The following is a 115,343-nucleotide window of genomic DNA, read 5'->3' on the forward strand; positions in this document are numbered from 1 at the left end:
ACTTGTAGGTTTGGATCGTGATGGAATATTTGCCTGATACCAGAATTTCCACTTGATTCTCATCTTTTGCAATCCATGGACCAATATCCGTTCCTAACCTTTGATAACCTGTTGGCAGACCAAGGAATGCATTACTAGCACTTGCGCCAAAGAATTGGCCAAATAAGGCTCTATATCGTCTACAATACTATTTTTAGTGTATCAAAGATTAGATGGTCGAATCCTATTGCATTGAAAGTTGCTGAATGTTTAGGAGTACGAATACCCTTTTCAAAGAATCCAAATGTACCATCATTATCATTATACGTTGTGTATAATACATCTTGCGTTAATCTACCACCTAAAGAGTGTCCGACAATATAAAGCTCTGCATCCGGTACATTTTATGTAAGAAAGACTATTTTTATTTTGTTTATATTTGTTATAAGGGAAAATCTATCAATTATTATTAATTTTTGTTTTTTCGTCTTTCAAGTCTAGAATTAATGAACGAGTTGAAGAGATAAAAAACAAAATGAATGCTAGTGTAATTAAACCGAACCCAGTGTTATTAAAACTCAGAGTACCTAGTATTACTGATCCTATCATTGTAATAATACTTGTAACAATACTGATTTTGTTCATCATGATACGCAGACCTCCAAAATTCATATTAAACATCCATCTAATTAGCAATTTTCACAGTTTAATATAACAAAAAACGGAAAGGATAACAAAACTTTGAAAACAAGGAGAGGATTACTATTTTTAAAAAATAACACTTTTATTTGTGGTTGATCACTTCTGCATTCTTTAACAAACAATTAGCGGTGAAGATGGTAGCATAAAATTTCCAACTAAAAAAATGGGATATAAGGACACCAAGAAGGTGTAATGAGCCATTAACGGCTATTTGGGGTAAAAAAAATGGTTCTAATCAATAATTGAATTCGCTGATTTAGAACCACTTTATTTGAGCAATCTCAAACTTGTTATTTTTCAATTCATATTTTTAGAACCCATTCAATCAGTATATGTTTTATTGCCTCTCCATTTAATACACATAAATACCTTCGCCTGTCTGCGCGCCTAAGATGCTCTTTCGATAAGCCAAACCGATTCTTCGGGACGAAACCGGTTCGAACCCTTCGAATAAGTGACCATTTTTTTCTACCGATACCTCCAATATTGTTGGACTAACATGATTGATTCGTAGACCTCGCGGCATTTCAATCGCTGCTGATTTCACAAAAGCTCGAACACCACCATTAGCCATTGCTGCGGAAGCCCCTTTGACAATCGGATCATCCATTAAAATACCAGTTGTCAGAGTAAAACTGCCATTATCTGATAAAGCATCCATCCCCAATAATACTAAATTTACTTGTCCTGAAAGCTTACTTTGAACAGCGATTTGATTTTGCTCAGGGGTCATCTCTTTTAAAAATCCATAATGCTCTATCCCTGCCGTATTTACAATTGCATCCACTGTACCCACTTGTTCATACATTTGCTTAATACTCTCTGGAGAAGTCGTGTCAACTGTGATATCTGAGTTTTCAATCCCAGCAGTAATAATCTCAGCATCTTTTTTCATTTCTTCTAGAACTACCGATCCAATCGTTCCCGACGCACCAATCAATAGTATTTTCATCTATTGTCCCTCCATTTGTTGATCTATTTATAGCATGCTACAGTTCAAACTACTTTTCAATATACTTGTTTTTTATGCTCTACTGAAGTTATATTACACGATAATACCAAACCTCTGATATGAGATGTTTTCAATAGACAGTCTTCTCCCATTCACCTACATTATTCATGGCAGAGACATATGACTCAAAAGAGTCTTCTAATAATAAAATGATAGTCATAATCATTTTATATGCTTTTAACATTTTAATGAAATTCTTTGCTAAACTTACATCCTTACGAGCCCGATATTGTAAAATCATCTTCACCAACACCTAAAAAAACTCCCCGGTTCTTGTCTGCTCGACAAAGGCCGGAAAGTGAAAGGCACCCGCATCAATTTTTGATATATCGTTTTTGGAGCTTTTCACGGTGGGCTCGAAAAACATCTTCAAGAGCAATGTCATATTTATTGGCAATAACTATAACATTACCTAAAACATCCCCTAATTCTTCTATTAGCTCTTGTCTTTGCTCATCAGATGTCCCGGTATATTCATCAGGTCTATCACGACCAATTTCTAAGGCTCTTATAGCTCTCGCTACTTCTCCTGTTTCTTCAGCTAGGAAACCAATGCGTATGAAAATATCTAATTCGGACCAACCTCTTTCTTGATAATACTCTTGAATCCATGATTGAAACTCTGAAACATTCACTAGTAAAACCTCCTCGTTTAACTTTAATTGTAGCAGAAAAGTCTTTATAATTTTAGGAGATGCTTCTTAAATTAGGCCAGATTACACAAGGGTGAAACGGAAGCAAAGATTAATCCGTATTTAAGAGGAGAAGGTAACAGAATACCTCGATTCTTAAGGAAGGGTGAAAGGAAAAGTGAACAAAAAAGCATTTAACATAATCGGTTGGATGTTACTTATAGTAATGGGGGGTTCTTGGATTGTATTTGGCTATTCCAGTTGGCACTTGTTGTTACTCCCACTATCTTATATCTGCTTTTCAATTAATGATGGCAGCTTTAAAAAATTACGAAGACTGTCGATATCACAAGTCTTTTTGATCTTATTTGCGTTGGCGGTATCGGTGGGTATCGTGTTTGGTTTAATTCAATTAGCGAATTACGTGATTAACGATAAGTTACATCTGACAGGAGTCATCAAGACATTTGGTCAAATAATTGCTATTATTCTCTCGTTATACCCTGTTAAGTTTACATTTGGCAGTATTGTTTATAAAGTATACGGTGATTTAAACGCTAGTAAATCGTAAGTTTTGTCTAAAGTATCAATACAACTAACAGGCACAATTCTGGAACAAAAGATCATCAGCGCCCGATATGGAAGAAAAGGGCCATATTGCAGCATAAATAAGGGGGAGTCTAAAATGAGTAATCCTCAAGTTTCAAGGGGTGGTGTTACAAACGGTAAAGCTACTGCTTCTTTAATCCTTGGAGTTTTCTCGATTGTATTATCTCTAATCCCATTAGGTGGACTAGTACTTGGTGTGGTTGGTTTAATACTTGGAATTATTGGGTTGAAAGAAATTAAACGTTCAGACCAAGAGGGCAGAAAGAGGGCAGTATCAGGGATAATTTGTAGTAGTTTAGGCATTTTGTTACCAATAATTTTATCCATTATTGCGGGCTTAACTTATATGAACGTTGATTCTACTGTTCTTTAAGGAATCAGTTTTTTTCCTTTGTTTTTAAAATATTACTCCATTGATAAATACAGTGGGAAAAAGTGGTAAGTCTTATGGCCATCACTGGTAAATTGAAACTCTCCATTACATTCCTTATAATTAAAACATTGGAAATATACCAATTAGTAATAAATCGGGGGATTATTTTTGAAACATTACGCAGCTTTATTGACACTAAGTATTATATGGGGAATGTCATTTTTATTTATAAAACTACTACTTCCATATACAGGACCTTGGGGAATTGTATTTCTACGTTGTTTCTTTGGAGTATTACCTTTATATTTAATTTTACTATTGAAAAAAAGGACAGAGATAACGAAAAAGCTACCATGGAAATCGCTTCTCATTGTAGGTATCTTAAATGTAAGCATCCCGTGGGCACTAATTGGATTGAGCGAAATGAAAATTTCAAGTAGTACAGCAGCAATCCTTAATGCAATGACACCGATTATGACAAGCTTCATTGGATTTTTATTTTTTTCCATCCTTTTATCAAAAAAACAATGGATAGGTATTTTTATCGGATTCGTTGGGGTTTTGATTTTACTAGATTTTAAAATTGTTCAACTATTTGGTGATGATTTTATTGGAATTGGTACAATGATTATAGCTACCATTTCCTATGGAATTGCGTCACAGCATGCAAAAAAACACTTGAATCAAGTTTCTGTACTAGTGGTCGCAATAGCTACATTAACGATTGGAACGATTTCTGGGTTTATCGGAATGATGATCACATCCTCTTACCCATCTGGCATCTTTTCGTCTTTTACACCTATTATTGCAATTATCGGACTCGGTATTTTTGGATCAGGAATCTCAAATTTGCTGTTTTTCTACATGGTCAAAGAAAAAAGTGCAGAGTTCGCCACATCCGTTTATTACCTTATCCCATTAACAGCAATGTTATGGGGCTATTGGATTCTAAATGAAACCTTATCGGCCAATTTATTCTTTGGACTATTATTCATTTTAGTGGGCGTTTATTTATCTGGAAAAGCGAAGTCAAAAATTCAAGTAGAGTGAACCAGCCATTGAGATATGAATTTAGGTTATAGAGGAGCAGTTGCTTCCTTGTATTACTTGAAGTTTGAAGTGGGGTGTTTACAGAAGTGTAACACGGTAATAAAAGTTTACTCTTTTTAATGATAGCGTCTCGTATCAAAATTTCACTGATAATTTCATTACTAAAAAATAAAAATCTCTGGCCCGCCTCGCTAATGGAGATAAGCCACAGATTTTTATTTTTATACTCACATTATAATATAAAGATTTCTCTACTAGTTTGAAACAACCTCCCCTCGTTTCATTTACTAATATATAAATTTATTCATTTCTTTGATTATAGTACTATAATTTAGAACGCTACAAGCAAGTTTATATTCCTTTAAAAACTTGTTCAGTTTAGTGTTGACATACCCTTTCATTTTTCCCCTCCCGTATTTCTTATACAGGGACTATAATATCATTATCACAAATAACGAGAGGGGAATTAGAAAGAGTTTTCATACATATTACATTGATTTACGTTAATCGAGCTTAGTTATGACTTTGAAAAAATCACTCCAGAAATGCATCTTCGTCCACAACTAATTGAAAATCAGTATGCTTTCGCAATATACTCGCAGGGCATTGAGAGGATACCTCTTTATAGAGTAAAGATTCTACAGCACCTCTTTTTCTTCTACCGTTAGCAATCACCATTACTTTTTGTGATTTCATAATTTGATTAATACCTAAAGTGATTCCCATATGAGGGGTTTTTTGTTTCTCTGTGAAATATTTCTCTCCTACCTTCTGCGTGACCTCATCTAGATGAATCACATGTGCATTACTAGAAAAATCTACACCTGGCTCATTAAAACCAATATGTCCATTAACACCAACACCTAAAATAGCTAGATCTAGACCTCCTATTGCTTCAAGCTCCTCATTAATTCTATTGCATTCCCCTGTTAAATCTTCTGAGGTAGCATCGAAGCCATGGATTTGATCTTCGGTAATAGATAATGGTTCAAATAAGTTTTCATAAAGAAAAGACTGACAACTACCTTTATCCACTCGATCTAAACCTACCCATTCATCTAGTAAAAAAAAGTGACATCTTGATAAATCTATTTTTATTTGTTCTGTTAAATGTGATAAATAATTCAACATTCCTCTCGGTGTATCACCACCAGCAATACACAATACGGAATTTGGTTTTTTAGCGATTTGCTCCACTAGCACATTTGCTGCTAATTGAGACATTTCATCATAATCTTTCATAACATTCAATACGGTAGTTCTACTTTGCAAAAAAGACCCCCCTCTTATTTATAAAAGTTAATATCGCCCTCAATCGTTCTGTTTTGTACTGTCATCTGTGTGTCATTTACTTTTAAATCATCATGCCAACTAAATGAACATGTTCCGATATGAGGATCCTTCCAAAGAATCTTTTGCGAATTGCTTACCTTCATCTGTGCTTCGATCATCATTTGCTGAAAAGCATCAAAGCTACCAAATTCTTCGCTAGAGCCCATCCGTACTATCCACACATTATTTCTACCTGAAGAAATAACCTCTCGTTTTTTATTTATACCATCCTCAACAAGTTGTATGCCATTCTGAGCGAATAAACCAATATAACCATCACCTTTTTGTAAAAATATCCAATCATCAGCGATCAGAGAGTGGTCAAAAGCAAATAAAGGGGTATACGCATGTGTAAAATCTACATCATGTTCCTCTTCGATATTAAATATGGCAAATGCTATGGATTTATATTGAGCTACTTTAGGCAAATATCCATTCCCTGCCCAGTAACTAGGTCTGCCACTACTTTGAACCGATTTTTCTCCTGGATGATTGACCCATACATTCGCTTCTGGACCAATACTCGCTTGTAATACATGCTCCTGATAACCCTTTTCTCCTGGTTTAAACTGTAAAGCAGAAGAAAGCATGTATGCGGATGTTTTATAGGTGGACAGATTAGCAAAATCGTCTGGACCTTGTTTATGAAGATAGGAAAGAGCATTGCCATTGGAAACAGACAAAAATTTTGAATATTTCGCAGGTGGAATGTAATCAGAAAGAGATAAAGCAACAGAACCAAACGTTGAATAATTAAGAGCTCCTTCTCCCCAAGCAATCCAAGCCAGACTAGTAGTTTGGGTATTGTAATTTCCTTTTAACTCTTTTTCATATACACGTCCCTGTGAACATGTTAAATATCCATGGTAACTGTTAATCGCAAGCCATTTAAAAATTTGATCCAATGCTCTTTTTGCATGAACTTTCAATATATTGGAATCTGTGAGATCATAAAGGATAGTTAATCCGATAACATTAATAGGTATATAAGGAGCTGAGTTCCATTCGGATAATCCTTCATCAAAAAAACGTTCGAACCATGCATTCAATCTTGCCTCGCCTCTTTGATAATGCTCCCTCCCTGAAATTCCAGCATTTGTGAAATGTTCATCTGGATACATTTGACCTGCTAGTATTTCACATGTATGGAACATAAGTGCATGATTTTCACTAAAAAACCACATTACATCATTACCCGGCTCATCCATCCAATATCTAAAATGAAGGATCATTTGCTTGATTCGATCAATTGTTTTAGCTGTGACGATATCACTCTTGTGGTAATCATGTAGTAATCTAAAAAACATAATTAAGCTAAAATCACTACAATCATTACGTTCATTAATTTTCTTCATTTCATCTTCCAATATATCGTGAAACATTTGCGGATCTAACTCATATGAGCCAATGTCCTCACTACAATACAAAATAGAAAGCAGTTTATGCATATTTGGTTCACCGTGTATAGAGGTAAAATCTAAAGCCATTCTTTTTCTATCCTCTATATGATCTGTTTGTAATTTCAAATAAACTTCTGGATATATTTCGATTCCAAAATGTTTTGTTATGCAAATATCGCCAACCATAATCTCCATTTCTATCGCTGTATAACCTATTTGAAAATCATGAATATTCCCCAGTACTACCTCTGTACTTCCCTGCTTCACATCACATTGAACAATTTGCTTTACACACCTTTCCACTTGCATAGTAGCTCGCGACGAAAAGTTTATTTCAACGATACGATCAAATTGCAACACAACATTACCACGTTTGAAAGTATCAACTGGAAAATAAGCTCCGTCCAACAATTGTTCTAAATGGATAATTTCATTAGCAGAGTAATTTCCAATTGGTAGTTGAATTTCTAACTCATCTTTACCCAAATAATCCAACCTAAATGAGAATTTTGTATCTCGTTCTGCAAGGTCATCAAAATACACTTCTATTTTATTGTTACCTTTTTTCAATGGCAAATGGATGGAAGTATAAGTTAATTGATTACGTGCAAAAGGTTCAAAATGAACTTCTGGATGGTTATTCAACCATATTTTCAACCCGCCACATGTAGCCAATGAAAAGTGATAATCACCTTCTACTTCACAATAAATTTCTGTATATGCCCTTGATTCAAGGTGGGTAGGGACATTCCAAAAACCTTCTTTTTCCACCACCGAATTGTCAAATGGCATGTAAATCAACCACTGTTTAGGAACATCTTTAATTTTTTGCACTGCTCCTGGAAATATATTAGATGAATCTGTTACAAGTGGTTCTTGAGAACTCCTCTCTTTCAAAAATTGTTTTTTGCCTGGAAATTCATGAATGGCGTGTCCCTTCAACAACCAATCATTAATATTTCCCTCTTGGGTTGACTTGTCAAATTGCTTCTTGGTTTCTAGCATTTCAAGGATCAACCATCGATTTAATGACTCACCTTGCTTTAAAGAATATGTTAATTTATTCATCATAACCCCCTATTCTTTTACACCTGTAGCCATAATTCCTTGCACAAAGAAACGTTGAAAAAATAAGAAAACGATTATCATAGGTACCATTGTGACAACTGCCATTGCTAAAAGTGGCCCCCAATCAACCGAATATTCTCCAACGAAGTTAGCAATTGCTAGCTCTAACGTATACAAGCGTGTATCCGAAATAGCAATTAATGGCCATATATAATCTTGCCAACGCCACATTACAGAGAAAATGGTGAGCGTTGCAATAACAGGAGCAGATAGAGGAATAATTACTTTCATAAAAACTTGCCATTCATTGGCTCCGTCCATTTTTGCTGCTTCAATCATTTCATCAGGTAATGAAAGAATATATTGTCTAATCAGAAACACGCCAGTTGGTGTTGCTGCTGGTGGTATAATAATCCCCCAAATCGAATTATACAATCCTAATGTTTTTAGAACGACAAACATAGGAATCATTAGTGCCTCTAATGGAATCATTAATGTAGATAAAAATAAAATCAGTATGACTGTACTCCCTTTAAACCGGAACTTTGCTAAAGCATAGCCAGACATAGTGTTAATGATTAGTGTAAGAGCGGTAGCCACTATCGTTACAAATACTGTATTAAACAAGTAACGACCGAAATTCGCCTCTTTGAAAGCACTAATGTAATTATCAAATGTAATATCATTCGGAAAAATAGTTGGTGGCCAAGAAAACAACTCTGTACCAGACTTGAGAGAGGAACTTAACACCCATAAAACTGGAAAAAGCATGAACACGGACAATATAATTAATATGGTATAAATGAGCCATTGGGATTTTTTATTTTGTGTCATTGTTATACACGCCCCCCATCACTGATCTTCCATTGTATTAAAGTAATAACTGCCATGATGATAAACAATATCAATGAAAGTGCACTACCAACTCCGAATTCACCTTGGTTGAAACCTACATCATACGTATATTGCACGTAATACTTGGTAGAATTAATTGGACCGCCTCCCGTTAAGGAAACAACTAACGCAAACGTCTTAAAGAATTCAATAAAGCTAAGAATAATAACTAGCAATGTGATGGGCTTCAGCATGGGGAAAGTTATCTTAAAGAATTTTACCCTGTCGCTTGCACCATCAATATCAGCTGCTTCATAAAGGGTTGGTGAAATATTTTGTAAACCCGCTATAAAAATAACCATAAAGAAACCTACACGTGCCCATATCGTGACAATGATTACGGATATATTCGCCATGACTGGGTCTAATAACCAATTAATAGGATCAATGGATATCAGGGAAAGAAGATAATTAATTAATCCAGTGTCTACTTGTAATATCCAGTTCCACATTAGCCCTATTACAATGAAAGAAATCATGACAGGTAAATAAAAAATGGTTCTAAAAAAATTGGCAAATTTAATCTTCCTTGTCAATAGCCACGCTAACCCAAGGGCACTAATTACTGTAAAAGGAACAACTAAGACGACATAAATAAATGTACGTTTTAGCATATCCAAAAAGTTTGGATCCGTCAGAATGTGACGAAAGTTTTCCAATCCGATAAATACAGGACTTGAGATACCATCCCATTCTGTGAATGAATAGTACACTCCGTATATGGCAGGTAAACCAACAAATATACCAAAGATCAGCATATTTGGTAGAAGAAATGCATATGGAACCCACGAGCGTGTTTTCATAAATCTCATCTCCTAACGCTTGCTATCTCAGCTAGTATTTAGAAATATGCTTTTGCTTCTATCAGCAAAAGCATATTTCTTAACCGTTACATCTTGCTACTAATTTTCTAGTTCTACATTATCTACCAATTCATCCATCGCTTCTTGTGGTTCTATATCTCCTGATAAAACTTTTTGAACATTTTCTGTAATCAAAGTCTCTACTGACGGCATATTAGGGTTCTCCCAATCAAGTGTGGGAAGTTCAGAAGTAACTGCTAACTCATCTGCAAAAACTTTCATTTCCTCACTTCTAACCTCGTAGTCTAATTCCGCGTTGTCTGCACGCGTACTTAGGAAAGAGGATTCTTTCACAAATTCAGCATTTACTTCTTGTGATGAAAAATATAATAAAAAGTCGGCAACTGCATCTTTATGTTCTGAATCATTAAATCCTACTATTTGTTTACCACCAGCTACTGAAGACCGTTGCGAACCTTCCGGCATATAGGTAACACCCCACTCAAAGTCGGCATTTTCTTCATAGCTTTGGATATTCCAATTACCAGAGAAATGCATTGCTGCTTGGCCTGATCTAAACAATGAATTTGGATTTTCTCCACCCAACCAAATAGAACTAGGAATTAACTCTTGATCATGTAGATCTTTAAAATATTCCAGCGCCTCAACTGATTCCGAGTTGTTAATTACTAATGATTGTTGATCGTCGGAAAATATACTTCCACCATTTTGATAGATTAATGTAGAGTATCTGGAAGGTGACAAGTCATATGCTAAAGCAAAACGGGCATCACTATTTTCTTTCACTTGAGTCAAAGCCTGCTTAAATTCCTCCCAATTCCATACGTCTTCAGTAGATTGTGGAACCTCTACTCCTGCTTGTTCAAAGTGTTCTTTATTATAAAATAATCCATGAGCTGTTACATCAGTTGGTATACCGATAATTTTATCGCCTCTTTCAACCGTTGGTATCGCAACATCCACAAATTCATCCAAAAAAGCCTGTTTATCTTCTAAATAAGGTGACAAATCTAGCAAGGCCTCTTGGACATGATTGACACCTGAAATTCTTGCCAGGTCAGGCGCATCTCCCCCTGAGACCCTTGTTCTAATTCTCGTCATTAGATCGTCATACGGTGTGTCAATGATGTTAAACTTAATATTGGGGTTCTCTTCTGTATATTTGTCTGTTATTTCTTTAAACACTTCTCCCTCATTACCATCGCTAAACCAGATAACATCCAAAGTAACTTCGTCTTCACCTTCTCCATCTGAAGAAGTACTATCACTATTATCAGAGCATGCGGATAGTAAGATAAATAGTCCAAGAACCATAGACAATAAATAGATTTTATTTTTCATTTTTTTATTCCTCCTATTAATCGTCAATAATTAATCGTTTTCATTTCTTGCAAGGCGTAATAAGTATTTGAACATACTTATTACATTCCTTTTACAAAAGGTTATTTTCCTCTAATTCTTGATAAGCATAATTGACTGCCCCGATCGCCCCTGCCATACTACTCAAACTTGCTAATTCAATTTTGCTTTTAATTGGTGTTAGTTGATTGACCAAACTTTGAATATGAGGTAAAACAGTTCCCATAGATTCCGATACACCACCTCCTATAATAACTTTTTCGGGATTTAATAAGTTAATGCTATTTACAATTACAACAACTAGTTCATCGATAAAGTTATTAATGATCTCAACTGCTTGTGAATGTTGATTCTCGTATTCTCTAAATAATTCTTTTGCTGTGTAGTTTGCTGATCTTAATCCTTCACCAGAGGCTTTTTGCTCGAACAAACCAAACATACCAGGTTTACTTTTGTAGCCGGATCGAATATCCTTTTTTGAAATTTGATAACCGATCTCGCCGCTTTTATAATCTGTTCCATAAACTAGTTTTCCATTTGAAATAATAGCACTCCCTATACCTGTTCCAATAGCGATGAAAAACATATCATCACTTTTATCACCAGATCCTAACCATCTTTCTCCAAGTGCAGCACAATTCACATCATTATTTATAAATACCGGAAAAGGAAAAGCGTTTTGCAAGGACTCTCGAACATTTATATCATTCCATTGTAACGCTGGTGCATCAAACACAATACCAGTTTCAGGATTGGTGAAACCTGGTATCCCTGCTCCTAAAGCAATGATTTGTTCTCTGTCTACTTTAGATTCGATAATAGCTAATTCAATAAGCTCAATTATTTCTTCAAAATTATTTGTTGCTTCAACTCTTTTTTCATATACTTGATCACCAATTAAATCTGTCATTATGATTTGAATTTTCGTACCACCTATATCTACACCAATCCCAATTTTGGACTTTGGATTAAATCGAAGCATAGATCTTCTTTTCCCACCACGTTGAGTAGATTCACCCTTTCCTACTTCTTCTACAAGTTGTCTAGCTAATAGTTCTTCTACAACTGCAGACACAGTAGCCTTACTCAATTTCAAATCTTTTGCAATTTCTGTACGACTAATCATTTCTGTTGATTTTATTCTATCTAGAACTAAAGAACGATTAATCTTTTTAATCACATCAAATTTACTTACAGAATTGTTTTCCATATAATTACTCCTAACTAAAACTTCATAAGTTAGTTTGTTTTAAAATCTAACTAACTTAATAGTAACAGATTTTTTCTGAAATGCAAGTGCTTTCACTTTAATTTATTTGTCGTGGTAAGCATACAATTATGATAGCCCACCTCTTTCCAGTATTTAACTTTATCAACATTATTTCATTCCTTTTTGTTTACAAACGATAATACACAGAGGTGTAAACACCTCCAAGTAGTTGCATGTAGCACCTATAATACTAGCTCCAAAAAAGTTCCAAACTTTTTCTGAACAACTATAATAAATCCTCCTCTCAAGTTAAATATGACCTCCTCTTTGGTTGCGCATACACTGTTTATCAAGCAAAATATTGGTTGATACCTAGAAAAGTGATTATAAAATCCGTACGTCCCGCAGGCGAATTGTTGTATAAACATACTTTCCTAGTGATTCATTTAGTCGACTCTTTTATCCTGAGTGTATTGTCCTATTTCATAAAAAAGAGGTGCGATGGAGAACTACATCAAGGAAGCTAAGAACGGTTTTGGTTTAGATAAAGTGAATAGCCATTCTTTCCGAGTCAATGACGGACTATGCAAACAGTAGCTCACACTGTTCGCAAGACTCCCCAAACAATAGAAGTTACCTTACCAAAAAAACCCCCTGACCACTCAAAAAGCAACCAGGGGGCAATCCATATATTAATCTCTACTAAACAAGTCCCTCGTATAAACCTTATCCGCTACATCTTTAATTTCATCTGTCAATCTGTTCGCAACAATAACATCTGATATTTCTTTAAATTCGTTAAAATCGTTGACCACTCGTGAACCATAAAACTCTTCTTCTTCCAATACTGGTTCATAGACAACAATGTCTATACCTTTTGCCTTGATTCGTTTCATAATACCTTGAATGGCAGATTGTCTGAAGTTATCAGAGTCTGTTTTCATTGTTAAACGGTAGATACCGACAACAGATGGATTCTTCGCTAGGATACTGTCCGCAACATGATCCTTACGTGTCCTATTAGCATCGACAATCGCTCCGATAATATTATTCGGTACATCCTCATAATTGGCAAGTAATTGCTTCGTATCTTTCGGTAAGCAATAACCACCATAACCAAAGGATGGATTATTATAGTGGTCGCCAATACGCGGGTCCAAGCCGACTCCTTCAATAATCTGTTTCGCATTTAATCCACGAACTTCCGAATAAGTGTCCAATTCATTGAAGAAGGAAACACGCATAGCAAGATAGGTATTCGCGAATAACTTGATCGCCTCTGCTTCAGTGGAGTCTGTATAAAGAATCTCAATATCCTCTTTGATCGCACCTTCTGCTAGAAGATTAGCAAACGTACTAGCACGCTCTGATCTTTCTCCAACTACAATTCGTGATGGATACAAGTTATCATATAGTGCTTGTCCTTCACGTAGAAACTCTGGTGAGAAAATGATATTGTCTGTATTATACTTTTCTCGCAATTCTAATGTGTAACCAACTGGAATCGTTGATTTAATGATCATAACTGCCTCTGGGTTACTATCCAAAACGGTCTCAATAACATTCTCGACCGTACTGGTATCAAAATAATTACGTTCCGGATCATAGTTCGTTGGTGTAGATATAATCACATACTCAGCGTTCTCATATGCTCTACGTACATCTGTTGTAGCTACCAAATGCAAATCTTTCGTTTCTAAATACGTTTGAATCTCTTCATCGACAATCGGTGACTGCTTGTTATTAATCATGTTGACTTTCTCTTCCATAATGTCAACTGCAATCACTTCATTATGCTGTGCTAATAACACGGCATTCGATAGTCCGACATAGCCTGTCCCCGCTACTGTTATTTTCATTTTTTCTATTCACCTCTAATATAATTCTTGTACTTTATTATAACTGTCAATCGTACCAATATCATGTCGTAAGCCTTCAAATGTAAAAGCATATACTTCTCTTTGCTGAATCAGCCATGGAATAAAATAACCCGGTGCATCAGGATTATTTCCTTCTGCCAAATATTGCTTAAATAATGGTAAAGTCTCCGCCTTGTATAGATAAAAAGGTGGTACAGCTAAGTTCGATTTCGGTTCTTCTGGTTTCTCTTCAAAAGATGTGACAACACCATCTTCGTTCACTTCAACTATACCAGTACGTTTCATTTCTTCAGGGTCATCTAATTCATGTGTCGTAATACTGTCTGCATTCACTTCTTGATAAAAGTGAACAAAATCAACCAATTCAAAATCAAAGAGATTATCACCAGCTAAGACCATAATGTCTTCGTCCACCTCATGCTGATCCAATACATGTTGGATATCAGCAATTGCACCTAATCGATTGTCATTGGTTGTTGTGTGGTCGTTAACAACACTTATTTTCTTAGTTCCTTGATAGTTTACTGCCCACTCTTGAAAACTTGGCGTGAACTTCTCATTGGTAACAATATATACTTCGTCTATTGAATCGACTTTTTCGACCTTTTCGATGATATGATTCAGAATCGGTTTCCCTGCTACTTCCAATAAAGGTTTCGCTTTATTCTTGGTTAAGGGATATAATCTGGTCGCATAGCCGGCAGCTAGTATAATACATTTCATCTTCTTCCCTCCAAAATAATGATAAGGACAAGTTCCCGCTGTCCTCTTGATCCATGAGGTGGGCAACATTATTAGTTTTACAGAACTGAACTTTGTAGAATTTTTAAATAGATTTCTTACAACATTTACAATTATAACAGATTTTCACTGGGTTATCTTGCGTTACTATAGTAAAAAAATAGGTAGTGTGCCTTTATTAGTTAAAAGTATCCTTTTTCCACCAACACCTTTTGAATTTTCTTTCTAGCAAGCTTTCCCCAGTTTTTCACTGCATTTTCCGTTACACCTTCTTCTTTCGCAATGGTTCTAACTGACTGGTCTTTCAACACAAATTTAAAGAACCAATGCCACTGTTTATCTGACAACTGACTTTGAATATCTAATAGTAACTTTGTATCTATATGCAACTCATCCTCTATTAGCAAATCTTCTATTGTTACTTGATCCAACCAATTCTGAAATTGATCTCGTTCACGATTTTCTTTACGAATCTTATTAATGAACCTTCTTGTAATACAATAATAAGCATAGGTAGAAAATTTGGATTTCGATGGATCATAATTTTGAAATGCATGCCATAAAGCAATTAATCCTTCTTGATAAAATTCCCCTTCCACATCTCGAATTTGATATTTGTGCATGATGTGATAAATCATTTTTTCAGAATCCTTTAAAACATCTTCAAATCTCATCACTAGGTGACTCCTATATGACAAGCACTTGCCGTTCGTATTCCGCGGTAAAGTGATCATATAAAAGTTCGAGATAGATGTCATATGAAGATATTTTTTAATTAACATATGAAAATAAAAAAAGTTATGGTTGTTTAGTTATTTTATATCGTTAAAAACAGATTATCTAATAACTCGATGAAAATATGATGGTATTTATATTTCAATAAATTTGTTTTCTGAAAAATTAACAAGTGACCTTAACCATATTCTCTTTGATCCACCTTCCGACCATTATGGTGATGCTATTCTTAAATTACATAATTTACTTAAACACGAAATATATTTCGTTCCAACCTCTTTTTTATTTTAGGAGAATAGTTAAGAGGTTGAATTATTATGAATGAATTGGAAAAAGATAATTTTCTATACGTATTAGGAGAATATTATAAGAAACAGCGTATTACCATAGGCTGGACCCAAAGTGAAGTAGCCGAGACTTTACATATGAGCGTTCGTTCCATTCAGCAATTTGAGAAGGGTGAGCTTAATCTAGCAATATCCCGCTTTGTAGAATTAACAGAGTTATTAAACGTTCCCTATTCCTTTGTAGAAGAACAGTTCAAAGCATATGGCTACCAGTCCTTTCAAGAGCAAGTAAAAGAAGTAACAAATCGAAAGGAAAAGAAAAAGAGATGATGAAAGATTATCGGATAACAAGAAAAACCTTAGCCATTATATCAAACAAAGATATATTTCATCAGTCTAAAATAGTTGAAATGGAGAAGGAAATTCACCATTCTTCTCCTCCACTACAAATCATAAAAGAAAACTGTATGCATTACGGCGCTGCATATGATGGGCGTAAAAAATCCGTACAACACCACTTAGATTTCCACCAAAAAACACCCATTCCTATTGTTGCATCCAAAGCAATTTATACCTTCCCTACCGAATCACCACAAAATGATAATTGTTGTTGGCTGTTTTTCCATGGAGTGAAAGATATCTTCACCGAGACGAAAAACAATATCACAAATACAGTTGTTCTTTTAATTAACGGGAAATTACTGACCTTGGATATTTCCATATATACTATAAAAGAACAATATGATCGAACCGGAATGTGTAAGGTAGTGTTTGATCAATTATTATAATGCTTCAATATCAATCAAACATGATTGAACAAGAGGAAGAGTATTATCAATCATTAGTTTCGTATTAGGCTCTATAAACAAATTATGTATCTTTTTTCAATTTTTGATAAACTTTAATATACTCATCTAATAATTCACTATATTCTAAAGTAGAGGGTGCGGTTAAACCATCTCGAAATCCCTTATCCAATAATTCTCTTCGCATAACCTCAATTCGTTCTAATAATAATTCTACATCGATTTCCCTATTGCCCATATTTTGAATCCCCTTTATCTACAAGCACAATAATACACCCTTAAACATAAGTTAGTTAACTTTAAATTGAATATACCATAGTATTAACATGTAAGTGGTACGTTATTTAGTACCAAATAATGATGTTTTCTTTGTGTTGTCTGTAATCACCATCTGAGTTTTGACGATTGCTTTTTTGTTAATGTCGCTTAGTGGATTTGGAAGGATGGATTCATAAAAAAGTGATTGTAAAAATTAATAGTATTTTAAATAAACACGATATTTCGTTAAGAGAGCTTACCCGAAGAACTGATATCAGACATGCGACACTTAGTGAACTATCTAATCAAAAACGACAGAATATTAACTTTCAACATATTGAGAAAATTGCTGAAGCACTTGACATTCAAGATATTCGGGAAATAATTGATTTTACAGTCTGAAGAGAAAGATTGATAAGGATAATTATCGCAAAAAAATAATCCCAAGATACATTTCATCTTGGGACAACTATCATTAAGTACTATTTATAGAAATGGCCAGGCCGATTCTTATTTAAGGATAGTTCCCTTGTCCTCTTGATCCACGAGGTGGGCTCCATTGTTGGTTTTACAGAAGTGGACTTTGTAGACGTCTTTGTATGCTGGGTGTTGGGCCGGATAAATAGCGTCCATGTTTGCTTTGATTTGTTCTTTATATGCTGGATCAATTAACCCAATACAACAGCCTCTGTAACCTGCCCCACTAAAACGGGCTCCATATACACCTACTGTTTCTTTCAATACTTCATATATAGTGATCAATTCTGGGCAGCCTGATTCATATTGATGAATCGAGCTTTCACCTGATTCAAACATCAATTTGCCGAACTGTTCAATATCCCCTTGTTCCCATGCTTCAATTCCTTGCCGTACACGGTCCTGTTCAGTAAAAAAGTGATTGAGTCGCTTACGGAATTTGCCTGGTACGTGGTCACGATACTTACGATAATGTTCTTCTGAAATATCCCTTAGTTTCACATCCTGCAAGGCGGTTCGTTCAAGACCAGCTAATTCTTCCACAATCCAGCCTGCCACCTTACATTCATCCACTCTATTATTATAATCTGTACCGATCAATGCTTTACTTACACCTGAATATACGATCACTACTTCAACTTCCGGCATAGTAGTAGCTTTCTCTACTAATCGGTGTTCTTCTGTATGGCAATCCATCACAAGTAAATGATTATCTTTGCTTAATATGTTAGCCGATTGATCAAGAATACCGTTCTTTAAGCCGATAAATTCGGTTTCTACCCAGTGACTGTAGGAAATCAAAGCTTCCTTAGTAATAGTAAGTTTATTAGCTTTACATAAAGCCATCAAATAAGCAGTTGTTACGGCAGCAGAAGAACTTAGTCCGCCTATTGGTAATTTCCCGCTAATAACCGCACGAAATCCATTTTGCAGTTTATGGTCTCGGTGTAATGACAACACTGCTCCCCGAATATAGTTCCCCCAAAAGTGAGGTAGCATCATAGGAACTTGATCAATATGGAAATATTCTTCATCAGGAAAGTCCATACTGCTAACCCTAATATAGCCGTCATCTGAAGGAGCAAACACCATTTCGACATTTGCATCAAGTGCCATACCTGTAACCAATCCATCTTGGTGATCTACATGTGCACCTAATGGACAAATACGAAGTGGTGAACGTACAAGATAGGCTGGGTTTTCACTGTATATTTGTTTAAATGTCTCAAAAAGCTCCTGCATTTTAAATACCCCATTTACATGGATTACTCATGACTTTAAACTTCTTTTCCACACATAAATTATATAATTTGAAGCTAAATACCATTCTTCATTATAACATATTTACCATATCAAGATTATTACATTTTCCAAATGATAGGGAATCTTTGAGTTATTTATTAATAGTGAAAACTCAAATACCGCAAACACTTAGTGTGTTTTAACTAAATTAGAACATATATAGTTTGTTTCCCTAACATTCACCCTTTATTATGGTAATTTTTTCTCAAACAGGATGTGATGTTTTTGGAAAACAAACTAGGGTTACGATTAGAAAATCTTTGTGAACAATTTAATTATGACTACAAAACAATAAGTAAAAAACTTGGTTATTCAGAAAATACTTTTGGACATTATGTCAGAGGAGTTCGTACTCCTGATTACCATACACTTATAAAAATAGCTGATTTATTTAATGTTTCCTTGGATTATTTGTTACGTGGTAAAGAGTTTAGCTACAACAGAAAGGATCATTTAAATGACCTTTTACCGATATTAGACCGAATAGGCGCTCAAAAAGCGTCAATCCATCTATCAGAACATTGGGACTCACTGACTGATGATAACCTAAAAGAAGTAGTAAGCCATTTTGAATGGGTCTTAGATAGACAAAATTATCTAAAAAAATAAACCCTTCTCTAATAAATGAGTACATAAAATGTAGCGAACTTCATTAAAGAAGAAAATAGAATGATCAACATGTTTACTCCACCTTCTTCTTCATTTGCTCTCAACATATGGAAAGGAGGTGTTTTTTTATGATGGCCATTTTAGAGTTAGTTGGTTTATTTGCTATTATTTTTTCTATTACTTATCTTAGCTTTCATTTTATTAAGAAAATAACAAACAAAGAAAGAGTACTATCTAAGAAAATCTTCTACTTATCATTATTGGGAGGAATAAGTTTGTTTGTCCTCGCGGTTATAGTGGATGATTCAACTGTTTATGCAGAACTAGATGAAGTAAAAACTCATAATGAAGAACTGTGATAAGCTCCCTTCTAAGTAGACAGATTAAAAAATAAAAATCTGCTACTTGGGGGGAGATATTTTTATGTCCAGAAAAGGTCATACTGCTGAATTTAAACGGACAGTATTGGATGCCTATGAAAATCAGGGATAGCTTAAGTGAGATCCAGCGAAAGTACGGTGTACATAATACCACCCTTGTGCATTGGATGAAAATGGTGGACAAATACGGTGTGGAAGGTTTAAAGGGGACTTCCCACAATAAAACCTACACAAAAGAAATGAAATTAGTTGCCATATCAGATTACCTGTCAGGTAACTATTCACAAAGAGATGTCATAGAAAAGCATGGGATTTCCAGCACATCTGTTTTAAGAAAATGGATGAAAGATTATAATGGTCATAGAGAAATAAAAGGACAACCGGAAGGAATGAGTCGCTCTATGACTAAAGGGAGAAAAACCACGTGGCAGAAACGTATTGAGATTGTACAAGACGCTTTAGCCAATCATAGGATTATCATAAAACGGCGGTAGCAAATCAAGTATCTTACCAACAAGTCTATCAATGGGTGGAAAATATGAAGCTGGTGGATGGGATGCGTTAAAAGACCGACGTGGTCGTTCTAAAACAGAGGAAGAATTATAACCGGAAGAAAAAATGAAGTTAGAGATACGTCGGATGGAAAAAGAGAATGAACGGTTGCGAGCGGAGAATGCCTTTTTAAAAAAGTTAGAGGAGATCGAAAGGGGGCGGTCATAACCCGTGTTCGTTTAGAAAATCGCTATTTAGCGATTCAACAACTTTACGAGGAAGAAAATTTTTCTATTCTGTTATTATGCGAAATAGCAAAGGTGGCACGTGCCTCCTATTATAAATGGTTGAATCGAACACCAACAGATGAGGATAAACTAAATGAAACTTTATTAGAGGAGATGGAAAATCTTCATCAAAAAGTGAATGGGATTTATGGATACCGTCGTATGACCATGAATATGGAACGTCAATTTGACCGCCCGTTTAATCACAAACGTATTTATCGTCTCATGAATATAGCAGGGATACAGGCTGTCATTCGCCGAAAGAAAAAGCGTTATTCAAAGTCCACACCACAACATGTTGCAGACAATCTATTGAATCGAGACTTCACAGCGTCAAAACCAAACGAAAAATGGGTTACAGATGTTACGGAATTCAAATATAGCATGTCCAAAAAAGCTTATTTAAGTGCCATTCTAGACTTGTATGATGGATCCATTATAAGCTATAAAATCTGTACTTCTAACAATAATCAATTGGTCTTTGACACGTTGAAACAAGCTTTAGAGACGTCATCAGATGCGAAACCTTTAATCCATAGTGATCGTGGTTATCAATATACCTCACCTGGCTTTAAATATATCATTGATAATGCTGGGGTGAAGCATAGTATGTCGAGAGTGGGAAGGTGCATTGATAATGGTCCAATGGAGTCGTTTTGGGGGACATTGAAATGCGAAAAGTATTATTTACATCAAAAAGACTATCACACGTACGAAGCGTTGGTTGAAGCCATTGAAGAATATATTCAATTTTATAATTACGAACGATACCAAAAACGACTAAATGGCCTAAGCCCCATGGAGTATAGGGCTAAGGCCGCCTAATAAACATTTTTTATTATTTCCACTGTCTACTTGACAGGGGGCAGTTCAGATTTCATGCGCTTTATTATTAGAATTTTTGTCCTATCTCATCAATCAGGTTCACCATAATAAATCTTCATTCTCATCCATATACATTGATGAAACGTCCATAAATAAATATAAAGAGTCAGCTAATGGATAGGAAAAAGTACGAATCCTATCACCTGTTTCAATATCGTTGTATAGATCAGAAAGAATTCCAGACTGTTCTTCTTTCATACGAATCACATTTTCAATAAAGTATGGTCGCCAACTCCAGTTTTTCCCTTTTATTGTCTCATCCCATACCCATTCCTGCTCTAGATGAATAAAGTTAACGGTTTTTTGAAACCCATCTTCATCTGTTACATAAATTCGGAAAAAAATGTGTTCCATCTGCTTTGCTAGACTATCAACCTGTTCATCTAAACTCTTATTCTTCTTCACTAGCTTCCAGTGTTCCTGAACCTGTTGATTTAATGTAGCTGTCAGCTCAAATTTAGTAGACAGTTTGGCTCTTTCTACCTTAATAAATTGTTGAATATTCTGGCGAAAACGTTCTTTCAGTACATCTTTTGCCAAAAAAGCATCAGAAGTTTCTGTCAAAAAACTTCCTTGATAAAATCGGCCATTGTTCCTCCATGCATAATGAAAGTGATAATTAGATGAAATACCATCAAATAATAATTCTGCTCCAAGTTTACGTGCAAACAACGCTAAGGAATAAATAATGCCGTGAAAACCATTAGAATTCGATTCACTTTGAAGTGATTGCAAGTCTACTTTTAAAATATCAGGTTCCATGAGGCTAATCCGATCTAAATTACTCGTTCCTGTTCCTAGATCATCAATGGCTACTTTAACTCCCAGTGTTTTTAAGTATTTAAATGTATGTGTCACTAGTTCAATATCTCCGCGAAAATGATGCTCGGTAATTTCGATTACAATTTTAGAAAGATCAAGACCTTTTTCCTGATACTTCAGCAGATGATTAAGAAATAGATCTTCCTTGTCTAAGGCAAAGTAATTAGCGTGTACATTCAAATACAAATGCTCATCCATTTCTTGCTCGATATACTGCTTTAATGCCATGTCTTGTATCTTTTGATCAATTTCCATTTTAAAATCATCCGGCACATTCGTATCATGAAAAAATGAACCTAAATGAATAACTTTGTCATCTATTTCCAACCTACCTAAAACTTCATAACCGGTTACTTCATGGCTATCGGCACTATATATCGCCTGAAAATAGGGCTTCACTTTATCTGCATGCATCATTACATCTAAAGGATCCATCTTGATTCCCCTCTCTTTCATTAATTGTAACTGTCCATAATCGTTTAATCAAAAAAATAGTCTGAATCCGATTGGAATTCAGACTATTTTATACTTCAATTAGAACTTCGCTTGATATCGATCTAATTCCCATCCTGTAACGGCTATACGATAACTGTTCCACTCATCTTGTTTCAATGATAAGTATTCATTTAACGCATAATCCCCAAGAACTTTCTTACCAATTTCACCAGCTTCTAATGCTTGAATGGATTCACCTAATGTAGTTGGTAAGTTTTCAATACCATGATCTTCTAACTCTTCATCACTCATGCTGAAAATATCATCAACTGTTTCTTTAGGTGCTTGTAGAGATTTTTCCACTCCATCAATACCAGCCGCTGCAATACTAGCAAAGGCATAGTATGGGTTAGCACTTGGATCTGGACAACGGATTTCAACACGAGTCCCTGCTCCACGAGTTGCCGGTATACGAACTAGTGCGGAACGGTTTGAAGCAGACCATGCGATGTAACAAGGTGCTTCATAACCTGGAACTAGACGCTTATAAGAGTTTACTAATGGATTAGTAAACGCAACAAACGATGGTACATGGTGTAACAAACCAGCGATAAACGAGTACGCTGTTTCTGATAACTCACGAGAATCAGATTCATCATAGAATGCATTTTTCCCTGCTTTTTCATCAAATAAAGACATGTTAACGTGCATTCCGTTACCATTCTCTCCAAATACTGGTTTAGGCATGAATGTTGCGCGTAAACCGAATTGCTGTGCAACTGTTTTAACAACCCATTTAAATGTAGTTGCGTTATCTGCAGTTGTTAGTGCATCACCGAATTTGAAGTTGATTTCATGTTGCCCTTCCGCAACCTCGTGGTGAGATGCTTCAATGGTAAAGCCCATTTTTTTCAATGTTTTATAAACTTCTAGACGAATGCGCTCACCTAAATCGTATGGTGCAGGTTCGAAATAACCACCTTTGTCATGTACTTGCTGAGTAGGTTGGCCATTTTCATCTGCTTCAAATAAAAAGAATTCTAACTCTGGCCCTACATTTATGGAAAAACCTTTTTCTTTCGCTTCATCTACTGTTTTTTTTAGAATGTTTCGCGGGTCTCCCTCGAATAATGATCCATCAGGGTTTGTTACGCTACATAAAAAGCGTGCTTCTGAGTAATCTTCTTCTTCTGTCCAAGGTAAAACTGCAAATGAGTTTAGATCTGGTAATAAGTATAAGTCTGATTTATTAATCGGTGTAAAACCTGTAATGGATGAACCATCGAACATTGTTTCACCTTCTACAACATCATCTAATTGTTCTGCTGTTACTGTTACCTGTTTTAATGTACCTTCGATATCAACAAATTGTAAATGTAGTAATTCCACATGTTTTGTTTTGATTTCCTCTTTAATCGTTTCTAATTGTGATACAGTGTCCACTGTTTTCTCTGGAGCAATTGTTGCCATTTTTCATTTCCCCTTTTCCATGTAACTTTATTTAACATCTATTGTTATTAACAATGCTACAATAGTCTGAAAGATAACGTCATGACTTTTGTAAGAAAATCTGACAAACTTTTTGTGCTTTCTACCCAGCTATAATTGCTCCAAATAACCGTCAAATCGCGATAAAGGACTACTTGAATATGAATAAAAAAATTTAAAAATGTAGTAGAAACGACATATTTCTCTGACTCCCTTACAAAAAATCCCGGTTCCTATCTAAGGATACCGGGTTTAATGGTTATGGTTGTTTGGTAAATGTTTTTAATGCTTGCCATTCCTCTGAAGTAAGGGTGACCCCTTTTCCCATTTTTTCGTGATCTGGTGCCCAGTCACGAATATCGTATTTTGGTTCACGGTCATTCCAACTAATAAGATTTACTTCTTTTTTCCATCCTTTTGGTGATTCAGACAGGACGGCCACTTGTTCAATGATCTCATATTTAATACCTGCCATGTCAATTCCTCCTACTCTTATTCTCCATATTCCACTACGAAGATTAGTTGTCAGTCTTGATAAATTAATAACATATGGATTTTTTCAAATGCTAGTAGTTTTCTTTGCTAAAAAATCATGTAAATAACTACCCAAAAATTGGTCACTCTAAAAATATCCCTCAGTTTCTTCTACACCTATTTTATGTGAAGAAACTGAGGGATTCAATGTTTTTGTGAAATTAAGCCATTATGATAGTTTATATTTTTCTAACAAATCACTTAAGTCTTGATTCAATCTTGTTAAAGCTTCTGCTGAACTTGCCACATTACTAACGGCATTAATCTGTTCATCAAGGGAAGAAGTGATTTCTTCAATGGAAGCAGCTGTTTCCTCCGAAACGCTTGAAATACTTTCTACATTTTCATTCATTTTTTCCGCTTCTGTTGTAATTCCACCTATTTCTGTTTTCACTACTGTAATAGCCGTAACAACTTCTTCTACAGCACTTTTCATATCCATGAATTTCGTTTCTGTTTGTCTTACATCATGATCTAAACCTTCAGATGACGTACGATTCTCTTCGACAGCTTGTACGGTTTTGTCTGTTTCCGAGACAATCGTTGACACAACATTTTGCACTTGATGTGTAGCTTCTTTTGACTGTTCCGCAAGCTTACGAATTTCATCTGCTACAACAGCAAAACCTTTTCCATATTCACCTGCTCTTGCTGCTTCAATACTTGCATTTAATGCTAGAAGATTAGTTTCTTCTGCAATATGCTCAATCGTATCCATGACTGCCGTAATATCTTGTACTTTATGATGAAGGTGACGAATATCATTTGATATTTCATTAGCTCTTTTAACGGAATTTTGGTTTGACTGTTGAAGTTTTGATACAATCTCAATCCCTTCATTTGATAATGATTCAGATTGATGCGTGATTTGGTCCATTTTATCTGTTTGTTCTCTCATCTGATGAATAGCTTCTGTTAACTTTTCCACACGATAATGGATATCCTCTAAATCATTTGCTTGCTCTTGTGTACCTTTTGAGATTTCATTCATAGCATTGCCAACTTCTTCACTGCTAGCTGATGTTTCCTCCGAAATCGCTGATAGATCTGTTGCGGAATCTAATAAGTGATCACTAGATTGCTGCACACTTGTAACAAGATTACGTAATTCTTTAGACATTTTATTAAAGGAATGAGCTAGTATACCAATTTCATCGCTTGATTCTGGTAAATAGGATTCAGTAATATTCCCATTTGATATATTGGTCGCTTGATTTGCAACATCTTTTAATAATTTTAATTTCTTTCGAGTTAAAACATAAAACAATATGGAACTTACTATTATAATTAAGATTGTAATGACAAAAATAACAATTTGTAATACATGTAAATTTTCATAAAGTTCATCTTGAAATACTGTAATACCAACTGTCCAATCCCATGGTTCAAAATATCTCATATAGGCTGTTTTATCACGATAGTTGCCATCTGATTGCTCATCACTATATTCGGCAAATCTATCAGATGGATCTGCTTCTGTTCCCGCTTCTACCAAGCGTGTACGATTATTTCTGTTTAACTCATCAGCCGGCTCACCACCAATTTTGGTCGGGTGAAGCTGCAAGATTAAATCTTGATCATAAGCAAGTACATATCCATGATCTTTATAAACAAAATTTGTCTGTGTGTAATCATACTCATTATTTTCAACAGGGCCGTTTAATATTTCTCTTGCTCTATTTTTTGCTTCTTCCTCTGTTAAAATACCTGCTTCCACTTCTTCTTCCAATAATTCCAGAACAGTGTAAGCTCCATCTGTAATTTTTTGTAATTCACTTTCCCCTGACTCTAACAGCTGACCTTTTGCTACTTCATAACTAAAAATACCAATTATAATACCCGTAACAGCTGTAATTATTGTAATCAATGCAATTAACTTAAATGATATACTCTGAGTTTTCTTCAAGTTGTTCTCCCCTTCCCTCCCTTATATCGACAAAATTTTAAAAATTTCAATAAAGAAAGAAAAAGATAAAAAAACAACAAAGGATAATTATTTTATAACTTTTTATTTAAATAGATAAATATAAATAAAATTAGAAGCACAAAAATGGAAAGCAATGTAAACATTTGTGAAAAACCTATATACTTAATTATCATACCTAAAATAAGTGAACCTAAAGCAATACCAGTATCATATAACGTATAAAATGTTGCGGTAGCATGTCCGCTACGATTCATTTTTACTTTTGAAACTGCTAATGATAAGAAAAATGGTAATAATGACCCATAGCCGACTCCAATCACACCGGCAGCAATTAAAAAGGCTACTGCATGGCTAGAAAAGCTTAATATCACTAATCCGAGAGAAAATAAAATCATACATGGAATAATTACGGGTTTTGCCCCTCTAAGATCAAATTGTTTGCCTAAAAATGGCCTTGAAATAAGCATTGTTACAGCAAACACCACAAAGAAATATCCTGACACATGATCAAGTCCCCTTGCGTTCGCATATACGGAAATAAACGAGACAATACTGGAATAAGCAAATGCAACTAATAATCCAATGAATGAAATCGATAATACTTCTTTCTCCAGCAATTCTTTCCACTTAAATGGAGATCCTTTTGATTTATCAGTATTCTTTACATCCTTTGTTTGAACAAAAAAGATAGAGACCACACTTAAAATGGTAAACAGATTAAGAATGATAAACAAGTTCGTATAGGAAGTGAACTGAATAATACTTAATCCTAAAAAAGGTCCTAATACAATTGCTAAATTCATGGACATGGTAAAGTAGCCAAGTCCTTCACCTCTCTTTTTAGCCGGTATGATATCAGCTGCCATCGCATTTGTCGCTGTTGTTAAAATCGCAAAAGAAAAACCATGTATAAAACGAAGTAGTAGCATTGCGAGATAGGAATCGATAAATAAATAAAAAATCATGGTAATCGCAAAAAGAATACTACTGATTAATAGCACATTACGTTTTCCATATCTAGTAAGAATATTACCTGCAAATGGTCTTAATAATATCGCGGCTAATAACATGACTGTAACGACTAGACCACCTTGAGCTTCAGATCCACCCCACTCATCTATTACGTACAATGGTAATGTCGTTAATAATGTATAAAAACTGATGAAAACAAATAAATTGACTACTGCTATACTGATAAAATTCCTCGTCCATATTTTTGACTCTGACATATTTATTCATCTCTTTCTATTGATAGTTTTTCTAAAAGTTGTTGTAAAGCTATTTTTTCCTGTTTCGAAAGTTGATTGAGAAACATTTCTTCTGTTTGTTTCACCGCCTCGATAATATCCAGATAGGTTGATTCCGCTTTTTCAGTTAATGTGACAACTCGTTCTCGTTTGTCCGTTCCTACTTTCCTTTCAATCCATCCGTTTTTTTCCAATCTCACTAATGTTCTGGTAATAGTCGGTGCTTCAACCTTAAGATATTGCCATATTTCGGTTTGTGTCATTTTTCCTTTTTGATAAAGGGTGTAGAGGATTGTCCATTGGGAATGAAACAGTCCAAACTTTTTTAATGTTATATTTAATTCATTTTGAAACAACCGTAATTTTTGATTATATAAGTGCAGCAAATGACTGGTATCCATGCTCTTACTCCCTTCCGAATATTATTTACCTAGGTAAATAAACAACTATACAATTGTAGTGTATTTTCAAGCAAAAGTAAAGAAGCAGCCGGTAACCGACTACTTCTTGTGTTTCATGCGTTCTTTTACATAATCAATGAATTCATTTGCTTTTTGTTCAGGTGGTTGAGTTGTTACACTAACCACGATAAATAGAGCAGTAGACACTACAATCCCCCATATACCGGACTTCAAACCAAGTAATAATCCACCTGTTGCTTCAATGTAAATCACTAGAATACTACTGGTTGTAACACTAATGATTACTCCAGCTGCTGTACCTCTCTTCCAGAAGAATGTCCCAATTATAGCCGGAACGACTACAATTAATCCGGCAGAAGAAGCAACAGAAAGTACAGCAATTAAGTCGAGCTCTAATTGAGCAAATAAAAATGCTAATACGGCAATTACCGGGATAACAATTTTACCGATTAATAATTGCTTGCGATCGTCCGCTCCCCCTTTTACATGACGATACACATCTCGTGAAAATAAGGATGATAATGTTAATAAAATCGAGTCAATCGTTGAAATGGCAGCGGCCATTATCCCTACCATAACAATCACACCTAAAATCGGTGGAACGACATCAGAAGATAATAACATCGGAGTTGCTAAATCAGCATTTTCTAAGCCTGGAAACAAAATTGATGCTGAAAAACCCCATACAACAGATACGACTGTATAAATAAGACCAAAAACTAAAAAACCTAATAACATATGACGCAGACTTTTTAACGAAGCAGGCATAAATAGTCGCTGGCTTACTTGTGGATTGGAAATACTGAAGAAAAACCATGGTATCGTCAATCCTAAAAATGTCCAGAAATTAAAAAATCCGTTACCTGGCACTGCTAAAGCCTGTGGATCATTTGCTTCAATTGATGCAAAAAAACCACTCACCCCACCTAGACTATTAACAATCAGAATCACGACTATTGTAGAGGTAATGATCATGATTAGTGATTGTAAGGAATCAGTCCATACCACTGAACGAATCCCGGCAATGTAAGAGAAGATAAGTGCTAATACTGTTGCAATAATAACACCTGTTGTATATGGGATCGCATCATTCGTAACTCCCTGAAGCAAATATCCTATTCCTGTTAACTGAACAGCACTGTACGGAATTAAAAATAAACTACTTGCAACTGCCGCAACTACTGCCACTCCTTTATTTTGATAGCGATCACCTAACATTTCCGAAGGTGTAACGTAACCATACTTCTTACCAACTAACCAAAAGCGCGGACCAAATATCGCAACAAGGGAAACCCCCATAAAATAAATAATTTCAAATCCTAATGCACCGACACCGCCATTGTACGTAAGTCCGGCTAGTCCGACTAACATAAAAGCACTATAGGTTGTGGCACTATAACTTAAAGCAGATACAAAACCATTTAATTTTCTTTCACCTAAAAAATATCCAGACATACTGTTTTGTCTGCCATTTCTTGATAAATAAGCAATTATTAGAGCAATAACAATATAGATAGCGATGGTTGACCAAACTAACGTTGTACTCATTCCTCATCACTCCAATCAGTCGTTAAAAAGAAATTCGCCACAAAGGTAATGATAGCTAATATCGACCAGATCAAAAAGCTGCCATACCATTTGGTTACATCGCTGAGGAATGCGTAAGGAATCACATAACCGAGAATAACAATGATTAAAATAATAAGTCCCCAAAATTTTTCTTTTTGATTCACTTCTCTCACCTATCCTTTCATGTCATGATTCTTATTATACAGATAATCATACATCTGTAAAGACACCTGTTAATCATCAGATATGTAATGCCACTATCTTACTTATAAGAAAAATGGGAAAGCCCATCCGGTCCTTATCTTTAACCAGATGGTGTGCGCTAACTCCATGTAGTGATGTTGACATGTTTATCACGGTGCTAACCCCGCTTCGGCTGCCCACTCCCCCTTTCCGTGGGATTTTTCCCGCAGCTAACTTTTTCGCGCCCAAAACCGCTCGAAAAGTGGATCTTCAGGAAAAACGAGTCCCACTGGAGTTGAAGTGGGCGGCCTACGCTGAATCATGCTCTACAACATGTGTGAGACCTAGAAGCTTGGGTTATTATCCCTGTGGAAGTGCAAAGCTATGGCGTTGAAAATCACTAATAATGGTTATAAAAACAATATGCTTTTTCTGATATTCGTTGTAGAAAAAGCTATAGTGGAGGCCGACCGTTTCGACTCCTGAGGGATTAGCATGATCTGAAGATCCACTTTTGCAGGAGCGACTTCCTCCTGCAAAAGTTAGCTGAAGAACATGCCCCTAGGAAAGCGAAAAGGTCAGCCGCAGCGGTCGGCTTGCACAAACTATCTTTCAAAATGACAAACAGGCGAAGTACACATCTTACTCCATCTACTTTTTTTCATAACATGTTTTGCATCAAGCTTTACCTATCTTATTTGCCTATAAAGTGAGACTATGATCAGTGGGGGTTTTGATCCCCACTGATCATTAGCGAAACTTATCAGGATGTTAGTGTCTGTTATTCCCACACTTAGCTTCCTTGTGTTACTTGAAGCTTTAAGTGGGGTCGTACAAACACCGTGATAAAATTTGTGATACCAATGGTTATATACTTTTTTTACTTGTAAAAAATACGATCAGCATCAATAGCTGATCGTAACTTTTAATCATCCGGTGGATCTGGATTTTGGTCTTTTAATACTTCTAAGGGGGAACGTTTCTTCTTTTTCTTTTTCCCGCGTTTAATATAAATAGTAGGCGATTCATAATTATCCGATGCGTTGATATCATGGTTGGACGCCCGCATAAACGACCATGCTAACAGGAACATGATAAAAATTAATGGAAAACCGCCCACAATACTAGCTGTCTGTAAGGTATCCAAACCACCCAGAAACATTAATGCAAGTGGCATTATACTTAATGTAAATGCCCAGAATAAACGATTCCATCTTAATGGTTCATTTTCAACTTCTTTTTGGGCAACGGATGCTAAGATAAATGAGGATGAATCAAATGTCGTTGCTAAAAAGATTATCGCCAAAATGGTAAAAGCACCAACCATTAATCCAGGGAATGGAAGTTGACTGATAATCGCGATAATCGTTGCAGGTGCCCCAAACTCATTAATATGACTCATCGCATCAAATTGACCTGTCAACTGTAAGTGCAGCCCGTAGTTTCCCATAATCCCGAAGAAAAGTACACACCCAAGCGTACCATATATCATTGTGCCAAAAATCATTTCACGAATCGTACGACCTCTTGAAATACGAGCAACAAACAAACCAACAAATGGTGCATATACTAGCCACCATGCCCAATAAAAGACAGTCCATGCTTCCGGGAATCCAGTTTGCGTAAACTCGCCAATATCTCCGAATGGTTCTACCCATGTTGCCATTTTAAAGAAATTGTCTAACAAAATACCTAAGGAGTTGAATGTTGTTTCCAAAATGAAACGAGTAGGACCAAATACTAGAATAAATGCTAAAATAAAAAGTGCTAACCATAAGTTTATATCACTTAAAAGTTTAATGCCTCGACGCAAACCGGAATATGAACTCACCGCAAAAATGGCCGTGCAGACAAGCATAATAACTGCTTGCAGCCATAAGGTAACAGGCCATCCTGTTAAATAGGTAACCCCTTGTGCAATCATTGGTGTTCCCAAAGCTAATGTAGTCCCTGCACCACCTAACAATCCAAAAATAAATAAAATATCAATGATTTTTCCTAATGGACCATCGATCAAGCCACCCAAAACCGGTCTAATTGCTTCACTTACTTTTAGTACAGGTCTCTTACGAACATAAAAAAAGTACGCAATTGGCAATGCCGGTAAGGTATAAATCGACCAAGCTATTGGTCCCCAGTGAAAAATACCATAGGCAGTTGCCCACTGTATCGCTTCTGTTGATTCTCCTGCCAAACCGAATGGCGGACCTTGATAGTAGTATACCCACTCAATAACTGACCAGTACAAAATACTGGAACCAATACCTGCAGCAAATAACATCGCAGCCCATGAAAAAGAATTAAATTCTGGTTTTTGACCCTCATCACCTAACTTCACATGGCCATTCTTACTAAATGCAACATATAAAAGAAAAGCAAATACAATGAGACCCATCGCTAAATACAACACACCAAAATTAGTAGTCATAAAAGTATTAGCCTTACCGACAATTTCTTTTCCTTCTTCCGGAAATAAAATGAGAGGTAAAGTTACTGCTAGTAACAGTAAAAACGCTCCAATAAAAGTCGGCCAATCAATTTGTCGCTGCCTCATCGTCTTCACATCCTCTCATTCAATAGTATTTTTAACTTACCCATAATCGGCAAAAAAAAACAAAAAAGAGAACAATTATTTCATTGTCCTCTTCTTACTTTTTCTTATTTTTATTATCTTGATTCGATACATTTCTGCGAATATAAATGTTATACCACAATAACCCAAGCACAATAATTAAAATAACAATCGCTGGAACTTGAATAACACCTGTTAAGTCTAAGATCATCATAATTACCAGTACTGTTAGCAACGGTATACGAATTTTATTATAGTTCATGGTATCCCCCTTTTAACCGCTTCCATTAATTAATCCTACCATAAGCCGGTAAAAAAAGCATGTCACGAACTGAAATAAACCAATTTAGAATTGAGTGCTGATTCTTCTATTTACTTCCGGTATCACTTTGTCCGCTAACAAGTCAATCGTTTCTTTTATTGACTCTATTGGTTGTCCACCAAAATCTGCTTGTGCATAAAAACGATTATGGGCAAATAATTGATATTGATAAAGGATTTTTTCAACAATTTGTTCTGGTGTCCCAACAAAGAGCGTAGATTCTTTACTTGTAATAAACGCTAAATCGGTTCTGGCTGCTCCCATCGCACCACCAATCCCTTGCTTCGTTAAGTGTTCCCAGTAATTTGCGTAATACAGATAAAAATCTCGCTCCAGTTCTGTCTCCGTTTCGCGAATAAAGGTATGACCCGCGATAGCAACTTGTGGTTTATCTCCTTGGTAAACCTCACGATATCGTTGTACTAATGGCTGATATTTTTTGGAAATACCACCAATCATCACCACTGTTAAACCACATCCATTGTATCCAGCACGCTCCGCACTTTCGATCGTCCCACCAACACCTATCGAAATGGGTAATCTGTCTTGCAAAGGTCGTGGCGCAATTTCTGCTTCAGCTAATGCTGAACGATACTTGCCGTTCCATGTGACTTTTTCCTCTTTGTTCATTTGTAAAAACAGTTGCAAATGCTCTTCAAAAAGTTGGTCATAATCCCTCTCGTTATAGCCAAACAAAGGAAAAGATTCAACAAAGGCTCCTCTACCTGCTGTAAACTCAACCCGTCCACCTGATAATAAATCAAGCGTCGCAAAATCCTCAAATAAGCGGACTGGATCTGCGGTATTTAATAAGGTCGTTAATGCTGTTAATTTGATCTTACTTGTTTGCTGAGAAATCGCAGAAAGCAGCATTTGTGGTGAGGAAACTGCATAATCTAGGCGATGATGCTCTCCCACACCAAAAAGGTCTAATCCTGACCGATCTGCATATCGAGCCATTTCCACTAACATTTCCAATCGTTCTTTGGTTGTAATGGTTTGTTTTGTTTTTGGATTTTCTAAGATTTCGGATAAGCTGTAAACCCCAAACTCCATGATGTTCTTCCTCTCTCTATTTCATAAGTAATGCTTCCCATTTAGACCACGGAAATTGATCAGGTGGAAATGATACTGCACTGACTTCCTCTTTACGAACCGGATGGGTAAATCGTAATTCGTGCGACCATAGCGCAATTTGCTGGCCAGGCTTGTTCACTTTTGTCCCATATTTCTGATCACCATATAGCGGATATCCACGCGAAGCAAACTGAACCCGAATTTGATGGGGGCGGCCGGTACGTAAATTAATTTTCACTAAACTTAAGCCTTTATCACTTGCTAACAGCTGATAATCAAGGACAGCCTTTTTTGCTTGCGCATTATTTTTTGATGAGACCGTGACCACATTTTGACTTCGGTCTTTCCATAAAAAATCCACCCAATCTCCTGTTAGTTCTGGAACCCCTCTGACTACAGCTAAATATGTTTTGCCTAATTCATTTTTCCTGATCGAATCTGATAATCGTGATGCAGCTTTTGACGTTTTCGCAAATACCATTACTCCACCAACCGGTCGATCTAAGCGATGGACTAAACCTAAATAAACATTGCCAGGCTTCTGATAGCGAATTTTGATATCTTCTTTCAAAATAGTGAGCAAATCCTCATCATTGCTTTGATCTTTTTGCACCGGTACATTGACCGGTTTTTCCACCATCAATAAGTGATTGTCTTCATATAACACACGGATACTCATAAGAAACCCCTTTGTAAGTAGATAGTCCTCTTGCTTAACAGCAAGCATTTATTCATAATTTGCATTTCATTTTCTATGTTATTCTAACATAAAAAAGATCTCCTAAAGACTAGGAGACCTTTATGCTTTATTATTCTACAATTAATGTTGCCACCATATCATCGTGACCAGCTCCACACATAACTGAACACCTGATTGTATATTCCCCTGCTTCAAGTGTTGCAGTTGCGGAACCTTCTTCATCCAATGCAATATCAGTTCCTTCTATTTCTATACCGTGGAAACCTTCTTCATTTGTAAGATTTACTGTAACTTCACCTGCTGGTACAGTATATTCTTCTTGATCAAATTGCCAGTTAGAAGCAGTAACGTCTACTGTTTCACCATCTCCGCTTGCAGTTTCTCCATCATTATTTGAACTTCCTTCATCATCACTGCCACCACAAGCTGCTAACACTAGTGCTAATGATAATGTCATCATTCCAAAAAGTATTTTTTTCATGTTTATCTTATCCCCTTTCTGTTCCGTTAAGTATATTAATCTCTTACATCGAAATACGTTCGCCATTTATAGGATCACTTCTTCATTATAACAATTGGTTTCTTGGTTAATCTACTTTTACGTACATTCTTCACATAACATTCATATTTATTGACATGAGCAGCAAAAAATATCTTTATAGGCATTAAGAAATCCTAGAAGATCAAATATTTATAAAATGCCGGGAACTCACGAATCGTAGAGTAAATATCTCGCCATTCAAAATACTCTGCATGTGCCCCGTATACTTCCGTAAAACCTTGCTGCTTCATCGCTAACTTAGTTCTAGTAATATGAAAAAATTGCGTAATAACGGTGATACTCTCTGTCGACAGATTTTTTTGATGTGCGATCTCCAAAGTGTTCTCTGCCGTCATTTCAGTATTATAGCCATTGCTATCCGTCACGATCGTTGCTTCAGGCACTCCTTTTTCGATTACATAATCTTTCATTACTTCCGCTTCATCAAACCCCTCAATGCCGACACCACCACTAACAATAATCTTTTCCAGTTTGTTATCCAAATACAAACTGACCGCTTTATCAAGTCGTGCTTGCAGTCTGTCTGAGGGTGTGCCATCTTCATTGACTTTATTACCAAAAACAACACCAATCTCTGAATGTTCTTTTTCATCAGTTAATCCATCAATGGTGATAATAATCGTATGTATGATGAAAAAGGTGAATGCTAGTCCAATCAGTATGATTACTATCTTTTTCATAGAATACTCCTTTCCCCATCTATCTTAAACGAAAAAGATCTTTAAAACTATACCTCTTTATAGTAAACTGACTTTCAAAGTTTACTAACACAACAGGAGGAAACATCATGTTTATTGAAAAATGGCTGATCAGTTTACTTATCGTGTTTACTGTACTAGCTGGGTGTGGCACTGTAACAGTCGAAGATGAACTAACCGATGCGCCATCTGCGGACAATGCTTCCGAAAAAACTATGCCACAGGAAAACGAGAAACCTGCAGAAACTCAAGAAGATGGAAATTTTTCCACAGCAACAGTCAGTCGCGTAGTCGATGGTGACACGGTCAATATTGAATTAGATGGTCAAGAAGAAACAGTAAGACTTTTATTAGTTGATACACCTGAAACGAAACATCCCAAACTTCCTGTTCAGCCTTTCGGTCAGGAAGCCTCTGATTTTGCAGTGGAAAAACTGACAGGCAAAGACATTCAAATCGAATTCGATGGACCGGAACGAGATAACTATGATCGTCTGCTTGGCTATATTTGGGTGGACGGGGACAATTTTAATCAACTATTAGTAGAAAAAGGCTTAGCACGTTATGCTTATGTCTATGATCCTCCATACACCCATCAAGACGAAATGAAACAAGCCGAACAACAAGCACGTGAAGCAGGGATTGGAATCTGGAGTATCGATGGATATGTAACAGAAGATGGATTTAATCATGAAGATGTGGAGGATGACCCGGACGAAGATATTCATTATGCTAATTGTACAGAAGCACGCGATGCAGGAGTAACCCCTCTATATGAAGGGGACCCTGGATATAACAGTGATATGGACCGCGATGGTGACGGAATAGCATGTGAATAATTAAGGATTTTAGTTTTATCTGACGATTCTAGACACTTGTTTTAATTATCTGGACACTTTCTAGCATTTACTGGACACTTCTAATAAAATTAGCAATGCCCGAAAAAATCTTTCGGGCTTATTTATATATCTAATTCTCGAATCGATAAAATAATTTCGTATTCTGTTCCACTTGGTCTACTACTTGCTGCATAGGTAAATTCTTAATATCTGTTATTTGTTTGATCACATCTTTTATCATATTCGGATGTGTCATTTTTCCTTGAAAGGAACCTTCAAACGGCCATGGACCATCGGTTTCAGCCATCATCAATTCAATCGGATAATTTTTGATTAAATGCTGAATCTCCTTTTCATAAACACAATCTGGTGTCACGGAAATCATATAGTTTGATTCGATCATTCTCTGAACCGTTGCAGCATCTCCTTTAAACCAATGAAAATGAGCACGTTTTACGCCATGTTTTGCTAATAAATCACAAACGATCTCCGCATCGTCATATACAGCATGCAATACAATCGGCAAATCATATTGCACAGCTAAAGCCATAAATTGTTCTAGTATTTCGATATAGGCTTGAAGGTTAAGACCAGGATCCTCTTTTCTCATGTAAAATGGTAATCCTACTTCACCGATGGCAACTATGTGCTCATGCCGCTCATGAATCAATATTTCGATTTGCGCTATTTCTTGATCAGTTGGAAGCGACTGTTCCGGATGCCAGCCAAATGTCGGAAAAACGGTTGGATGCTGCTTGGCTAATTGCCAGACTTTTTCACAGCTTTTCAGATCACTTGATACTGCAATCATCCCATCAACTTCTAACGTATCTATTATCTTTTCTTGTTCCTTTTGCTTATACCAATCCAAATGAATATGTGCATCAAACATCTAATACACCTCGTAATGTTTGGTAGATTTCTTTTTTCGTTTCAAGAAATGCTGTCGACAAGGTTAATTTCTCATTTCTCGGTCGTTCGAAATCAATGCTAAATTCCTTGATGACATTGGCTGGTTTCGAGCCTAAAACAAGAATTCGATCCGATAAAAAAATCGCTTCCTCAATGTTATGTGTCACAAATAAGACGGATGGCCGTTCTTGCTCCCAGATCGATAATAACCATTTTTGCATTTCTAACCTTGTGAACTCATCTAATGAAGAAAAAGGTTCATCTAAACATATAAAAGATTGTGGACTTAATAAGCTGCGTACAAAGGCAACTCGCTGGCGCATACCACCTGATAATTCATGTGGATAGGCGTTGGCATAATCCTTCAAGCCCGCTCTTTCCAACATTTCAAGTGCTTTTTGCTTATCAGGTTTTTGATATAGTTCCACATTTAATATGACATTTTCTAAAACCGTGCGCCACGGAAAAAGCGAAGGTGTTTGCGGCATATAACTGATGGAGCCTTTTTTTCCATTAATTGTTTCATTATCTAATCTAATCATTCCTTGATCGGCTTGATAGAGCCCACCAATCAGATGAAATATCGTACTTTTTCCACTTCCAGACGGTCCAAGTAAGGAGACGAATTCGCCATCATTCACTTGCAAATCCAATTTATCCAGAATCATTTGTTCACCGAATCTTTTGGTAATATTCTCAAGTACTAGTGTACTCATCACTGATCCTCCTTACTCGGATGCCATTTTAAGATGATTTTTTCAGCAGCAATGATAATCGCGAAAAAAATCAGACATAAAATCATAATAAATAAGATGGCCACAAATACCCTGTCCGTTCTGAACGATGAAGAAGCTAAGGTCATGTAAACACCAATTCCTTGATTAGCACCTAACCACTCCGAAATCACAGCCCCCATTACACTATAGGTAGCCGAAATTTTTAATCCAGAAAACATTTGTGGTACTGCATAAGGCAATTCTAGTTTTGTGAAAATTTGCCTTTTCGATGCACCTGCCATTTTCATATAATGAATTAATTCAGGATTTGTATGCCTTAATCCATCAATAGTAGATACTGCGATTGGGAAAAAACATACTAAAGTAATAATTAATAATTTCGGTGTGACACCAAATCCGAACCAAATTACAAGCAGTGGCGCAAGCACAATAATCGGAATATTTTGCGACATAATAAGCAAGGGGTATAGTGCTTCACGAATTTTCGGTAAGATGTGAAGGACAATCGCAATAATCAGTCCTACACTTATACCGATTGCAAATCCACTTACAATCAACGTCACAGTCGATAATATATGATGCTGGTAATTGTCCCAGCCGCTAATAGCTTCCTGAATAATGACAGTGGGTGCAGGAAGAACCCATGTCGGAATATCAAAAAAGCGAGTGGACACTTCCCAAATTATTAAAATAATGATCATCACGCTGATTGGTAAAATCGACTTTCTAAACATAGAGCATGCTCCTATTTACTGGCCACTTTTTATTATTTAGTGGCCACTTTTCGTCACTTTCTGGCCACTTTTGATGAGTTGCTGGCCACTTTTTTCCGTTTGCTGGCCACTTTTAAGCATTTGCTGGCCACTTCGCAAATTTAACGATATTTTTTTGTTAGTTCACCCATCGAAGCTTCATGATCTTTACGAGAATAAATCTTCACCTGTGATATGACACTTGGGCATTCTAACTCATGCATACGTTGATTCATTTTTTCGATAACAGATAATAATTCTGCGAGATCACCTTCCAATGTTGTCTCTAATGGATTAACCTGATATTTTACGCCCGCTTGCTCGATAATCTTGATCGCTTCATCGACAAAAGGGATCGAGTCTTCTCCATTTGCTGTCTTGGGAATGATTTGTACACTAACTAATGCTTCAGCCATTTATATTCCTCCATTACTCTGGTAAAAATTCGTTGGTAAATGCTGCTTCGACGTCTAGTTCACGCTCTAATAAGTCATTTTCAAACATGAATTCAGCGTAATTACTCCAAACTTCTGTTGATTGTTCGCCCCATCTATCCGCATCATCTTGATATTTTGGTGACACCCACTTCTGGCTTGCATGGACTAATTCTTCATCTAAATCAGGTACAGCTTCAGCTAAAATATCTGCAGCTTCACTAGGGTTGTCTATTGCATCCTGATATCCGCGACTTACCGCAGCCATAAATTTCTTAATGGTTTCCGGATTTTCTTCGGTCATGGTTTCATTCGTTGTGATAACTGGTGTATAATAATCCAGTTTTTCTGAATAGTCCGTGAGATAGATCATATCAATTTCTGTCCCACGCAGTTCTGCTTCGATTCCTGTCCAGCCATAATAAATCCAAGCAAAATCCACATCACGTTTTACTGCTGTAAAAAAATCAGTATTTCCCATATTCACGATCTCGACATCCTCTACTGACGTATCCTGTTGTTTCATTAACGCGTCGATAACGGCAGATTCAACAGGAGCACCCCAGCCGCCATAGGTTTTTCCGGCAAAATCAGCTGGTGATGTGATTTCTTTTTCCACCGGTGCGGCAAATCCGGAAGTATTGTGCTGGATTACTGCTGCAATCGATACGAGTGGGATATCTTGAGTTCGTGCTTCTGTTACTTGTTCTTGATAACTAATTCCAAATTCCGCCTGACCGGAAGCTACCGTCTGATCTGCTCCCGCTTCACCCGGCATTACTATTTCTACGTCTAAACCTTCTTCTTCAAAATATTCTTTTGATTCAGCTACATAAAGTCCGGTATGATTAGTGTTTGGCGTCCAATCTAATACTAATGTAACTTCCTCTAATTCCTCTTCTGTGTTTTCTTCATTCCCACATCCTGCTAGTATAAACATAGCTATTATTACAAATAAAAATTTTTTCATGATGAAACCCCCTATTATTTATCTTTTATAGAGGAACATATAAGAAAGCGCCCTAGACTTATAGCCCAGGGCGCATATAGATACTTTGATCTCATATGTTCCCTACGCTGGTGCTAACCAGATCAGGTTCTAAGGGTCAGCATCTTACGGATACAGTCTCAACCGGCAACACCGGTCCCCCTACATTAACTATTTAATTACTAACTTCCACTTTGCCATAATTTGCGGTTTTGTTCAAGTTTTGGCCTTTAAAAAACGAACCTCTGATCACAGAGATTCGTTTTTTATTAACCATGAATTTTACTTGCTACTTCAACGACACGTTTTGCCTGATGTTTCACGGCAGCTTGACCATCCTCTATCATAGAGCCATCTTCCTGGCTTTGCGTAACACTTGTACCATAAGGATTACCACCAGCTGCAAATAGTGAATCATCGGAATACCCTGGTGGAACGATGATTGTACCCCAATGCATCATGGATGTATAAAGACTTAAAATCGTTGCTTCCTGTCCACCATGCGGATTGGAAGCAGAAGTCATTGCACTTACTACTTTGTTTACAGTCTTGCCGGATGCCCATAAACCACCTTGTGTATCTATGAATTGTTTCATTTGGGATGCAACATTTCCAAAACGGGTTGGGGTACTGAAAATAATTGCATCTGCCCATTCCAAGTCTTCTGTTGTTGCCACAGGGACATCTTTTGTTTCTTCTACGTGTTTTTTCCAGCCTGGATTTTGTGCGATTGCTTCTTCCGGTGCAGTCTCGGCAACACGTACTACTTTTACTTCCGCTCCTGCTTCTTTTACTGATTCTGCTGCCCAATTCGCTAATTGATAGTTTATACCTGTAGAACTATAATAAACTACTGCTACTTTTACCATATTGATAAAACTCCTTTGCTTATTAGATATTTTAGATTTACCCAGTTAGATATAATGTATACATTTATCTCGAAAGTGAGATATTTAAATTTACCATGTAATTACCTCGAATTCAAGATATATGCCTAATAAAAAACACGGAGCGTTACTCCATGTTTAATTAAATGTTAAACCAGCCTCAACAAAAGTATTATAGCGGATCACGTTCCCTGCTTCTTGATAATCAAAATGAATGGTTGCTTGTTTACCATACAAAATAATTTCGCCTTCTGGTGCCTTCATGGTCATCGTCATCACGGAATGTGGTGTACCTTCACGTATTTTTGTGATTATCTCCTCTTTTTCGCTTTCCTCTGTTATATCCATTATAACTTCATCATTCACAATCACTTCGATACGGTGATATGTATCCTCAGGAACAATGATATTTGCAAAAGGTAGACTTGCTATTGCTAATGTGCCACCATCCATGTCGCAATCTGTTAGTTCAAACATGATGTTTTGATCATCTGTTAAATAATATTCTAATTGTTGACAGGCAAATTCTTTTACTGTTTTAGTTTCGACAAAATCATCTTGGGTTGCATCCACTTTTACGGTATGTTCGCCATTGCGAAAAATATAATTGTTAAATACCGGATCGCCTTCTACTGTATAGTTTACCACTCGCATGATGGCATCTTCATTTTTTTCTACTTGTTGTATAAATTGTTCCAGAGTGACAACATTTATTGTTTCATCAAGCGGTATGACCATATCATGTTCTTCGTCAACTATTCTTTTTATGGCAACGGCACTACTTTGCCCAGGATAGGATTCCGCCACTGCACCATGGGTAACTTGAATTTTTTCACCTCTGACTAGTGAATTAGCCATACTATCTTCTATATCTTCGAGACTAAAATAAATCGCATTTCCTGCCTCGTCATGTTGCTGTGGGTCGAATTCAGTTACAGTTGGATCTAATCGATTCTCGACAACTAATACACTATTGTCTTGTACATTTGCTACATAACCTTCCATTACATTTTGTGCATTCTTACTGGAATCACTTTGCGTTTTATTCCCGTTTTCAGAAGTTGTACCACAAGCAGTTACGAACAATATCATGATAAAACAGAGAAAATATTTCAACACCATCGCCTCCCTTTTTCTATTTGTCGTTGTTCTCATAAAAAGGTTACACTTTGGCGATGAACAAAAAAGAATGGACCAACAAATGCCCATTCTTTTCCTTCTCTTATTCACCTGTTTCAGCAAAACGCTTAATACGTCCTCCAATTTCATCACGTACTCGTTGGAAAACAGCCCATTTCTCTTCGTCTGTTCCTTCTGCTTTTGCCGGGTCATCAAATCCCCAATGTTCATTTCGTATACCAAATGGGATCACAGGACACTTATCACGTGCATCTCCACATAATGTAACAACCATATTAGCATTTCGCAGAATTTCCAAGTCAATTTTATCGGAAGTTTGGTTAGAAATATCGATATCTACTTCTTTCATCGCTTGGACTGCATTTGGATTTAAGCCATGCGTTTCTATTCCAGCACTGTAGACATTCCAATCATCACCTAAATATTCTTTTCCCCAGCCTTCTGCTATTTGACTGCGACAAGAATTACCTGTACATAAAAAGTAAATTGTTTTTTTCGTCATTCGAAATTCCCCCTTAATTAGAATAGTAATAATGTCAGATATAAGCCCACTAACGTAATAATCAAAATTGGTATGGTGAGAATAATCCCTGTCTTGAAATAAGTACCCCAGGAGATTTTTACACCTTTTTGTGATAAGACATGTAGCCATAAAAGGGTTGCTAACGAACCGATCGGTGTGATTTTCGGACCTAAGTCAGAACCGATAACATTAGCATAAATCAATGCTTCGCGTACGACACCGGATGTATTTGTCTCAGCAATCGCCAGTGCATCAATCATCACGGTCGGCATATTATTCATAACAGATGAGAGAATAGCCGCTATAAAGCCCATGGCAACAGTGGCACTGAACAAACCTTGCTCTGCACTCCATTGAATCAGTCCAGCCAATACGTCGGTAAGTCCAGCGTTACGCAGACCATACACGACCACATACATACCTATTGAAAAGAATACAATTTCCCATGGTGCCCCTTTGACCACTGCTGTTGTGTTAACTGCTCTGCTGTTCCGTGCCATGATTAGAAAAAAGATAGCAATTATTCCTGCAATAATCGACACTGGAACTGCGATAAACTCACTTACAAAATAGCCAACTAATAATATCGCAAGAACATACCATGATAGGTGGAACATTTTAATATCTTTTAACGCCTCAGCAGGCTTTTTTAAATGATCCATCTGATAGTTTTTCGGAATATTTTTTCTGAAGTACAAATACAATACCGCAATTGTGGCTATGATTGAGAATAAGTTAGGTATGATCATTCTAGATGCATACTCGACAAAACCAATCTCAAAAAAGTCTGCCGAAACAATGTTCACCAAGTTACTGACGATCAATGGCAGTGAAGTTGTATCAGCAATAAATCCACTCGCTATGATAAAAGGAAAGACCATTTTTTCACTAAATTGCAGATTACGAACCATTGCCAGAACAATCGGTGTTAAGATCAAAGCTGCTCCATCATTTGCGAAAAAAGCTGCCACTAAGGCACCTAATAAACTGACATAAATGAACATTTTGATACCATGACCTTTGGCTAGGCGTGCCATATGTAAGGCGGCCCACTCAAAAAAACCTATTTCATCTAAGATTAAGGAAATAATAATAATTGCCACAAAGGCCAGTGTTGCATTCCAAACAATTCCAGTTACTTCTAATACATCCTGAAATCCAACAACATCTACTAGCAGTGCTACTACTGCACCACCGATCGCAGACCAGCCAATCGATAAATTTTTAGGCTGCCAGATCACAAGTACTAACGTTGCTAAAAAAATTATAATAGCCAATATAACATCAAACAAAATATTGTCCCCCTACTAACAACAAGTAATTCTTGTTCCATTTTTCTCTAATTCTATTAATTTGTCTTCCTGACTAGGTAATTGCTCTAAGATAGACTCAATTAGTGCATGCCATTCACTTTCCTGATGTAAGGAATAAAATACCCATTGTCCTTTCCGTTCTTCTTTGATCAGTCCGGCATCTCTAAGTTTACGCAAATGCTGGCTGATGGATGGTTGACTCATTTGAAATATTTCCACAAATTCGCATACACAACAGGTTTGATTTTCCATTAATTTCATCATCGTAAGTCTCGTTTTGTCACCTAACACTTTAAAGATTGGTGCTGCTTTTTCTATCTGAAATTCCGTTTTAGTAATCATTGCCATCCTCCTTCTTTATATATAACCATATAACAATATACTTATATATTCAATACATCAAAATTATCTTTACAAAAAATTAATAAAAGGAAGAAGCTAAATCGCTTCTTCCTTTTAAAAAACTATATATATATCAAAAGCGACGTGGCCTCATGCGCTTTTTAGCTTAATAATCCAAGGCTTTCGCCAATACTTCTAAGTTACGCTCCATTAAGCTAAAATATGTTTCTTTATTTTCGATATCTTCTTCAGTTAAAATAGATAAATTGTGTAAGTCCAATGATTCAACGTTTGTTTCTGCTTGAATAACCTCTGCTACTTTCGGTTCTACATTTTGTTCAAATAATAAATATTGAATATTGGTATCTTCCACATGATCCAGAATTCTCTCTAACTCTTTCTGAGAAGGCTCCTCCGATGATGACAAACCAGCCAACGCAATTTGTTCAATACCGTAGCTTTGTTCCCAATAGCCATATGCAGCATGTGTAACAAGAATTTCATTATTTGCTGCAGTTTCTAATTGCTCATGAAATTCATCATCTAAAGCAATCAATCGATCTTCTAGATCACTGAAATTAGTTTCAAAGACTTCTTGTTGTTCCGGATTTAATTCAATTAAGGCATCCTTGATATTACGCGCTAGATCAATGGAACGGATAGGATCTAACCAAAGGTGTGGATCGGCATCACCATGGTCGTGGTCGTGTTCCTCTTCATGTGCATGTTCTTCCTCTTCATGTGCATGTTCTTCTTCTTCGTGTGCATGTTCTTCTTCATGTTCGTGCACATGCTCTTCTAGTGAAACCCCATCTGCTGCTTCTACCATTAATACATCCTCATCTACAAGTGCTTCTTCTATAGTTCCTGCATATGTTTCGAGATTAGCACCATTATATAAAAACATATTCGCTTCTGCGATATCTACCATCATTTTAGAAGTGGGTTCAAAATTATGTGGATCAGAACCAGGTGGCAAAATTGTTTCTACCTCTACAGACTCCCCACCAATTTCTTCTGTAAAATAAGCTAAAGGATACAACGTTGCATATATTTGAAGTGTATCATGCTCTGATTCTTGTTGATTTGCTTGCGTATCTTCCTCAGCATTACAACCAATTAACAGAAAAAATATAGATAAAATTGCTAAACTTACTTTTTTCATGTAAAAATTAACTCCCTTCAATTCTATGTATAGAAATAATAATGATTACGATTCAACATAAAAAACAAACCGTAATCAATACGATTTAATAGTATTATAGACGATTATCTGTAAAATGTAAATAGTAATTGTTACGATTTATTTTTTGTTTAGTTGTTTACCTTAAGCAAGTTATAGAAACCAGGATAAAGAACATGCCCTATGTTACAGTGTGTTTCTTGCGTTACAATAAATACTCACCCTATTTAGAAGTCCCCAAAATGTCATACATTGTTCATTGCTTATCATTGCAGCAAAGAGTATAGTATCATTAAATAATAGTATGAGACGGAGGATACAAATGAAAAAACGATATATATTAATCATTCTATTTACCATAGCACTTGCAGCTTGTTCCAGTGAAGAGGAAGTTAAAGGAATTCATGTAGATTTTGAGCTTCCTAAGGAAGCAGAAGTTGGTGAGTCCGTTCCGTTACAAACTACCATAACCTATGGGGAAGATGAACTGGTTACAGATGCCGAAGAAATGAAGTTCGAGTATTGGAACGTAGAAGATGAAGACAATTCTGTTACTGTGGAAGCTACGAATCAAGAAGATGGTACTTATTCGACTGAAGTAACTTTTGAAGAACCTGGCACTTACGAAATTTATGCTCATACGACTGCAAAAGCCATGCATATAATGCCTAAAAAGGCAATTACCATCACTGGTGAGCAACAAGAAAATCAGAATCATGAATCTCATGAAGAAACGGAAGATGCTGAACATGAGCATCAGCATGGATTTGAAATAAAGTTGAATCCATTAGAAAATATAACTGTTAGCCAGGAAGTAGACATAACTGTTGAGCTTTCAATGGATCAGGAACCATATGAGAACGCAAGAGTACGCTATGAAATAATACCGAAAAACGGTGAGAAACATGACTGGATCGAGACAGAAGAAGTCGAACCTGGTGAATACGTGAATTCCTATTCATTTAAAGAAGCTGGACAAGCGGAAATGGTTGTCCATGTTACAGACGATACCGAATTACATGAACATGAAGAGTTCCATTTTGAAGTCAGCAAATAAAATACTTTGTCCTTAAAGGCAATTTTAAAAGTATACACACGTTCCATACTGTCTGGAAGACGTGTGTGTGTATACTTTTTATTTTGCACTTCATTCAGCCATTTTTTAACCGTTTCAGACACATCTTATCTGCTTTAAGATCTAAATAAAAACACCGATGAACTATTTTATAAAACGGATAACAAGAGGGATTCGATATTCTTCTCCATTGAATGCTTTAAACAAGGCGATAAGGGTTAATATAAATGCCACAATACCAACTATTGGCAATAGTAGCAAACCGATTAACACTACTACCAAAATCCCACTCACAATGGCATAAATCGTAAATGATATAAAGAAATTGAAGTACTCTTTTCCGTGATAGTCAATAAATGCAGACTCCTCACGTTTGATCATCCAAATAATTAGTGGACCGATAATAGCAGTAAAAAAGCTTACTAAATAAATTAACATGGCAAATAAACGTTCATCATTATTAGACATATTTTGCACCTCCTCTCGATATTGTACCATATATAGTCAGTTCAAGTTATTAAATAGATATTTTTTCGTGGAACGTATATAATAATAGAAAATGACTGAAAAAGAGGGAAATCTATGGAACAATATGATGTTATTGGGCTAGGGATTGGTCCTTATAACCTGGGACTTGCAACTTTAACGACTGAAAAATCTAATTTAAAAACAATCTTTTTTGATCAAAATGGACAATTTGCCTGGCACCCAGGAATGTTAATTGAAGGAACAGATCTGCAAGTTTCTTTTCTGGCAGATCTTGTGACATTCGCGAATCCCACTAGTAAGTATACGTTCTTAAATTATTTACATGAACATAATCGCCTATATAAATTTTTCTTTTTTCATAAATTCGAAATGCCTCGAGCGGAGTATGCATCTTATTTAAAATGGGTCGTCGAGCAACTGCCAAATTGTCACTTTAAATCAGAAGTCAAAGATGTGATTGATCATGATGATCATTACGAAGTAGTTGTCAATCACTGGGGCGAACAAAAAGAGCGCTCTTATTTCACAAAGCATGTCGTACTTGGCACCGGGAGTACTCCGATGATTCCATTCGAATTAGATAACATCGGTTCAGAACATGCCCATCATTCCAGTCAATATGTGTATCTTAAGGATCGGACAATCAAAGCGGATCATATTACAATTGTCGGATCAGGACAAAGCGCTTCAGAAATTTTCTATGACTTATTCAAGCTTCAAGAGCATTTCAATTATCACTTGTCCTGGTATACAAGGTCTCCTGGATTCTTGCAGTTAGATAACAGTAAATTAGGCCAAGAAGTATTTACACCAGATTATGTAGATTATTTCCATTCGTTATCATTTCAAGAACGACAAGATTCTCTTGATCACCTTGGGCAGCTACGAAAAGGGATTGACCGTAACACAATACATAGCATTCATGAACTGCTTTACCATCGTTCAGTTGATAATAAAAAACTGCCAGTAACCATTCAACCCTTAACAGAGATTCAAAAAGTTGTGAAGAACGGCTCGCGCTTAAAAGTCAAGGCAAGACAATGGCAAAAAGACGAAGATGTTTCTTTTGAAACGGAAAAAATTATACTTGGTACAGGATATAAACCAAACATTCCAGACTGGTTTTACCAACGTTTTGAGGACAAAATTGAATGGGAGGATGACAAGCGGTTTAAAGTAGATGGAAATTTCAGGCTTGTTTTTAAAAATGGGCATAGAGATCATCACTTTTATACTTTAACTAATTTGGAACATTCACATGGAACAGGAGCAACGAATTTAGGATTGGCAGTAGATCGCAATATCCAAATTATTAACGAAATTGCCGGAGAAACCATTTATGAAGAAAAAAGAGAGACGATTTTTACACAGTTTGATCCGGAGTAGTGCTATAAGCGGACATTCGTTCCGCTATATCACAGAAAAAGGGTTAATTTAAGCTTTTGCCGGACAAACACAACTGTAAAAAACACCTAGTGAAGAACTAAATAAAATCCAACGAGTGTAAATATTTTTCCATCTCATGCCTTGTTTTATGAAAATACTTGTTATTATGTCTGCCATAGTTAAAATAGCCATGTTCCATACCTTCAACTGTTTTAAAAATTATATCATTTCCCTTTTCTTTCATTTGCTTAATAAATTGGTCATTTTGTTCAAACAGATCGTCAGTTGTTCCGCAAATCCATAATGTAGAGGGCAAGCATTTTTTAACGTTATGAATGGGTGAAAATCGAGTAGCTTCTTCGAGTAATAGCGGGTATCGCCTTCTCATGATGTCAATACCATCCATTCCAGCAGCAAAAACAATTAAGAAATTGGGTATATGGTCGACACTTTCAACATCATACTCAGGATCATCATTTATTTCCTTAAACATAATCGAAGAAACGGTAATGTATCCGCCTGATGATGAACCACATACTACTATTTTATTAGGATCGACTCCCAACTCAGAGGAATTTCTCCTTATCCACCGGACAGCGGATTTAACATCACATATTGCTTGAGGTGGTAAAAAACCTTCATCAGATCCATTTCTGTAATCAACACATATTGCCACCATGCCTTTAGATGAAAAATATTTTGCTTGATGTTGGAACTGTGCTGGGGACTTGGGATCCTTTGTAAAGCTACCTCCATTAAAAAATAATATAGCTGGCCTGTTTTCTTGGTGTGTTTTCGGTTCAAATATGTACAATATTAAATTTCTATCCTGTATCATTTTATAAGTTCTTTCAGCTACCGGGAAATCAAACTTGATATTATTCATCGGACAACCACCTTAAAATAAAAATTCATTTTTTAAACCTATTATTTAATGCTCTACTCTCTCCGATAATCCTTCTTTAGCCAATACATGTTCACTAATATATCCTAATATTTTGCATGGTTAACATATGATTTAGTTGAAAACATCAAACCCGAATTAGATTATTATGAAAATGACGAACCTGAAAAATTCTGTTCTCCCGTCGAATAGATTGCATCTAAACAACGACCCACCTTAAAATATCCACTCTCCCGTCGACTTAAAACTATGCTTTATCATTCAATGCTACTTGAACTATTTGTTGTTCCCCATTTTTCTCAAATACTTTATATTTCTGCATTCCTATTTTCTCTGCCACCTTTTGTGACGGGATATTTTTAATTGTCGTGTATGAAAATACCTTGGGGTAATTTAAAACCTTGAATGCATGTTCCTTACAGGCAATTGCAGCTTCTGTTGCATATCCTTTATTCCAATGGTCCTTAATAATATGAAAGCCGATCTCTGGTACTGTTTCTTCATCAATTATTTGCATTGTAATTCCACAATCTCCAATGAATATCTCTTCATTTTTTAAAACTACTGCCCATAATCCATGATTATATTTTTTATAGTTATCAATATTCCATTGAATCCACCTTTCCACCTCTTTTACATTAAGCGGTTTTGGATAGTATTGCATTGATTCTGGATCAGTTAAGACCTTTGATAACCTTTCTGTATCGTCAAATACTAATTCCCTTAAGTAAAGTCTCTCTGTTTCAATTATTTTCATGAATTTCTCCTTCTCTCTTAACTTTACATCGTATATTTATAAGTAATCAGGCAGCTGATGTTTATACATTTCTATAACATTTGTATTTGCTTGTAAAGTAGCAATTGTATTGCCATTTGGTTTCGTATAAATAGTAGTGTAATCTTTCTCATCGCACTCTTCACGAACTGAAAATGCTAATTTTTCTTCATCTAAAGAAAATTCTGCTTGTACTCCTGGTTTATTTCCCCGAGCATCTATCCTTATCCAACGATTCAATGAACTGAGAAAAACTCCATTTAGTGCATGTAATGAGTAACCCTTATCTGGTGTATCAAATATCATTAGCCTTTGATAACAGAAGCCGGTAGGAATTCCTTCAGCTCGTAATATTGCAGCTAATAAATTAGATTTTGCATAACAAATACCTTCTTTTAATTGAAGAACATCTGACGCTTTACAAGTAACCTTTGTGCCTTGAATATCCCAAGAATGAGAAACTTCATCCCTTACAAATTGAAAAGCTTTTTTAACCTTTTCAATTTCTGTCTGGTCTGTGTAGAATAATTCATTTACTTGTTCTTGAATTACAGCATGTGAATAATCAACAACATCTAACTCTTCTAGATACTCTTTCATGCTATAAGATTCCGGTATTAATTTCATCTAATCCATCCCCCTTTAATTTTGTATAATTATACAACGAAATGGAATTTTATTCAATTGTGATTAAAGAATGACAGGCTCCTTTCGTACAACAAACAGATAATTTACCCCCCTAAATGTTTCTTAAATAAAACTCTTCCTTGATTGGTTCCGTCATAATTGCTGTGAATTGAAACACCATTCACTTCTATATCGCCTTTCTCAATTTCAAATCCAATGTTGCTATGATAGGCCATTGATACTTTATTAACCGGTGATGTAACTGCACGAACAATATTTCTATCAAATTCTTTAACTACTTTAAAGAATTCATGATAAAGTTGTTTTCCAATACCAGCCTTCCTGTAATCAGGATGTACACCAACGAAATGAATATATGCTTCATCACAATGGGATTGGGATAGAAAGCCAATTAAAAAACCGACTATCTCACCATTTTTCTCAACAATAAAACTTGTGTTATTGAAATGAATAAAAAATAATTTCGGCAACATATCAGACATTTGTCTACCGCCCCACCATTCGTTTATTAAAGGAGATATAACGTTATAATCAGAGCTTGTCACAGTACGTATTTCCACTTTCAACCCCCACTTTGTTTTTTACTTAATTTTACCATATCTAATCCTGAACTACCCAGCACTTAACTATCAAATTAAAAAAATGAAGGGTTCTGGAGTTAACAAAACCCTTCATTCTAGTTTTTATCCGGTAACATTTCTAATAAACAATTGCTTATTTTTATAAACGATTGTACTTACAATTGCGAGCAATAGTCCTGAAACAATAAATACAACTCTAATCCCTAACAGGTCTGCTAATATTCCCATCATCAGAGAACCAACGCCAAACATTCCCGTTCCAATAGCATCTAAAGAGGTATAAACAGTTGACAATTGTTCTTTTGATACACTGGTTTGAATAACCGTTTGTTGCGGAATGTTTTTTATTTGTCCAAACAAGCCCACACAGAGTGATAAAAGTAAGGCAAAGATTGCAATACTGTTTAGGCTAAACAATATTGTGATAACGAAACTTACAAATGAACCCACAAGAATGAAAGAATCTAGTTTCCTTTCAATATAAGAGACGTATTTGATACAATAAATACTTCCTAAAATCAAGCCTAAAAAGAAAGCACCATTGATAAAACCCCACCATTTTTCATCCACATTTAAAGCATCACTAACAAACACATACAAAATAGCAGCGATCCACACCGTTCCTGCAATGGTTTCGAAAAAGTCTATCCAAGCAATCCTTTTCAAAACTGGAGTACTAGATAAAGTATTCCATCCTTCTTTAATCTGATCTAATTTCCCTTTCGGCTCAGTTGTTTGGTGACTTACGTTTTCTAAAAGACATAACAAGATACTTGAGAAAACAAATAAACATCCAACTAACCAAATAATTATATATGAACTTAAAATGATTAACAATAAACTACCTACAAACCACATGACTGCTTGAATAATTTGAGTAACTGTTTCAGCAATTCCATTAGCATATAATAACTGTTCTGGTTCGACATAATGCGGAATCAACGTCTGTCTTATCGGATTTGCACAGCCGTCAAGGAAAGCAATCAATCCTATAATGATAAAAATCAAATAGTAGTTAGTTACTGTTATACCAATCAATATAAACCCCAGAAATACAAGCAAAATAGTTTTTCCAATTTGGGACCCAGCCAATAACCACTTTAAATTTACTTTCCCAATTAGAAGTGGTGTTAATAGGCTACTGAAAAACATAGATGAAGTAATAGTAAATGCAACAAAGGATGTAACCGTTGCGGAACCTGTCAAAACGAAAATTGTACTGATAACGCTTACCACATATAATACATCGCCCATATTAGCGAGAGACTGACCAAACAATAATAAAGAAAAGTTTTTATTCAATTTCATATATATCCCCCAACATTTCAATTGAATTTGAATTTTAGCTGGAGATTAAATTGGACTATTCATCTAATTACTCCTTTCCAATATGGATAAATCTGGGGGATGTAGATTTATCACAGATTTTCATCATCCATAAAATACTCTATGAACTTTAACGCATTGAAATAACTTTAAATTCAAAATCACTTTTTTTCTAGTTTACCTGTCTAATTTTTCATCTTCTCCTGTGTAGACACCAAAAGACCAAATCTTCTAGCGATTTGGTCTAAACTGAGTAAGGTAATTTATTTTTCTTTTTTCACACGCCTCTTTTATTACCCCATACCAATGTATGAATCTGCGGAAGCACACGCACATCATTTAAAGCACTAGAGTTCATCACCTGATCAATTAACCACTCATATTTAGTTAATAAATGACTGGCTAATTCGTTTGGTGCTACTTCTTCCAAATCATCATTACCTACTTGTAAGAAAAAAGGAACCCCCGGATACCTTTGATGAACGTTTTTTGCATAATCCAAGTCATGGTCATCAAAAATAACGACTTTCAAACTTGTCTGTGTGAGACGACCATGCTTCTCTAATTGTGCTATGATATCATCAAGCATCATCCAATTTGTTTTCATCTTGGAGCTTGGAGGTTTAGGTGAGATCGTTAAATCGTCTACTTCTAAAAACCAATCCTGCCAACGACTTCCTTGTGTTTCCAGTGCTACTTCCATATCATTTGAATGCAATATGTCTATTAACTCACCTATATGTTTGAGAAGTGCTGGGTTCCCACCAGAGATCGTCACATGATCAAATTTGTCACCACCCGCTTCTTTTAACCGTTCAAAAATTTCTACACTTGTCATTTTTACAATATCTTCTTTAGCACTACCATCCCAAGTAAAGGAAGAATCGCACCATGCACAGCTATAATCGCAACCAGCAGTACGAACGAACATCGTTTTACGGCCGATTACCATGCCTTCCCCTTGAATAGTTGGACCAAATATTTCTAAGATAGGGAGCTTATTCACTGATCATCCACTCCCGTCTTGCTTCCGCATAGCTTGTTGGTGTTTCGAATAAACGGACAAACTCTACTCGGCATTGATTCAGCAAGTCATGTAAAGCTTCTTCCATCTTTTCAAAAATCCAAACGACCATGTTCTCTGCCGTTGTATTCATCTTTGGTAATGTTTCGTTTAAATAACGATGATCGAGATGGATTTCAATTTCTTCCTTCCAGATTTGTTTGATATCGCCAAAATCAATTACTATACCAATTTCATCAACCAATCCACTGATACCAAATACAACTTTATATGTGTGTCCATGCAGATTTTTACATTTTCCTTCATAACAATGCAGGTGGTGTGCTGCATCAAAGGTAAATTCCTTACTTACCATCACACGTTTTTGATGATATTTTAATTGATGCCGTTTAATATCCTGATCTATCTTTTGTAAATTCTCAACAATTTGAAAGCCGTACATTAATTATTCACTCCATTACGCTTGGCTAAATAGGTGTCTAACCCATTTTGTCTTAAGTGACATGCTGGACATTCACCACAACCTGTTCCTCGAACACCGTTATAACAGGTTAATGTTTTTTCTCTTATATAATCAAAAGCATCTAATTGATCTGCCAATTCCCATGTTTCTGCTTTATCCATCCACATCAAAGGCGTATGCACCACAAAGTCATCATCCATTGATAAATTCAAGGTAACGTTTAATGATTTAATAAAGATATCACGACAATCTGGATAACCACTAAAATCTGTTTCACAAACACCTGTGATAATATGTTTGGCATCAATCTGTTTGGCTAGAATAGTTGCGAATGACAAGAATAATAGATTTCTTCCCGGAACAAATGTGTTGGGAAGTTCGCCATCTTCCCCATCCGCTACTTCAATATCATCTCTTGTCAACGCATTTGGCGCTAATTGATTTAACAATGACATATCCAAAATATGATGTTTGAGACCTTGTTCTGCTGCAATTTCTGTTGCTACCTCAATTTCTTGCTGATGACGCTGATTATAATCAAATGTTACTAATTCAACATGATCAAATTTTTCTAACGCCCAAAAAAGACATGTGGTACTATCCTGACCACCACTAAATACGACTACTGCTCGTTTATTTTTATCCATAAAAAAATCCCCTTTCACACTGAAAAAAGAGAATTCTATACACCCAAAAACAAAAAAATCATACCTAAGGCTCGGCATGATTATCCTTAGTTTTTTATAGAGGGTGTAGCTAGAACCTCTCCTGCTTGATTAGCAGACTTGTATGTAATTTAAGCACAATGTGTAGTATAGCATATTCACCTGCATAAAAGGAAGTCAAAATCCCTTTAATATAATTTACATTTATTTCTTGTAAAGTATAATCAAGCCAATATATAATGGTAATGTAATATATTGGCCAATTATTACAAGCGGGCAACCTTGAGTAGTTTTCAACACATTCTAAAAATAATGAAAGGATGTAAAAATTGAAAAACAAATTCTTATTTTTGGTAGCGCTTACCTTGTTGTTTGTCGGTATTTGTCTTACGGAAAATGTAGAAGCTGCCAGCCTGGACGCTAGTAAAAGTTACAAGATTATTAATAGGTTTAGTGGTAAAGCATTAGAGGTTTACGAGTGGTCTACTTCGGACGGTGGCAATGTGGTGCAATATGATGACCTCGGAGGAATGAATCAACAGTGGAGAATTATTGATGTTGGAGAAGGTTATCAAAAAATCGTTAACATCCATAGTGGAAAGGCACTCGAAATATACGATTGGTCTACAAGTAATGGTGCTAACGTAGCTCAATGGACTGATTGGAATGGGACAAGTCAGCAATGGGATATCGTAGATCTTGGCAATGGCTACTATAAAATATTAAACAGATATAGTGGTAATGCATTGGAAGTATTTGAGCGATCCAATGAGAACGGCGCAAACGTTGTCCAGTGGGATGATACAGGAGGAGAAAACCAACAATGGCAAATCATAGAGGTTCCACCAACGGACACTATTACAGTGAATGAAACAATTGTCGTGTCAGAAGGAGATACTTTTGATGGACAAGGCAACAGATATGTAGCCAATCCAGATACATTAGGTGATGGAAGCCAATCGGAAAATCAACAATCAGTCTTTAGATTGGAGAACGGTGCCACTCTTAAAAATGTTGTATTGGGATATCCGGCAGCAGATGGCGTCCATACCTATGGTGATGTCTTAGTAGAAAATGTAGTTTGGGAGGACATTGGTGAAGATGCTTTAACCATAAAAGATGAAGGACATGTAACCATTCGTGGTGGTTTGGCTCAAAACGGTGATGACAAAGTCTTTCAAGTTAATGCACCTTCCACTTTTGAAATTATTAACTTCACTGCAAGAAATGCCGGTAAGATGATTCGCCAAAATGGTGGTACAACCTTTAAAACAAGTATCTTTATCGAAGGAAGTGTTATCACCGATATGAATGAAGCCATCTTCAGAACAGATAGTAGTTCAAGTGAAGTAACCATGACTAATACTAGATATTCTGACGTTGGCACAAAGTGGTACAACGTCCAAAATATCTCTGAAAGTAATAACTACGAATTTTAAGTGAACAAAATGCGTTTAACTAGTACTCTTACTAGTTAAACGCACTTTTTTACAAGATCTGTATACTTAATAATTCGGCATCTATTGCTTCTTGATAAAACTTAACTGCCTCTTGTCCATCTCCAATTCGTCACCATATAAACATAGATATTCTTAATCATATTTTCCTCTCCTATTTTGTTAACTCTATTATTTTCAACCGATTTAATCGGAAATTTCTTCTAAATTGTCATCTTCTATGTTGGATGATAAATATTGCTGCATTAATACAGCAATTGAAATCAAGACTGGTGGGTCATCTATTAGTGGCGGCCGTAATGTGACGTTTAGTTGTGGAGATTCTTGATGAGGCTGGACAATGATAGGCTGCTTCAATTTCGCTCTAAGTGTTGATTCTGTTAATAATATTTCGGAACTATTCATCCCCATATTAACAGTAGTAGCAAGTAAATAATATGTCCCTGCTTTCACATTTTTAAATACAAATTCCCCTTCTGATTCAAGTATGGTTCCATACAAGGGTAATCCTTCAGGGATAGGTTTTGAAAATAAACCTACTAGTATAATGCCATTAATCGGATAAGGCGAGGTAATCTTGCCTCTAACCGCTTGAATGGTATTTCTATTACATGCATTCAACGTTATATCATTTTTACATTGAATTTGTTGCAGATGTTGCGTGACATCAGTTGTGGAGTGACGAAAGACAGACGGCGACACGCCTACTTTTTGCGTGAAACGAGTAGTGAAGGTGCCCAGGCTCTGTTGACCAATTTCCATTCCTATATCACGTATGGGTAAATTAGTTTGAATCAATAATTCTTTCGCTCTTTGTAAGCGGAGTGCAGCTAAATAGTAGTGTGGCGGTATACCGATTTGATCTTTGAATATTCTTGAAAAGTGATAGGGACTGTAAGCTACATGGTTTGCTACTTGATGGAGTGTGATCTCTTCATGTAAATTCAACTTGATGTATGTTATAGCAGCTTCAATTTCAGGAAAGTTATGAACCATAAAAACACCTCATGACTATTTTCTACCATTTTACTAAAATTACATGAGGGAATCTAGTGTAACTATCATCGGTCACGAGAAAAGATAGAATGAACATAGGCAAAGAGCTTGATGTACTTCATTCCTTACCAATAAAAAAGAAGAAACCCCAAAGTATTTTGAGGTTTCCGATTCTTTAATATATATCTTTCCACTCATCGATATTATCCTGATCAAACTGGAATGGTTCTCCTAATAGGATTTCTATACCATCATCACTTTCTGTTATTTCAAATGGCCCTTCAAGATATTACTAGCTTGTTAAAAATGACGTTTCCATTGACATTTTTCTTTTTCTATATTATATTACCTAAGGCGAATATTTATGAACAACCACTACAAAAACATTCGTCTTCAGGAGTGATATAAATGGAAAATGTATTTGATTACGAAGATATTCAATTAATTCCCGCGAAATGCATCGTAAATAGCCGTAATGAATGTGATACATCGATTCAGTTCGGAAAGCACACATTCCGTATTCCGGTTGTTCCTGCTAATATGCAGACAATTATTGATGAAAAAATTGCTACTTTTTTAGCAGAACGTCATTATTTTTATGTGATGCACCGCTTTGAGCCAGAAACAAGAAAAGATTTTATTATATCTATGAAGGAAAAGAAATTAATCGCTTCCATTAGTGTTGGTGTAAAAGATGAGGAATATAGTTTTATCGAAGAACTTGCGAATCAAGCACTCGTACCAGACTATATAACCATTGACATTGCACACGGACATTCAAATGCAGTGATTGAAATGATTGAACATATTAAAAAACATTTACCTGACAGTTTTGTGATTGCAGGTAATGTTGGTACTCCAGAAGCTGTCCGCGAATTGGAAAATGCAGGTGCTGATGCTACCAAAGTAGGAATCGGTCCCGGAAAAGTTTGTATCACTAAAGTTAAAACAGGCTTTGGTACTGGTGGATGGCAACTAGCTGCATTAAGATGGTGTGCGAAAGCAGCAACGAAACCAATCATTGCAGATGGTGGTATTCGTACACATGGAGATATCGCCAAATCGATCCGTTTTGGCGCATCCATGGTAATGATCGGTTCTCTTTTTGCCGGTCATGAGGAATCACCAGGTACGACGGTAGAAGAAGATGGCAAGCTGTACAAAGAATACTTTGGCTCCGCATCTGAATATCAAAAAGGTGAAAAGAAAAATGTGGAAGGCAAAAAAATGTATGTAGAGTATAAAGGCGAACTCCAAGATACATTGACAGAAATGGAGCAAGACCTGCAATCATCTATTTCCTACGCAGGTGGAAAAACATTAAACGGTATCCGTACTGTGGATTATGTGGTAGTAAAAAACTCTATTTTTAATGGGGATTAATAAGCAAGCACACCTGTAACTAAGGTGTGCTTCTTTTTTACTGAAGAATTGCTGCAGAATCTAAAATCTCTTTTACTTTTGAAGATCATGAAAAAAGTAATATCCCCACCCAAATGTACGATGAAACTTCCCACTTTTGCAAACTACAACTGGTATCTAAAAAGCGAGTAATGTCAAGAATCTCTTAACCCCATTTTAACCACTGTTCAATTAATAATTAAAAACGGAAGTGTTTTCCAACACCGAATAGTTATATTTGCCTATTTTTTTAAATAAATTGAAGGATATCACCATTAAGATGACGAATTATAAATATAAATAAGTAAAAAGTAACAATTAAACAATTATTTTATAGTTATTTAGAATTATCCTGCATTAAACTTTAGATGAAATGGAGGTGTTTACTATTGAACTGATTGTCATTTCTCAAATTATCACATCTGTAATTGCTCTTATTGTTATCTTTGCATTTTATTATAGGTATTTAAAACGGAAGGAGTCTAAAAGGATTTCTCGTACTTCTACTGATTCTGAAAAATCTGAGCCTAACGCACGAGATCATTTTCGAATCACTCTATATCAACAACCCTGTTTAATTACTCTCATACACTTGGAAAATCCTCATCTCTCACAACTAAAAAACAAACAATTTTATGGCTATGTGGATAATGTCAGTACTAGTGGTTTAAAGTTTCTATGTAATTTTAATTTTCCAGTAAAAGATCGAGTCATGATCAAATTAAATATTTCAGTCAAATCGTACCATTTCACTTTAAAAGGAGAAATTATTCGAAAAGAGGAACATAGACAAAATAAACAAATAGCGTACGGCGTTCTATTTGAAAACATGACAGAGAAAGAAAAAATTCGTATCACTAAAGTATTAAATAAAGTGATGATGGAAAAGAAGAAAAAATCAATTAGGTATGGAGTACGTTGAAATTAGTCAAAAAGAGGAGTTACCACTTGAGAATGGCAACTCCCCCCATTATTTCTACTTATACAATATCATAGCCTTGCCCCTCTACTGCTTCTTGCATTGCTTCAATCGTTACATTTGCTTCTTCATAAGATATATTCACTGTACCTTCTTCTAGATTTACTTCTGCGTTGGATACACCTGCTAATTCTTGTAATGCTCCCTCTACAGATACTTTACAATGACCACATGTCATCCCTTGTACTTTTAATGTTGTTTGTGCCATTTATATCTCTCCTTTTCAGTTTTATTGCGTTTATATTTTCACTCTTTTCAATCGTAGAGCATTTGTTACAACACTTACAGAACTAAATGCCATTGCTGCACCGGCAATCCATGGTGCTAATAAACCAGCTGCTGCAATCGGAATACCAACACTATTATAAGCAAATGCCCAAAATAAGTTTTGACGAATATTACGAATCGTTGCATGACTTAATTTAATAGCTTTTGGTATCAATAATAATTCGCCACCTAAAATGGTAACATCAGCTGCTTCGATTGCCACTTCTGTACCAGTTCCAATTGCAATTCCGATATCTGAAATCGCTAATGCGGGTGCATCATTAATACCATCACCTACCATCGCCACGGTTTTACCTTGTAATTGAACTTCTTTTACTTTATCCGCTTTTTGTTCTGGCAATACTTCCGCAAACACCTGGTCAATATCAACCTGCTTTGCGATTGCTTGAGCAGTGGTTTCATTATCACCAGTTAACATGATTACTTCTAAGTCTTGTGCTTTCAATTGCTGGATTGCTTCAATAGCAGTAGGTTTTATTGTATCTGCAACAGCTATCACACCCGTAAGCTCTCCATCTACAGCAATTAACATTGCAGTTTTACCATGTTCTTCATAACTTTTTAATGTCTCTTCCTCTTCTTTCGTTTCGATACCATTATCTTGGAGTAATTTTCGATTACCAACTACAATGGCTTTTTTGTTCACTTTTGCTTTTATACCATGCCCGGGTATTGTTTCAAATGAATCAGCTTTATCTAATTGAAGTTGTTTCACTTCAGCATACGTGACTATAGCTTCTGCTAACGGATGCTCGGAACCCTTTTCAGCACTGGCAAGTAATTGCAACGAATTTTCATCTCCGGTAAAATCGGTCACTTCCGGATTTCCTTTCGTTAATGTACCCGTTTTATCAAAGATAATTGCATCCAGCTGATGAGTTTTCTCCAGGTGTTCCCCACCTTTAAAAAGGATACCTGATTCTGCTGCTTTTCCTGTACCAACCATAATCGATGTCGGTGTAGCAAGACCTAATGCACATGGACAAGCAATTACTAGCACAGCAATTGTAGCTACTAGCGATGCCTCTATATTTCCTGGAGATACAAGTGTTATCCAGATAAGAAAAGTGATGACCGCAATGCCTACCACTATCTGCACGAAATAACCTGAAATCACATCTGCCAGACGTTGGATTGGTGCTTTGGATCCTTGTGCATCCTCTACAGCTTTAATAATCGAAGCTAATGCAGTATCTTTACCTACCTTAGTTGCTTCCATTGTTATCGATCCGTTCTTATTCATTGTTGAACCGATAACCGTATCGTCGGTTGTTTTCTCAATCGGAATGGATTCCCCTGTTATCATTGATTCGTCTACTGCAGTCTGACCATCCATAACGATACCATCAACAGGTATTTTTTCACCAGGTTTAACAATTAGTTGTTCACCAACTTTTACTTGTTCAATTGGAATCATTACTTCCTTGTTGTCACGAAACACTCTTGCTTCTTTTGCTTGTAAATGAAGTAATTTCGAAATCGCCATCGTTGTTTTACTTTTGGCAGCAACTTCTAAATATTTTCCGAAAAGGATAAGTGTAATGATAACTGCACTTGTTTCAAAATAAAGATGAGGTGTACTGCTCATCAGCATTTCATATACACTATAAAAATAAGCTGCACTAGTGCCTAAAGCAACTAATACATCCATATTTGCCGTTTTGTTTCGTAAGTTTTTATAAGCACCTCGATAGAATTGCCAACCAATAATAAATTGAACAGGTGTAGCTAATACAAATTGGAACCAAGGATTCATGAATATACTAGGTATACGTATGTTAAATAAGTGAATAAGCATTGTTGCAAAAAGCGGTAAGGTCAATATGACAGAAATAATTAGCTTTTGCTTCATTTTTTGACGTTGTTTTTCTTTTTGTGAATCTTGTTCCTGATTATCTGCCTTTCGTTGTGCATCGTACCCTAGTTTCTGAATCCGACTGATCATATCTGCTTCTTCAATAAAAGAAGGATTGTATTCAACAGAGGCACTTTCTGTCGCCAGATTAACCGTCGCTTCTTGAATGCCTGCTTGTTTGTTTAATACTTTTTCAATACGATTAGAGCAAGCGGCACATGTCATGCCATATACATCAAAATCGATTCGTTCTGCCTGAACCCAATACCCGAGCTTTTCAATTTTTGCTTGGATGTCTTCCATTTTCACATTTTCTGGATCATAAGTTACACTAGCTTTTTCTGTTGTTAAGTTAACTTGTGCATCTAAACCTTCCGTTTTGTTCAGCACTTTTTCAATGCGATTCGAACAGGCAGCACATGTCATTCCCGTTATGCCTAAAGTTATTTTTTTTTCGTCACTCATAAACTGACCTCCTTTATTTGGAGAATTGTTTCATTACTTCCATCAACTCTTCAATCGTTTCATCACCATCCCCAGAAAGAATAGCGTCACTGACACAATGTTTGATATGTCTTTCCGTGATGGAATAGCCTACTTTTTTTAGTGCAGCATTAATCGCACTTATTTGTACAAGGACGTCTACACAATAACGATCTTCTTCAATCATTTTTTGTATACCACGAACCTGACCCTCTATTCGTTTTAAACGATTAACGGTAGTTTGAATTTCATCTTTCGATCTCGGTTTACTTGGGTGTTGGTGCAAGGATTCATTCACATTCATCACATCCCTTCCTTATCTCTAACTATACTATACCCCCCTTAGGTATAATAAGTCAACTTATATGTTTTAAAAAATGAATATACATTATTTTGTACATCCTAAACAGGGTCTATTATTGATTTATCATTATTACTCGGATTATTTACTTTTTTGGAAACAGGGTAGGCTTTCATTATAGAAGAATCGAGCGGTACCAGGAGACTCTTTAAGAAAGTTTTATCAGTGATGGTGGGATCAATCCAATTATTTTGGTTCTTTTCTTGTAAAATAACAGGCATCCTGTCATGTATCGATTGCATTAGGTGATTTGGTTTTGTTGTTAAAATCGTACAAGTGACCAGTTCTTGGTCTCTCTTTATCCATCGATCCCATAATCCCGCAAAAGTAAACAAACGACCATCGTTAACGGTAATTCGATATGGTTGCTTATCCTTCTCTTTTCTTTTCCATTCATAAAAACTATCTGCCACAATTAAACAGCGTCTACGTGATAATAATCGTTTGAAAGAAGGCTTTTCATCAACTGTTTCACTTCTTGCATTAATCATCTTGCTTCCAATTTTTAAGTCTTTGGCCCAGCTTGGCACTAGTCCCCATTGTAAATATCCAGATTTTCTTCCTTCTTTTGTACCTACAATAGATAGCACTTGTTGCGTTGGAGCTATATTATAACTCGGTTCAAATTCTGTTAATGCAATACCTAATTCACTTTCCAACACTTCTATCGATGTATCTAAGGTAAATCTACCACACAATTTGATCACCTCATATTAGAAAATAGGGCATTTCTCCTGTTCATATTCGTTATTTCGGCATTTCCCAGGAAATATGCTTATAATTAGTATACTATTTTTTCCATTCTTTATAAGCTCCTTGAGCATTAATAGGTATTAGTACTCAAAAAGTATAATCAATGTTTAATCACACTCATAACGGTAAGAGGTTAACTAGAAATGATTATACTAAAAAAGGAGCGTGTAACACTTTATGGATATCAATAAAGAGATTAAAAAATTAGAAAGTGTTAATTTAGAAAAACCTCAACGCGTATTTAGTATGTACTTAAACACTGATCAATCTGATCCTGAACAACAAGGTAGCAAATGGAAACTGCATGTAAAAAACGGATTGAATAGTTTTGAAAATTATCTGCAAAAAGATGGTGATAGTGAAGAAAAACGAAATTATTGGGCAGTGAAAGAAATGGTTGAGAAATATATGCATGATAATGAACACAACTTGGCAAAAAGTGTTGTGATTTTCGCAACAGGTGATAAATCAATTTGGTTTGCTGAAAAATTTCAAATGCCTGTTGAAACAGAATTCTGTTGGGAAGAAACACCAAAATTAGACCAGATTAAAGAAATGATCCATCAGTTTCCGGAAACAGGTATCATCCTTACTCAGAAAGAATCAATAAAAATATTGGACACTGAACTAGGGACCTTAAAAGATTCTAGATTTTATGAATTAGACCTTGATACGGAAGATTGGAGGGAACATACAGGACCACATCGAGCTCAGCCATCGATGGGCTCTGGTGGAAAGAATACAAAACAAGAACAATTCGAAGCACGTTTTGAAGCAAACCGCTATCGTTGGTATAAAAGTATCGCTACGACAATTGACAAATTAGCTAAAAATAAAGAATGGAAAAAAATTATTATAGTTGGTCATAAGGAAGAAGCGGAAGATTTATCTGGTAATATGAATAAAGAAATAACTAAAGTGATTCCTAAGAACATGTTAGAACAAGAGAAAATGAAGGTAATCAATGAGGCTGTCTTCAGCTAAAAAATCGAGCTCGTAAGCTCGTTTTTTTATATCTTGTAAAACTTAAGTTGAAGCAGATTTTTTCTTTTTTCTAATGGAATAAATCAATAAACTTATCATTAGAATAAATTGAGCAACGATTACCAGTGCATCCCAGAAGAATGGATTCCCAACCGGGTTCATTAAGTGTGGTAATGTATTAACCATTAAATAAATCATTTGCGGAATGAAATAAATTATAAATAAACTCATTGTTAATAAAACCCCGATGAAGGTAAATACACCATACAATTTAACTATTTTTTCTTCCCCTTCAAAAGTAGTGGTAGTTTTATCTACTTTGACAAATGGTACCCACTTTGCCAAGTAATTTTTTCCGTTTTCCATTAAATTATAGCAACCTGTTACATTTTCTACTAGGTAATATAAATCTGTCTTCATATAAAAACAGCACTGATAAATGGTTTTGATTAATATATCAAGAACCACTAAGGATAATATTCCGTTAATAATGAACTGATCAATAGGTACTATCAGTTTAATTAATAAAACTATAGTTAAGATCACTTGATCTATGAACATACCACCTAAAAATAATAGATTCCTTTGTTTAGAGGGAAGTTTCCAAGCTGCCGTTAGGTCTGTTTCTACAACTATTAAAAACAAACGATTACCTATTTGAACATTTGCCGGTAAGTCATAGGATCTTATAGCTAAGATATGACCAAATTCATGCAAAGTGATTAAAATTAATGATAACAGCATATAAGTCAAGATGTTTAATACCATAGAATCGAATAAAAATATGTCTGTATAAGTAGGTAGCAATTCGGTGTAGATAGCAAAGATACTAAGATTGAATACAATAAGTATAATAAATACGTGGACAGTAAGTCGATTAAAAAATAATGCGGCAAAAGTAGATGAAATGCTTGTAAAACCTGTTGCTGACTGATCTTTTGTACGAGTGATTATTTCCTTACCGTTGACCTCTTTCACAAGACCTAAATCGATTAACTGCTGTAGAAAATCTAATAAATCAACCTCTTCTTCTTTGTAATTTTCAATCAATTGTTCTTCAATAGTTGCCAACGATTCATGATTATTAATTTTCTCTATTGCCTCTATGCAAATTTCGGGCATTTCAAAAAATTCACCAGAATTAGGGTTTTCTACTATAAAATGATTCCTATCTTTTCTAATTTTTAGAGGTTGTAAGCTTATTTGAGATTCTAAGCTTATTTTCATTATTGTCCCCCCCTGTACTTAGTCCTAAAAGAAAAGGATGCTATTAAACTAGCATCCAACAGACGAAAATTACATAAAAATGCACCACCAACAATGATCAGTAGCACGTAATTTGTTTAATTTTTTTACCTTCATTATTTAAACCTCCCTTCATTAGTAGTATTTATTTAATAATTCATGGTAATTATTATGATATTCTACCCAATTAGGATAAACCTCTTGGAAAATGGTAATTAGCTCAGGATCAAATTGGGTTCCACTTCCATTCAGCAAATTTTGATAAGCCATTTCTATAGGTAGTGCAGCACGATACGACCTTGAAGAAGTCATTGCATCAAAAGCATCTGCAATCGATACTACTCTTGCCAAATAATCAATTTGATTTCCTGTTAGACCATCAGGGTAACCCTTACCATCCCATCTTTCGTGGTGATGCTTTATCACATTAATGTTTTCGGCCATTCCTTCAACTTCTTTGATCGCTTGTGCACCTACCGTAGGATGTGTTTTAATTATCTCAAATTCTTGATCTGTTAATTTATCAGGTTTGGTTAAAATCGAATCTGGTATATTAACTTTTCCAATATCATGTAATAAACAAGAATAATAGAAAGTTTTTAACTCTTCATCAGCAAATTCTCCTGTGGCCTTAGCTAATGTTAGGGCATACTCTGCAACTCTTTCACTATGACCTCGTGTATAAGGATCCTTTAATTCTAATGTTGTAATAACACCTTTCACAATTCCTTCCATTTGCTTATCGTAAGAACGTTGAATAGCATTGACATAGCCAATAAAACGATACAAAAGAATCCAAGCAACAATTGAAAATATTATAACTAGAAACAAGGGTATTGCAACAACTGAGTCTGTCAAAATTATCCCCAATATTAAATATTTAAAAGCAGTTCCTAACAAGACTAAGTAAAAAAAACGTTTATTCACAAATATCGGTGAAAACATGATTATTACTAGTTCAATTATATTTCCAGTTGCATATGTTTGATTAGTTCCATAGTAAGTGAAAGTATCTAAAATAAGATCTGAAAATGTTAATACTATAAAAAATATATATTTTACAGGAGATGGGTTCCTTTTTTTTAGATAATAGTAGCTAATAGGAAGAAGTCCAAATATGACAAAATACTTGATGTAAGAAAGGCCATCCTTATCTAAACCAGGTTCTGCTTCCCATGGTATTGCTGGAATTAACACATAATAAATTATTTCGTAAGCAAAGTAAATAACGTAAACCAACCACAAAAACCATACAGTTGTTCTTTTTTCTTCATTTAGTAGATTCGAGTACCTATATGTATTTTTCATTGCTAAACCCTTTCTAATCATATTATACTATACCAAAAACAATATTTCTACAATTTTCCTGTGTTATTTTAAATAAATTTACATATTCTATTTAAAGTATAAGCTGTATGTCGAGACCTGTAAATAAATCCATAAAGTAACTAAGTATTTCTTCATATTACTATAGTAATACCAAAAAAAGAGATGACCATCATTGCATGTTAAAAAATATGACAAACGAATCATATTCCTTTGGATATTACTATAAAATGATTAATAGAATGGAAGGAGGAAGCAAAATGAAGGAAGAATTTATGAAATATGCTTTAAAAATTGCTTACGAGAATATAGAAAAGACAAATGGTGGCCCATTTGGTGCTGTGGTTGTTAAAGACGATAAGGTTGTAGGTAAAGGGACAAATGTCGTTACAACGACTAATGACCCATCGGCACATGCTGAAATCAGTGCGATAAGAGATGCTTGCAAGAACCTTAACGATTATCAATTAACAAATTGTGAGATTTATACAAGTTGTGAACCATGTCCGATGTGTCTGGGTGCAATTTATTGGGCTCGTCCTAAAGCGGTTTATTATTTCAATACAAGAGAAGAAGCAGCCAAAATCGGATTCGATGATCAATACATATATGATCAAATTGCGTTGAATGTCGAAGCAAGAAAGTTAATAATGAAGAAACTGGATTTTAATAGTGATAAATTACCTTTCCAATTATGGCAAGCGACAACAGATAAAGTGGAATACTAGAAAAAAAGGATGAGTTGAATCTTACAACTCATCCTTTTTGTTTGGTACATGTAAAGAAAATAATGGCACCGATGAAAGAGTTAGTAAATAGTACTACTCCCATTGGTATGGCTGTTGTTTCATCTAAACCTACAATTGGAGAAACAATTGCACCCATTATTAAAGGCAACATACCAAGTAATGCACTTGCTGTTCCTGCACGTTCTTTTTGTTTTTCCATTGCAAGTGAAAAACTGCTAGTTAATATAATCCCGACTGCATTTAAGTGAATAAATAACGGAATAACTAACATATAGAGCGGCCAGTGGAAAATTGTCGCTAATAATAATACGGTGTTAGCTGTTAGAGACATAATAACACCAGTTCTGAGCAGACTTCTTTCCGGAAAATAGCTACTCAATCGACCGACAAGAAAACTACCAAAAATAATCGCCAAGCCATTAATTCCAAAAAGAATGCTGAATACTTGAGGCGAGACTTGATATAACTCTTGATACACGAATGGTGTCGCCGCTACATAAGCAAATGTTCCACCTTGTACAAAACAAACAACAACTGCATACCCTATAAATGACCGGTCTTTCAACAAATAAGCCATCGTTTTTAATGAATTCTTAATAGAACTTGGTGTGCGATTTTGTTCTGGTAAAGTTTCCGGCAATTTAAACGCACTAATCGTCACCATAACAATACCTAATAGAAATAAAAAGATAAAGATAGTATGCCATGTTGCAAAAGGTAGTAATAATACGGCCCCACCCGATATTGGAGCAATCATTGGTGCTGTAGCATTAATAACCATTAACAAAGCAAAAAATTTGGTTAATGCTTTTCCATCAAATACATCTCGTACTACCGCTCGAGATAGCACAACACCAGCTGCAGCTGTAAACCCTTGTAAAAATCTGGCCAAAACTAAAATTATGATATTAGGTGCTAATGCACAAACCAATGAAAAGAACGCAAATAGCGAAATGAAAATTAAAATCGGTTTTCTTCTTCCAATGGCATCACTGATTGATCCAATTACTAATTGCCCGAAGGCTAACCCCAATAAACAAGCAGTTAAACTTAATTGAACAAGCGAAGCACGTGCATCTAAGTCATCTGCTATTTGAGGGAAACTTGGCAAATACATATCAATATTGAACGGCCCTAACATCGCTAGCATTGCAAGCAAAAATGCTAAGCCGGTTCGTTGTTTTCCTGTTGGATTATGTAATTTCTGTTCGATGATAAACCCTCCCTATCATTTATTATATAAGAATTTATGAAGGAGTTATAGTAATTGACATTCACCTAACATAGATCTTTTGTAATATTTGTCATTAACACTTATTCATGGAAACGTTTCACCCATTGATACTCGTGTAACAGGTAACTAATATTAAAAAGAAGGATGGTACGCAAAAAAATGTATCAAGATATTTATCGTGAAGCATTAACCAGCTGCTGGCTTTACACACAAAAAAACCATGGAAAAATTCCCCTTCCTCCATGGTCTTTCACCAATGTGATTTTTACATAAAATCAAAAAAATAACGGATTACGTGAAAAAAGACCGGTGCCGTGTAGGTCAAACTGTCAATCCGATTAAGATACCGATTCTTTAAGCGCTCCAATGTTTCTTTGTTTCCTATTAAAAGATCCCGCTTTAACACTGATATCGTCAAACTTCCAAAGTATCCCGCCACACTAATTAAAATACCTGACGCAATACCAAATGTCATATCTAATGGTGTCAATAAAGGATAAATGAAATAGGATATGACAGTTGTCGTAACAACAGCTCCGATAAACCCTTCCCATGTAATATACGGATTTGCAGTTGGCGCAACTTTTCGTTTCCCAAAATAAAGTGAGATTAAATATTGGCTGACATCATTAACCTGCGTCAAAATAATTAAATACAAGACGAGGTTCGCTCCGAATTCCGTATTCGCTACCGGAAAGTAAGCTAAATGACTTATACCAAATACCATCAACATTAACCCCCACTGGGTAAAGCTAACCGATCGCAGAAAGCCTACTGTACCTTGTCCAATAATTCGTGGAAGTGGTAAAAACAAAAAAACATAGACAGGAATAAACACAATGAACATGCCATACCAGCCAATATAAATCCAGTAAAATTGTAACGGAATCATTAAATAAGACCATAAGAAGATCCGTCTATCTGACTTTCTTGTTTTCATCATGGAGAAATACTCCCTTAACGCAAAAAAACATAATACCATGATGGCAATTAAAGAAACGGTCGTATTGAATAAAGTCGCAAAACAGAAGATGGTGAACATCCCCCACCAAGTCTTCACACGCAGTTGAATCGTCGTAAAATCCTTTTTTGGTTGTAGTCTTGTTATAATCTTAAAAACTATGGATACGATTAGCAAAATAAAAAAGATAATAGATAAAGTCCAAATCGTTTCTCTCATGATTCTCACCCAATCTTTTTAAAAACTGCATTCATTTTACAGTAAATGCGTTATAATGAAAAGAGAAGAATTATTTGTGGTTGGTGATGAATATGATGGAAGAAAAATATGTTTATATAATGTTATCCGATACTGGTACTTTATTTACTAATGTTATCAAAACATATACAAAGGCACCATATAACCATGCTTCTCTTGCCTTTGACCCGGAACTAAAAGAGATGTACAGCTTTGGCAGAAAAAATCCAAAAAACCCTTTAAACGGTGGATTTGTGAAAGAAGATATCTTAACCGGTACGTATAGCAAATACCGTAATACAACTTGTGTCATCTTCCGACTACAAGTAACCGAACGTGAAATAGAAAAAATGAAACGTATATTGGAAGTATTTATTAATAATAATGATAAGTTTCTCTACAATATTCTGGGCGTGATTGGGGTTTCATTAAAAGAACCAGTTGAATTCAGTAATTCTTATTTTTGTTCACAATTTGTGGCAGATATTCTTTATAGATCTGGTATTAAATTATGGGATAAACTACCCGCGATGGTAACACCAGATGATTTCAGAAAGAATGACAGGATGGAATTAATATACGAAGGAAAATTATTTGATTTTGCCCTAATTAATCAAAATTAAGACTAAGTACCCGATCTTTGAATGATTAAGTAGGATTGAGTCATAATATAGTAGTGTTCTACTAGAAATATAAGAAGGGATGAACAGGTATGGTACAATATCAAAAAGTTACAGTTGCTGGTGGCGGTGTTTTAGGAAGTCAAATCGCTTATCAAACTGCCTTCAAAGGATTTAATGTGATTGTTTATGATATTAATAATGATGCGGTGAACCAAGCAAAAGATCGTATTACTAAACTAAAAGACCGCTATCAGAAAGACCTAAATGCTACACAAGCACAAGTAGATGCTGCCTTTAATCGTATGGATTTTCAATCAGATTTGAAGCAGGCAGTGTCAGAAGCTGACCTTGTCATTGAAGCAATCCCGGAAGTAATAGATATTAAGAATGAATTTTATCAAGAACTGGGACAAGTTGCGCCTGATAACACCATTTTTGTTACAAACACTTCGACACTATTACCAAGTCAATTTGCTGATGTTACTGGTAGACCCGAAAAATTCCTGGCACTTCATTTTGCTAATGAAATATGGCTGAATAATACAGCTGAAATTATGAAACATGAACATACTGATGAACAAGTATTCGAAGATATTGTTGAATTTGCTAAACAAATTGGAATGATAGCTCTACCGCTACATAAAGAGCAACCTGGATATATTCTTAATTCATTATTAGTACCACTATTAGATGCCGCTCAAGATCTATTTATTAAAGGTGTAGCAGATCCCCAAACAATTGATAAGACTTGGATGGCTGCGACCGGAGCACCGAAAGGACCTTTTGCCATCCTTGATGTGGTAGGAATTAATACTGCCTATCACATTGTGAAACAAAAAGCTGCAAAAACCGGTGATCAAAATGCTGCAAAATTAGCAGAGCTATTAAAAACAGAATATATTGATATGAACAAATTAGGAACAGCTACCGGTGAAGGTTTCTATAAATATCCTAATCCAAGCTATGAAGACCCTAATTTTGTTAAAGCATAAAGAAGAGAAAGTGATGCATGGCATCACTTTCTCTTCTTTATTCTACAGTATTTCTTCTGCTATTAGCTGATAAGACTTTTTTTTTGCTTCAAAGTCGTGAATATTGGTGATGAGCATAAATTCATCTGTTTGATAAAGGTTTTGCAAGCAAGTTAACTCTTGTTTTATTGTGTCAGGTGTCCCGATAATACAACGCTCTCTGTTTTTCTTCATGATATCTAGTTCTTCTTGTGTAAACGTTTTTTTTCGGACTTCTACTATGGAGGGTACCTTGGTATCTGCCCCTTTTCCTACACTAAGTAGCCATTTATCTTGTGTTAATGCCAATTCCTCTGCTTCCTCTTCTGTATCAGCACATATTACGAAAATACATACCATGGTTTCAGGATGGTCCATCGTAACAGAAGGCTCGAATTGTTCCCGATATGTCTGTATTGCTTTTTCTCCATGGGCAGGATTTATAAAATGACCAAAAACAAATCCGAGTCCGAGCTCTGCTGCATTTGTTGCTCCACGCTCTGATAATCCCAATACCCAAATAGGTGGCACCCTTTCAATTCGCGGACCTGCTTTCACCAAACGAAATTCATGCTCTCTTGGTATTGTGTTATGTAAAAATCCCTGCAAATCAGCGAGTTGTCTAGGAAATTCACGCAAGCTTTTATTTTGATTATCTGTTAGTGCAGAGCGTGTTAATTGTGATCCACCTGGAGAACGGCCAACTCCCAGATCAATCCGCTCAGGAAAATATCCTGCTAACGTTTTAAAGTCTTCTGCTATTTTATAAGGACTATACTGTGGTAATAAAACACCACCGGATCCAATGCGGATATCATTGGTCACAGAAGCTATCCTCGTCATCATAATTTCAGGTGATGAGCTTGCCAGCCCATTAGTATTATGATGCTCTGCTACCCAATAACGGTGATAACCGAATTCCTCTGTGCATTTAGCCAGTTCTAGTGTATTTGCCAGTGTCTGCTCTGGTGTGTCGCCTCTAGAAATTGGTGCTTGATCTAATACACTTAATTTCATCATACTTCGCTCCTTTCTTTTAGTGTAATTTTTTTACTGCCTTTTGAATACAAAAAAGCATTTCCTTTCGCGGACATTTAATCTCTTATTTTCTTGAAAAACACTCTTATTTAGGCATTTGACTAAAAAAATGACATCATTTTAATTAATTGTCCTTGCACTTTTCAAACATGGTAAGTACAAAAAAGATAGCATACCAAAAGACAGGTATGCCATCAAAATTATTTATCTAAATAGATCTAATAAACGATCCCAAAAGTTCTTTTCTTCTTCTGGCTCTTCTTTCTCATCTTCTTGTTCACCTTTCGTAATACCTTCAGTTTTGATTACAAATTGAACAGACTGCACATTTTCGTTTTTGTCTGACACAAATGATTCAGCATCAAAATCTGACTTATCATATTCATTGATCATCTTGTCTACTTCATCTTGCATTTGTTCTGGTAAATCACTTGTTGAATCAGCTAATTCAGTTGTACCATCATGTAATTCGTTTACACCATTTTCCAATGAATTAGTACCATCATCCAATTCTACAATTCCATTATGAAGGTCCTGATAGGTATTGGACAATTCATCAACACCATTCGTATATTCTTCAAGTCCAGCATGAAAATCTTTATAATTATCAGATAGAGTAGCTAAGCCGTCTTGTAATTCTTTTAAGCTTTCCTGAATATCCATTCCTTCACTTGCTGCTGCGATTTGTTCAGCCATAGTTTCCAATAAATTTGCCATGTCCGTTTGTGAACTGCTTACTTCATTAAGAGTTGGCTCAACTGCTGCAAAAGCTTCGCTGACTTGTTCATAGGTACCTTTTGCTGTACGAGCTGCCTCATACGTTTCAACTAATTTATCTACTACTTTTTGATCGGCTTCGCTTAGATCCAGTTTTTTAATCTCTTCCTCTGAAACATTTGTCGGAATAGCATTTATCGATTTATCCAACGCTTGATAAGCTTGTGAATAATTTTCTTGCAGTGTCGTCAACCCAGTGCTTGCTTCTTTTAAGCCAGTTGCAATTTGCATTAGCCCATCCTGCATTGCACTAAAATCGCCAGTTTCAACTTCTTGATCCATCGAATTTTTCATCGTGATCAGAGCTTGATCAATAGATTCACTACCATTGATCAGATCTGTTGATCCCTTACTGACTTTTGCGATACCATCTCGATAATCGCCTGAACCATCTTCTAGGCTCGATACACCGCTATTCAATTCTGAAATTCCATCAGCTAAATCACCTACTCCATTATCAATCTCAGACGTTGCATCTGATAATGTTTCGAAATCCTCTGTCATTTCATCTATTTCAGGTGAATCCATTGACATGGAGGACGGTATAGCACTTATTTCGATTCCTTCTAGTTCAAAATCTGTCACATCTGCTTCCACTAGGAAATTTCCCTCTTGCTCGGGCATCACCGTGAATGTCACTTGCTTATTTTTGCCGGCGTTTGCGATTGTTCCTTCTTCCGCAGAAATTTCCTGATATCGTTCACCATCTAATGTAAGCGAGATTTGTAATAAATAATTTTCAAAAAAGATTTGATTTACATTTTCGTTTGCAGAAGTTTCCATTTCAATTTGAAGATGACCATCCTGTCCCAACATTTCTTCTGGATTCATTTCTTCACCATCGAGTTGATAACTTATGTCAAATTCCCACGGTAGTGGTTTCCCTTCCAAGTCACCTTGGTAATAAAAGGATTCCTCCGAAACAGTGAACGACATTTCATCACTCTCTTTTGTTATCTCAGTTAGATCTGTCAGGTTTTTAACATTTGTATAATCCCCATAATCAACGTATTCACCTGGTTCTTCCACTTCAAAGCTGTTTACGACATACATATCCAACTCTTCACCATTTGGTTGTAATGTTGAATATATCACCTCATCCTTTGCTGCAGTAGAACTAGCTGCTGTTACGTTAATTGGAGAGAATACAAGTACACTTACTATCAACAATAATGAAAATCGTTTTATACTCATAATTATCCTTTCCCCTTGTAAAAATTTGCTTTCCATGTTGTCTTTTCAATCACTTTATCAAACACTAACAGCATTGCTGGTAAGAAAAATACAACCAAGATAAATGCCAGTAATGCTCCCCTGCCAAGTAATAAACCGATCGATCCTACAATTGGATTAGTAGAAGTCATCCATAATATAAACCCAACACTTGATAAAATCGAAGCAGATATTAAAATAGAAAAGAGTTTCTCATCAATTGTTTTCTTAATGGCTTGTAGCGCTGGCATCTGTTTTCGATTTACATGATATGCTTCTGATAAAAGAATGGCATAATCTACTGTTGCTGCTAACTGAACCGTACTTATAATCAGATAACCTACATAAACAAGCGATGAATCCATAAAGTATGGGACGGATAGGTTAACCCACACTGCTGCTTGTATCGTTAACAGCAACACAATCGGCATGGAAATGGAACGGAAAGTGATCAATAACACAACCGCAATCGCAACGATAGTTAGTATATTCACTACTATATTATCTTTTTCCACAATGTTCTTAATATCATAAAGCGTCACACTTTCACCTAAAGCATGAACGTCTTCACCATAATAACTTTCAGCCATTCCTTTTGCTTCATCAATTAAGTCAAAAGCAGTATCACCTTCTGCATTCGCATTTGTATGCAAAATAATACGCGAATAATTTTCGGAGTAAAATTGTTCCGTTACTGATTCATCTAAATACTCAGGAGGAATCGCTGTACTGACTGTATTCACATAAGCTAACACACTGGATACATGATCGATTTTTTCTAGATCCTGTACCAGTTCTTCTTCTTTTACGATATCTCCTTTAGGCACAAGTAAAACCATGGGTGTATATTTGCCAAATGCATCTTCAACCGTTTGTTCATCAACACCGATACGTGTAGAATCCGGATGTTCCCCAACTCCATAAATAAAGTTGGTATTACTCTGCGCCAAGAAGGCAGGCACAATCATTAACAGTACAAGAATTAAGCTGGGTATTCTGAGTTTCACAACACGTTTGCCGATATTTTTAAAATTTGGTATAAGCTGTTTATGCTTCGATTTATCCATCCATTTGTAAAAGGTAAGCGTTAATGCTGGTAAGAAGACCATTACGCTAATAAAGCTCAGCACGATACCTTTTACTAAATTAATTCCTAGATCAGCACCAATTTCAAAATTCATAAATGTAAGTGCCATAAAACCGAAAAAGGTCGTAGATGCACTTGCTGCGATAGCCGGGAATGACCGCTTCATTGCTAGATGCATTGCATTGGTCGGATCTTCCCCTTTGTTACGAAAGTCAGAAAAGCTATGTAACAAAAAGATTGCATAGTCAAGCGACACTGCTAATTGAAGTATTGGTGCAACTGATTGGGTGACAAAAGATACTTCTCCCAAAAATATATTGGTACCGAGGTTAATCAGCACCGATACCCCGATCGCCGTAAGGAAAAAAACTGGCTCTAACCAAGAGTTCGTCGACAGTATCAAAATAATAATGATAATGGGAACTAACAGTAATGCAGCATAAGCTGATTCTGATCCCGCCATTTTCTGTGATGAAGCGGTATCTACCGCTTCTCCAGACAGTGCATTTTCTTCACCAATCAAATCATAAATTTTATCGGTAACTTCCACTTCATCGCCTTCACGAATATGGAATGAAAACAAAGCTTTATCATCTTTATAGTAAGTTTCAATCGTATCCTTATTAGCTATTTCAATCGGCTTTTTGATATCAATGGCATCATCCAGCCATGTAACATCACTAACCCCATCAATCGCTGCGATTTGTTCTTTATATCCTAATGCTTCCTGTACGGTTACATCATGAATCAAGACCCGTGAATTGGCGACAGATGCTTCAAATTCATCTTCCATTGTATCCATCGCATTTGTAGACGGCGCATCGTCTGGTAAATAATCTACCATATTATAATTAACTGATACCGCAAATTGCGTGATAACACTTAATAATGCAACCACAATAAATGTGATTACAATTGATTTTTTATGTTTAATTATTTTTGTTGAAAGGTCAATCGTTGTTCATCCTCTCTTGCAAAATTTCTTAATCCACTTTAATATTATATAGACAGTGTGTTGGATATTCAACAAACAGTTTTGGATATTACGTTTGTTTCCCAACATATTATATTTTTTTGTTGGAAATTAACAAAAAGTTCACAAATTAAGGAGTGTTTTCATGAGTGACAAATTAGACCGCCGAAAAAAATACACTCGAATGGTCTTGAAAGATAGCCTAATCCAGTTGATGAACGAGAAAACTTTTTCATCGATAACCGTAAAAGAAGTCTGCTCTCGTGCGGATATTAACCGTTCTACTTTTTACACACATTTTACCGATGTTCTGGATTTACTTTATTCTATAGAAGCAGAAATTATTGAAGAGATGAATAAATCATTGAATGCTTTTAATTTTGCCAAAGAAGAAGAATCCATTCAGATGACAGAAAAATTATTGGAATATATCAAGGAAAGAAAAGAAATTTTTGAGGCATTACTCGAAAATAATACGGGGACCAGCTTCGAAAAAAGAGTGATGGATATAGCAAGGCGCTGTGTAATGAATAGGGCCCTGACAGCTAACATAGATGCCGCATCCTACTTAAGCACATTTATGGTTTCAGGAGCAATCAATGTTATCAAGGACTGGTTATTCAACGACCAAAAACAATCACCTAAACAAATGGCTGAACTTATTAGCCAGTTTACCAACAAAGGAATAGGATCGGTCAACTAAGAAAAGTGCAAATTCAAAACCCGGAGTGAAGAGATTCTCCGGGTTTTGATTCATTATGACCAGCTATCCATTACTGTTTCAGCATCATTTATTAGTCTTTCCTTTACATCATTTGCCAAATCACTTCGATTTAGATGTTTTAGGAAATCTTCAATTTGCTTTCCTGCTTGTTTTGTCTGATCTAGTTCTAAATGATGTTCTGCTTGTTTTACTTTGTTTAATAAGACTTGATCATTTGCTGCTGTTACTTCCAGATTCAATTGGTGCTTCAAAGCGGCTAAAGATGGTGTGTAATCAACAGTAGGGAAATCTAATTCTCCTGCTAGCACTTGATCACGAACATCTTCACCTAAATAATAGCTAATATGTGGTGGCTGGTTATAGGTTGTATTTTGCCAAGCTATACCCATCCGATAAACGGAATCATGCATTAAAGTTGGCAAACGATAATCAGTAGGTATTGTTGTACTGAAAATCCTTAATTCAGAACCATCTTCTGTTGGGAGAATAACTTCTTCCCGCCAATCACCTAAAATATCTGCCTGTAAACTTGGATTTGCTTTCGTTCCATTATTACTTACTACTTCTTCAAATTCCTCGATGACATTTGCTTCACCAGTTGCTTCATCGTATTTTGTAATCGAAGTATGATCAAGCATTTCATGTAATAAGTCACCATCCCAATAAGTGACAAAATTAACAGGAAGTGCAGTATCGCGGAAACTTTCCTCCACTACATCTCCTTGTACATTATACACACCGCCACCATCTTCAACAGATGCTCCGCCAGTACCCCAGAATTCATATCCTGGTTTCGATGTAATATTAGCTGCTACACCACGACCTGCATCTTTATATGCAAAGAATGATTGTAACGTTTCTCCAGTAGCCCCATCATGATATTCTAATGAAGCAACTTCTGAATCTTCACGTACACCGAAAACATGAAGACCTTCACGATCCGGATCAAAAGCACCGACATGAAGGGCATCTCCATGGGAACCTTTAACACGTTCCATTTCCCCATCCATTGCGTATAAAATGGAACCATCATGATCAAGTGTTAAGGAACCTGCAATAATTTCATCATATCCATCATTATCTACATCACCTGTAGCTAAATTATGGTTACCCAAGCCTTCACCGCGTCCTGCTTCATCTGTATCAAATGTCCAATCTTCTACGAGCGCGCCGTTCTGTAAGCTATAGGAAACGAAAGTTGTTCTTTCATAATACCCGCGGCCATAAATTGCACTTGGTGTTTTTCCATTAACATATGCTAACCCAGACAAGAAGCGGTCAGAACGATTATAGAAATTATCCCCCCATGAAGCACCCTGATCTCCTTCTTCTTTTTCAACTGGGAAAGCAAAGTCAATCGTATCAATGTCTTCCCCTGTCTCACCATCGAAAACCGATACATATTCAGGACCTGTAACAACATGTCCGCCTTCATTAATCCATTTACCATCATCTTCTGGATTTCCAATCACACTAATGACTTTATTTTCATCAAAAACACCATCTGTTACACCATAAACAGTTGTAGCATCAGCTGTTTTAATTAAAAATTCTGAATTGCCATTACCATTCATGTCACCGACTACGAATTGATGATATGCTGGACCCGATGTTAAGTTCATCCCCATATTCATTCGCCATAATGGAGTCCCATCCAACTTATAAGCATCAAAAATAGTAGGGCCAGTTATAACATCCTGAAGTGCCGTCATTGCATTAGATGGACGCCATTTTAATATAATTTCATATTCTCCATCACCATCAAGATCGCCAACACTGGCATCATTAGCAGAATAGGTGTAATCTCCTGTTGCAGTTGTGCCACCTTCAGGTTTTTGAAGCGGGATTGATAAATAGTCCTTATCTAAGCTGTCGACTTCATTTGTTTCCGTCACATTACCATTTACTATCGTTTCAATCTGATACGCATCTCCATTATTGCCATCTTCATCTAATAAGTTTGTTACTTCTAGTGGTTGTTCATTTATTTTTTCGCCATTACGGATTACATTAAACGTAACATCTTGATCATATTCATCGGCTAATAAGCGCCATGATACGAAAATACCGTCTTCTGATGGTAAGGCAATAACACCACGATCTAGCCATTCCGTATCACGATTTGTTTTAGGTGGTGTTAATCGATTATAGACATAAATGGTTGCCGTTCGTTCGAAAGAATTCTCTACTTCTTCTGATGCTGCCAAAACCCCTTCAAACTTATATATTGCAGACTCATCTGGATTCCATGCTTGTCCAACTTCCTGCCAGTTCTCAACTGCAACTTCAGCTGTAGTATTATCTGCTAGCGTTACTGGAACCGTTTCTGGCAAGCCAATGGAATTAATATCTGATGTTGTATCTCCAACATACACTCTTTTATAAGGTAATGTTTCAACAGAAGTGATCACATTGTCTTGAATAGGAATATGACTCAATTCAATATTATCTAGATACGTTGTCCATGTATGATTATTGCCAGATGTCCGCATGCCGACTAACTTCAACTTATCAACTGAACCATCAAACTGGACATCATCTAAAGACACGGTATGACTTTCATCACCTATCGATAATAGAATTTCATTGTCTATTAAGTTAAAGGTCATTGCTACTTGATACCAAGTTTCAGGATTTGTAATGTTTGTCTCGGTTGGCTCTTGACTACCGGCAAAGAAAGTTAAAGGTGCATTATTGGTATTATTGATTGTAAATACCGTGTTTCCTGCCTCATCTTCTATACGAAGTTCTCCACCATTTTCATTAGAATGGGCTCCTTTATCATTGTTTTTACCGGGATACCAATCTAACTTCACTTGAATTTGAGCACCATTGACTGCACTGTCAAAATCCTTTGTAGCGACACGGCCACCAGATTGGTCGACAACGCTAAAATCTAGCTTTGCTGTATCATTCCCAGCGATATCTTCTTCATTAACAGATACAGTTGCAGCAAAGGTAGAGAAACCCCAATTTTCTAATTCTAATGGCTCAGCATCACCAAAATCTGTCGTATAAACTGTTTGATAATCATCATTTGCAAAAACAGTTGGAACAATAGAAAAAGAAGATAAAACCAAGATTACGATCGTCATCAAAATAAACTGTTTTTTTAGTCGACTTTTAGCAAGCACTATTCACTTCAACTCCTTTAAAAAGTTTTCGCAATAGGAGATTACTTGCACACTGCAATGCTCCATCCTCCCCCCTTTCAACCCAAAAAGGAAAGCGCATACATTATTTTAGTGTGAAACATAATCTCTACATCAAGCCTAGCAATCTTTATTTTTCCTGGCTATATCATTTTTTTGCAAAATACTGATCCATTGATATTACTAGCATTTTAAATAAAATAATACTTTTTTGTGTGAGTTAATTCCAATAAAGCAAAAAAAACCTAGTACTTCTTTTCTACTCTATCATCAAAGATTGAGATCAAAAAGTACTAGACTTATCCATACATATATGTACATTGTCCTCCGACATTACTTTCATTTACTTCTGTTTAAATTTATAAATGATATATGCGATAACATTAGCTAGTATAAATAAAGGATTACCTTGAGTATAGGCATGCAGGATCTGTTCCACTGATTCTGCCCATATCTTATTTATTCTTCTTCTAAAGCAACTAAATAAAAATACTGAATAGGGATTAGAACTAATGATATCAATACAACATATAATCTTAACATGATCAAGACAATTTACAAATTTTTCATCCCCCCCAAAAATACTCACTTACTAAATATGCATGTATATAACAAGCTTTCTATTACATATGGTTTACAGGTTGAAAAAAATGGGTATTTTTCAACCAAAAGAACGAAGCCGGAGAGGTTGAATAATATGACAAAGACAAGGAACATCAGAAGAAAACAAAAGAGATTCATCAAAATCATCATTGCAACCTTTCTCATTTGTTTATCGCTGTTAATTATAGGAGGTATCTCTCTTTTCGCCCTTATTCAAGATACACCGGAACTATCGGATGAGCAATTACAAAATCCAAGTACTTCTGTCATCTATGATAAAAACGGGAATAAGGTTGCTAATATTGCCGGTAGTGAGCATCGTTTACCTGTAAAACTCGATGATGTACCACTCCAGGTTCAGAACGCTTTTATCGCAATAGAGGATGCTCGATACCGAGAGCACTCCGGAATTGATGTGAAGCGTATTGCTGGAGCATTATTGGCAAATATAAAAGAAGGATGGGGAGCTGAGGGTGGAAGTACGATCACCCAGCAGGTAGTGAAGAATACATACCTTTCTTCAGAAAAAACATTAAAGAGAAAAGTACAGGAAGCCTACCTTGCCATTAAAATGGAGAGAAAATATACAAAGGATCAAATTTTAGAAATGTATATTAATACAATCTATTTCGGTCATGGCGCATATGGCCTTGGTGCAGCTGCTGAAGTTTACTTTAACAAAGATGCCAGTGAACTTACTGTTTCAGAAGCTACTTTACTTGCCGGACTTCCGCAACGACCAAGTGGTTATGACCCTTTTAAGTATCCTGAAGAAGCAGCAGGTAGAAGAGATATTGTATTATCGGCGATGAAAAAACATAATTTCATATCCTCAGAAATAGTAGAAGAAGCAAAGAATAAAGAAATAGAAGGCATGCTTTTTCAAGAACAAAAAGACAATTCCTATCAAGATTTTATTGATTATGTCATAAAAGAATTGATTGAAAAAGGATTTGAGGAAAATCAACTTTATAATGGTGGCTTGAAGATTTATACTACACTTGATAGAGAAGCACAAACCTTTACTAATGAAGTATTGACAGGGACAGATCCAATTACTTTTCCTGATGAGGCTTTTAAAGCAGGAGTAATATTAATGGATACTAAAACAGGTGCCATCCGTGCGATCGGTGGTGATCGTAATCCTGAAAGTGAAAGTGTACAACGCGGATTCAATTTTGCAACGGATATACAACGCCAACCAGGTTCAACGATAAAGCCAATTTTAGACTATGGACCAGTGATCGAATATAACGAATGGTCTACGTATCATCAGATCAAAGATGAAAAACTCGAAATAGATGGAAAAGAATTCAAAAATTATGATGACAGGTTCCATGGTATAGTATCGATGAGAGAGGCACTAGTAAACTCTTATAACATTCCAGCGATCAAAACATTTTTAGAATTAGAAAAAACTCAAGTCAAGCAGTTTGCCGCTAAGCTAGGGATTGACTTGGAACACGCTTATCCTTCCTATGCAATTGGTGGTTTCGGAAATGAAGATGGTGTCTCTCCACTAGATATGGCAGGTGCTTATGCAACATTTGGAAATAATGGACAATATCACGAACCATACGCTGTTACGAAAGTGGAATATCCAACAGGTCAAGTAAGACAATTGCAATCAAAAGGTAAAAAAGCAATGAATGACTATACTGCCTATATGATTACAGATATGCTGAAAGATGTTGTCGAAGAAGGTACTGGTACGCTTGCCAAAATTGATAATTTGCCTTTAGCTGGTAAAACAGGAACCACAAATCCTCCAGAAGGTATTACAGATGGTTCTACCGATTCATGGTTTGTAGGATATACAACAGAATATACTGCCGCTGTTTGGACCGGTTATGAAACCACTTCTACAGAGCAATTTGTCAGCAAAGAAGATGCGCGTATTTCCCGATTAATATTTAAGGAAATTATGTCAAATGCTTCAAAAGATATCGAAACAGCAGATTTCACAAAACCTTCCAGCGTAGAAGAAGTTAAAATTGACATACGTAATGGCAAAGTCGCATCTGATTACACACCTTCCAGTAGTATTGTAACCGAACTATTTGTGGAAGGAACGACGATACCACCAGAGTTTAAACCTATACAAAAGAAGAAAACAAATAATAATTCAAAGAAAGAGGACAAAAAAGAAAAGAAAGACAAAGAAAAGGAACAAAAGGAAGAGAAAAAAGAACAACAAAAAAAGAAGAAAGCGAAAGATAAAGAATCCAATGACAAGAAAGAAAAACAGGAATCCAATCAAAATAATTCTTCCGACCATGATAAAAAAGAAGATAAAAAAACGGATCAGGATGCTAACAATGACTCTGAGCAAAATGCCAATCAGGAAGAAAGCATGGATAATCCAAAAGAAGAAAAAGAAGAAGACGATTCGGAACAAGACCAGACAGATCAACCGGAGTCTGATAATGAAACGGATAAAAAAGATGAAAATAACAAATCGGATGAAGATAATAATGAACATGAAGAGACTTAAAAATTAATCACCTGGTACCGGCACAAATAAGAAAACAATACACCCCCGTTTCATTGTCGCTGAAACGGGGGTGTATTGTTTTAAAGGTATTTTAAGTTATGTATCCTATTTGCTACGAACCAAAAACATATGTCCGATCATCGCCAACAACAAAATCTTCTTTTCACGAGAAATATAATCTGACATTTCCACAATATCGTTATCAATTTCGTTAAAAACTTCTGTGTACTCATGTGGAAACCGACCATCATAGAAATAAGCCCAACGATGCCCAGCCTTATCGCGAATATCAAAATCACCAGTACTAGCACTCGCTTTTACAGGAAGAATTAATTGACTATTCCGATCCAATAGTTTCCCTTTGATCTTAACTAAACTTTTGAAATCCTCTTGCTCATATTGGCCAATAAAATTATCATTCTGATCATATACGTCCAAAACAGTCTTTTTAATCCCTCTTCTTTTAAAGCTAAAAAGCTTCTCTCCCTGATGCGAAAAATAACTAACATTAAATGGCAAGAACATTAAAAATGAACTCATAAAAATAACTATAGGATAATGCCACCATGATAAAGAAGTGAGCCTGTAGGTACCCATAAAACATCCAGTTTGTTCGAATACCAGCAATTGTGTTATAAATGTGGCATCTTTTTTTACCACGACATGATCTATATCTTCTATGGTTCGCTCAGATAAAGGAATATCTACTTCTTTTACTTTCTGATACTTATACCTGCTCATGACAGCAACTATGATTAGAAAAGAAAAAGGTAGTAGTAACGAACCTGCTTCCAGCCACTCATTAGTTGTGGTTGGAGTATCGATGATCAAGTAAGTAGCAGTAACCAAAAATATAATACCTAATAAAAGAACTGCTAATCTTTCTCTCCGTTTATACATTGTGGCTATCACTTAGCACCCTCCTACCCTTCCATATTATAATACAAAAGTTAAAATTTAACAAATACCAAAAAGAAGTCTACTTTTTGTAAACGCTTTATAAAATAGCGCTAAACATGTATAGTAAAAGTATTCAGTTCTTTGTATTACATTACCTTAATTCATTTATTTTCAGAAAAAATGAGGTGGAATAGATGGCAAAAGAAACAAAGATTGAAGTGAATACGAGACGAATTTTAAGTACTAGCAACTCTATGATTTATGGTCATTTTATCGAACACTTTCATCGCCAAATATATGGAGGCATTTTCGATCCCGCTTCTCCTCTTCAGATGAGCAAGGGTTTCGTAAGGACGTACTAGATGCATTAAAAAACATTTGTACTCCTATTGTCAGATGGCCAGGTGGTTGTTTTGTTTCCAACTATCATTGGGAAGATGGTGTTGGAAAACGCGTGCCCTTTTTTGATAAAGCCTGGAGAGTAGAAGAACCAAACCTGTTTGGTACAGATGAATTTGTTGCCTTCTGCCGTTCAATCGGTGCAGAGCCATATATTTGTACAAATGCAGGAACAGGTACTGCAGAAGAGATGAGTAATTGGATAGAATATTGTAATCTTAAAGATGAAGGAAAATACGCAAAAATGAGACAAGAAAATGGCCACAAGAGCCATTTAACGTGAAATATTGGAGTATCGGTAATGAAAACTATGGTAATTGGGAAATGGGAGCAAAAGACCAAAACGAATGGGGACGGTTAGTATTAGAATCCGCTAAAATGATGAAACGGGTGGATCCCACAATTGAATTACTTGCAGCCAGCATTTCTGACCTGGACTGGAATATCAATCTTTTAAAAGAAGCTGGAGACTTTCTGGATTGGATTTCCATTCACGGTTATTGGGATCGACTTCATGAAGTGGACAACCCCTCCCCTTATGAAACTTGCATGGTCCATACGTTAGAAATCGAGGAACAAATTTTAAAAACAAAATATATTCTGGGTTCACTTGGTTATCTAAACAAAATAAAGATTGCTTTTGACGAATGGAATTTACGTGGATGGCATCACCCCAATGTCCATAGAGGCGATTGGTTGGCTGATGATATTATCACATCTAGAGATCGAAATGATATTAACTCCACCTATACAATGGCTGACACTGTTTTCAATGCATGTTTCTTAAATATTTGTTTAAAACATAGTGATGTTATCGGAATGGCAAATTTCGCACCTATAATTAACACTCGCGGTGCTATTTTCACACATGAAGATGGAATTGTATTACGTTCTTCTTACTATGTATTTGAGCTATACACGAAATATATGGGAGATGAAATTGTTGATACTTGGACTGCACAAAATGATTCTTTTGAAGTGAATAATGGAGGGAAAACGTATCAAGTACCATCCATAGATGTTATCGCTACAACAAAAGTAGGATCTGAAAACTTAAGCATTGCGATTATTAATAGGCACCCAGATGAAAAAAGAATCGTTAATATAAGAAACAACATCCGTTTTGAAAATGGCAATCTCTATTCTATTGTAGGATCTTCTAAGGATGCTTACAATGACGTCGATCAGCCAGACAACTGTAAAACAATACAGGATACGGTAAAAGTTAATGGATATGAGACTGCTGTGGAAGTTGAACCTCATTCAGTTAATATATTAGTTTTGGAATAATTAATTTTGACCGCAATCTATTTTAATGGTGAATTTGGTGTGTTATTACCAAATAACCTGACCGACAACTATCAATATTCTGTCTCATTCTGGGTAAAACCTGAAGAACTATCGACATATAGTCAGGCTTTTCACCCCCTTCTAGAAAGTATATGATAAAGTAAAAAGAAGAAATAAATGAAAATGGGAGGTATTACTAATGCCGGTCAATCCTTACTTAATGCTTAATGGAAATGCTCGTGAAGTAATCGAATTTTATGAAAAAGCTTTTCAAACAGAACCTGCAGAAATTATGACTTATGGGGACATTCCAGGACCAGAAAATGAAACACCAGAAGAAATGAAGTCATTAGTCGTACATGGAAGAATTTTTATTGACGGAACACCGATTATGTTTTCCGATGTGACGCCAGATATGGAATACAAAGAAGGAAATAATGTTAATCTTACTGTTGTATCTGATAATGTTGAGTTGCTAAAAAACGCATATAAGATCTTACAGGAAGACGGTAAATTGGAAATGGAAATGCAGAAAACTTTCTGGTCGGAAAATTATGCAAAATTAACGGACAAGTTTGGGATCCACTGGCAATTGAGTTCAGAATAATACACAAAAGCGCTATTGTACCAATTCAATAGCGCTTTTTTTAAAAGTATATTTTCAGTTTAGATCCGAAAGTGAAATTTTATAAAGTTTGTCATCAGCATCTTCCGGATTACCGCGTCCATCGGTATTATTCGTAATAAAATATAAAATTTCCTCATCGATTACTACATCCCGTATTCTGCCAAGATCTGAAATAACCTCGCTTTGGTCCCCTGTTTCAAGGTCGAATTCTAGTAATGCTGTCCCTCTCAAAGCTGCTACGTATAATTTACTCCTATGATAATCGATGCCAGATGGTGCCCACGTTGTATCTGCTCCTGAGGTAAATAGTGGTGTGATCATACCTTCTTGCTCTTTCTTCCCTTCAATGATCGGCCAACCATAGTTCTGACCAGCTTCGATTTGATTTACTTCATCATTCGCACTATTCCCATGTTCACTTGCATATAATGTTCCATCTTCCGCCCAGGTTATGCCTTGAGGATTACGATGACCAAGGCTATAAACATAAGAATCTTCAAAAGGATTATCGGAAGGGATCGAACCATCGAGGTTCATTCTTAGAATTTTGCCACCTAATGATTCATTATTCTGTGCAATATCAGCATCAGATGCATCTCCAGCTGTGGCATAAAGTTTATCATCAGGACCGATCTTTAATCTACCGCCATGATGATAAGAACCACTTGGAATTTTATCGAGAAGCAATTCTTCCTCCGTCCATATATTACCATCTAAACGAAGTGTTACAATCCGATTAAATTGCCCTGTATCATCACGATATGTATAATAAGCGTATGCTAGATTGGATTCAGAGAAATCCTGATCAAGTGCAAAACCTAACAGACCCGCTTCTGCAGCTGTGGCAAGCTCCTTTTCAAGCTCAACAGATTGTCTTTCTACTTCTCCATTTTCAATCTTCACAATATTTCCCGGTCTTTCCGTCAGATAAAAAGTATCCTCTATTTTTTCAATGGCCCATGGAACGTTGAGGTCTTCCGCAATCACTTCCTGCTCTTCTGAAGCATCAATAATTTCTGATTGGTCTTTATTTCCTAGTTCACTAGAGTTGCTTGGCTGTTCGTCTATTGATTTTGGTTGTTCATCTGTGGAGCAGGCAGTGGCGAAAAATAGAATAAGTAACAAAACACTCTGTCCTCTACTCAGCATTATTTCACTCCTTTAAAGAAATTCGAGTTCTTAAGTACCATACTAACTTTTCAACTCTTTTAATGCCAAGATCTGAATCATCTAGTCATTCCAAAAAACTCTAGCTTTTTAAAAAATTCATGCTAATATTAATAATGAAAAACTAAATATGGAGAAATGAAAAATGAAACTAGTATCTTTTAATGCTTTTCGAACGATTGGAATACCGGGAGTACGCTATATTAAGCCAGAGCATATGTTTAATGAGATCAATATCATTAAAGAAGCAGATATTATTCTGTTTCCGGAAACATGGCAAGTGGCAACCCTTGTTTATGGGTTGAAAAAGCAAATTTTCCCGAATATTGAAACGATGCAAATCGGTGCTAATAAAATAGAGATGACCCGTGCATTATGGGCTGTTGTGAAAGAGAATGTTCCTTATACAGAAATTTTGGCTAGTACTGATAGAAATATCGCAGACGTGTTAGAGACCTTCCCTTTCCCTTTTGTTGCGAAAGAAGCAAAAAGTTCGATGGGTAAAGGGGTATTCCTTATCGAAAATAATGCACAATTTATAGATTATGCTCGTAACAACGAGGTAATCTATGTCCAAGAATATTTGCCGAATGACGGGAAGGATTTACGCGTTTGTGTTGTTGGTGATAAAATCTATGACGCTTATTGGCGTATTGGGCAGCAAGGAGAATTTCTTCACAATGTGGCAAAAGGCGGAGAGGTTAGTCATCAATTTATACCGGAAAAAGCATTGGACTTAGTCTCAAAAGTTGCCAATCTATTAAACATTAATCACGCTGGATTTGATATTCTAGTAAGTGATGGGAAATATTATATTTTGGAATTTAATGTATTGTTTGGAAATCAAGGTTTGGTAAAACAAAAAATGACCGTTGCACAAGCAATTCATGATTATATATCCAAAAATTTTGTACCGCCACACCCAACATCTCCTTCACCTGGAAAAGTTATTTCTTAAAGCAATAAATGGGCAAAAAAACCACGGCCTGTTAATATGGTCGAGTTAGAACTTTGCTCGTTCTTAGGAGATTTATTGTTTCTTAATTTATTCAACAAATCTTGCTCGCTCCTAAATTTATTTTCTTCACTAAAGCAATAAGCCCACAGTTCAAAATACTATAGTAATACTTTTTGATAATATATAAAAAGCCAGCATTCCAATACTTGTATGCTGGCCTTTCATTATGCTGCTTTTTCTGAGTCGTTCATATTAGTTTTATCTGTCTTTTTAAAATTAAAGATAATATTTAAACAAATTGCTGTTAAGCTCCCAATTACAATTCCGCTTTCGGTTAATATCGTTATTCCTTCAGGCAATTCTGCAAAAATTTCTGGCACTACCGTTACACCTAGTCCCATTCCTACAGAACATGCAACAATTAATAGATTTTCTTGTGATGCGAAATCTACATTACTTAACATTTTGATTCCATAAGCAATTACCATACCAAACATGGCAACCATTGCTCCTCCTAAAACTGCACTCGGGATAACCAACGTTAACGCACCGATTTTTGGTACAAGTCCAAGTAAAACTAACATAACTCCAGCCGTGTAAATAACATTATTCGTTCGCACCCCTGATAATTGAATCAGGCCGACATTTTGTGAGAAGGTAGTATAAGGAAAAGAGTTGAATATACCACCGAGAATAATTGCGACACCTTCTGCACGATAACCTTTTTCCAAATCTTTATCTTCTAATTTCTTATCACAAATATCTCCTAGGGCAAAATATACGCCAGTTGATTCAACTAGACTTACAATTGCTACTAGCGTCATTGTCAAAATAGGTGTTAAATGAAATTCAGGTGTTCCAAAATGGAATGGAGTTGGCAAATGCAGCCATGTGCTTTCCGCTACGGGGCTTAAATCAACCATTCCCATAAAGTAGGCCGTTACAGTTCCTAATAAGATACCAAGTAAAATAGCAATAGCCTGAACAAAGCCTTTACCAAAACGAAAGATTAACAAAATGACAAGCAATGTTCCAAAACCTAATCCTAAATTCGTGTAACTTCCAAAATTAGCACTTCCCTCTCCACCAGCCAAATCATTCATTGCTACTGGAATTAAGGTGATCCCAATAATCGTAACCACAGAACCGGTAACGACTGGTGGAAAGAACTTGATCAGTTTACTAAAGAATTTCGCGATTAATACGACAACTAAACCTGATACGAGAATCGATCCGTAAATAGACGTAATGCCATATTGATTCCCAATTGCAATGATCGGACCAACTGCTGTAAAGGTACACCCTAAAACAACTGGTAAGCCAATCCCTGTAATTCTATTCTTCCAAACCTGCAGGATACTAGCTACCCCACACATTAAGATATCAATTGAAATCAAGTAAGTGAGCTGATCATTGGTAAGACCTATGCTCGCTCCTACAATCAGTGGGACAATTACCGCACCTGCATACATCGCTAACACATGCTGTAAACCTAATGATGCTAGTTTTCCTTTTGTTATTTTCATTTTGCATACTCCTTCTCGTTGATAAATTCAATCGTTTCATTTTCCAGAGATTTTATGCGTGCTAGCGACTCTATCTGGTAACCTTTGCTTCGTAAAATGTCTCCACCGTCTTGAAATGCCTTTTCAATCACAATTCCAATACCTGTTACCTTTGCATTTGTTTTTTCTACGATATCAATTAGAGCTAATGCTGCTTGTCCGTTAGCAAGAAAATCATCAATAATTAATACATGATCATCTTCACTTAGAAATTTTTTCGAAATCGATATGTCGTTGGTTTCCTGTTTTGTATAAGAATAAACCGTAGAAGTGATGAGGCCGTCCTTTAAAGTTAAAGATTTTTTCTTTCGAGCAAAAACAACCGGAACATCTAGGATTAATCCCGCCATGACAGCAGGAGCTATACCGGATGATTCTAGTGTAACGATTTTTGTGATTTTTTTATTTTTAAATCGTTTCACAAATTCTTTGCCAATCTCTTGCATTAATTGTGGATCAATTTGATGATTAAGAAATTTATCCACTTTTAACACCGTATCTGAAAGAGCTACCCCTTCTTCGATTATTGTCTGTTGTAGTTTTTCCATGATCGTCACCCCTTTTTTAAAATAAACCCAATAAAAAACCCAAAGATCGATACTCACCTGATGAGATGAGCAATGATCTTTGGGTATTATTCGTCATTGGAATATTTTTCAATAGTCATAACGGTCATTGCTCACTCATAGTCAGATTATTTACGGTAATCTGGTAGAAACTTGTAGGCCTTATCCCTACTATTATACGAGTGAATATTATAAAATTATTATTTTTATATTGTAACATGTTATAACTTGTTTTCAAGATGTTTTTCAAGAATCCTCCGTTAGATAACGAACTATTTCTTTTTATTTCAATAGAACATTCGTAATTAAACTGTAGCATTTGGATTATGATAACGTAACAACACATTGCCCGACTGGAATACTTTGCTATCTATGAGGTGTAATGTGACGGAACCCTTTAATCCTTGCCATAACCTCTTACCACCATCCAATACCACCGGGTTAACGATCAGATGATATTCATCGACAAGTCCATACTCCGTTAAAGATGCTGCCAATTCTGAACTGCCCAACACTAACATATCTTTTCCGTTTTGTTGTTTTAATAACTTCACCTGTTTTTCAAAATCGTTTCCAGTAATCAACCTGGTATTTGGCCAGCTGACTTGATCTAACGTTTTAGAGAAAACAATTTTATCATATTGATTCGTCCTTTCAGCTGTGACTGGAAACTTCTCATAAGCAATAGAAGTTTGCCAAAATGATTCCATATGCTGATAGGTGACTCTGCCAAATAATAACGTATCTACTTTTCTAAAAAGTTCATCATTGTACTGTTCATATTCATCATCCACTATATGCCAGTCTAACTCATGGTTAGGTCCCTCGACCAAGCCATTAACCGTGATCATCATCTGACTTATTATTTTCCTCATCTTATTTCTGCTCCCCTTTGGTATCGCAATAAAACGATTCCAGAGCGAAAAGAACGTGCTTCTGATAATTGTAATGTCATATGCTGTTGAAACATGGGCTTTCCACATCCAAGGGTAACTGGGTGAACATACAGCCAATATTCATCGATAACATCCAATCCCATTAAAGTTTGTGCTATGGTTGCCCCTCCAAGAGACAAGTTTTTACCGGGCAATGCTTTTTCTTTAACCATCTCCTCTTTGATGTTATCTTTTACTATTTTACTGTTCCATTCCGCTTTATCAAGCGTTTTGGAGAAAACGATCTTTTTCTTATCTAACCAAATTCGTGCCCAATTTTTGTCCAAGGAAGTACTATCTGGATTAGCTCTCACATAGGGCCAATGACTAGCCATATTTTCATATGTTTTACGACCATAAAGATGTGTATCAAACGATTTTTCCTGGTTGATAATATGTTGAAACACTTCCTCATCTGGTTTACTCCAATCAATACTTCCATTAGAATCTTCGATAAAACCGTCCACAGACACCATTTGCGAATAGATTACTTTTCTCATCATAAATCTCCTTTTCTATTTTTCCTCAATTCTATCAAATTTACAAAATGAAAATTTCTTATGTATTGCTCGATTATGTACTATTCTAATTCAAATAAAAACACCAAAGATTCCACTTCAATCTTTGGTGTTTTTATTATTAGATGTTGCTTTGATAAGGGAACACTATCAACAATACGGAATAACAGGTAACAGTTTTGATCTTGCTATGGTTAATAGAAATATAAAGGATGCGATACTATCATTGAACGATAGTAAGCCTACCACTCCCATTATAAAAAAGGGTAATGATAGGCTTCTCTCATCCATGTTAAAAAGTTGGATGTCTTACTGTCCTTTTCAAATTAACAACAACTTTGATTTTCGGACTTTGCATTGTCTTGGTTCTGTTCTTTTTGCTCTTGATCCTGACTAGGCTTAACTTCCTCAAACTCTACACCACAGCATGAGTCATCTGAGGATGAAGAAAATATATTTTTAAATCCCTTTTTTGCAGCCATTTTATCACCTCCTTTGAAGTACGTGTTCAAAAAGTTACTGAATGAGAAACAAGTCAACGAAGAGATTCGCCGCTTATCATTTGATGACTCTTTGAACATCCTCTTAAAGCATAAGTTGAATGATAAAGCCAGTTAAGATGGCAACAAATAAAACAGATAACATAAATGCCATAACTAACTTACGTTTAAATAGTTTACTCAGTAAGACCACCTCTGGCAAGCTTGCTCCGGCTCCTCCAATTAGTAATGCAATCACCGCTCCTACTCCCATCCCTTTGTTAATTAACGCATCACCGATTGGTAGCATAACTTCCGCACGAATATACATCGGGATACCAATAACAGAGGCGACTGGTATGGTCCATGGTTTGTCACTGCCAGCAATCTGGATAATGAACGTTTCGGGAACAAAGTTATAAATAAAAGCACCAATAAATACACCTAAAACAAGAAACGGGAATACTGGAACAAAGAATGACCACGCATCCTGTAGGGCCAGCCTCCATATCGAAACAGAAGTTTTACTCTCTGTCGATTCTTTCCTTCTTACACGAACATCTTTAACAAATGCCCAAAATCCTAATTTCTCCCAAACAAACCCAAGTACCATGGCAAAAATCCAGACAATAACAAAATAATACAACGTTATTTTCCACCCCAGAAATGACCACAACAAGATGATGATCATCGGATTTAACAATGGTGATGCTACTAAAAACGACATTGATGGTCCAAAAGGTGCCTTAGAAGATAATAAACCTGCCAATATAGGAATTGTCGAACAAGAACAAAAAGGTGTTAATGCTCCTAAACCAGTACCATATAGGTAGCCACTCCACTTATTTGGTCGATGAAGAATATTCTTAATTTGTTCTTCTGTCACTTTCTGTTGAATCAAGCTCACAACAAAGCTGATCACAATAAACAATAAAGTCAATTCTAAAAATAAAATAATGAACTGTTGAATAAATGATATAAAATTATCCATTTTTCCCACCAACCTTTATTTTATAAACAAACAGTAAATGCAACTATTGTATTTTACAATTATTATCTTTTTTATATCCTCCATCCTTTAGAATGGAGGATTACAACACATATCACTTTTCCGCATAATCTCTGTTAGCTCTTTAATCTCCGTGCTCATACTAGTCATTCTGTTCTCTGGTAACTGTTTGAACATATCCATAATACTTGTTGTCATCATTTCGGTGATCTCTTCCTCTAACACCTTACCCTTTTCTGATAATTCCAACGTGACATAACGCCGATCTTCAGGATGTGGTAAGCGGACTACATATTCTTTTTCCACCAATCCATGGACATGACGACTTGTAGTGCTGTTGTCCAAACAGAGCCTTTGAGCTAATTCATTTAATGTCATATGATAACCATGCTTAATTTCATAAAGAATATGACTTTGGACCGTTGTGACCCCACAACATTGGGAACTTTCTTTTTGCAATATACCGAACTGTCGTGAAAGAATCACAAACAAATGACGCATTTCTTGAATATCTTGTTTTCTGTTACTACTTTTATCCATTTTCATCACCTGTTTGCAGTATATGATAATTAGTTGTGTTTTGCAACTATATAGTTTTGATTATATTATTTTTTCTTTAAACTGGAAAAATTTCGTAATTTCTATTGACGTCTGAATTTTTTGAATATATAATTATTGAGCATTGAAAAAAATTACAATAAAAGGAGGTGCGGCACAAATGAACAGTAAACATATGAACATTAACCTAGTTATCTTACAACAATTGAATAATGATAATGCCGTGCCTTCCTTCGAATCGAAAGCTACTATTATGTAACGTTTATTGCCACAATTCAATAAATAATGGAAGGATCACGGATTCGTTCGTGATCTTTTTTGTTGCTATTATTTTAAGATGGCAGCATAACTTGCTAAAAGTGTATTCTTTTTTAGCGTATACGTCATGAACGTATACGCTTTTTTTGTATCTTAATTCAATGCAAAATAATACAAAGGAGGAAAAATAATGATAAAAATGAAGGTTCAGCGATCAGCAAAAAAAATAAAAAGGATGAATGGCGGATAGCGCCTTAAAAAAGAGATATGTAGAAAGGGGATTAAAAAATGTTTTCCGTTTTTAACAAATTATCTTGGTTCTTTAAAGAACAATGGATGCGATATACTATTGCAATTACTGCATTAATAATCGTCAATTTTATTGACTTAATCCCACCAAAACTAGTAGGGATGACAATTGATGCCATTCAATATAATGAACTGTCAGCAGCACGATTAACTGAGATTATTGTTATTTTTATAATTTTAATTATCATCAGTTATGCGATTATGTTTCTTTGGGATTACAACCTATTTAGCGGTTCCTTATTGTTGGAAAGAAAAATGCGTTCCAATTTAATGAGTCATTTTCTCAAGATGAGTCCCAGATTTTATAGTAACAATCGCACAGGAGACTTAATGGCACGTTCAACCAATGATTTAAAGGCAATTATGATGACCGCCGGTTTCGGTATTCTTACTTTAGTGGATTCTACCGTTTTTATGTTATTCATTATCCTGATGATGGGCTTTACGATCAGCTGGCAACTAACGCTTGCTGCTTTGATTCCCATGCCGATTATGGCATTTATCGTTCATAAGTACGGAAACATAATTCATGCACGTTTTGCTGCAGCACAATCTGCCTTTAGTGAACTTAACAATTATACGTTAGAATCCGTACGTGGAGTCCGTGTAACACGTGCTTTTGTACAGGAAAATCAGGATCTCGGGCGATTTTCTGGAATGACAGAAGAAGTGTTTCAAAAAAATAAAGCAGTTGCCAAAATGGAAGCATACTTTGAACCTACCATCAAAGTGTTAGTGGGAATTTCCTATACGATTGGCTTAGGTTACGGGGCAATAATGGTGTTTGAAAATCGGATTTCACTTGGAGATCTTGTAGCTTTTAATGTGTATTTAGGAATGCTGATTTGGCCAATGTTTGCAATTGGTGAATTAATCAATGTGATGCAGCGTGGTAATGCTTCGATTGATCGTGTTGATAATGTACTCACACAACAACCCGATGTTGAAGACCCAACAAAACCGGATTTCGTTAAACAACCTGAGCACATTCGATTCCAAAATGTGGAATTCACGTATCCTGAAGCTGTTGGAAAACAACTAAAAGCCATTGATCTCTCAATACACAGGGGGGAAACAATCGGTATTGTTGGCAGGACAGGTGCAGGAAAAACTACACTTTTCAAACAATTACTCAGAGAGTATGTGCCACCAGAAGGAAAGCTCACCATTAGTGATATTCCGATCGATCGTTTTACATTGAATACCACAAGAAGCTGGATTGGATATGTACCACAAGAGCATGTACTTTTCTCAAAAACAGTAAAAGAGAACCTCTTATTTGGGTGTGGCGAGATATCAATGGAAGAAATCAATCATATCTTAGAATCTGCATCTTTAAAAGAGGATATTGAATCTCTTCCGAAGGGATTAGAAACATTAGTTGGCGAAAGTGGTGTTACATTATCTGGTGGGCAAAAACAGAGAGTATCTTTAGCCAGAGCGTTACTAATGGATCCTGAAATTTTAATTTTAGACGATTCATTATCCGCTGTAGATGGCAAAACGGAAGCAAACATCATTACTCACTTAAGAAAAGAACGCCAAGGAAAAACAACTTTAATAGCTGCTCACAGACTCTCAGCAGTTAAACATGCAGATCAAATTATTGTCTTAGAAGATGGACAGATAGTAGAGCGTGGTACACATGAAGAATTAATGCACCATAATGGATGGTATAAAGAACAATTCAACATTCAGCAAATGGAAAGTGAGGTGAAGTAATGAAACCTTCTACAGAAAAGAGACTATTTCAATATGCGTTAACAAGTAAGAAATTTATTATCATTGGGTTGCTTTGTTTGATCGTTGCAGTTGGATTAGAGCTTACCGGACCTTTTATCGCCAAAAGGGTAATTGATAATCATATTGTTGGTATCCAGACTAATTGGGCCCAAGTAGAAGATAAAAATGATGCAGATACAGTGGAATTAAATGGGACCTATCTGAAACGAGCGGATCGCATGACAGAAGAAGATCGCATCATCGGTCATCATACCCTTTTGCAATCAGAGAAAAATTATTATTTGATTAATAAGGAAGTCCCTCCCAATAGTTCGGTCCAATCTATAAATGGTGATTCTATCAAGATTAGTTATAACAATACAACCGAGCAAGTGTACGGTGAGCAATTGAATGTTGGTGACCTTTATGTTTTTTTTCAGCCTGAAATCCATCCAATCGCCTTATTACTCGGATTATACTTAGCACTAATACTGATTGCTTCGGTCTTTCAATATTTAAAAACTTATTTATTGCAAGTATCTGCCAATAAAATTATTCAGCGGATGCGAAATGATGTATTTGAACGAGTGGAAGAACTGCCGATCAATTATTTTGTTAAAAGACCTGCCGGAAAGATTGTAGCAAGGATTACTAATGATACAGAAGCGATCAAAGAATTATATGTAAAGGTGCTCGAAACCTTCGTAAATGGTTTTATATATATGACAGGTATCTTTGTCGCTCTCTTCTTATTGAATGCAACCTTAGCCACCATCTGTTTAATCCTGGTACCGCTTTTGTTTGTATGGATGAAACTTTTTAAGAAATATGCCGGAAAGTATAATCGAGTTATTCGCTCCACCAATAGTGAGATTAATGCATCGATCAATGAATCCATTCAAGGAATGCCTATTATCCAAGCCTTCCGTAGAACAAAGGAAACACAGGGAGAATTTGAACAATTAAATACACGTCATTATATTTACCAAAAGAAAATGATTGTTCTATCTGCATTAACTTCTTTCAATCTAGTTAATGCACTACGCGGAGTTGCTTTTGTCGGTTTTATCTGGTTTTTTGGTTCTAATGCTTTATCAGGAGAAAGTATGATAACAGCTGGTGTTTTATATGCATTCGTTGATTATCTCACCCGCTTATTTGAACCCGTATCACAAATCGTGAATCAGTTGCCACAATTAGAGCAAGCAAGAGTGGCTGGTGCCAGAGTTTTTGAATTGCTAGATGAGGAAGGTGAAAAGATCGAAAAACTGGAGATGAAAAGAATTCAAGGTGACGTGCTTTTTGACAATGTAAGCTTTGCTTATCAAGATGATGACTATATTTTAAACAATGTCAGCTTTCGTGTGAAACGAGGTCAAACCGCTGCATTTGTCGGTCATACCGGTTCAGGTAAAAGTTCCGTCATGAATTTATTATTTAGATTCTATGATCCCCAAAAAGGTACGATCAAAATCGACGAGATTGAAACATCGACACTTAGTCGACAACAGGTTCGCCATCATATCGGTATTGTACTGCAGGATCCTTTTATTTTTACTGGAACAGTACTTTCCAATATTACGTTGAACGACCCTGCTATTTCGAGAGAAAAAGCAATAGTTGCACTAAAAGCAGTAGGCGCCGATCGATTCATTGAAAAGTTACCCAAACAATACGATGAACCTGTTGGGGAAAATGGCAGTCAATTTTCAACTGGGCAACGCCAGTTACTATCGTTTGCCAGAGCATTAGCATTTGATCCTGCGATCTTAATATTAGATGAAGCTACTGCTAATATCGACACCGAAACAGAAGTGCTAATCCAAGAGGCAATGAAAGTTCTAGCAAAAGGACGTACAATGCTAGTAATCGCACACCGGTTATCTACTATTCAACACGCAAACCAGATCATTGTGCTTGAACGAGGAAAAATCATTGAAAAAGGAACACACCACGAACTTCTTCAGCAACGTGGCAGCTATCATCAAATGTATAAAATGCAGCAAGGAGCTAGCAACAAAGTTCCAGCAATATAAGCAAGTAACGTCATAGTTTTGTTTAATAAAGTAAGCCCCGCTTAACATGTCATTAACGGGGCTTTTTCATAGCTTTATATAATTATCATTTTTGATGAAGAAACACTTGCTTCTTGGTAATAGCAAAACGTTTTGGCTCAATCGGTTTGATGTTCGTTCGGTCGCGGTAAATTCAGATCTTGGTAAGATGTTAGAAAATGGCTCGACTAATTTGTTTTCGATACTGTTAAAGACAAAGAATACATTACTATCTTGCCATTTTTCACGGCTTTTTTCATAGTTACTTCCATGTTTTTCATTAGATTTAGAAATCATGAAACCAATACCTTAAGGTTTTCGTAAGCAATACTAGGAGGGGTTCCATGTACTTTTATTATATTATTCCAATAATAATGATCATAGGGCTTTTTCTCTTATTTAATTGGTTAATGGGCTATAAAAAAGGAAACATCATCATTGATTTGGATGATCGTTACATCAATTACAGTGAATATATATCAGCTATTCAAAAAAAGCTAGAAAGTGAAGGTAAAGATGTTGAATACAAAGGTGATAGAAGGTTTATTATCGATGGAAAAAAATACATGTTCATAGAAAGAAATGTCAGCATGGGTGGGGTACCATTACAAAGAACGATTCTTCAACCCGAAAAATAATTTCACACTAACAAAACATGTTAAAAGACCGGGCAAAACCTGCCCGATCTTTTACTTCTTGCTAAGAATAAGGAAACTGTTTTCGATTATGTTGAATCGAAATCCACTTTGTTGTCGTAAAAGCGTCTAAACTCCATTCACCATTTAATCGTCCAACACCTGAGTTTTTCATACCTCCGAAAGCTACGTTTGGTTCATCATTAATCGTACCATCATTAATGTGAATCATGCCTGTTTCCATTTGTTTGGCAAGTTGTGCTCCTCTTTCGATGTTTTCTGTGTGGACTGCACCACTTAACCCATATGTCGTGTCATTAACGATTTCAATTATTTCTTGATCACTAGCCGCTTTTATTAAACTAACAACTGGTGCAAATATCTCTTCTTTGGCAATTTTCATGTTTTTTGTAACATTACCGAAAACAACCGGTTCTACAACATTGCCTCGAATTTCTCCTTTAATTAAAGGATTAGCACCCTCATTGATACCAGCTTCAATTAATTTAGAAGTAGTTTCGACTTGCTTTTCGTTAATAAGTGGTCCGATAATTGTCTTTTCATCACTCGGATCTCCACATGTTAACTCAGAAACCTTTGCTAAGAATTTCTCCACAAAGTTATCATAAATCGTTTCATGGATAATAATGCGATTAGCTGACATGCAGATTTGTCCTTGATGTGTAAAACGGCTAAATACCGCAGCACTAACCGCTAAATCGATATCTGCGTCATCAAGTACGATTAAAGCACTATTACCACCTAATTCCAAATGTACTTCTTTCAAATGTCTACCAGCAACACTACCTATATGACGACCAACTTGGGTAGAACCAGTAAAGGAGATTGATTTGGGAATAGGATGTTCCACAAATGCATCACCGATTTCTGATATCTCTGTCGTTACCACATTTAATAATCCTTTAGGTAATCCTGCTTCTTCAAAGATTTTCGCGATCATCGTCCCTCCAGTAATTACGGTATGTTCATGTGGTTTCAGTACCACTCCATTTCCTGCTGCTAAAGCTGGAGCAACAGATTTCATAGATAAAAAGAATGGAAAATTGAATGGGCTGATGACACCAACAACGCCTACTGGCACACGGTACACTCTATTTTCCTTACCTTCAGTAACGGATGGGAGAATTTTCCCTTCCATCCGTAATGGAAAAGTTGCCACTTCTTTCAACATATTCTTCACTAGTCCTATTTCAAATTCAGCTTTTAATCGAGTGCCACCAATTTCTTTGGTAATAATTTGAGCGATTGCTTCATGATTTTCTTCTATAACATAAACCACTTTTTCTAAAATTTCACGTTGCACAGTTGGGCTTATTACTTCCCAGTCTTTTTGTGCTTTCTTAGTTGCTTGATATGCTCTATCAATATCTTTTATGTTCGCTGCTTGATAGCTTGCCAAGGTTTCCCCATTAAAAGGGTTTTTATTTTCCATCTGAAGGCTGCTATCTCCTTCTCTCCAAATACCATCGATATATTGACTATGTAAGTTTTGAAAATTAAACACAATAAAGCCTCCTAGTTTGCTTTTACTGCTACGTTCTTTTCTGCAAGATTTGCCAATACTTGAACATTGGAATTAACTTCCTCCATTGTTGCGGTTAGTTCTTGAATAGAAGCTGCTTGTGAATCAGATTGCTCATTTACATTTTGAATACGTTCATTTAGATTACCTATAGCATCTTTTATCTCGTTCGTTATCGATTGAATTTCATTCACTTGTTCTTTCGAGTTATTTGCCATTTTTCTAATTTCATCTGCCACCACTGCAAAGCCTTTACCATGCTCACCAGCACGAGCAGACTCTATAGCTGCATTAAGTCCTAATAAGTTACTTTGCTCTGCAATTTCTTTCACAACATTGGACATCTTTTCAATTGTTTCTGCACTATTACTTACAGTATTGGCTCTGTCGGAAACCTGATGAATATCAGTGGAAAGTGTATTAATTGCTTCTGCCATATCTTCCACTGTATTTGTCACCTCATCCATCACTGTCGATAGATTACTTGATGTTTCATTTAATTTTTGTGCATCCGCAATACTTTGTCCAACTCCGATCCCACCAATTACATTACCTTCTTCATCACGTAAAGGGATTGCCCTAGCAATTAAATGAACACCAAATAATTCAGGTGGAACAGCAGCTGCTTGATTTTTATTCTCTCTAATAGCTTGTGTCACAATGTCGCCATCCATTAATGGATCACCTGGTTGAACATTGAGAGAAAAATTTTGAGCAGGATAGTTAATAATTAACTTTTCTGCATCATAAATCCCTATAGTTATATCGTCATTTATGAGTGTTTGCAGAAAAGGACCTACTCTGATAAACGCTTGTAATATCGGATGATACTGTTCTATGTTTACTTCCATTTTATTCCTCCTTTATACTCCTACACTATTATTATCGGATAATTTTGTAAATCATTAAGTAGATGAATGTTTTTGGATAATAAAGTGAGACTATGATCAGTAGGAGTTTTAGCCTCCACTGATCTTATTAGGGTGTTAGGTGGGGGCTTTACAGACGGTTAGCACCGTGATAAAAGAATACATAAGTAAAGTAGATTATGGATATAGAAAGGAGAGTACAAGTGACAACATTATTAATCATATCTCATCCCGACATGATCGAGTCCAGCAGTCAACAGTATTTTTTAAGTTCCATTAAAAATCAAGACGATATAACCATTCACCATTTAGAAAATCTGTACCCAGATAGCCATATAAATGTAGCGAAGGAACAGGAATTATTAAGACAACACGATCGGATTATTTTCCAGTTTCCTTTTTATTGGTATAGTACAACACCCCTTATAAAGAAATGGCAAGATGAAGTTTTGGGTGAAGGTTTTGCGTATGGAACAAGAAGGAAGCCACTTGCTGGAAAGGAATTTGGCTTAGTTTTGATGATAGGAGTAGCTGAAAGGGAATACCAAGCTGGGGGTGAGGAACTATTTACGATTAGTGAACTCACCAAGCCATTTCAAGCAATGGCTAATAAACTAGGAATGATTTATCTTAGGCCACTATCCGTATTCCAATTTTTTTATATGGAAGAAAAACAGAAAATGGATACCTTAATCAGGTATTGGCAGATGCTCAAAATGGAAAGAGATATTAGTTTAGCTAACAGGGAAAATTGGCTGATAGATCAACTGCGGCAAGTTTCACAATCTAACCTGGAAACTGCCGATAGTGAAATTATTAAGTTTGCAATTGAGCGAGTTCAAGAAAATCGAGATCAAATAGACGAACTAAAAATGGTGTTAGACGATATGTTTCTAGAGTAATTTTCTGAATAGGAGGATAAAAAGTGATGGAAGAAAATGAATGGATCATTCAACAATTACAACATATATTGGACAAAAGCGATCATTACAATCAACGTACTTTGATGAAAGCTACTCAGGATATCATTAAAGAGCAAGCAAAACGAATCGAACAAATGGAAGGCGAAATGGAAGGAACAATTTGGAGTCCAAGAAAATGGAGTGAATGAAAAAACAGGAAAACTATCCATTTATTTATAAATGGATAGTTTTTTTATCCTCCGCTTTTTAAGCAGGAAAATCATTATCTTGAAAATAGCGCTCTGTTAGAATTTTTACATGGTGAAGTTCATGACCTGCAATAATAAATGCCAGTGCTCGTACGGTTACCGGGCAACCGTTGGCATCCCCCCAATTAATCCAGACATCATTTCGTAAGTTTTTTAGTAATTGAACGGTAGAGTTTCGAACGGATACATAATCTTCTATAAGAGTTATAACAGGATAACTTTCAAACATGGCTTCTTTGACAAATTCATCCTGATCATGACCAGGCAACTGTGCTTTTTCCCCACGTGCTATACAAAAAAGGCGGTAAGTCATATAACGCTCTGTATCAGCTAAATGTCCGATTACTTCTTTAATACTCCATTTTCCAGGTGCATAGCGAAATTCAGCCTGTGCTTCTGTTAAATTGCTCAGTCGCTGTAATATATCCTTTCTTTGCTTCTCTAATATATCCATAATTTGGCCTTCTGGAACCATTTCCACATAAGATGCATATTTGTCGGCATATTCATTTTTTGTTGGTCTGTTCACTTTAAATTCCTCATTTCCTTATATCGAATAATTATGCTTAACCTACATCATGATAGTTTTATATATAATAGTTACTTTACATGCATCCTTTTATTTGTCAAGTTAGCCAGAATTATAATGATTCCAAACAAAAAAAGTAAATGCGAAGATAAAATCTAAGCATTTACTTTTTAGAATGAAATGGACATTTAGATAAAGTTTGATTATCATCCCGCAAAAAATATTGCTTCCACTCAAAATTATCGTCTGCTCCATATCGTTTTAGTTCTGGGTGAATAGTGACCGAATCATAATTTTCTATTCTTTTTCTCACTTGCTGTTTTATTTTTTCTGCGTGACTAGAATCGTTAAAATTTTGAAACACCCACCTAGGAGTAATGGCTAACATAAATGTAGGAAAAGATCTACTGTTTCGTTTTAGATGGGACGGGGTTGCACAATACATAAAGTACCTTTCACCATGAAAACTAAATTCCCACATGTGATGATGTGGATCTGTCGGAATTTCACTTGACCATTCTTCATTATCATAAGCCTTCAGATTACTAAGTTGCTCCCAAAATAACTGTTCATATTGTTCAACTGTATATGTTTCCATCATATCCTCTGGTATTTTATAAAATACGATCAATGACGTGTACTTTCCAAGTTGCCTTGAGTGTTCCGAATAAATATTTAACAATTCAGCAAGCTCTTGAATCGTTTTTTCTTCTGTTGGATCGCCCACAAATCCAAAACGCAGTTGATTTAAAGCATAGCCTATTGTTGCTGGAATACAGGGAAATGATTGTTCTTTATTTGACATTTTTTCTTTAAATTGTTCAAGGATTGTTTGTTTCCAGTGATCAAGCGAGTTTTGCTTCGCTAGATCTTTGTTGTACAATTTGTTCAAAATAATCACCTCACGCCCTCTTACATCATATTCACCAAAACAATATGTGGGTGGATGTTTAAGTGAAATGGGCTTTAGCGGAGGTGCTACCTATCTAATTTTGCTAAAAAAATAACGGGAAAGCAATAGCGATGTTCCCTTTATTCATTAATGAACGCCAACTTAACATAAAATTAAAGCGGTGGATTTTCCACGCCTAAATCAATCCAATCTTCTTTCGGTGGTCCATATACTCCAAAAGGTTTTATTCCTGCTTGACGCATAAGAACTGTTGCTTGTCCACGATGATGTGCAATGTGTTTGATTAGTCCCATTAGAATTTGAGCATTTGTTTCTTCTCTTCCAAATGCATCTTGCACTTTCTCTAAAGATTCATCTGTCCATTGTTGTTCGATGACTTGAGATGCATAAGAACTTACAGTTTGGAAGGTTTCAACTATTTCCTTGGCTGAAGTTGGGACACTTTCTGCCTTTTCTACTTTGTCTATCTCTAACCCGAAATTAGCTAAATAGTCTGGAATAGTTATTGTTAAATGCCATGTAATTCTTCCCAATGTACGACCTTCTGGATAAATTTGTTGTTTTAGCGACTCATCCGTCAATCCATCCAAAACCTTTTGAGTAAGCATTGCTTCCCGTTTCCATTCTTTAATAAAGTCGGCAATCGTTACATACATGTATAATACCTCCACCATCCATATTTTGATAAGAAGTTCTATCATAAATACATCATAGAACAAACGTTCCCTATATTTCAAGTATCTTGCTTTCAGCCTCTACAACTTATTATTTAGTGTTTATTCTTTTTATCAGTGTATTTAATAGAAATCTTATTCCCTAAAACATTTAAGAACTAGTTAAGAATTACCTAATAGGGAATTAAGATTCTCTAAATATAATAGTTTCAGAATCAAAATACACTTGATGCTGAGTTGAAATTTAAATAGAAGGAGTTTTAATTATGATGAAAAAGATAGCCTTTATAGCTATACTTGCACACCTGTGGATTCAATGGATTATGTTGGGGAGTATCTTACTGGACACCTTCATGGTCTATCCAAATATCTTCTATAATATTCCTGAATCATTGGAGGTAAGTATGGAATTCATGGCAGTAGCTAGTCCGCACACTTATTTTCCCCCTTTAGGAATGGCTAGTATTTCCACTGGAATATTGGCTGTCATCTTGTCATGGAAAGTTAAACCAGCTCGTTATTGGATATTGTTAAGCATGCTAATGATTGTTTTGGAAGGAGCAACTTCCATGATTTTCGAATGGCCACGTAACGAAATCATGTTTATGGAGGGAACAGCAGTTCATTCTATTGACTTCCTTATACAAACAGCACGAGAATTCTTAATTGTTCACGGATTCCGTGTAGCCTATAACATTATTGGCTCTATTTTTATGTTTGTTGGTTTTATAAAGTACTACAAACATCTTGTTTTAAATAAAAGCTAACATTCTATTTGAATGGAACAGAGAAAAAACACACTAAACATACGATGGTGTGTTTTTCTTCGAACTATAACCTGTTTTTTAAATTAACATTTCATTAAAGTTATTATACATTCTACTTTACAAAGAATTGCCTCGCGAAGGAGATTTGGCTTTCCCTCTTTTTTGTTCATCAGGTATTTTCTTATCTGGATTTGTAGGAGCATAATTAGGTTTTTCTTTTCGCTGTTTAGACATTTGAATCCCTCCGATTGAAAGTACTACTTTGATACTAATCTTATGGTAACCAGGAATTTGTATAGTTATTCTTACTAGAAAAAACATTAGATACTGAAAACTCATTTCTCACTGCATTTATTTTTCCGAATATAAATAGAAGTAAATATCATGGTATTAATGAAGGAGTTTAAGAATGAATATTTATGAAAAAAACTACTGGTCTGTTTACTGCGACTTTCTTGATGACTTTGCAGAATTAGAATACAAAGGGTACCATTTAGCTTATCTTTTCCACTATGACAGTTTAATCAGAGAAAATAAACAATTGATCAAGTCCTTACATGACCCTGCATCTCATAAGAATAAGTTAATCGACTTATCAGATATTCAGCAGAAATTCTATATGGAAAAAGCCACTATACAAAGACCTTTAAAGAAAAATGATAGTGGTAAAATACTCTTACATGATGTATATGACCTTTTGCGATTTCCCAATCACATCTTTTATCATTATTTTGATAAACACAAAACACTGATCATGCAAGATACTAGTAGTCAAAAGAAGGGAAAACAATATCTTGTTGATTTAAAAGGCTATTCAATACAAAACTTTAACAGATATAAAAGAGATTTGACGGAGCCAATAGATAAACTGAAGAAGAGAACACAGAAAATTTTATCCAAGTATCCTAACCATCTGGTCTATCATGATAGCACCTTTAGAAAAAGGGTATTGATGCAAATAGCCACGACAGTCAACCGTATTGAAGAAGCAGGGAATTTATTTAGGAAAGTGCCAATCTCCACTGTCATTGTCCCTTCCACTCATTATCCACAAAGTCGTACATTAGTTTTTGTTGCAGCTGGATATGGTATTCCGACTATTTGTATGCAGCATGGTATCATCTCCAGTGAATTCGGTTATATACCAAAAATTGCAGACATCGATGCCGTTTATGGACCGTTTGAAATGGATTGGTATCAAAAGAACGGCGTAAATAAAGATGGTTTAGAAATCATTGGGCATCCTAGATTTGATATGATCAACCAAGCACCAAAGGAAGGACAAGAAGAAATAAAACAAAACCTTGGAATTGATCCAACTAAGAAAACCATTTTACTGATTATTCGAGGTCAACTTCTCTTTAAAGAATGGGCAACATTCCTTGACCATTTAACTATTAAGGATGAAGTAAATGTGATCATCAAGGACTTTAAATATAAAAAGGGGCATCCTCTTCTAGACACCCATTCATTTGTCTATGCTTCTAAAGGGTATCACCACTATGATCTCTTTAGCATATCAGATCTGGTTGTTTCTTATGCTTCCACAGTAGCTTTAGAGGCTATTCTAGCAAAAAAACCAGTATTCATTTTAAATGAATCTTTTCCTGGTCACACGGATTATTATGATAAGCTGGGAAAACTTGTACAATCTGATCCTAAGCAATTATCTACATTAGTCTCTGATTTTTATAAAAATGAAGATTTACATTTATATACAACCAAAACAGTTGCTGAATTTCTATCCAAAAGTTATATCCATGAAAATCCTTCTGGTGAGCGGCTCATTCACTTGATAAACAGACTTTCGAAATAGTTATATATTATATTACCTAATTCGTAACTGGTGATATTCAAAATAATCCGTTATTATTTGACTAAATGAAGAAATACCTGTAACTTTTATATTGGTAATTCGTCATATAAGAGTGAGATGCTTTTTATCGACAAAAAATTCTAATAGAATAATAGACAATAAAGGTGAGGTATTTACTTTGAGTGAACTTAGAACAGATCGAAAGAATAGAAAAAAAACAAACAAATGGAAAAAGCGAATATTATGGATTATTGTATTGATCTTTATCTCCGTAATAGCCTATGGTATTTACTTATTTGTGAACGTTTATGATGCATCTAAAGACTCCCATGTAGAAATAGATCGTCCAGAGGGTAAATCAGAACTCAGAGAAAATGATGTTAAGATTGGTGATGATCCATTCTCCATTTTATTAATTGGTGTGGAAGATTACGAAACAGACGGTGAAAATGGTCGTGCAGATACACAAATTGTGGTGACAGTTAACCCCAATACAAATAAACTGACCATGACATCCGTTCCACGTGACACAAGGATTGAATATTCAGCAGAAGAGGCTGGACAACAATATGCAGGTTTTCATAAAATAAATGCATCGTACACTTATGGCTCCATAAGCGGCTATGGTGAAGATAAACTTACTGTTGAAAAAGTAGAGGAATTGTTGGATATCCCTATTGATGAATATGTCACCGTCAATTTTGACGGGTTTAGAGATATTGTCAATGCACTTGGTGGTGTTAATGTTGATATCAAAGAACCGTTCTGGGAAAAGAACTTCTATGAAGGTGAAGACAAGATCTACTTTGAAAAAGGTGAAAGCAAATTAAATGGTAAAGAAGCCTTGGCATTTGTTCGAATGAGAAAGCGTGAAGTAAACAGCATCTATTCTCGTGATGAAAGACAGCGTCAATTTATTCAGGCATCCATTGATGAAGCTATTTCAGCAAATACTCTTTTTAAAGTGGGAGAAATTACAGATATTTTAGGCGAAAATGTAACGACAAGCTTAAGCCCATCAGAGATTTTTAGTTTGCAAAACGCATACTCCTCAATGGATTCTTCTAACATTGAAACCTATGAAATTGAAGGTGGAAATCAAAAAGTAGGTGGAATTTACTATTTTGTTCCTTCAGAAGGGGCAATAAATACAGCATCTCAACAATTGAAACAGGAACTAGAATTAACACAAGATAATAAAGTGGATAATTCTGCTAATCAAGATCAGAATACCGAAGCTGAATAACGATTAATTTTAAAATGCTCATATACAATACAAAAAAGCCTTGTTGTTTACGCGTCACTTAACAACAAGGCTTTTAATCACGGTGTGAATCCGTCCGTAAAACCCCCACCGATCGAAGTCTCTCTATCTCTTTTTTCTTAATGATCTAACTGAAATATTCTGTACTTAAACCAAGATAAACTAATCCAGATACAATAATAAAGCGAGACTATGATCAGTGGGAATTTTAACCCCACTGATCATTAGCGAAACTTATCAGGGTGTTAGCGTCTGTTATCCCCCACTTAGCTTCCTTGTGTTACGAAGCTTGAAGTGGGGGCTTACAGACGGTTAGCACCGTGATAAAGCCGGAAAAGAAAAAAACTTTACTAAGTGTAGACCAATCTCGCATCCAGCCCCACCTTTTTTTAGTAGCATCAAGCCAAAAGTAGTCAGCAAGGATAGCTAAAATAATAATGAAGGTTGCTATAATAGCTTGCATAAGTTAGCTCCTCTCTCCCGTTTTTTATTTATATATATGCAGTAAATAGTTTTGCTATAGCTGTACACTTAATATTTTAGTTACTCTTCATAAACATAACCATTGATCAATTTTTATTTTACCATATATAACCATAACTCCAAAACAGCTTTACAACAAGCGATCTCTTCCTTTATACCATTCAAGCGCTCTACTTTCTATTTCTGTAGCCATTGATTCCTTTCCATTTATGTATGACTCCATATCATAGGGAAATTGTTGTGCCAACTTCGATTTTAAATCACCATATCTCTGCTTTTCATCAGGATGGCTAATTAAATAACCTCGAAAAGCTAAGTGCCGCTTAATTTCACTACTTCCCAGCTGATAAATATGAACATGGTGAGTACGATTATCCCCACCTTTTTGGAAATACCTTCGTCCAGATATTCCGTTTTCGCCTTTAGGATTATAGCCTAACTCCTGCATTGCTTTATTGTATTTATCAACGTTTCTAATGTCTCTAACTATAGGCATAATATCTATGATTGGTTTCGCTTTTATACCTGGAACAGATGTGCTACCGATATGGTGGATGTCTTCAATTTCTTTACCAAAAATGGTTTGGAGCTTTTCCACCTCTATCTTAAACATTGATACCCACTCCTTATTATAAGGACACACGTCAACTTTTCTCAAAAGTTATCCCCCTTTTTTTAGGAATTTAACATTGCTTCAGCATTTCAAATCTTGCGATAATCGTATCATGTCCCTACACCAAATCCCGTTCTCCATAATGTCCTCCTCATAGTGTATTACAAAAAAATCACGATCTACACTTGTCATCCTGAAGCCACATTTTTGATACAGAGCTAACTGTCCAATACTTGAATTGCCTGTTCCTACTTCGATAGTTTTATAACCTTTTGCTGCTGATTTTTGAATCGCATCCCTGATTAATTGTTTTCCAACACCTTTTCCTTGTTCGTGCTCAGAAACAGCAATATTAACTAATTCTATTGTATCTTGTTTGGTAGATATAGGGAGCAGGATATATACACCAATTATTTTATTATCCTTCTCAGCTATATAACACTCCCCTCGTTTCAGATATTCCTCTATCAAATTTCGGGAAGGATCAGCCAGTAACAATAATTCTATAGGAGCTTTTTCATTTTTATTTAATATTCTAATTTTCATTGAATTCCCTCCTTTTTATAAGTAATTTAAATTCAATAACTTATCGAATCACTATAAAATTTTCTAACTTCTAGCTCCAGTAGTTGTTTCTTCATTTCTATGCCTCCACGGTAACCAACTAAATCTCCGTTCTTACCTATAACTCTGTGACAAGGAATTACGACTAACATCGGATTAGCACTAATGGCTTTTGCAACAGCACGTGCAGAATTAGGACTTCCAAGATTAGATGCAATTTGTGAGTAGGAAAGGGTTCGCCCATATGGAATTTTTCTTAATTCATTCCATACGGTTAATTGAAACTCAGTTCCATTTATATCAAGTGGAAAAGTAAAAAAAGTGCTTTGCTGTTGAAAATATGTATTTAACTCAGCTAAATAAGGCTGTAACTTTTCGTTATTTCGTTCTAAATGATAATCCGAAAATTTTGAATTAAAATAATTTGTTACTTCTTTAAATTTCTTATCCTGAGTACCTATATAGCAAAGCCCCTTATTTGTAGCAATGAGGTACACTTTCCATTGATCGAGAGTAAACAAACTCCAATAATGTTTCGTTTGCTTCACTGCCTAAACTCCCCTCTCATTTTTAATTCTAAATTGGGATGGTGAACAACCGCATATTTTTCTAAATTGTTTGTAGAAACTAGAAAAATTGTTGTATCCTACTTGAAAACATATTTCCGTGCTATTATGAACTGTATTCAATAACAAATTCTGGGCTTTGTGAATTCTTATAATTTCAAGGTATTGGTGCGGAGTGACGCCCAATTTTTCTTTAAAAATTCGACTTAAATAATACTGGCTTACACCAATTTTGACAGCAAGAGTGGTTAAAGTGATTTTTTCTTGATAGTGCTGTAATAAAAAGTTGAATACTTCCTCCACTATTTCTTGCTGAGGATCATAAATGTCAACATATAGATCAGGTTGACATCTTTTACATGGTCGAAATCCTAGCTGTTTAGCATCCACAGCATTTTCAAAAAAATATATATTCTCGAGGTTGGGAGTTTTAGATTTACAAGATGGTCGACAAAAAATACCAGTTGTTTTTACTGCATAAATAAACATTCCATCATATCTTTTATCACATTTTGCTAATGTCTTATACATTAACTCGATAGAAAGTTGAGTATTTGATTTCATAAAATCATTCCCATCAATAAAAGAATCTACCAACATCTTGGCTTTCCTACGCTAAAGCCAATAAATTTATGTTAAACCCTGCATTTTTTCTAACTGTGCTCTTTTTTAAAAGGAAGAAACCATTTTTGAAATATCATATAGCTAATATAAAAAGCGACAACGATTACCGGGACAAAAATGTATAATTGAAAAAATGGTAGTACAAGAATACAAAAGATTAGTGATAAAAAAGACGACCACCAGGGTAAGGTTTTATTTTTAAATAGTTTAACACCAGCAGCCATAGAAAAAATATATACAAATACTCCTAACGAAGTCGGTATAAATAAAATTTCATTAAATGCCATTGTAAGAAACTCTGTAATAATGACACCGATGCCTGCGAAACCAATTACAAAAACCACCATACGTCTCGGAATTTGTTTAATTGGATGTAAATGTGATAATTGTTTTGGAAATGCACCGTCTCTGCTCAACGAATATCCGAGTTGCGTCAGACTTGCTACAAATGCATTTGAAGTTCCTATACATATAAAAAATGCCAATATGGCGGTCACAATTTCCGCACCTAAGCCTAGTGTTTCTCCCATTATAGCACCAATTGGTGAAAGATCATTCTCTATACTTCCATATGTTCCGGTTCCGAGCGTTACAAAACTTAGTGCTAAGAACAATACTCCTATGATTATTACGCTAATGATCGTACTTTTAACTATATTTTTATCGGGGGTTTTAAAATGATTAGCAAGATTACAAATAGCTTCCCATCCAAAAAAAGCCCAAAATATTGCTGTTATTGCTGTTCCTGTTGAGTACCATCCATTTGATACAAAGGGCGTAAAATTACCAATATCTATACTCGGTATTGAAATCAGGACTGTAATTGTAAGTAATAAGAGTAAACAACCACTTAAGATTAATGCAACTTTACCACTCACCTTGACCCCATTATAATTAGCTATCCCTGCAAAAATTAGAATAATGAACGCAATCCAAATTCTTGTGAAATCAGAAAAACCAAAAGCTTGACTTACATAAAATGCTCCCGTTAAAGAAACAACTGTTTGTCCAATTGCTGCAGTGACAAAGTAAAACCAACCTACCATATTCCCGAAATGAAACCCAAATGATCGCCGTACAAAAGTTGTAGCTCCTCCGGCATCTGGATATTCACGTGCAAGACAAGCAAATGCGTAGGCCAGCGGAAAATTAATAAGAATAACAATTACCCAAGACAAGATAGATGCAGGACCTGCTATAGAAGCAGTAACTGCTGATATAAAAAGAACACCCGAACCCAGTATTGCAGCAATATACAACGCTATGCCTTCATATAAACCAATAGAACGCTTTTCCATTAAATATCCCTTCTTTCAGTAAAACTTTACCACTGGAAAGGAGTTAAATTCTTATCTTTTCTTGCGTTCTAATTCTGATTACAGGAGCTAATATCTTTCTAAAGTATAGGATCCAATCGTTGAACTGATATCTTAAATAAATCAAGATTATAAGCCACAAAAATTAAATACAAAAAGACACACCCAAAGCTATGGCATGTGTACTTGAAGTTATGATCTGAGAGGGATTTGAACCCCCGACCTCTTGCCTGTCAAGCAAGCATTCTCCCGCTGAACTATCAGATCGTAATATTTAAGTCTTTTCCTGTTAAGTTAGCGCACGTTCCCAACTGAGCTTTTAAATATTTACATTTAAATATATAAGAACTTGTACTTATTGTCAATCCGAATTTATCTTCAAATGGTGAAATAAAAAGGAGCTAAACATACCGTAAAAGAAGCCATTGCCTTTTCATGGACAAGGTAAAGATTCGATTTAATTTTACAACCAAAAAACAGCAGTAAGCGATTGGATTTTGATCGCGAAACTACTGTTTTTGGGGTTATCATGTTTTTGCAAAATGAAGCTGAGACAAAGTACTCGAATTATGACAAAACACGTACATCTGATGTGCGTGTTTATTGTTCCTTGGAAAAGTATCATTCTTCCTTGGAAAAATGAATATTTCCAAGGAAGAGCAGCACTTTTCCAAGGAAGAGAAAGAGAATTCCAAGGAAGCGGAACACTTTTCCAAGGAAGAGAACTAGAATTCCAAGGAAGAAATAACAAGCACAAAGAAGTCTGTTCAAATCAGAAAGAGTATTTAATTTATCACAGTGCTAACCGTCTGTAAGACTTCATTTTTTATCATTTTTCATATATACTTCTGCCGGTATATGAATTTCTTGGTTCCCTGCAACATATGGCGCAATCTCATATTGCTGGAACACTAAGGTAATCCCGTCATCTGTAAAATAAAAAGCAGTATCCTTCGTTAACTTAATATCTTCCTTTTTTAAATCTGGATAAAATACGTCGGGACGTTCAGTGGCATACTCCCATACATAATCACTAACGGCTTCAATTTGTGCTTCTTTTGTAAGAATATTGGTTAAATATACACGTTTTCCTTTTTCAATATCATAGTTAAAGGATTCAACAATAGTGTTACCATGAGCTCCTCCACTGAA

The 115,343-nt window shown here is 35.7% G+C and carries 116 protein-coding genes, 1 tRNA gene, 3 pseudogenes and 3 riboswitches (1 of these 123 only partly in view); of the genes and pseudogenes, 35 read left to right on the top strand and 85 right to left on the bottom strand.

Features of this window, described 5'->3' with window-relative positions:
* Nucleotides 1-438 precede the first annotated feature (438 nt).
* The 4 genes from BM121_RS00255 to BM121_RS00265 form a co-directional block, all read right to left on the bottom strand.
* Entirely contained in the window at nt 439-627 is a 189-nt protein-coding gene (locus tag BM121_RS00255) for a hypothetical protein (RefSeq protein ID WP_091479399.1), read from the bottom strand.
* A 406-nt stretch (nt 628-1,033) separates the two neighbouring features.
* Nucleotides 1,034-1,633, bottom strand: a complete 600-nt coding sequence (locus BM121_RS00260; RefSeq protein ID WP_091479402.1) for a short chain dehydrogenase — start codon at nt 1,631-1,633, stop codon at nt 1,034-1,036.
* Nucleotides 1,634-1,763: 130 nt separating this feature from the next.
* Nucleotides 1,764-1,934: a hypothetical protein gene (locus tag BM121_RS21870; RefSeq protein ID WP_217649285.1), complete on the bottom strand. Its 171-nt coding sequence runs from the start codon at nt 1,932-1,934 to the stop codon at nt 1,764-1,766.
* A gap of 73 nt (nt 1,935-2,007) precedes the next feature.
* A complete protein-coding gene (locus BM121_RS00265) occupies nt 2,008-2,328 on the bottom strand; it encodes a MazG nucleotide pyrophosphohydrolase domain-containing protein (RefSeq protein WP_091479404.1) in 321 nt (106 codons plus the stop codon).
* Nucleotides 2,329-2,503: 175 nt separating this feature from the next.
* On the opposite strand from BM121_RS00265, the gene BM121_RS00270 reads away from it, so the two are divergent.
* From BM121_RS00270 to BM121_RS00280, 3 genes are all read left to right on the top strand, one after another.
* Nucleotides 2,504-2,896: a disulfide bond formation protein DsbD gene (locus BM121_RS00270; protein ID WP_091481197.1), complete on the top strand. Its 393-nt coding sequence runs from the start codon at nt 2,504-2,506 to the stop codon at nt 2,894-2,896.
* Nucleotides 2,897-3,010: 114 nt separating this feature from the next.
* A complete protein-coding gene (locus BM121_RS00275; protein WP_091479405.1) occupies nt 3,011-3,307 on the top strand; it encodes a DUF4190 domain-containing protein in 297 nt (98 codons plus the stop codon).
* A 168-nt stretch (nt 3,308-3,475) separates the two neighbouring features.
* Entirely contained in the window at nt 3,476-4,357 is an 882-nt protein-coding gene (locus BM121_RS00280; protein WP_091479407.1) for a DMT family transporter, read from the top strand.
* Nucleotides 4,358-4,891: 534 nt separating this feature from the next.
* On the opposite strand, the gene BM121_RS00285 is transcribed toward BM121_RS00280, so the two are convergent.
* The 6 genes from BM121_RS00285 to BM121_RS00310 all read right to left on the bottom strand — a co-directional run bounded on the left by BM121_RS00285 (nt 4,892) and on the right by BM121_RS00310 (nt 12,444).
* On the bottom strand, nt 4,892-5,629 hold the full coding sequence (locus tag BM121_RS00285) for a glucosamine-6-phosphate deaminase (RefSeq protein ID WP_091479410.1): 738 nt from the start codon (nt 5,627-5,629) through the stop codon (nt 4,892-4,894).
* A 14-nt stretch (nt 5,630-5,643) separates the two neighbouring features.
* Nucleotides 5,644-8,157: a hypothetical protein gene (locus BM121_RS00290; RefSeq protein ID WP_091479413.1), complete on the bottom strand. Its 2,514-nt coding sequence runs from the start codon at nt 8,155-8,157 to the stop codon at nt 5,644-5,646.
* A gap of 9 nt (nt 8,158-8,166) precedes the next feature.
* Entirely contained in the window at nt 8,167-8,991 is an 825-nt protein-coding gene (locus BM121_RS00295; protein ID WP_091479415.1) for a carbohydrate ABC transporter permease, read from the bottom strand.
* A gap of 2 nt (nt 8,992-8,993) precedes the next feature.
* Nucleotides 8,994-9,854 carry a carbohydrate ABC transporter permease gene (locus tag BM121_RS00300; RefSeq protein ID WP_217649286.1) on the bottom strand — a complete coding sequence of 287 codons (861 nt, stop codon included), beginning with the start codon at nt 9,852-9,854 and terminating at the stop codon, nt 8,994-8,996.
* Between the two features lie 99 nt (nt 9,855-9,953).
* A complete protein-coding gene (locus BM121_RS00305) occupies nt 9,954-11,216 on the bottom strand; it encodes an ABC transporter substrate-binding protein (RefSeq protein WP_091479422.1) in 1,263 nt (420 codons plus the stop codon).
* A 91-nt stretch (nt 11,217-11,307) separates the two neighbouring features.
* Entirely contained in the window at nt 11,308-12,444 is a 1,137-nt protein-coding gene (locus BM121_RS00310; protein ID WP_091479425.1) for an ROK family transcriptional regulator, read from the bottom strand.
* A 347-nt stretch (nt 12,445-12,791) separates the two neighbouring features.
* Here BM121_RS00310 and BM121_RS22325 point away from each other — a divergent pair.
* Nucleotides 12,792-13,023: pseudogene (locus BM121_RS22325) on the top strand (transposase); the annotation flags it as partial.
* Nucleotides 13,024-13,136: 113 nt separating this feature from the next.
* Here BM121_RS22325 and BM121_RS00315 read toward each other — a convergent pair.
* The 3 genes from BM121_RS00315 to BM121_RS00325 all read right to left on the bottom strand — a co-directional run bounded on the left by BM121_RS00315 (nt 13,137) and on the right by BM121_RS00325 (nt 15,739).
* Nucleotides 13,137-14,303 (bottom strand): nucleotide sugar dehydrogenase, encoded by a 1,167-nt coding sequence (locus BM121_RS00315; RefSeq protein WP_091479428.1) that lies wholly within the window; start codon nt 14,301-14,303, stop codon nt 13,137-13,139.
* A gap of 15 nt (nt 14,304-14,318) precedes the next feature.
* Nucleotides 14,319-15,047 (bottom strand): nucleotidyltransferase family protein, encoded by a 729-nt coding sequence (locus tag BM121_RS00320; RefSeq protein ID WP_091479431.1) that lies wholly within the window; start codon nt 15,045-15,047, stop codon nt 14,319-14,321.
* A 200-nt stretch (nt 15,048-15,247) separates the two neighbouring features.
* Complete coding sequence (locus BM121_RS00325; RefSeq protein ID WP_091479435.1) at nt 15,248-15,739, bottom strand: sigma-70 family RNA polymerase sigma factor; 492 nt, start codon at nt 15,737-15,739, stop codon at nt 15,248-15,250.
* A 378-nt stretch (nt 15,740-16,117) separates the two neighbouring features.
* Here BM121_RS00325 and BM121_RS00330 point away from each other — a divergent pair, with 378 nt between their 5' ends.
* Entirely contained in the window at nt 16,118-16,417 is a 300-nt protein-coding gene (locus BM121_RS00330; RefSeq protein WP_091479438.1) for a helix-turn-helix domain-containing protein, read from the top strand.
* A complete protein-coding gene (locus BM121_RS00335; RefSeq protein WP_091479441.1) occupies nt 16,414-16,875 on the top strand; it encodes a competence protein ComK in 462 nt (153 codons plus the stop codon). Before BM121_RS00330 ends, BM121_RS00335 begins: the two co-directional genes overlap by 4 nt.
* An 82-nt stretch (nt 16,876-16,957) precedes the next feature.
* Here BM121_RS00335 and BM121_RS00340 read toward each other — a convergent pair whose 3' ends face one another.
* The gene (locus tag BM121_RS00340) at nt 16,958-17,131 is read right to left on the bottom strand and encodes an aspartyl-phosphate phosphatase Spo0E family protein (protein ID WP_091479445.1); all 174 of its coding nucleotides are present in this window, start codon (nt 17,129-17,131) and stop codon (nt 16,958-16,960) included.
* 209 nt (nt 17,132-17,340) lie between these two features.
* On the opposite strand from BM121_RS00340, the gene BM121_RS00345 reads away from it, so the two are divergent.
* Nucleotides 17,341-17,553, top strand: a complete 213-nt coding sequence (locus tag BM121_RS00345; RefSeq protein ID WP_091481199.1) for a helix-turn-helix domain-containing protein — start codon at nt 17,341-17,343, stop codon at nt 17,551-17,553.
* Between the two features lie 108 nt (nt 17,554-17,661).
* On the opposite strand, the gene BM121_RS00350 is transcribed toward BM121_RS00345, so the two are convergent.
* Nucleotides 17,662-18,870: a GHMP family kinase ATP-binding protein gene (locus tag BM121_RS00350; RefSeq protein ID WP_091479448.1), complete on the bottom strand. Its 1,209-nt coding sequence runs from the start codon at nt 18,868-18,870 to the stop codon at nt 17,662-17,664.
* 285 nt (nt 18,871-19,155) lie between these two features.
* Here BM121_RS00350 and BM121_RS00355 point away from each other — a divergent pair, with 285 nt between their 5' ends.
* The 3 genes and pseudogenes from BM121_RS00355 to BM121_RS00365 all read left to right on the top strand — a co-directional run bounded on the left by BM121_RS00355 (nt 19,156) and on the right by BM121_RS00365 (nt 21,523).
* On the top strand, nt 19,156-19,539 hold the full coding sequence (locus BM121_RS00355; protein WP_245780693.1) for a helix-turn-helix domain-containing protein: 384 nt from the start codon (nt 19,156-19,158) through the stop codon (nt 19,537-19,539).
* Nucleotides 19,540-19,667: 128 nt separating this feature from the next.
* Entirely contained in the window at nt 19,668-19,898 is a 231-nt protein-coding gene (locus BM121_RS00360) for a hypothetical protein (protein WP_091479453.1), read from the top strand.
* A 64-nt stretch (nt 19,899-19,962) separates the two neighbouring features.
* Nucleotides 19,963-21,523, top strand: a pseudogene (locus tag BM121_RS00365) (IS3 family transposase).
* Between the two features lie 99 nt (nt 21,524-21,622).
* Here the strand turns inward: BM121_RS00365 and BM121_RS00370 are convergent.
* The 14 genes from BM121_RS00370 to BM121_RS00435 form a co-directional block, all read right to left on the bottom strand.
* Nucleotides 21,623-22,840, bottom strand: a complete 1,218-nt coding sequence (locus BM121_RS00370) for an EAL domain-containing protein (protein WP_175495254.1) — start codon at nt 22,838-22,840, stop codon at nt 21,623-21,625.
* Nucleotides 22,841-22,939: 99 nt separating this feature from the next.
* Nucleotides 22,940-24,310, bottom strand: a complete 1,371-nt coding sequence (glnA, locus tag BM121_RS00375) for a type I glutamate--ammonia ligase (RefSeq protein ID WP_091479458.1) — start codon at nt 24,308-24,310, stop codon at nt 22,940-22,942.
* A gap of 277 nt (nt 24,311-24,587) precedes the next feature.
* Entirely contained in the window at nt 24,588-24,803 is a 216-nt protein-coding gene (locus tag BM121_RS00380; protein WP_091479460.1) for a YdbC family protein, read from the bottom strand.
* 228 nt (nt 24,804-25,031) lie between these two features.
* A complete protein-coding gene (locus tag BM121_RS00385; protein ID WP_091479463.1) occupies nt 25,032-26,768 on the bottom strand; it encodes a methyl-accepting chemotaxis protein in 1,737 nt (578 codons plus the stop codon).
* Nucleotides 26,769-26,860: 92 nt separating this feature from the next.
* The gene (locus BM121_RS00390) at nt 26,861-28,018 is read right to left on the bottom strand and encodes an MFS transporter (RefSeq protein WP_091479466.1); all 1,158 of its coding nucleotides are present in this window, start codon (nt 28,016-28,018) and stop codon (nt 26,861-26,863) included.
* A 2-nt stretch (nt 28,019-28,020) separates the two neighbouring features.
* Nucleotides 28,021-28,437, bottom strand: coding sequence for a MarR family winged helix-turn-helix transcriptional regulator (locus BM121_RS00395; protein WP_091479469.1), 417 nt, complete (start codon nt 28,435-28,437; stop codon nt 28,021-28,023).
* Between the two features lie 99 nt (nt 28,438-28,536).
* On the bottom strand, nt 28,537-30,006 hold the full coding sequence (locus BM121_RS00400; RefSeq protein WP_091479472.1) for a sodium:solute symporter family protein: 1,470 nt from the start codon (nt 30,004-30,006) through the stop codon (nt 28,537-28,539).
* The gene (locus tag BM121_RS00405; RefSeq protein ID WP_091479474.1) at nt 30,003-30,191 is read right to left on the bottom strand and encodes a hypothetical protein; all 189 of its coding nucleotides are present in this window, start codon (nt 30,189-30,191) and stop codon (nt 30,003-30,005) included. Before BM121_RS00405 ends, BM121_RS00400 begins: the two co-directional genes overlap by 4 nt.
* A gap of 944 nt (nt 30,192-31,135) precedes the next feature.
* The gene (locus BM121_RS00410; protein ID WP_091479476.1) at nt 31,136-32,764 is read right to left on the bottom strand and encodes a BCCT family transporter; all 1,629 of its coding nucleotides are present in this window, start codon (nt 32,762-32,764) and stop codon (nt 31,136-31,138) included.
* Nucleotides 32,765-32,858: 94 nt separating this feature from the next.
* Nucleotides 32,859-33,044 (bottom strand): hypothetical protein, encoded by a 186-nt coding sequence (locus tag BM121_RS00415; RefSeq protein ID WP_091479479.1) that lies wholly within the window; start codon nt 33,042-33,044, stop codon nt 32,859-32,861.
* An 84-nt stretch (nt 33,045-33,128) separates the two neighbouring features.
* Nucleotides 33,129-34,160 carry an LLM class flavin-dependent oxidoreductase gene (locus BM121_RS00420; protein ID WP_091479481.1) on the bottom strand — a complete coding sequence of 344 codons (1,032 nt, stop codon included), beginning with the start codon at nt 34,158-34,160 and terminating at the stop codon, nt 33,129-33,131.
* 16 nt (nt 34,161-34,176) lie between these two features.
* Nucleotides 34,177-34,860 (bottom strand): RluA family pseudouridine synthase, encoded by a 684-nt coding sequence (locus BM121_RS00425; RefSeq protein ID WP_091479483.1) that lies wholly within the window; start codon nt 34,858-34,860, stop codon nt 34,177-34,179.
* Nucleotides 34,861-34,990: 130 nt separating this feature from the next.
* On the bottom strand, nt 34,991-35,362 hold the full coding sequence (locus BM121_RS00430) for a cupredoxin domain-containing protein (protein WP_091479486.1): 372 nt from the start codon (nt 35,360-35,362) through the stop codon (nt 34,991-34,993).
* A 194-nt stretch (nt 35,363-35,556) separates the two neighbouring features.
* A complete protein-coding gene (locus BM121_RS00435) occupies nt 35,557-36,123 on the bottom strand; it encodes a YdcF family protein (protein WP_091479489.1) in 567 nt (188 codons plus the stop codon).
* 107 nt (nt 36,124-36,230) lie between these two features.
* Between BM121_RS00435 and BM121_RS00440 the strand changes: the two genes are divergently transcribed.
* Complete coding sequence (locus BM121_RS00440) at nt 36,231-36,980, top strand: thermonuclease family protein (RefSeq protein ID WP_091479493.1); 750 nt, start codon at nt 36,231-36,233, stop codon at nt 36,978-36,980.
* Between the two features lie 130 nt (nt 36,981-37,110).
* Here BM121_RS00440 and BM121_RS00445 read toward each other — a convergent pair whose 3' ends face one another.
* The 11 genes from BM121_RS00445 to BM121_RS00495 all read right to left on the bottom strand — a co-directional run bounded on the left by BM121_RS00445 (nt 37,111) and on the right by BM121_RS00495 (nt 46,173).
* Entirely contained in the window at nt 37,111-37,872 is a 762-nt protein-coding gene (locus BM121_RS00445; RefSeq protein WP_091479497.1) for a TatD family hydrolase, read from the bottom strand.
* Entirely contained in the window at nt 37,865-38,608 is a 744-nt protein-coding gene (locus BM121_RS00450) for an ABC transporter ATP-binding protein (RefSeq protein WP_091479501.1), read from the bottom strand. The genes BM121_RS00445 and BM121_RS00450 overlap by 8 nt, the downstream gene beginning before the upstream one ends.
* Nucleotides 38,608-39,363 (bottom strand): ABC transporter permease, encoded by a 756-nt coding sequence (locus BM121_RS00455; RefSeq protein WP_091479504.1) that lies wholly within the window; start codon nt 39,361-39,363, stop codon nt 38,608-38,610. Before BM121_RS00455 ends, BM121_RS00450 begins: the two co-directional genes overlap by 1 nt.
* Before the next feature lie 140 nt (nt 39,364-39,503).
* Nucleotides 39,504-39,797, bottom strand: a complete 294-nt coding sequence (locus BM121_RS00460) for an MTH1187 family thiamine-binding protein (RefSeq protein ID WP_091479507.1) — start codon at nt 39,795-39,797, stop codon at nt 39,504-39,506.
* A 13-nt stretch (nt 39,798-39,810) separates the two neighbouring features.
* Complete coding sequence (locus tag BM121_RS00465; protein WP_091479510.1) at nt 39,811-40,785, bottom strand: ABC transporter substrate-binding protein; 975 nt, start codon at nt 40,783-40,785, stop codon at nt 39,811-39,813.
* A gap of 82 nt (nt 40,786-40,867) precedes the next feature.
* A riboswitch (TPP riboswitch) is annotated at nt 40,868-40,977 on the bottom strand.
* Nucleotides 40,978-41,072: 95 nt separating this feature from the next.
* A complete protein-coding gene (wrbA, locus tag BM121_RS00470) occupies nt 41,073-41,672 on the bottom strand; it encodes an NAD(P)H:quinone oxidoreductase (protein ID WP_425432193.1) in 600 nt (199 codons plus the stop codon).
* A 156-nt stretch (nt 41,673-41,828) separates the two neighbouring features.
* The gene (locus BM121_RS00475; RefSeq protein WP_175495255.1) at nt 41,829-42,806 is read right to left on the bottom strand and encodes a DUF3221 domain-containing protein; all 978 of its coding nucleotides are present in this window, start codon (nt 42,804-42,806) and stop codon (nt 41,829-41,831) included.
* A 106-nt stretch (nt 42,807-42,912) separates the two neighbouring features.
* Nucleotides 42,913-43,332, bottom strand: a complete 420-nt coding sequence (gene arsC, locus BM121_RS00480; protein WP_091479518.1) for an arsenate reductase (thioredoxin) — start codon at nt 43,330-43,332, stop codon at nt 42,913-42,915.
* A 17-nt stretch (nt 43,333-43,349) separates the two neighbouring features.
* Complete coding sequence (locus BM121_RS00485; RefSeq protein ID WP_091479520.1) at nt 43,350-44,645, bottom strand: arsenic transporter; 1,296 nt, start codon at nt 44,643-44,645, stop codon at nt 43,350-43,352.
* Nucleotides 44,646-44,660: 15 nt separating this feature from the next.
* Nucleotides 44,661-45,008: an ArsR/SmtB family transcription factor gene (locus BM121_RS00490; protein ID WP_091479523.1), complete on the bottom strand. Its 348-nt coding sequence runs from the start codon at nt 45,006-45,008 to the stop codon at nt 44,661-44,663.
* A gap of 166 nt (nt 45,009-45,174) precedes the next feature.
* Nucleotides 45,175-46,173, bottom strand: coding sequence for a metal ABC transporter solute-binding protein, Zn/Mn family (locus tag BM121_RS00495; RefSeq protein ID WP_091479526.1), 999 nt, complete (start codon nt 46,171-46,173; stop codon nt 45,175-45,177).
* Between the two features lie 340 nt (nt 46,174-46,513).
* On the opposite strand from BM121_RS00495, the gene BM121_RS00500 reads away from it, so the two are divergent.
* Complete coding sequence (locus BM121_RS00500) at nt 46,514-47,248, top strand: FixH family protein (RefSeq protein WP_175495256.1); 735 nt, start codon at nt 46,514-46,516, stop codon at nt 47,246-47,248.
* 162 nt (nt 47,249-47,410) lie between these two features.
* Here the strand turns inward: BM121_RS00500 and BM121_RS00505 are convergent, their stop codons facing one another.
* Nucleotides 47,411-47,734 (bottom strand): DUF4870 domain-containing protein, encoded by a 324-nt coding sequence (locus tag BM121_RS00505; RefSeq protein ID WP_091479532.1) that lies wholly within the window; start codon nt 47,732-47,734, stop codon nt 47,411-47,413.
* Between the two features lie 114 nt (nt 47,735-47,848).
* On the opposite strand from BM121_RS00505, the gene BM121_RS00510 reads away from it, so the two are divergent.
* Nucleotides 47,849-49,141 carry a lysine N(6)-hydroxylase/L-ornithine N(5)-oxygenase family protein gene (locus tag BM121_RS00510; RefSeq protein ID WP_091479534.1) on the top strand — a complete coding sequence of 431 codons (1,293 nt, stop codon included), beginning with the start codon at nt 47,849-47,851 and terminating at the stop codon, nt 49,139-49,141.
* A gap of 97 nt (nt 49,142-49,238) precedes the next feature.
* Here BM121_RS00510 and BM121_RS00515 read toward each other — a convergent pair whose 3' ends face one another.
* The 8 genes from BM121_RS00515 to queC all read right to left on the bottom strand — a co-directional run bounded on the left by BM121_RS00515 (nt 49,239) and on the right by queC (nt 55,509).
* On the bottom strand, nt 49,239-50,027 hold the full coding sequence (locus BM121_RS00515) for an alpha/beta hydrolase (protein ID WP_091479538.1): 789 nt from the start codon (nt 50,025-50,027) through the stop codon (nt 49,239-49,241).
* A gap of 265 nt (nt 50,028-50,292) precedes the next feature.
* Complete coding sequence (locus tag BM121_RS00520; RefSeq protein ID WP_091479541.1) at nt 50,293-50,802, bottom strand: GNAT family N-acetyltransferase; 510 nt, start codon at nt 50,800-50,802, stop codon at nt 50,293-50,295.
* A 36-nt stretch (nt 50,803-50,838) separates the two neighbouring features.
* Nucleotides 50,839-51,447, bottom strand: a complete 609-nt coding sequence (locus BM121_RS00525; RefSeq protein WP_091479545.1) for a transglutaminase-like domain-containing protein — start codon at nt 51,445-51,447, stop codon at nt 50,839-50,841.
* Between the two features lie 104 nt (nt 51,448-51,551).
* Nucleotides 51,552-52,028: a GNAT family N-acetyltransferase gene (locus BM121_RS00530; protein ID WP_091479549.1), complete on the bottom strand. Its 477-nt coding sequence runs from the start codon at nt 52,026-52,028 to the stop codon at nt 51,552-51,554.
* Nucleotides 52,029-52,151: 123 nt separating this feature from the next.
* Nucleotides 52,152-53,357 (bottom strand): MFS transporter, encoded by a 1,206-nt coding sequence (locus tag BM121_RS00535; RefSeq protein WP_091479553.1) that lies wholly within the window; start codon nt 53,355-53,357, stop codon nt 52,152-52,154.
* 295 nt (nt 53,358-53,652) lie between these two features.
* A complete protein-coding gene (queE, locus tag BM121_RS00540) occupies nt 53,653-54,381 on the bottom strand; it encodes a 7-carboxy-7-deazaguanine synthase QueE (protein ID WP_091479557.1) in 729 nt (242 codons plus the stop codon).
* Nucleotides 54,374-54,841, bottom strand: coding sequence for a 6-carboxytetrahydropterin synthase QueD (queD, locus tag BM121_RS00545; RefSeq protein ID WP_091479560.1), 468 nt, complete (start codon nt 54,839-54,841; stop codon nt 54,374-54,376). The genes queE and queD overlap by 8 nt, the downstream gene beginning before the upstream one ends.
* Complete coding sequence (gene queC, locus BM121_RS00550; RefSeq protein WP_091479564.1) at nt 54,841-55,509, bottom strand: 7-cyano-7-deazaguanine synthase QueC; 669 nt, start codon at nt 55,507-55,509, stop codon at nt 54,841-54,843. The genes queD and queC overlap by 1 nt, the downstream gene beginning before the upstream one ends.
* Before the next feature lie 80 nt (nt 55,510-55,589).
* Nucleotides 55,590-55,634, bottom strand: a riboswitch (PreQ1 riboswitch).
* Between the two features lie 261 nt (nt 55,635-55,895).
* Between queC and BM121_RS22330 the strand changes: the two are divergent.
* Both BM121_RS22330 and BM121_RS22335 read left to right on the top strand, forming a co-directional pair.
* A pseudogene (locus tag BM121_RS22330) lies at nt 55,896-56,360 on the top strand (RICIN domain-containing protein); the annotation flags it as partial.
* A 24-nt stretch (nt 56,361-56,384) separates the two neighbouring features.
* Complete coding sequence (locus BM121_RS22335; RefSeq protein WP_425432201.1) at nt 56,385-56,966, top strand: pectate lyase; 582 nt, start codon at nt 56,385-56,387, stop codon at nt 56,964-56,966.
* A gap of 204 nt (nt 56,967-57,170) precedes the next feature.
* Here BM121_RS22335 and BM121_RS00560 read toward each other — a convergent pair whose 3' ends face one another.
* Complete coding sequence (locus BM121_RS00560; protein WP_091479571.1) at nt 57,171-57,980, bottom strand: helix-turn-helix transcriptional regulator; 810 nt, start codon at nt 57,978-57,980, stop codon at nt 57,171-57,173.
* 408 nt (nt 57,981-58,388) lie between these two features.
* Between BM121_RS00560 and guaC the strand changes: the two genes are divergently transcribed.
* Both guaC and BM121_RS00570 read left to right on the top strand, forming a co-directional pair.
* Nucleotides 58,389-59,363, top strand: coding sequence for a GMP reductase (gene guaC / locus BM121_RS00565; RefSeq protein ID WP_091479575.1), 975 nt, complete (start codon nt 58,389-58,391; stop codon nt 59,361-59,363).
* A 397-nt stretch (nt 59,364-59,760) separates the two neighbouring features.
* Nucleotides 59,761-60,303 (top strand): PilZ domain-containing protein, encoded by a 543-nt coding sequence (locus tag BM121_RS00570; RefSeq protein WP_175495257.1) that lies wholly within the window; start codon nt 59,761-59,763, stop codon nt 60,301-60,303.
* Nucleotides 60,304-60,361: 58 nt separating this feature from the next.
* Here the strand turns inward: BM121_RS00570 and copZ are convergent, their stop codons facing one another.
* The 4 genes from copZ to BM121_RS00590 form a co-directional block, all read right to left on the bottom strand.
* Nucleotides 60,362-60,568, bottom strand: coding sequence for a copper chaperone CopZ (copZ, locus tag BM121_RS00575; RefSeq protein WP_091479581.1), 207 nt, complete (start codon nt 60,566-60,568; stop codon nt 60,362-60,364).
* A gap of 30 nt (nt 60,569-60,598) precedes the next feature.
* The gene (locus BM121_RS00580; protein ID WP_091479585.1) at nt 60,599-62,968 is read right to left on the bottom strand and encodes a heavy metal translocating P-type ATPase; all 2,370 of its coding nucleotides are present in this window, start codon (nt 62,966-62,968) and stop codon (nt 60,599-60,601) included.
* Between the two features lie 13 nt (nt 62,969-62,981).
* Nucleotides 62,982-63,290, bottom strand: coding sequence for a metal-sensing transcriptional repressor (locus tag BM121_RS00585; protein ID WP_175495258.1), 309 nt, complete (start codon nt 63,288-63,290; stop codon nt 62,982-62,984).
* A 98-nt stretch (nt 63,291-63,388) separates the two neighbouring features.
* Nucleotides 63,389-64,054: an SOS response-associated peptidase gene (locus BM121_RS00590; RefSeq protein WP_342714351.1), complete on the bottom strand. Its 666-nt coding sequence runs from the start codon at nt 64,052-64,054 to the stop codon at nt 63,389-63,391.
* 223 nt (nt 64,055-64,277) lie between these two features.
* Between BM121_RS00590 and BM121_RS00595 the strand changes: the two genes are divergently transcribed.
* Nucleotides 64,278-65,084, top strand: coding sequence for a VLRF1 family aeRF1-type release factor (locus BM121_RS00595; RefSeq protein ID WP_091479592.1), 807 nt, complete (start codon nt 64,278-64,280; stop codon nt 65,082-65,084).
* Between the two features lie 42 nt (nt 65,085-65,126).
* On the opposite strand, the gene BM121_RS00600 is transcribed toward BM121_RS00595, so the two are convergent.
* Both BM121_RS00600 and BM121_RS00605 read right to left on the bottom strand, forming a co-directional pair.
* Nucleotides 65,127-66,311, bottom strand: a complete 1,185-nt coding sequence (locus tag BM121_RS00600) for a PqqD family protein (RefSeq protein ID WP_091479595.1) — start codon at nt 66,309-66,311, stop codon at nt 65,127-65,129.
* Between the two features lie 153 nt (nt 66,312-66,464).
* On the bottom strand, nt 66,465-67,637 hold the full coding sequence (locus BM121_RS00605) for an HD-GYP domain-containing protein (protein ID WP_091479598.1): 1,173 nt from the start codon (nt 67,635-67,637) through the stop codon (nt 66,465-66,467).
* Between the two features lie 278 nt (nt 67,638-67,915).
* Between BM121_RS00605 and BM121_RS00610 the strand changes: the two genes are divergently transcribed.
* The gene (locus BM121_RS00610) at nt 67,916-68,383 is read left to right on the top strand and encodes a nucleoside deaminase (protein ID WP_091479600.1); all 468 of its coding nucleotides are present in this window, start codon (nt 67,916-67,918) and stop codon (nt 68,381-68,383) included.
* Nucleotides 68,384-68,411: 28 nt separating this feature from the next.
* On the opposite strand, the gene BM121_RS00615 is transcribed toward BM121_RS00610, so the two are convergent.
* Together BM121_RS00615 and BM121_RS00620 are read right to left on the bottom strand one after the other, a co-directional pair.
* Nucleotides 68,412-69,617 (bottom strand): multidrug effflux MFS transporter, encoded by a 1,206-nt coding sequence (locus tag BM121_RS00615; RefSeq protein ID WP_281244810.1) that lies wholly within the window; start codon nt 69,615-69,617, stop codon nt 68,412-68,414.
* Nucleotides 69,618-69,903: 286 nt separating this feature from the next.
* Complete coding sequence (locus BM121_RS00620) at nt 69,904-70,818, bottom strand: phosphatidate cytidylyltransferase (protein ID WP_091479606.1); 915 nt, start codon at nt 70,816-70,818, stop codon at nt 69,904-69,906.
* A gap of 92 nt (nt 70,819-70,910) precedes the next feature.
* On the opposite strand from BM121_RS00620, the gene BM121_RS00625 reads away from it, so the two are divergent.
* Nucleotides 70,911-71,459, top strand: coding sequence for a hypothetical protein (locus BM121_RS00625; protein WP_091481204.1), 549 nt, complete (start codon nt 70,911-70,913; stop codon nt 71,457-71,459).
* 89 nt (nt 71,460-71,548) lie between these two features.
* Complete coding sequence (locus BM121_RS00630; RefSeq protein WP_091479608.1) at nt 71,549-72,451, top strand: 3-hydroxyacyl-CoA dehydrogenase; 903 nt, start codon at nt 71,549-71,551, stop codon at nt 72,449-72,451.
* Nucleotides 72,452-72,493: 42 nt separating this feature from the next.
* On the opposite strand, the gene BM121_RS00635 is transcribed toward BM121_RS00630, so the two are convergent.
* The 3 genes from BM121_RS00635 to BM121_RS00645 all read right to left on the bottom strand — a co-directional run bounded on the left by BM121_RS00635 (nt 72,494) and on the right by BM121_RS00645 (nt 77,427).
* The gene (locus tag BM121_RS00635) at nt 72,494-73,489 is read right to left on the bottom strand and encodes an LLM class flavin-dependent oxidoreductase (protein WP_245780695.1); all 996 of its coding nucleotides are present in this window, start codon (nt 73,487-73,489) and stop codon (nt 72,494-72,496) included.
* 222 nt (nt 73,490-73,711) lie between these two features.
* Complete coding sequence (locus tag BM121_RS00640; RefSeq protein WP_091479615.1) at nt 73,712-75,478, bottom strand: hypothetical protein; 1,767 nt, start codon at nt 75,476-75,478, stop codon at nt 73,712-73,714.
* Between the two features lie 2 nt (nt 75,479-75,480).
* Nucleotides 75,481-77,427: an efflux RND transporter permease subunit gene (locus BM121_RS00645; RefSeq protein ID WP_091479618.1), complete on the bottom strand. Its 1,947-nt coding sequence runs from the start codon at nt 77,425-77,427 to the stop codon at nt 75,481-75,483.
* Between the two features lie 274 nt (nt 77,428-77,701).
* Between BM121_RS00645 and BM121_RS00650 the strand changes: the two genes are divergently transcribed.
* Nucleotides 77,702-78,259, top strand: a complete 558-nt coding sequence (locus BM121_RS00650) for a TetR/AcrR family transcriptional regulator (RefSeq protein WP_091479622.1) — start codon at nt 77,702-77,704, stop codon at nt 78,257-78,259.
* Between the two features lie 53 nt (nt 78,260-78,312).
* Here the strand turns inward: BM121_RS00650 and BM121_RS00655 are convergent, their stop codons facing one another.
* Both BM121_RS00655 and BM121_RS22625 read right to left on the bottom strand, forming a co-directional pair.
* On the bottom strand, nt 78,313-81,414 hold the full coding sequence (locus tag BM121_RS00655; RefSeq protein WP_091479626.1) for a rhamnogalacturonan lyase: 3,102 nt from the start codon (nt 81,412-81,414) through the stop codon (nt 78,313-78,315).
* A 361-nt stretch (nt 81,415-81,775) separates the two neighbouring features.
* Nucleotides 81,776-82,021 carry a DUF3949 domain-containing protein gene (locus tag BM121_RS22625; protein ID WP_425432194.1) on the bottom strand — a complete coding sequence of 82 codons (246 nt, stop codon included), beginning with the start codon at nt 82,019-82,021 and terminating at the stop codon, nt 81,776-81,778.
* A 108-nt stretch (nt 82,022-82,129) separates the two neighbouring features.
* Between BM121_RS22625 and BM121_RS00660 the strand changes: the two genes are divergently transcribed.
* A complete protein-coding gene (locus BM121_RS00660) occupies nt 82,130-84,529 on the top strand; it encodes a transglycosylase domain-containing protein (RefSeq protein WP_245780696.1) in 2,400 nt (799 codons plus the stop codon).
* A 105-nt stretch (nt 84,530-84,634) separates the two neighbouring features.
* Here the strand turns inward: BM121_RS00660 and BM121_RS00665 are convergent, their stop codons facing one another.
* On the bottom strand, nt 84,635-85,441 hold the full coding sequence (locus BM121_RS00665; RefSeq protein WP_091479636.1) for a hypothetical protein: 807 nt from the start codon (nt 85,439-85,441) through the stop codon (nt 84,635-84,637).
* A 364-nt stretch (nt 85,442-85,805) separates the two neighbouring features.
* On the opposite strand from BM121_RS00665, the gene BM121_RS22230 reads away from it, so the two are divergent.
* From BM121_RS22230 to BM121_RS00675, 3 genes are all read left to right on the top strand, one after another.
* Nucleotides 85,806-86,111 (top strand): hypothetical protein, encoded by a 306-nt coding sequence (locus tag BM121_RS22230; protein ID WP_483866634.1) that lies wholly within the window; start codon nt 85,806-85,808, stop codon nt 86,109-86,111.
* The gene (locus tag BM121_RS00670) at nt 86,108-87,118 is read left to right on the top strand and encodes an alpha-L-arabinofuranosidase C-terminal domain-containing protein (RefSeq protein WP_217649288.1); all 1,011 of its coding nucleotides are present in this window, start codon (nt 86,108-86,110) and stop codon (nt 87,116-87,118) included. Before BM121_RS22230 ends, BM121_RS00670 begins: the two co-directional genes overlap by 4 nt.
* A gap of 199 nt (nt 87,119-87,317) precedes the next feature.
* Complete coding sequence (locus BM121_RS00675) at nt 87,318-87,725, top strand: VOC family protein (protein WP_091479639.1); 408 nt, start codon at nt 87,318-87,320, stop codon at nt 87,723-87,725.
* A gap of 54 nt (nt 87,726-87,779) precedes the next feature.
* Here the strand turns inward: BM121_RS00675 and BM121_RS00680 are convergent, their stop codons facing one another.
* On the bottom strand, nt 87,780-88,895 hold the full coding sequence (locus tag BM121_RS00680; RefSeq protein ID WP_091479642.1) for a PQQ-dependent sugar dehydrogenase: 1,116 nt from the start codon (nt 88,893-88,895) through the stop codon (nt 87,780-87,782).
* 163 nt (nt 88,896-89,058) lie between these two features.
* On the opposite strand from BM121_RS00680, the gene BM121_RS00685 reads away from it, so the two are divergent.
* On the top strand, nt 89,059-89,871 hold the full coding sequence (locus tag BM121_RS00685; protein ID WP_091479646.1) for an ATP-grasp domain-containing protein: 813 nt from the start codon (nt 89,059-89,061) through the stop codon (nt 89,869-89,871).
* A gap of 224 nt (nt 89,872-90,095) precedes the next feature.
* Here the strand turns inward: BM121_RS00685 and BM121_RS00690 are convergent, their stop codons facing one another.
* From BM121_RS00690 to BM121_RS00715, 7 genes are all read right to left on the bottom strand, one after another.
* Nucleotides 90,096-91,397 (bottom strand): nucleobase:cation symporter-2 family protein, encoded by a 1,302-nt coding sequence (locus BM121_RS00690; protein WP_091479649.1) that lies wholly within the window; start codon nt 91,395-91,397, stop codon nt 90,096-90,098.
* Nucleotides 91,394-91,984 carry a xanthine phosphoribosyltransferase gene (locus BM121_RS00695; protein ID WP_091479652.1) on the bottom strand — a complete coding sequence of 197 codons (591 nt, stop codon included), beginning with the start codon at nt 91,982-91,984 and terminating at the stop codon, nt 91,394-91,396. The genes BM121_RS00690 and BM121_RS00695 overlap by 4 nt, the downstream gene beginning before the upstream one ends.
* Before the next feature lie 118 nt (nt 91,985-92,102).
* A riboswitch (purine riboswitch) is annotated at nt 92,103-92,204 on the bottom strand.
* Nucleotides 92,205-92,307: 103 nt separating this feature from the next.
* Nucleotides 92,308-92,877: a dihydrofolate reductase family protein gene (locus BM121_RS00700; protein ID WP_091479654.1), complete on the bottom strand. Its 570-nt coding sequence runs from the start codon at nt 92,875-92,877 to the stop codon at nt 92,308-92,310.
* Nucleotides 92,874-93,437 carry a dihydrofolate reductase family protein gene (locus tag BM121_RS00705; protein ID WP_091479656.1) on the bottom strand — a complete coding sequence of 188 codons (564 nt, stop codon included), beginning with the start codon at nt 93,435-93,437 and terminating at the stop codon, nt 92,874-92,876. The genes BM121_RS00700 and BM121_RS00705 overlap by 4 nt, the downstream gene beginning before the upstream one ends.
* Before the next feature lie 344 nt (nt 93,438-93,781).
* A complete protein-coding gene (locus BM121_RS21875) occupies nt 93,782-93,937 on the bottom strand; it encodes a hypothetical protein (RefSeq protein WP_175495259.1) in 156 nt (51 codons plus the stop codon).
* 103 nt (nt 93,938-94,040) lie between these two features.
* Complete coding sequence (locus BM121_RS00710) at nt 94,041-94,925, bottom strand: permease (RefSeq protein WP_091479660.1); 885 nt, start codon at nt 94,923-94,925, stop codon at nt 94,041-94,043.
* A gap of 87 nt (nt 94,926-95,012) precedes the next feature.
* Nucleotides 95,013-95,483 (bottom strand): MarR family winged helix-turn-helix transcriptional regulator, encoded by a 471-nt coding sequence (locus tag BM121_RS00715; RefSeq protein ID WP_175495260.1) that lies wholly within the window; start codon nt 95,481-95,483, stop codon nt 95,013-95,015.
* A 564-nt stretch (nt 95,484-96,047) separates the two neighbouring features.
* Between BM121_RS00715 and BM121_RS00720 the strand changes: the two genes are divergently transcribed.
* The 3 genes from BM121_RS00720 (at nt 96,048) to BM121_RS00730 (ending at nt 100,482) form a co-directional block, all read left to right on the top strand.
* Complete coding sequence (locus tag BM121_RS00720) at nt 96,048-97,790, top strand: ABC transporter ATP-binding protein (RefSeq protein WP_091479666.1); 1,743 nt, start codon at nt 96,048-96,050, stop codon at nt 97,788-97,790.
* Nucleotides 97,790-99,826, top strand: coding sequence for an ABC transporter ATP-binding protein (locus tag BM121_RS00725; RefSeq protein ID WP_091479669.1), 2,037 nt, complete (start codon nt 97,790-97,792; stop codon nt 99,824-99,826). Before BM121_RS00720 ends, BM121_RS00725 begins: the two co-directional genes overlap by 1 nt.
* Before the next feature lie 362 nt (nt 99,827-100,188).
* Nucleotides 100,189-100,482: a hypothetical protein gene (locus BM121_RS00730; protein ID WP_091479673.1), complete on the top strand. Its 294-nt coding sequence runs from the start codon at nt 100,189-100,191 to the stop codon at nt 100,480-100,482.
* Nucleotides 100,483-100,543: 61 nt separating this feature from the next.
* Here BM121_RS00730 and BM121_RS00735 read toward each other — a convergent pair whose 3' ends face one another.
* Nucleotides 100,544-102,004, bottom strand: coding sequence for an aldehyde dehydrogenase family protein (locus BM121_RS00735; RefSeq protein WP_091479676.1), 1,461 nt, complete (start codon nt 102,002-102,004; stop codon nt 100,544-100,546).
* Nucleotides 102,005-102,015: 11 nt separating this feature from the next.
* Nucleotides 102,016-102,873 (bottom strand): methyl-accepting chemotaxis protein, encoded by an 858-nt coding sequence (locus tag BM121_RS00740; RefSeq protein ID WP_091479680.1) that lies wholly within the window; start codon nt 102,871-102,873, stop codon nt 102,016-102,018.
* 221 nt (nt 102,874-103,094) lie between these two features.
* Between BM121_RS00740 and BM121_RS00745 the strand changes: the two genes are divergently transcribed.
* Together BM121_RS00745 and BM121_RS00750 are read left to right on the top strand one after the other, a co-directional pair.
* Nucleotides 103,095-103,793 (top strand): NAD(P)H-dependent oxidoreductase, encoded by a 699-nt coding sequence (locus tag BM121_RS00745; RefSeq protein ID WP_091479684.1) that lies wholly within the window; start codon nt 103,095-103,097, stop codon nt 103,791-103,793.
* 26 nt (nt 103,794-103,819) lie between these two features.
* Nucleotides 103,820-104,002: a hypothetical protein gene (locus BM121_RS00750; protein WP_091481205.1), complete on the top strand. Its 183-nt coding sequence runs from the start codon at nt 103,820-103,822 to the stop codon at nt 104,000-104,002.
* A gap of 58 nt (nt 104,003-104,060) precedes the next feature.
* On the opposite strand, the gene BM121_RS00755 is transcribed toward BM121_RS00750, so the two are convergent.
* From BM121_RS00755 to BM121_RS00765, 3 genes are all read right to left on the bottom strand, one after another.
* A complete protein-coding gene (locus BM121_RS00755; protein ID WP_139220241.1) occupies nt 104,061-104,537 on the bottom strand; it encodes a DinB family protein in 477 nt (158 codons plus the stop codon).
* A 217-nt stretch (nt 104,538-104,754) separates the two neighbouring features.
* Complete coding sequence (locus BM121_RS00760; protein ID WP_342714366.1) at nt 104,755-105,492, bottom strand: YqcI/YcgG family protein; 738 nt, start codon at nt 105,490-105,492, stop codon at nt 104,755-104,757.
* Between the two features lie 164 nt (nt 105,493-105,656).
* Nucleotides 105,657-106,160, bottom strand: coding sequence for a DinB family protein (locus BM121_RS00765; RefSeq protein ID WP_091479692.1), 504 nt, complete (start codon nt 106,158-106,160; stop codon nt 105,657-105,659).
* Between the two features lie 284 nt (nt 106,161-106,444).
* On the opposite strand from BM121_RS00765, the gene BM121_RS00770 reads away from it, so the two are divergent.
* The 3 genes from BM121_RS00770 (at nt 106,445) to BM121_RS00780 (ending at nt 110,007) form a co-directional block, all read left to right on the top strand.
* Complete coding sequence (locus BM121_RS00770) at nt 106,445-106,945, top strand: hypothetical protein (RefSeq protein ID WP_091479696.1); 501 nt, start codon at nt 106,445-106,447, stop codon at nt 106,943-106,945.
* Between the two features lie 409 nt (nt 106,946-107,354).
* Nucleotides 107,355-108,761 (top strand): glycosyltransferase family protein, encoded by a 1,407-nt coding sequence (locus BM121_RS00775; RefSeq protein ID WP_091479700.1) that lies wholly within the window; start codon nt 107,355-107,357, stop codon nt 108,759-108,761.
* 178 nt (nt 108,762-108,939) lie between these two features.
* Nucleotides 108,940-110,007, top strand: coding sequence for an LCP family protein (locus tag BM121_RS00780; RefSeq protein ID WP_091479703.1), 1,068 nt, complete (start codon nt 108,940-108,942; stop codon nt 110,005-110,007).
* 298 nt (nt 110,008-110,305) lie between these two features.
* Here BM121_RS00780 and BM121_RS00785 read toward each other — a convergent pair whose 3' ends face one another.
* From BM121_RS00785 to BM121_RS00825, 8 genes are all read right to left on the bottom strand, one after another.
* Nucleotides 110,306-110,488 carry a hypothetical protein gene (locus tag BM121_RS00785; RefSeq protein ID WP_091479707.1) on the bottom strand — a complete coding sequence of 61 codons (183 nt, stop codon included), beginning with the start codon at nt 110,486-110,488 and terminating at the stop codon, nt 110,306-110,308.
* Nucleotides 110,489-110,638: 150 nt separating this feature from the next.
* Nucleotides 110,639-111,166: a GrpB family protein gene (locus tag BM121_RS00790; protein ID WP_175495261.1), complete on the bottom strand. Its 528-nt coding sequence runs from the start codon at nt 111,164-111,166 to the stop codon at nt 110,639-110,641.
* A 36-nt stretch (nt 111,167-111,202) separates the two neighbouring features.
* Nucleotides 111,203-111,667: a GNAT family N-acetyltransferase gene (locus BM121_RS00795; protein WP_091479710.1), complete on the bottom strand. Its 465-nt coding sequence runs from the start codon at nt 111,665-111,667 to the stop codon at nt 111,203-111,205.
* A gap of 32 nt (nt 111,668-111,699) precedes the next feature.
* Nucleotides 111,700-112,233, bottom strand: coding sequence for a methylated-DNA--[protein]-cysteine S-methyltransferase (locus BM121_RS00800; RefSeq protein WP_091479714.1), 534 nt, complete (start codon nt 112,231-112,233; stop codon nt 111,700-111,702).
* A gap of 3 nt (nt 112,234-112,236) precedes the next feature.
* Nucleotides 112,237-112,851, bottom strand: a complete 615-nt coding sequence (locus BM121_RS00805) for a bifunctional transcriptional activator/DNA repair enzyme AdaA (RefSeq protein ID WP_245780697.1) — start codon at nt 112,849-112,851, stop codon at nt 112,237-112,239.
* Nucleotides 112,852-112,904: 53 nt separating this feature from the next.
* Nucleotides 112,905-114,173, bottom strand: coding sequence for an APC family permease (locus tag BM121_RS00810; protein WP_091479717.1), 1,269 nt, complete (start codon nt 114,171-114,173; stop codon nt 112,905-112,907).
* A 213-nt stretch (nt 114,174-114,386) separates the two neighbouring features.
* Nucleotides 114,387-114,458: transfer RNA gene (locus tag BM121_RS00815), tRNA-Val, on the bottom strand.
* Nucleotides 114,459-115,010: 552 nt separating this feature from the next.
* Nucleotides 115,011-115,343: the 3' portion of a DUF3298 and DUF4163 domain-containing protein gene (locus BM121_RS00825; protein ID WP_091479724.1), read on the bottom strand. Its footprint extends 324 nt past the window's final position; 333 of the gene's 657 nt are visible here — the last part of the coding sequence; its start codon lies beyond the right edge, outside the window; the stop codon is at nt 115,011-115,013.

The sequence above is a fragment of the Gracilibacillus orientalis genome (assembly GCF_900114645.1).
Lineage (GTDB): Bacteria > Bacillota > Bacilli > Bacillales > Amphibacillaceae > Gracilibacillus > Gracilibacillus orientalis.

What these genes read in the sequence shown, in the direction of transcription:
- BM121_RS00625 (WP_091481204.1), top strand. Translation starts at nt 70,911, where the DNA reads ATGATGGAAGAAAAATATGTTTATATAATGTTATCCGATACTGGTACT.
- copZ (WP_091479581.1), bottom strand. Translation starts at nt 60,568, where the DNA reads ATGGCACAAACAACATTAAAAGTACAAGGGATGACATGTGGTCATTGT.
- BM121_RS00320 (WP_091479431.1), bottom strand. Translation starts at nt 15,047, where the DNA reads ATGAAATGTATTATACTAGCTGCCGGCTATGCGACCAGATTATATCCC.
- BM121_RS00680 (WP_091479642.1), bottom strand. Translation starts at nt 88,895, where the DNA reads ATGCTGAGTAGAGGACAGAGTGTTTTGTTACTTATTCTATTTTTCGCC.
- BM121_RS00315 (WP_091479428.1), bottom strand. Translation starts at nt 14,303, where the DNA reads ATGAAAATAACAGTAGCGGGGACAGGCTATGTCGGACTATCGAATGCC.
- BM121_RS00410 (WP_091479476.1), bottom strand. Translation starts at nt 32,764, where the DNA reads ATGAGGCAGCGACAAATTGATTGGCCGACTTTTATTGGAGCGTTTTTA.
- BM121_RS00630 (WP_091479608.1), top strand. Translation starts at nt 71,549, where the DNA reads ATGGTACAATATCAAAAAGTTACAGTTGCTGGTGGCGGTGTTTTAGGA.
- BM121_RS00300 (WP_217649286.1), bottom strand. Translation starts at nt 9,854, where the DNA reads ATGAAAACACGCTCGTGGGTTCCATATGCATTTCTTCTACCAAATATG.
- BM121_RS00580 (WP_091479585.1), bottom strand. Translation starts at nt 62,968, where the DNA reads ATGAGTGACGAAAAAAAAATAACTTTAGGCATAACGGGAATGACATGT.
- BM121_RS00415 (WP_091479479.1), bottom strand. Translation starts at nt 33,044, where the DNA reads ATGAACTATAATAAAATTCGTATACCGTTGCTAACAGTACTGGTAATT.
- BM121_RS00635 (WP_245780695.1), bottom strand. Translation starts at nt 73,489, where the DNA reads ATGATGAAATTAAGTGTATTAGATCAAGCACCAATTTCTAGAGGCGAC.
- BM121_RS00290 (WP_091479413.1), bottom strand. Translation starts at nt 8,157, where the DNA reads ATGAATAAATTAACATATTCTTTAAAGCAAGGTGAGTCATTAAATCGA.
- BM121_RS00585 (WP_175495258.1), bottom strand. Translation starts at nt 63,290, where the DNA reads ATGAATGTGAATGAATCCTTGCACCAACACCCAAGTAAACCGAGATCG.
- BM121_RS00765 (WP_091479692.1), bottom strand. Translation starts at nt 106,160, where the DNA reads ATGTATGTAACGATTGCCGACTTTATTAAAGAATGGAAACGGGAAGCA.
- queC (WP_091479564.1), bottom strand. Translation starts at nt 55,509, where the DNA reads ATGGATAAAAATAAACGAGCAGTAGTCGTATTTAGTGGTGGTCAGGAT.
- BM121_RS00340 (WP_091479445.1), bottom strand. Translation starts at nt 17,131, where the DNA reads ATGGGCAATAGGGAAATCGATGTAGAATTATTATTAGAACGAATTGAG.
- BM121_RS00425 (WP_091479483.1), bottom strand. Translation starts at nt 34,860, where the DNA reads ATGAGTATCCGTGTGTTATATGAAGACAATCACTTATTGATGGTGGAA.
- BM121_RS00750 (WP_091481205.1), top strand. Translation starts at nt 103,820, where the DNA reads ATGGAAGAAAATGAATGGATCATTCAACAATTACAACATATATTGGAC.
- glnA (WP_091479458.1), bottom strand. Translation starts at nt 24,310, where the DNA reads ATGGCAACAATTGCTCCAGAGAAAACAGTGGACACTGTATCACAATTA.
- BM121_RS00450 (WP_091479501.1), bottom strand. Translation starts at nt 38,608, where the DNA reads ATGAGTACACTAGTACTTGAGAATATTACCAAAAGATTCGGTGAACAA.
- BM121_RS00295 (WP_091479415.1), bottom strand. Translation starts at nt 8,991, where the DNA reads ATGACACAAAATAAAAAATCCCAATGGCTCATTTATACCATATTAATT.
- arsC (WP_091479518.1), bottom strand. Translation starts at nt 43,332, where the DNA reads ATGACGAAAAAAACAATTTACTTTTTATGTACAGGTAATTCTTGTCGC.
- BM121_RS00520 (WP_091479541.1), bottom strand. Translation starts at nt 50,802, where the DNA reads ATGAAAATAATTGAAACAGAGAGACTTTACTTAAGGGAATTAGTATTT.
- BM121_RS00260 (WP_091479402.1), bottom strand. Translation starts at nt 1,633, where the DNA reads ATGAAAATACTATTGATTGGTGCGTCGGGAACGATTGGATCGGTAGTT.
- BM121_RS00645 (WP_091479618.1), bottom strand. Translation starts at nt 77,427, where the DNA reads ATGGTAGATTATTTACCAGACGATGCGCCGTCTACAAATGCGATGGAT.
- BM121_RS00370 (WP_175495254.1), bottom strand. Translation starts at nt 22,840, where the DNA reads ATGGATCCTTTAGATGTAATGATGCATGCAGATAAAGTGAAGCCCTAT.
- BM121_RS00605 (WP_091479598.1), bottom strand. Translation starts at nt 67,637, where the DNA reads ATGAAAAATACATATAGGTACTCGAATCTACTAAATGAAGAAAAAAGA.
- BM121_RS00785 (WP_091479707.1), bottom strand. Translation starts at nt 110,488, where the DNA reads ATGCAAGCTATTATAGCAACCTTCATTATTATTTTAGCTATCCTTGCT.
- wrbA (WP_425432193.1), bottom strand. Translation starts at nt 41,672, where the DNA reads ATGGTAAAAGTAGCAGTAGTTTATTATAGTTCTACAGGTATAAACTAT.
- BM121_RS00255 (WP_091479399.1), bottom strand. Translation starts at nt 627, where the DNA reads ATGATGAACAAAATCAGTATTGTTACAAGTATTATTACAATGATAGGA.
- BM121_RS00430 (WP_091479486.1), bottom strand. Translation starts at nt 35,362, where the DNA reads ATGAAAAAAATACTTTTTGGAATGATGACATTATCATTAGCACTAGTG.
- BM121_RS00330 (WP_091479438.1), top strand. Translation starts at nt 16,118, where the DNA reads ATGAATGAATTGGAAAAAGATAATTTTCTATACGTATTAGGAGAATAT.
- BM121_RS00775 (WP_091479700.1), top strand. Translation starts at nt 107,355, where the DNA reads ATGAATATTTATGAAAAAAACTACTGGTCTGTTTACTGCGACTTTCTT.
- BM121_RS00600 (WP_091479595.1), bottom strand. Translation starts at nt 66,311, where the DNA reads ATGAAAATAAGCTTAGAATCTCAAATAAGCTTACAACCTCTAAAAATT.
- BM121_RS00465 (WP_091479510.1), bottom strand. Translation starts at nt 40,785, where the DNA reads ATGAAAAAATTTTTATTTGTAATAATAGCTATGTTTATACTAGCAGGA.
- BM121_RS00460 (WP_091479507.1), bottom strand. Translation starts at nt 39,797, where the DNA reads ATGGCTGAAGCATTAGTTAGTGTACAAATCATTCCCAAGACAGCAAAT.
- BM121_RS00795 (WP_091479710.1), bottom strand. Translation starts at nt 111,667, where the DNA reads ATGAAAATTAGAATATTAAATAAAAATGAAAAAGCTCCTATAGAATTA.
- BM121_RS00440 (WP_091479493.1), top strand. Translation starts at nt 36,231, where the DNA reads ATGTTTATTGAAAAATGGCTGATCAGTTTACTTATCGTGTTTACTGTA.
- BM121_RS00390 (WP_091479466.1), bottom strand. Translation starts at nt 28,018, where the DNA reads ATGTCAGAGTCAAAAATATGGACGAGGAATTTTATCAGTATAGCAGTA.
- BM121_RS00660 (WP_245780696.1), top strand. Translation starts at nt 82,130, where the DNA reads ATGACAAAGACAAGGAACATCAGAAGAAAACAAAAGAGATTCATCAAA.
- BM121_RS00755 (WP_139220241.1), bottom strand. Translation starts at nt 104,537, where the DNA reads ATGGTTCCAGAAGGCCAAATTATGGATATATTAGAGAAGCAAAGAAAG.
- BM121_RS00710 (WP_091479660.1), bottom strand. Translation starts at nt 94,925, where the DNA reads ATGGATAATTTTATATCATTTATTCAACAGTTCATTATTTTATTTTTA.
- BM121_RS21870 (WP_217649285.1), bottom strand. Translation starts at nt 1,934, where the DNA reads ATGATTTTACAATATCGGGCTCGTAAGGATGTAAGTTTAGCAAAGAAT.
- BM121_RS00490 (WP_091479523.1), bottom strand. Translation starts at nt 45,008, where the DNA reads ATGATTACTAAAACGGAATTTCAGATAGAAAAAGCAGCACCAATCTTT.
- BM121_RS00810 (WP_091479717.1), bottom strand. Translation starts at nt 114,173, where the DNA reads ATGGAAAAGCGTTCTATTGGTTTATATGAAGGCATAGCGTTGTATATT.
- BM121_RS00400 (WP_091479472.1), bottom strand. Translation starts at nt 30,006, where the DNA reads ATGAGTACAACGTTAGTTTGGTCAACCATCGCTATCTATATTGTTATT.
- BM121_RS00500 (WP_175495256.1), top strand. Translation starts at nt 46,514, where the DNA reads ATGAAAAAACGATATATATTAATCATTCTATTTACCATAGCACTTGCA.
- BM121_RS00505 (WP_091479532.1), bottom strand. Translation starts at nt 47,734, where the DNA reads ATGTCTAATAATGATGAACGTTTATTTGCCATGTTAATTTATTTAGTA.
- BM121_RS00770 (WP_091479696.1), top strand. Translation starts at nt 106,445, where the DNA reads ATGATGAAAAAGATAGCCTTTATAGCTATACTTGCACACCTGTGGATT.
- BM121_RS00380 (WP_091479460.1), bottom strand. Translation starts at nt 24,803, where the DNA reads ATGGCAGGTATTAAATATGAGATCATTGAACAAGTGGCCGTCCTGTCT.
- BM121_RS00640 (WP_091479615.1), bottom strand. Translation starts at nt 75,478, where the DNA reads ATGAGTATAAAACGATTTTCATTATTGTTGATAGTAAGTGTACTTGTA.
- BM121_RS00395 (WP_091479469.1), bottom strand. Translation starts at nt 28,437, where the DNA reads ATGGATACCAGTCATTTGCTGCACTTATATAATCAAAAATTACGGTTG.
- guaC (WP_091479575.1), top strand. Translation starts at nt 58,389, where the DNA reads ATGGAAAATGTATTTGATTACGAAGATATTCAATTAATTCCCGCGAAA.
- BM121_RS00690 (WP_091479649.1), bottom strand. Translation starts at nt 91,397, where the DNA reads ATGAAAATAACAAAAGGAAAACTAGCATCATTAGGTTTACAGCATGTG.
- BM121_RS00700 (WP_091479654.1), bottom strand. Translation starts at nt 92,877, where the DNA reads ATGAGGAAAATAATAAGTCAGATGATGATCACGGTTAATGGCTTGGTC.
- BM121_RS00720 (WP_091479666.1), top strand. Translation starts at nt 96,048, where the DNA reads ATGTTTTCCGTTTTTAACAAATTATCTTGGTTCTTTAAAGAACAATGG.
- BM121_RS00495 (WP_091479526.1), bottom strand. Translation starts at nt 46,173, where the DNA reads ATGAAAAAAGTAAGTTTAGCAATTTTATCTATATTTTTTCTGTTAATT.
- BM121_RS00695 (WP_091479652.1), bottom strand. Translation starts at nt 91,984, where the DNA reads ATGGAAAAACTACAACAGACAATAATCGAAGAAGGGGTAGCTCTTTCA.
- BM121_RS00515 (WP_091479538.1), bottom strand. Translation starts at nt 50,027, where the DNA reads ATGAATAATATCAAGTTTGATTTCCCGGTAGCTGAAAGAACTTATAAA.
- BM121_RS00325 (WP_091479435.1), bottom strand. Translation starts at nt 15,739, where the DNA reads ATGAGATTTGAAGATGTTTTAAAGGATTCTGAAAAAATGATTTATCAC.
- BM121_RS00725 (WP_091479669.1), top strand. Translation starts at nt 97,790, where the DNA reads ATGAAACCTTCTACAGAAAAGAGACTATTTCAATATGCGTTAACAAGT.
- BM121_RS00650 (WP_091479622.1), top strand. Translation starts at nt 77,702, where the DNA reads ATGAGTGACAAATTAGACCGCCGAAAAAAATACACTCGAATGGTCTTG.
- BM121_RS00525 (WP_091479545.1), bottom strand. Translation starts at nt 51,447, where the DNA reads ATGAAATTAATACCGGAATCTTATAGCATGAAAGAGTATCTAGAAGAG.
- BM121_RS00305 (WP_091479422.1), bottom strand. Translation starts at nt 11,216, where the DNA reads ATGAAAAATAAAATCTATTTATTGTCTATGGTTCTTGGACTATTTATC.
- BM121_RS00805 (WP_245780697.1), bottom strand. Translation starts at nt 112,851, where the DNA reads ATGTTGGTAGATTCTTTTATTGATGGGAATGATTTTATGAAATCAAAT.
- BM121_RS00435 (WP_091479489.1), bottom strand. Translation starts at nt 36,123, where the DNA reads ATGAAAAAGATAGTAATCATACTGATTGGACTAGCATTCACCTTTTTC.
- BM121_RS00560 (WP_091479571.1), bottom strand. Translation starts at nt 57,980, where the DNA reads ATGGTTCATAACTTTCCTGAAATTGAAGCTGCTATAACATACATCAAG.
- BM121_RS00350 (WP_091479448.1), bottom strand. Translation starts at nt 18,870, where the DNA reads ATGCAGGAGCTTTTTGAGACATTTAAACAAATATACAGTGAAAACCCA.
- BM121_RS00705 (WP_091479656.1), bottom strand. Translation starts at nt 93,437, where the DNA reads ATGAGAAAAGTAATCTATTCGCAAATGGTGTCTGTGGACGGTTTTATC.
- BM121_RS00715 (WP_175495260.1), bottom strand. Translation starts at nt 95,483, where the DNA reads ATGGATAAAAGTAGTAACAGAAAACAAGATATTCAAGAAATGCGTCAT.
- BM121_RS00335 (WP_091479441.1), top strand. Translation starts at nt 16,414, where the DNA reads ATGATGAAAGATTATCGGATAACAAGAAAAACCTTAGCCATTATATCA.
- BM121_RS00360 (WP_091479453.1), top strand. Translation starts at nt 19,668, where the DNA reads ATGATGGCCATTTTAGAGTTAGTTGGTTTATTTGCTATTATTTTTTCT.
- BM121_RS00420 (WP_091479481.1), bottom strand. Translation starts at nt 34,160, where the DNA reads ATGGAGTTTGGGGTTTACAGCTTATCCGAAATCTTAGAAAATCCAAAA.
- BM121_RS00275 (WP_091479405.1), top strand. Translation starts at nt 3,011, where the DNA reads ATGAGTAATCCTCAAGTTTCAAGGGGTGGTGTTACAAACGGTAAAGCT.
- BM121_RS00445 (WP_091479497.1), bottom strand. Translation starts at nt 37,872, where the DNA reads ATGTTTGATGCACATATTCATTTGGATTGGTATAAGCAAAAGGAACAA.
- BM121_RS00685 (WP_091479646.1), top strand. Translation starts at nt 89,059, where the DNA reads ATGAAACTAGTATCTTTTAATGCTTTTCGAACGATTGGAATACCGGGA.
- BM121_RS21875 (WP_175495259.1), bottom strand. Translation starts at nt 93,937, where the DNA reads ATGGCTGCAAAAAAGGGATTTAAAAATATATTTTCTTCATCCTCAGAT.
- BM121_RS00610 (WP_091479600.1), top strand. Translation starts at nt 67,916, where the DNA reads ATGAAGGAAGAATTTATGAAATATGCTTTAAAAATTGCTTACGAGAAT.
- BM121_RS00730 (WP_091479673.1), top strand. Translation starts at nt 100,189, where the DNA reads ATGTACTTTTATTATATTATTCCAATAATAATGATCATAGGGCTTTTT.
- BM121_RS00310 (WP_091479425.1), bottom strand. Translation starts at nt 12,444, where the DNA reads ATGGAAAACAATTCTGTAAGTAAATTTGATGTGATTAAAAAGATTAAT.
- queD (WP_091479560.1), bottom strand. Translation starts at nt 54,841, where the DNA reads ATGTACGGCTTTCAAATTGTTGAGAATTTACAAAAGATAGATCAGGAT.
- BM121_RS00595 (WP_091479592.1), top strand. Translation starts at nt 64,278, where the DNA reads ATGGATATCAATAAAGAGATTAAAAAATTAGAAAGTGTTAATTTAGAA.
- BM121_RS00620 (WP_091479606.1), bottom strand. Translation starts at nt 70,818, where the DNA reads ATGAGAGAAACGATTTGGACTTTATCTATTATCTTTTTTATTTTGCTA.
- BM121_RS00535 (WP_091479553.1), bottom strand. Translation starts at nt 53,357, where the DNA reads ATGAAATTGAATAAAAACTTTTCTTTATTATTGTTTGGTCAGTCTCTC.
- BM121_RS00740 (WP_091479680.1), bottom strand. Translation starts at nt 102,873, where the DNA reads ATGGAAGTAAACATAGAACAGTATCATCCGATATTACAAGCGTTTATC.
- BM121_RS00510 (WP_091479534.1), top strand. Translation starts at nt 47,849, where the DNA reads ATGGAACAATATGATGTTATTGGGCTAGGGATTGGTCCTTATAACCTG.
- BM121_RS00455 (WP_091479504.1), bottom strand. Translation starts at nt 39,363, where the DNA reads ATGTTTAGAAAGTCGATTTTACCAATCAGCGTGATGATCATTATTTTA.
- BM121_RS00675 (WP_091479639.1), top strand. Translation starts at nt 87,318, where the DNA reads ATGCCGGTCAATCCTTACTTAATGCTTAATGGAAATGCTCGTGAAGTA.